The organism is Micromonospora sp. NBRC 101691 (genome assembly GCF_030269285.1).
Classification (GTDB): domain Bacteria; phylum Actinomycetota; class Actinomycetes; order Mycobacteriales; family Micromonosporaceae; genus Micromonospora; species Micromonospora echinospora.
The window spans coordinates 400364-512949 of the sequence record NZ_BSTB01000002.1 but is presented as its reverse complement, the minus strand read 5'-3'; the positions used below and the strand labels follow the sequence as shown (position 1 = coordinate 512949).

Here is a 112586-nt window from a genome sequence, read left to right as displayed (position 1 = left end):
CGGGTGGGTGAGAGCCGGTTCGGTCTCCCCACCCCGAGCCGGTTCGGTCTCCCCACCCCGAGCCGACTCGTTTCCCCACCCGGACCACCGGGCAGGAGGTTGTCATGTCGGCACACCGTGGTCTCCGCCTGGACGACACCCTCCCCCTCGCGTTCGAGGGGTACGCCTGGCTGCCGAACCGGTGGCGACGGGCCCGCGCGGACGCCGTACCGATGCGGTTGCTCGGCCGGCCGGCGGTGGCGCTGCGCGGACCGGAGGCGGCCCGGTTCTTCTACGACGAGCGGCACGTCCGGCGGCACGGCGCGCTGCCCGAGCCGATCCGCAGCACCCTCTTCGGCCACGGGGCGGTGCACACGCTCGACGGGACGGCGCACCGGGTCCGCAAGGCCATGTTCCTGGCGCTGCTTACCGGCGGCGGCGTCGACGACCTGGTGACCCGGGCTGCGGCGGCCTGGGACGAGGCGGTGCCCGACTGGGCCGACCGCTCCCCCGTGGTGCTCTTCGACGAGACCGCGCGGGTGCTCACCCGGGCGGTCTGCGACTGGACCGGGGTGCCGGTCGCGCCGGCCGAGGTGCCCGCGCTGGCCGGGGACCTGGTCGCGCTGGTGGACGGCTTCGGCACCGCCGGGCCACGGCACTGGCGGGCGCGGCGGGCCCGGGCCCGGCGCGAGGCGTGGCTGGCCGACCTGGTCGACCGGGTACGCCGGGACGACCCGGCGGTGCCGGCCGGCTCGGCCGTGGCGGCGGTGGCCCGGCACCGGGACGCCGACGGCACCGAACTGGACCCACGCACGGCCGCCGTGGAGCTGCTCAACATCATTCGCCCGACGGTGGCGGTGAGCTGGTTCGTCGCGTTCGCCGCGCACGCGCTGCACCGGTGGCCCGGGCACCGCGACCGGCTGCGCGCCGACGACCCGGCGTTCACCGAGGCGTTCGCCCACGAGGTGCGCCGGTTCTACCCGTTCGCCCCGTTCGTCGGCGGACGGGCGGTACGGGACCTGGCGTGGGGCGGGGAGCACGTCCCGGCCGGGGCGATGGTGCTGCTGGACATCTACGGCCAACACCACGACGCCCGGTTCTGGCCTGATCCGTACCGGTTCACCCCGGAGCGTTTCCTCAACCGGGAGATCGACCCGTACGAGCTGCTGCCGCAGGGCGGCGGCGATCCGGCGGCGGGCCACCGCTGTCCGGGCGAGGCGATCACGGTCGCCCTGTTGCGGGCGCTCGCGGTGAAGCTGGCCCACCTCGACCACACCGTGCCCGACCAGGACCTGACCATCCCGCTGCGCCGGATCCCGACCCGGCCCCGCAGCGGCCTCCTCGTCGAGGTGCGCCGCCCCACCGGGTGAGGTGGTAGCAGGGGACCCCGGTTACCGCTTTCTGCCGAGCAGGGGTCCCCTGCAGGCAACCCAGCCTGCGTCAGCCCAGCCTGCAGTCGACCCCGCCGGCCGGCACGCCGAGCAGGTCGGCCAGCCGGGCGGCGTCCCGCTGGGCCTGGTCGCCACAACAGTTGTTCATCAGCACGTGCAGCTCGTCGGCCTGCCCGGCCAACTCGGTCAGCAGTTCCGCCCAGCGGGCGAGTTCGTCCTCGGCGTACGCGTAGCGGAACCGTTCCTGCTTGTCGCCGCTCTCCCACGCGGTGCTGTGCCCGTGGAACCGCACCATCGCCAATCCGGCGGTGACGGTCAGGATGGGCGGCACCGACGAGGCGAACCCCTGGGGCATGTCGACGCAGACGTAGGTGAGGTCGTGGTCGCGGAGCAGGGCGAGGGTGTCCAGCACCGTCGGCTCGGCGAACCAGGAGTGGTGGCGCAACTCGACGGCGACCCGGTGGGGACGGCACCGACCGGCGAGTTCGACGATCCGCCGTTTCGCCGCCCCGCCGTGCGCGAACCACGGCGGGAACTGCAACAGCACCGCGCCCAGCCGGTCGGTCCCGGCGAGCGGGGCCAACGCGGCGTGGAACCGCCCCCACAGTTCGTCGTACGCCTCGTCGGACAGGTCACGGCGCTGGACCCGGCGGCGCGTACCGGCCGGACGCAGGTCCCGGGGCAGCACGGAAACCGGTGTCGGGTGCCCGGTGAACAGGCTGAACGCCTTGACGTCGAAGGTGAACCCGTCCGGGGTGGCCGCCGCCCAGCCCTCGGCGGTCTCCGGCGTGGGCACCGCGTAGTAGGAGGTGTCCACCTCGACCAGACCGAACTGCCCGGCGTAGTGGCCGAGCCGGGCCGCGGGGGTCCGGGCCGTACGGGGGTACCAGCCGGAGCGCAGCAGCATCTGGTCGGCCCAGGACGACGTACCCACCCTGATCACACCCATGTGACCAGTTGACCCCCGGTGTCCGGATCCGGCAACCGGAGGCGGTTCGACCTGGAGGCGCGTGCCGGTGAAGTGTCGGGGGTGGTCCGTACCGTGCGTCCTGATCGGACGACGTGAAAGGACACCACACGTGACCGTTACCGACCTCCCGACGACCGGGGAGCGCGCCGACCTGCTCCAGTCGCTGGCCCTGCACCGCGGTTTCCTCCGGCACACGGTGCAGGGGCTCACCGACGAGCAGGCCGCCCGGCGTACCACGGTCAGCGAGCTGTGCCTCGGCGGCCTGATCAAGCACGTCACCGGGGTCGAGGAGCGGTGGCTGCGCTTCGTGGTCGAGGGGCCCGCCGCCATGCACGCCGACCCGGACTCCTGGACGGACCAGTTCCGCATGTCCGACGGCGAGACGCTGACCGGTCTCCTCGACCGGTATGCCGACGTGGCACAGCGTACCGACGAGCTGGTGGTCACGCTCGACCTCGACGTGACCCGTCCGCTGCCGTCGGCCCCCTGGTTTCCTCCGGGTGCCCGCTGGTCGGCGCGTCGGGTGCTGCTGCACGTCATCGCCGAGACGGCCCAGCACGCCGGGCACGCCGACATCATCCGGGAGGCGCTCGACGGACAACGGACCATGGGCTGACCGGACGCCCCACCGTCCCCGGGCACCGGGCCCGGGGGCGGGACGAGACGCGGGTCAGGCGCGGGGCGGGCCCTGGTAGTTCGGCGCGACGTAGACGGGCAGGCGCTCACCGCCAGCGCGGGCGTAGCGACGGGTGTACGTGACGTGGCCGCCGACCCGCGACGGCGGAGGCCCTTCCGCGGCGTCGCCGTTCCGCTCCGTCGGGAGCGGAACAGTGAAGCTGAGCGGGAGCGACCGCAGGGCGGCGGAAGCCCGCGCGGGCGTCACCTCGTGACGTTCGTTGTGCCAGGGACCACCGAGGAAGAGCACCTTCATGCGTTCATGTTCTCCTGTCGCTGACTGTGACACCTCATCCATCGGTCTGTCGACGGGTACCGTCCCGGTTGGACCTTGAGGTGTCGATCCGTCCGTTCTGCCGGTGACCCGAGGGATGATCCCGGACTGGTCCCGGGGACCGGCAGGGTGGTCCTCCGGTCGGTCATCCCGGTGGGCCCGGCGCGCCCGTGTGACGTCCGAGCATGCCTCGGCGCTGATGGACACGAGATGAGCTCACATCACCAGCACCGGATCGACCGGGAAACCGTCGAGCGCCTGCTCGACGGGGTCGCCGCCGTCGAGCGCCGGCAGGTCCCCGACGACCTCGTCCGGCTGCTCGACGCGGCCCGCGCCGCCCCACGGTCCGAGGAACTGCGCGGCGAGCACCTGGCGGTCCAGGCGTTCCACGCCGCGCGGTCGGCACCGGCCCGACGACCGTCGCGTCGTCCGGTCCGCCGGGGCGCCCTGGCCCGACTGCTGCCGGCGAAGACCATCGCCGCACTGGCCGTGGCCGCGACCGGCGGCATGGCCCTCGCCACGGTGCAGGGGGCGGTGCCCAATCCGCTGCGTCCGGAGCCACCGGCGACGACCACACCGGTGGACGGGCCGTCCGGCGGCGTCCCGGAGCGGGTTCGGACGGCGCCCACCCACGGTCCGCCCACCCACGGGCCGCCCGGCGGTGGGCCACGGTCACCGGAGCTGGTTCCGGCGTGCCGGTCCTGGCGGGACGCGCGCGCCGTCGACCCGGACCGGGCGCTGCGGGACCCGGCCTTCGCCTCGCTGCTCCGGGCAGCCGGCGGACGGGACAGGGTCGACGCGTGGTGCGACACGGTACTGGGCGGCGGGCGGACGCCGGGGCCCTCGACCGGCGCTCCGGGCGACGCCCCGACCACCGGTCCCGGTGGTCCTCCGCCCGCGCCGCCGACCGGACGGCCGGCGGTCCCGTCGGTGCACCCGGCGAGGCCGACCGGCCCGCCGACGGTGCCGACCCCACCGGTGGACGACGTCCCGGGCCGGCCCGGCCCCACCGACGGCCCGTCGGAGCCCGTCGTCGGCCTGCCCGAGCCGGGCGACGGTCCACCCGAACCGGGAATCAGCCTGCCCGAACCGGACGACGGCCTGCCCGAACCGGGAATCAGCCTGCCCGAGCCGGGTGACGGCCCACCCGGGACCGGGGTCGGCCTGCCGGAGCCCACCGGGCCGGGCCGGGACGCCGCTGGCCGGTGACGGGTCCGGTAGGGGCTGTTAACGTGCGCGGTTGACCCGAAGGCCGGGGTGTCCACGGAAGGAACCTGTCGATGACTCTGCGGCGTGGATCGGCGGCGATGGTCCTCCGACTGCTGGTCGTCCTCAGCGTGCTGGCCGGGATCGTGCTCACCGCCGCCGGCCCGGCCACGGTGACCGGGCTGCTGCCGTACTTCACCATCCAGAGCAACATCGCGGTCGGACTGCTCGCCGGGTACGCCGTCGTGCGGGCCCGGCAGGGGCGGCCCGACCCGCCGTCGGCCCTCCGGGGCGCGGTCACCCTCTACATCACCATCACCGGGGTGGTCTACCACCTGGTGCTGGCCAACCCGGCAAGTCCGTTCGCGATGGCGCAGCCGGACCGTTCCCTGGCCGACGCGGTCGGCAACCAGTTCCTGCACACCGTGGTTCCGCTGCTCGCGGTGGCCGACTGGGCGCTGCTGGACCGCCGGGGTCGGCTGCGCCCCCGGTACGCGGTCTGGTGGCTCGCCTTTCCGCTGGCCTACCTGGCGTTCGCCCTGGCCAGAGGGGAGCTGGTGGGCTCCTACCCGTACCCGTTCGTGGACGCCGGTCAGCTCGGCTACGCCGGGGTGACGGTGAGCGCGGTGGGCTTCGCGATGGCGTTCTGGCTGCTCGGCCTGCTCTTCGTCGGGGTGGACCGGCTCCTTGCCCGTCTCGCGCGGCCAGCGGCGTCGGCCGTCCCGGCGCCACGGCCGGCGCCAGCGGCCCCGACCGGCACGGCGGGAGCGGCCGGAAGAACGGGAACAGGCGGAAGGACGGGAACACCCGGTAGCTGAGCGATCAGCGCAGGGGACGCCGGCGGTTCCGCCCCGCCGCCCGGTCCCGCCCGTACGCGTCGGCGTGTCCCCAGCGACCCGGGATGTCGAAAAGCGCGACCTGCCCGAGCCCCTCGGGCAGCACCGGATCCACCAGGAGGTTGCCGCCGCACGGGGCCAGCCCGAGCATGGTGCTCAGCAGCATCAGCAGGGCTCCCGCCGACCACGACTGGGGGGAGCCGCCGGCCGGCAGGGGCACGGGGTAACGGGTCATCTGCCGGTCGTACCCGGCGATCAGCTCGGGGAGCCGGCCGGCGAAGTGCCCCGACATGTCGAGGACGCCCCGGGCGACCCGGGCCGCCTCGCGGTGGAAGCCGTAGCGGCGCAGACCCGCCACGGCGAACGCGGTGTCGAACGGCCAGACCGCGCCGAGGTGGGACCCGACCGGGTTGTAGCGCCGTTGCCCGGAGCCCAGGGTACGGACACCCCAGCCGCTGAAGAGTTCCGGGCCGAGCAGGTGCCCGGCCGCCTCGCCCGCCCGACCGGCATCGACGATGCCGCTCCAGAGCAGGTGTCCCAGGTTGGAGGCGACCGCGTCGACCGGTTCCCCGTCCGGGCCGAGGGCGAGGGCGTACGCCCCACGATGTGGCATCCAGAAGTCCCGGTCGAACCGTTGCCGCAGCTGCGCCGCCTCGCGTTCGAGCCGGTCGGCGTGGTCCGGGTCGTCCCAGAAGTCCCGGGCCAACCGGGCGCCCCGCAGCTTCGCGTCGTAGGCGTACCCCTGGAGTTCGCAGGTGGCCCGGGGGAAGCCGGGTTCCCGGCCGTCCCGGCCCACGATCGCGTCGTCGGAATCCTTCCAGCACTGGTTGACCGAGCCGTAGGAGACGTTTCGGCGCTGGTAGCGGACGTAGCCGTCGCCGAGCGAGTCGCCGTACTCGTCGATCCAGTCGAGCGCCGCCCGGGCGGGGTGCCGCAGCTCGCGCACCAGGTCGGCGTCGCCGGACCAGCGCTCGTACTCGTCGAGGAGGATCACGAACAGCAGGGTGGTGTCGGCCGCGCCGTAGTACACCAGGGTCGGGTCCTCACCGAAGGCGCCGCGCTCGCCGTACCGGAACTCGGCAAGGATCTTGCCCGGTTCCTCCTCGTGCTGGTCGTCGAGCCGGCTGCCCTGGTAGAAGGCCAGGATGCGCAGCACGGCCGGGGCGAACTCGGGCACGTACGGCAGGGTCTGGAGTGCGGTGACCAGGGCGTCCCGGCCGTACAGGCTCATCGACCAGGGCATCCCCGCCACGGGCAGATGCTCGGGGAACGCCAGCGGGGTGTAGCGCAGTCCGGCCAGGTCGAGCAGGCTGCGCCGGTAGGCCGTGTCCAGCGGACCGCTCTCGGCGACCAACTCGGGCGCCCGGTCCAGGAAGGCACGCAGGTCCACCCGCATGTCCTCACGGACGTGCCGACGGTGCGCCTCCAGGTCGGTACGCAGGTCGCGGCCGACCCCGGTGCTCAGGAGCATGTCCACGTGCAGGTCGGTGGCCCATGCCCCGTGCGGCTCCACCTCGATCCGGAAGGTCATCCCGGTCTCGTCGATCTCGGCTGGGCGGGTGGTGGTCACGATGGTCTCCCGGGCGAAGCGCTGCCGCTCGTAGCGCAGGCGCAGTTCCCCGTGCTCGGGCCGGGCGGTGATCCGGATCGGCCGCCGCTTCGGCGCGGTGATCTCGGCGGTGTCGGCGAAGTCCGTCCCGATCTCCAGCCGGACGACGAAGGTGGCCGGGTCGGCGGAGTGGTTCAACACGGTGATCCGCTCGTTGAAGCTGTCGTCGATCGACCGGTGCCGCAGCACCGAGACATCCGCGTCGACATAGTGACTGGCGGCGCCGGGCACGAGGAGGAACCGGGTCTCGAAGTGCGTCATGTCGTCGCGGGACAGCGCGTTGAACCGCGCGCCGTCGATGGTGAGCACCCATCGGGCCAGGAACCGGGTGTCGAAGGAGAAGAGACCCGTCGGGGTGCGCGGGTCGCACTCCATGTCTCCCTCGGTGTCGCTGACCGCGAAGGAGTTGCCGGCCATGACGTGGACACGTTCCTCCCTCATCACCGGCCCTCCGTTCGGGCGACGTCCCGGGGGTGCCGGGCACCGGGCTGACCGGGGAAGATTCGGCGCAGCACCATCAGCAACGGCAGTCGTCCCCGGGCCCGCACGTCGTTGCGCAGTAACGCGCCGACGATGTTGGCGCGGCCGGAGACTATCTGGTCGAAGACCTGCCGGTCGGCCCGTACCACCAGCTCCGCCTCCTCTGCCGAGCGGGTGACCCGGACGGTCTGCTTCTCGACGGTCAGGTACCAGTGGTCGGTCCAACCGCTCTCGCCGACGTCCAGGCGCACCGTCCCGGCCGTCGTCTCCGGCAGGTCGGTGTGCCGGCCGGAGACCCGGTGCGCCAGGTTCTCCGTCGCCGGCCCGGTCGTCTCGCCGGCCTTCCGCCACGCCTCCATGCCCGCACGGTCGCATCCGCGCAGGTGACAAGGCGTCACCCGGGGCGGGTGAGATCCCGGCCCAGCCGGGTAGACGGGGCCGGCGGGGCGGCTCGCCCGGACGGCGCGGCGTCGGGCCGACGGTCGGACGGGTGCCGGCCTCCGGGCCGGCTCCGCCGCGCGGCGGAGGAGACCGCACGGATCACGACGAAGGGCGACGACGATGCGCGCGCTGCGACTGTTGGCATGGAAGAGCGAGCCGGAACTCGTCGAGGTGGACGAACCGACCCCCGGGCCGGGGCAGGTGGTGGTCAGGGTCGGGGCGGCCGGCGCCTGCCACTCGGACCTGCACCTGATGCACGACTTCGAGGCGGGGGCGGTGCCGTGGAACCCGCCGTTCACCCTCGGGCACGAGAACGCGGGATGGGTGCACGCCCTCGGTTCCGGTGTCACCGGGCTGGAGGTGGGGCAGCCGGTGGCCGTCTACGGCCCGTGGGGCTGCGGCACCTGCGCGCGCTGCCAGTTGGGTATCGACACGTACTGCGAGAACCCGGCCGGCGCGCCGGTGCCCGGCGGGGGTGGCGGCCTGGGGCTGGACGGGGGCATGGCCGAGTACCTGCTCGTGCCGGCCGCCCGGCACGTCGTCCCGCTGCCCGAGGGGCTGGACCCGGTGCAGGCCGCGCCGCTGACGGACGCCGGTCTCACCCCGTACCACGCGGTCCGCCGGTCCTGGGGCAAGCTGCCGCCCGGCAGCACGGCCCTGGTGATCGGGGTGGGTGGTCTCGGCCACGTGGGGGTGCAGATCCTCAAGGCCACCACGGCGGCACGGGTGATCGCGGTGGACACCAAGGACGAGGCGCTCGCCCTGGCCCGTGAGTGCGGGGCCGACCTGGCCCTGCGCTCGGGCGAGCAGGCGGTGGCCGAGATCCGCGCGGCCACGCCCGGCGGCCGGGGAGCGGACGTGGTGCTCGACTTCGTCGGCGTCGACGCGACCCTCCGGACGGGCGCGGCCAGCGCCCGTACCGTCGGTGACCTGACCATCGTCGGCATCGGCGGCGGCACCCTGCCGGTGTCCTACTTCTCGGTGCCGTACGAGGTGAGCATCCAGACCACCTACTGGGGCAGCCGACCGGAGCTGGTCGAGGTGCTCGACCTCGGCGCCCGGGGGCTGGTCCGACCGAAGACCACCACGTTCGGGCTGGACGAGGCGGTCGACGTCTACCGCCGGCTCCAGGCGGGCGAGGTGGCGGGACGGGCGGTGATCGTGCCCTGAGCGCGGGCCCTAGGGTGGGCCGGTGGTCGCCGCGCTGGAGCTGTATCTCGACACCGACGCCACCCGACGGATCCGGGTGCTCTGGGAGGCGTTGGAGGCCGAGGGGGTGCAGAGCCTCCGGTACCTGCTCGACCAACGCCACCGCCCGCACGTGTCGCTGGCGGTGGCACCCCGACTGGACCCGGAGCAGGTCGCCGGGGCACTCGCCGGGCTGACGGTGGCCGCGCCGCTGCGGTTGTCGTTCCAGCACGCCGGGCAGTTCGTCGGGCGGGTGCTCTGGCTCGGCCCGACGCCGACACCGGAACTGCTCGCCCACCACGCCGAGGTGCACGCCCGGCTCACCCGGGCCGGCGTCGGTCTATCCGAGCACTACCAGCCGGGACGCTGGGTGCCGCACTGCACGCTCTCCATGCGGGTGCCCAACGCGCTGATGGCCGCCGCCGTCCGCCGTTGCCTGGAGGTGCTACCGATCGACGCCCAGGTGGTCGGCGCGGCGGTCACCGACCACGCCCGGGGCATCGCCCACCGGCTGCCCTGACCGTCGTGGCGGCACCGGGAAGCCAGCCGGCGGACCGGGTGTCCACCCCGGCGGGACGCACGCCCCGGCGGGACGCACGCCCCGGCGGGCCGGTCCACGGCGGGCTCACCGCCAGCCGTACTCCGCCCGCAACACCTCGGCGACCCGGTCGAACCGGGCCCGGTCCAGCACCGCGCCCTCCCGCCGGATGCCGTCCTCCCGCATCGTGAGCACCCGGTCGAGCCGGACCCAGCTCGGCCGGTTGTCCCGGTCCCACGCACCCGGGCCGAGAGGGAACCAGTGTCGCTGGCCGTCGCGGTCGCCCTGGCTGGAGAGCATGAGTCCGAAGAGGGTCCGGCTCTCCCGACCGACCACCAGCACCGGCCGGTCCTTGCCCTGGCGGGGGTCGTCCTCGTACGCCACCCAGGTCCAGACGATCTCACCCGGGTCGGCCTGGCCGTCGAGTTCGGGCGCGTAGACGAGCTGGCGGCGACGGAGGGCCGTCGCCTGACGCCTGCGGGCCACCTGGGCGGGGACGTGCGCCGGGGAGCCGGCACCGCCGCCCCGGACGACCCGACCGACCCGTGCCGCCACATCTCTGAACAGTCCCGCCACGGCCGGAAGCCTAGCCGCCGGTGGCCAGCCCCGCCCGCCGGCGACCACCGCGCGGCCGGGAGCGTCCGGGCCGGTCTCAGGGGGTCACCAGGTAGTTCCAGGAACTCGGGCCGGGCGGCGTGGGGATCAGGGCGGGGCCGGCACCGTCCCGCGACTCGGCGATCACCCGCATCTCCACCTCGTGCCGGCTGGGGGCGGCCCCGGGCAGCCGGAGCAGGACGTTCGAGCGGACCCGGTCCTCTCCCTGGTTCCAGCGCAGGGTGTTCGAGGGCAGGTGGCAGACGGTGATCGTGACGCCGATCCGCGCGGCGAAGCGGGTCAGCCCGGACCGCCAGGACTTCCCGCCCGCTCCTGCGGAGTCCGCGACGATCAGCAGGTGGTCGGCCTGCTGGCTGGACTCCGCCCACCAGCCGCAGACGGTGGCCAGCGCCACCGCCCAGGTGTCCCGGTCGACGGGCTGGTCGGTCCAGTCGCCCTCGTCGGCGGCCGGGCCCGCGTCCCCCGCCCCGGTAGCGGTGGCCACCGTTCCGGCCCCGCCGGCCGTCCCGGTCTGTGTCCGACGGCGCAGGCTGAGCACGATCACCGGTTGTCCGGCGAGCATGCACCGTTGCACGTGTTCGTTGACCCGGTGGAACTGCGCGTCCCGGTCGAGTCGCTGGCCGGCGAGCAGCGGACGGGAACTGGTCGACAGCCGGAACCCGGCCTCCCGCAGCAGCCGGCTGACCGACCAGGCCGAGACCCGGTGCCCCAGGCCGGCCAGTTCCTCGGCGAGCCGCCGGGTGGAGCGGGTGGTCCACTGGAGCACCGGGCCCGGCTGGTGGCGGGGTTCCATCAGCCCGAGCAGGTCGGTCATCAGCCCGGGATCGGTCTCGGTGAGCCGCTTGCGGCCACCGCCCGGACGCCGTACGCGTGGGGGGCGGGCTCCCGGCGACTCGAGTTCCTCGATCCCCTTCGAGACGGTGCTCGGATGCACCCCGGCGGCGAGCGCGATCCGGCTGATCCCGCCCCGCCCGAGCGACCGGGCCCGAGCGGCCAGCACCAACCGGCGCTGCCGCTCGTCGAGATGCGGTTCGAGCATTCGGAACTCTTCGGCAAAACCCTTTACGCCATCCCCGTTGATCCCCATGACTTGACGAGTATACGCATCTGAAACCGCCTGACGAGATCGCTTGTGGTGAATTTCTACACAGAAACCCGCCCATTCTCACCGACGCGCGCGCACATCGACGCACAACCGGACCCCATCGACGGGCCTCAACATCAACCACAGTGGACGAATCGCGCCGGCAACGCTGGCCCACCAGCCCCACCAGGCAAGAAGGCGCACTCACCCAGCCCGCCGCCCACCTGCGGGCCAGCCGGAACCCGACCGGACCCACCACCCGCAGCAGCCTCCCGCCACGTAGTTATTTCCTCGCAAAGCGTCACTCCGGACCCACGAGCCGCGCGTCTCGAAACGCGCTACCTGCTGTTGCGGTGAGCCCGGGTCAGCATGTGGAATCAAAGTTGACGGCGCGAGGAAATAGGTATTTGCCGGCCACGGGAAAGTCGTGCTACCTCATTGGATCTGCGCGGCGCGAACTCGGGGGAACACAAGAGCCGGTTGGAGGCGTCAGTGTTGTTCGACCACGACAGACCGGACTGGCCGCTGCTGGGCGCCCAGTCCGGGATCTGGTACGCCGAGTCGCTGGACTCCACCGGGGCGTCCTGGAGCATCACCGACCGGGTCGACATCCACGGTCCGGTGGACGCCGCCGTCATGACCGCCGCCCACCACCGGGTCGAACGCGACTGCGAGGCGCTGCGCCTCCGGTTCGCGGTCACCGCCGCCGGGCCGGTGCAGTACGTCGACCCGGACGCCTCCTCGCCACTGCACCTGGTCGACGTGAGCACGGAGGCCGACCCGGAGGCGGCGGCGGACGCCTGGATGACCTCCGACATGGCCGCCCCGGTCGACCGCCTCGGCACCGGGCTCTGCACCACCGCGCTGATCCGGCTGGCACCGGAGCACTTCGTGCTCTACCGCCGGGTGCACCACCTGATGGTGGACGGCTGGAGTATCGCCCAACTGCACCGGCGGACCGCGGCGACGTACACCGCCCTGGCCGCCGGCGAGGAACCGCCGGCACCGCCCCCGCCGCTGCGGATCCTCGGCGACGGCGAGGCCGCGTACCTCGCCTCGAACCGGTTGGAACGGGACCGGCGGCACTGGCTGGAGCGGCTCGCGGACCGGCCGGAACCGACCCGGCTCGCCGGACGGCACGACCGGCGCGGCGGAACGGTGATCCGCCGTCGGGCCCACCTCGGCGTCGCCCTGACCGAGCGGATGCGGGCCGCCGCCGAGCGGCTCGGGGTCGGCTGGTCGGAGTTCGCCGTCGGGGTCGCGGCGGCCTACGTCGGGCGGATGTCCGGCAGCGCCGACGTCCTGCTCGGGCTCCCGGTCACCGGCCGGATGAGCCGCGCGGAGCGCGACGTGACCGGCATGACCACGAACGCGATGCCGCTGCGGATCCGGATGCCGGCCGGCACCAGCCTGGCCGACCTCCTCGCCGGCGTGGGCGCGGAACTGCGGGCCGGCCTGCTGCACAGCCGCTACCCCGCCGCGATGCTCGGCCGCGACCTGGGCCGGACCGGGCAGGGCCGTCCGTTCTGGGGCGCGGTGGTCAACGTCATGGGCTCGACCGCCCCGCTGGCCTTCGCCGGCCACCCGGCCACGGTGCGCACCCTCTCGCTGCCGGACGTCGACGACGTCTCCCTCGTCTTCTTCCAACTGCCCGACGGGGACACCGAACTGCTCCTCGACGCCGACTCCGTCGCCCACCCGCCCGCCGCGCTCGACGCGCACCTGCGGCGGTTCCTCCTCTTCTTGGACGCGGCGACGTCGGCGGAGCCCGGCACCGCCGTGGACGACCTGCCCCTGGTCGACGCCGAGGAACGGGAGCGCCTCCTCGGCTGGGGCCGGGGCCCGACCCGGGACATCCCGCCGGTCGGCGTGCACCAGCTCGTCGAGCAGTGGGCGGAGCGGACCCCGGACGCGCCCGCCCTGGACGACGACGGCGTTCCGGTGAGCTTCGGTGAGCTGGACCGGCGGGCCAACCGGCTGGCCCGGCACCTGGTCGACCGGGGCGTCGGTCCGGGCCAGGTGGTGGCGTTCGCGCTGCCCCGGTCCGCCACGCTGGTCACCGCCGCGCTGGCGGTGCTGAAGTCCGGAGCGGCCTTCCTCTCCCTCGACCCCGCCTACCCGATCGCCCGGTTGTCGTTCATGGTCGCCGACGCGGAGCCGAGCCTGCTCCTGCTCTCCGGCGGGACCGCGGCGCTCGGCGACCACCTGCCGGTGCCGCGGCTGCTCCTCGACGACCCGGAGCTGACCGGGCGACTGGCCACCCTCGACCCCCGTTCCCTGTCCGACCGGGAGCGGACCCTGCCGACCTCACCCTGGCAGCCGGCGTACCTGATCTACACCTCCGGCTCGACCGGCACGCCGAAGGGCGTGGTGGTGCGCCACCGGGGCGTGGTCAACCTGACCGCGGCGATGGTGGACCGGCTCGGTTCCGGGCCGGGCACCCGGACCCTCCAGTTCGCCTCCGCCAGCTTCGACGCCTTCGTCGGCGAGATGACGCAGTCGGTGCTGAACGGCGGCACCCTCGTCCTCGCCCCGGCCGACCGGTTGACGCCCGGTCCGGAACTGGTCCGGCTGATCCGGGAACGCGGCGTCAACGACCTCGTCCTCGCCCCGTCCGTGCTCGACGTGCTCTCCCCGCAGGACCTCCCCCCGGACACCACCGTGTCGATCGTCGGGGAGGCGTCCGCGCCGACGGTGGTCGAACGGTTCGCGCCGGTCTGCCGGCTGATCAACGGGTACGGGCCGACCGAGGCGACCATCTCGACCGCGATGAGCGGTCGACTCACCCCGGAGCGGGCCGCCGCCCCGCCGATCGGCACCCCGCTGCGCAACGTCCGGGTCTACCTGCTCGACGCGCGACGGCGGCTGGTGCCCACCGGGACGGTCGGCGAACTGCACATCGGCGGCGCCGGGGTGTCGCTGGGTTACCGGGGCAACCGGGCGCTCACCGAGGAACGCTTCCTGCCGGACCCGTTCGCCGGGGACGACGGCGAGGCGCGGATGTACCGCAGCGGCGACCTGGCCCGGTGGACCGCCGACGGCGAATTGGTCTTCGTCGGGCGTGACGACGACCAGGTGAAGATCCGTGGCTTCCGGATCGAGCTGGGTGAGGTCGAGGCCGCGCTGGTCCGGCAGCCCGGGGTGGTCCGGGCCGCAGCCACGGTCCGCGACGACGGCACCGGCGGCCGGCACCTCGTCGGGTACGTGGTGCCGGCCCCGGGAAGCACGGTCGAGGCGGCCCGGATCCGGGCCGGGCTGGCCGAGGCGCTCCCCGCGCACCTGGTGCCCGGGATCGTCGTGCCGGTCGAGGACCTGCCCCGCAACGCCAGCGGCAAGCTCGACCGGGCCGCCCTGCCCGACCCGTACGCCGCGACGCCCGAGAGGCCGGGCGCGACCGGTGGCGGGACGGCCGGCCGGACCGACGCGGAGGAGGTGCTGGCCGCGCTCTTCGCCGAGTTGCTGGGCGTGCCGGCGGTCGGCGCCGACGAGAACTTCTTCGACCTCGGTGGACACTCGCTCTCCGCCACCCGTCTGCTGGGCCGGGCCCGGTCCCTGCTCGACGTCCGCCTGTCGGTGCGGGACCTGTTCCGGCACCCGACCGTCTCCGCGCTGGCCGCGAGGATCGGTCCCCCGTCGGTGGCCGCCTCCGGTCCGGCCGTCGCCGTGCCGCTGCGGCGCACCGGCAGCCGGCCGCCGCTGTTCTGCCTGCCGCTGCCCGACGGCCGGAGCTGGCCCTGGCTGCGCCTGGTCGCCCACCTGCCCGCCGAGATCCCCGGGTACGGGCTCCAGGGCGGCGTCACCGGGTCGACCGGCTTCGAGGATCTGGTCGACGCGTACGTGGCCCGGATCCGCGAGGTCCGGCCCGAGGGTCCGTACCACCTGCTCGGCTACGGGACCGGCGGTTACCTGGCGTACCAGGTGGCGGTGGCGTTGCAGGCGGCCGGCGCCCGGGTCGGGCTGCTGGCCCTGCTGGAGAGCTACCCGCCGGACGAGACGCATCCCGCGCCGCCGCCGACCGACCGGGAGGCGCTGCTCGGCGTCCTCGACCTGTACGGCGTGCCCCGACCCGGGTCGGTCGACGCCGCCACCGTGGCCGGTCTGCTGCGCGAACGGGGTGGCGGGCTGACCGGCGTCGACGAGCCGACCGTACGCGACCAGGCCGACGCCCTCGCCCGGCTCGGCCACCTGGCGCACGAGTTCACGCCCGGCCGGTTCGTCGGGGATCCACTGGTCCTCGCCACCCGCGCGGACGCATCGGGGCATCCGCCGGTCGGGCCGGACTGGGGCAAGTACGTGACGGGTCGGGTCCGCGAGCACCGGCTCGACGTCGACGGCCACGATCCGCTGGCCCCCGGGGCGGTGACCGCCCTCGCCGCCGCGCTCGTCGCGGCCCTGGACACCGGCGACGACGCGACCGGACCGGCGGGCGTCGGGTCGGCGGCACCACCCGACACCGTGGCCACCGAGCGACCGCAGGAGGAGACGGGTACCCGTGAAACCCACCGATGAGGCCACCGCGCGCGCCACCCGGGCCGACGTCCGCAGCGCCGCCCGGCATCTGCGCACCGAGGTCGACGGCCGGTCCTTCGCGTCGAAGCTGGCGCTCTGGGCCCTGCTGACCGTTGCCGGCGGGGTGCTGGCGACCCGCCCCGAGACCGTCCTGCGGGTGCTGGGCGTGGTGGTGCTGGGCTGCATGTTCGCCCACGCCGCCGAGTTGCAGCACCAGACGCTGCACGGGCTGGGGTTCCGCAACGCGCGGACGAACCGGTTGGTCGGCGTCCTGCTGGGGCTGCCGATGCTGATCTCGTTCTCCGCGTACCGGGCGACCCACCTGCGGCACCACCGCGACCTGGGCACCCCGGACAACCGGGAGTTCTTCGACTACGGCGACCAGTACGGCACCGACCGACCCCGGTCCCGGGTGCGCACCGCCTGGGCCTGGACGGTGCGCTTCACCATGCTGCACCACTACGCGATGTTCCTGGTCGACGCCGGGCGCGCGCTGCGCGGCGCGGACCATCCCGGGGAGACGGCCACCGTCTCCCGTCGGATCCGGGCCGAGCACCGGGTCATCCTCGGCGCGCTGGTCGCCGCGACCCTCGGCTCGGTGCTGCTCGGCCAGGCCCTCGTGGTGTGGTGCTGGCTGGCCCCGCTGCTGCTGGTCGCCGGGCCGGTGCACGCGCTGGTCGAGCTGCCGGAACACTTCCGCTGCGCCACGCTGGACCGCGACCCGTTCGCCAACACCCGCACGATCCGGTCGAACCGGCTGATGACGTGGTTCACCAACGGCAACAACTTCCACGTCGAGCACCACCTGATGCCGAACCTGCCGATCGAACGCCTGCCCGAGCTGCACCAGCAGGTGCGGCACCAGCTGCACCACTTCCACCCCGGATACGTGGACTTCTTCCGGACGTTGGTGCGCCGGTGAGCGCCCCGTCGATCACCGGGGTCACGTTCCGGCTCGCCGAGTCGGCGGCGGACCGGGCGGCGGTGCTGCGGCTGCGGGACGCGGTCTACGTCCAGGACCAGGGACGACTGCACGACGCCGCCGACACCGAGGAGACCTTCGACCGCTTCGACCCGTACGCCCACTACATCCTCGCGCTCGACAACGGGGAGCCGGTCGGCACGGTCAAGGTCATCCCCGACCAGGCCGCCGGGCTGCCCTGCGAGGACGTGGTCGACCTGACCGCGCTGCGGCCGGGCAACCGGCTGGTCGAGTTCGGACACCTGATGACCCTGCCGGCGATCCGTAGCCGGTCGGTCGGGCTGGCGTTGATGCGCGAGGCGCTGGTGCACAGCGTCCGGCGCTTCGGCGCGACCCACATCGTCGGGGACTTCTTCGTCGACGAGAACTCCGGCCAGCTGCGGGACTTCTACCTGGAGATCGGCTTCGTGGCGCTCGGGGAGCCGTACCTCGACGAACGGTTCGCCGGTGGGCCGCTGAGCCTGGTGGCCTACCTGGACGTGCCGGACGCGGTGGCCCGGTCCCGCACGCCGGAAGGGCGGCGCAGTCGCCTGTTGCAGTTCTTCTTCGCCGACTACCACGCGTACGCCAGTGCCCGGTGACCACGGATTGTCCGGTGACCACGGGCGGGAGGAGACGAGGGTGCGAACACGTCGTCAGGAGCTGGCCGAGGCGAAGGCGGCCCACAACCATCCGACCTACTCGACGATGTCCTTCGTCATGGGCTGCGGCGTGCAGGGTCCCGGCTCGGGCGCACACGTGACCGACGGCGACGGCCGGGACCTGCTGGCCCTCTTCGACCAGTACGGCAACCAGTCGTTCGGGTACTCGCACGAGCGGATCCTGGCCGCCGTCGCCGAACAGTTGGCGTCCGGCCGGCTGAACAGCACGAAGATCCTCTTCGAGGAGGAGCAGATCCGGCTGACCGCCCGGCTGGCCGAGCTGACCGGCGGCCGGCTCCCGTACGCCTACCTGGCCAACGGGGGCGGGGAGAGCATCGACAACGCGTTGAAGCTGGCCCGTGCCGCCACCGGCCGGAGTACGTTCGTCAGCGCCCTCGACTGCTTCCACGGCAAGACCTTCGCCGCGCTGAGCGCCGCCAACCGACCGGAGCACGCCGCCCTGTACCGCCCGTTCCTGGAGCGGTTCCGGCAGGTGCCCTTCGACGACCTGGCCGCCGTCGACCGGGCGGTGGACGACGACACCGCGGCGGTGCTGCTGGAGCCGGTGCAGGCCGAGGGGGGCGTCATCGTCCCCGACCCGGACTACCTGGCCGGGGTGCGCCGGATCTGCACCGAGCGGGGCGCGCTGCTGATCCTGGACGAGATGCAGACCGCCTTCGGCCGCTGCGGTCCCTTCTTCGCCTTCGACCGGTTCGGCGTCACGCCCGACCTGGTCTGCGTGGGCAAGGCGTTCGGCGGCGGGGTGGTGCCGCTGTCGGCGGTGCTCGGCACCGAGGCGGTGTGGAGCAGCCTACGGGCGCTGCCGTCCACCTTCGGGTCCAGCCTGGGCGGCAACCCGCTCTGCTGCCGGGTGGGGCTGGCCGCCATCGAGATCGCCACCGAGGAGTCGTTCGGCCGGACGGTGGCCGCCCACGCGGAGACGCTCGGCGACCGGCTGCCCGCCCTGGTGGCCCGCTTTCCCCGGCTGCTCGCCGCGCACCGGGGCATCGGCATGATGCACGGTCTGGAATTCCACGACGAGATGCTCGGCGGGATGGTGCTGGCCCGGCTGCTCCGGCACGGCGTGACCTCGACGTACTCGCTCTACCACAGCCGGGTGCTGCGGGTGCAGCCGCCGATGGTCATCACGCCGGCCGACCTGGCGTACGGGCTGGACGTGCTGGAACGGGTGCTGGCCGAGGTGGACGCCCGGCAGGACGACCCGGCCGGGCGGCCGGCGGTGCCCTGCTCGCCCGTGGTCCGGACGGCGGTGCTGCCGGTGCCCCGCGCGGAACTGCGCGAGCTGCTGCACCGGCGGCCCCGCCTGCTGGACCCGTTCGCGCTCGACCCGTCCGGGGCGGCCGACGACGGGCTGGAGCCGGAGTTCGGCGGGACGCTCGGACACGACCGGGTGGTCTGGGCCGACCGGGTCACCCGCACGCCGGACGGGGTGAGCGCCTCGGCCGTCCCGGACTGGCTCTGGCGACGGCTGGAGCGCACCGTCCGGGTCATGGCGGTCGACGGCGACGACCGCCGCAGCGCGGTGGAGGTGCACGTCGACTGGGACACCGGGTCCGGGCCGTACGAACCGCTGCTGGCCGGGCAGCTCGGGCCGTTCGTCAGCGACCGGCTCGACGCCCTGCTCGCCCGACTGGCCGACGAGATGGCAAGGACGTGACCACGAACCTGGCAGAACTCACCACCCGGTACCGCGACCGGCGCACCGCGCGGATCGTGGAGATCGACGCCGCCGGGCAGCGGCGGGAGGTGACCCACGCCGAGCTGGCCGAGGCGGTCGACGAGCGGGCCGACCGGCTGCGCGCCGCCGGTGTCGGCCCCGGCGACGTGGTCGGCATCCGGGCCGGCAACAGCATCGACTGGGTGGTGTGGGACCTGGCGGTGCTGGCGCGCGGGGCGGTGCTCCAGGCGTTCGGGGACGAGACCACGGTCGACGCCGGGTTCGCCGACCGGCACGGGCTGGCCCTGCTGGTCGACGGCGACCGGGCGTACCCGACCGGCCGTCGGCCGCACCCGGTCGGCGAGATCCCGCCGGACCTGCACAGCCTGGTCTACTCCTCGGGCACCTCCGGCACGCTGAAGGGGTTGCGGATCAGCCGGGCCGGCACCGAGTACGTGATCAACCGGTTCGTCGACGCCTTCGGGATCACCGCCGCCGACCGGCACCTGATCTTCCTGCCGCTGGCCAACTACCAGCAGCGGCTCTCCGTCTACTGCTGCCTGTGGGTGGGGGCCGACCTGGTGCTCGCCCCGTACCAGCGGGTCTTCGCGGCGATCCGGCAGGAGCGGCCGACCTTCGTCATCGCCCCACCGGTCTTCTACGACGCGGCCCGGCAACTGCACGCGCGGGGCGCGGCCGGCACGCCGCTGCCCGAGTTCCTGGGCGGCCGGATGCGCTTCATGATCACCGGCATGGCCCCGATCTCCCGGGCCACCCTGGACGCGTTCTGGGCCGGCGGGGTCCCGCTGCTGGAGGCGTACGGGATGACCGAGAGCGGCATGATCGCCTGGAACACCGCCGACGCGCACCGGGTCGGCACGGTCGGCCGCCTCATCGACCCGGACGCGGTGGAGTTCCGGCCCGACGGTGAGCTGCTGATCCGGCGACCGGCCCCGCTGAGCCTCGGCTACTTCGACGTGCCGGCGGACGTGGCCGGGGAGACCTTCCGTCCGGACGGCACGATCGTCACCGGCGACTACGGCCGGTTGGACGCCGACGGCTTCCTCACCCTGGCCGGCCGGAAGAAGGACGTGATCACCCTCGGCAACGGCCGGAAGGTGCACCCGGCCGAGATCGAGGCCCACTTCACCGGCGTGCCCGGGGTGGCCGACCTGATCGTGGTGCCGACCCGCTCGCACCGGCTCGGCGCGATCGTCACCCCGACCGCCGACACCCCCGAGCAGCGGAGGGCCGTGCGGGACGGCGTCGAACGGGTCAACGCCGGTCTGGCGAGCCACGAACGCCTCACCGCCGTGGTGTTCAGCGCCACGCCGCTGCGCGGCGACCCCCGGTTCCTGACCGCCAACCTCAAGCTCAGCCGCACCGCGGCGGCGGACTGGTTCGCCGACCACGTCGGGGCCGACGACCCGGCTGCGGGTCCCGGCGCCGCCGGCCCGGCCCGCGTCGCGGTCGACGCGCCCGCCCAGGCGGGCTCGGCATGATCGTCGACGGGCACGTGGTGCTGGCGAGCGACCGGGTCATCCCCCGCGAGTACCTGGAGGAGCAGGCCGCGAACGTCCACCACCGGCTGGCCGCGCACGGCCAGGACGTCGACCGGGCGGCGATCACCGAACGGCTGCTGGCCATCCACTCCGACCACGACGGTGACCGCCTGGTCGCCGAGCTGGACGCCGCCGGGGTGGCCGGGGCATTCCTGGTGGCCGCCGACTTCTCCCACGTCTCGCCCCGGGCCACCCCGCCGGACGAGTTGGCCCGCCTGCACGACCGGGTCTGCCGCCGCCACCCGGGCCGGTTCCGGGTGTTCTGGGGCGTGGACCCGCGCGCCGGGGCGGGCGGGCCGGAGGAGTTCGAGCGGACGGTGACCGAGTACGGCTTCGCCGGGCTGAAGCTCTACCCGCCGGCCGGCTACTCCCCCAGCGACCGGCGGCTCTACCCGTACTACGAGATCTGCGCGGCGCGCGGGCTGCCGGTGCTGACCCACACCGGGCCGGGCTGGGCGCCGCTGGACTTCACCTACGGTCCGCCGCTGCTGGTCGACCAGGCGGCCCGGGACTTCCCGGCGGTGAACTTCGTCCTCGGCCACGGCGGGGTGACCCACGTGGAGGAGGCCTCGTACCTGTGCGCCCACCGCCCCAACGTCCACCTGGACGTCAGTCAGTTCCCGTCGATGCTCGCCGCGGACGGCTGGGTGGCGCACCTGAACCGACTGTTCCGCAGCGGCATCAACCACAAGATCGTGTTCGGCACCTGCTGGCCGTCGTACCGGATGTCGACCACCCTGCCGGCGGTGCTCGCCGCCTTCACCAAGGACGGCGTCTTCGCCGGCGTCCGTCCCTCCCACCAAAGAATGATCATGGGAGAGACCATCCTTCGCCTGGCCGGCGACCCGGTCGCCGCCACCACCCCGGGAGGCCACCAGTGAGCGTCGACGTCGCCGCGTTGCAGAAGGAAGCCATCGAGTGGGTCCGGGAGTGGAACGAGGACGACCTCCCGGTCGACCTGGACGCCGACACCCCCCTGCTGGCGAAGGGCCTGCTCGACTCGATGGGCATGGTCGCCTTCGTGTCCTTCCTGGAGGAGCGGTTCGACCTCCGGTTCGACTTCACCAGCTTCGTGCCGGGACCGAACGCGTCGATCCGCACCCTGCTCGACCACTGCCTCGGACGATGATCCACGACGGCCACTGCCACGTCGCCTCCACCGACTTCATCCCCCGGGCCTTCCTCACCGACGTCGCGGCGGGGATGCACCGGGGGCTGAGCGCGGTCACCACCGCACCGCCGCTCTCCACCCTGGTCGAGGGGTACGTGGCCCAGCACCAGGACCACCACGCCGACCGGCTGGTGGCCGAGATGGACGCCGCGGGGGTGGCCACGGCGGTGCTGCTCGTCCCCGACTTCGGGCTGGTGATGCCGACCCCGCTGTCCCTGGCGGAGATGGCCCGCCGGCACCACGGGATCCGGACCCGGCACCCCGGCCGGTTCCGGGTCTACCTCGGCGCGGACCCGCGCCGGGGCGAGGCGGGGGCGCGGGAGTTCGCCGACCTGGTGGACCGGTACGGCTTCGAGGGGATGAAGCTCTACCCGCCCTGCGGCTACTCGCCGTCGGACCGGGCGCTCTACCCGTACTACGAGGAGTGCCGGGCCCGGTCGATGCCGGTCTTCGTGCACACCGGCCCGACCGGGCGCAGCCTGAGCTTCGGCCCGGCCCACCCGCTCCTGGTCGACCAGGCGGCCCGGGACTTCCCGGACCTGGTGTTCGTGCTCGGCCACGGCGGGGTCAGCCACGTCGACGTCACCTCGTACCTGGCCCTGCACCGGCGCAACGTCTACCTCGACACCGGGGGTTTCGCCGGCTCGCCCGGCACCGGCTGGCCGCAGCGGTTGAACCAGCTGTTCCGGCTCGGCGTCAACCACAAGATCATTTTTGGTACGGACTGGCCGTTGAACCAGCTCACCGGCGGACTGCCCCGGCTGCTCGCCGAGGTGTGCGACGGGTCCGAGGTCTTCGCCGGGGTGTCCCGGGGCGACCGGGAGCTGCTACTCGGCGGCAACCTGCTGCGGGTGCTCGCGTCGGCCGCCCGGCCGGCGCGGGCCGGGGCGGGACCGTGACCGGCCCGGCCGTCCCGCGCGGGCGGATGGCGGCCGGGCCGGTCCCGGTCAGCGTGCTCCGGTCAGGACCCGACCGCCCCGGCGAGCTGTCCCCGGACGATCCCGTCGAGGAACCGGTCGAGGAACTCCTCCAGGTGGTCGAAGGAGTCGGCGCAGAAGAGCACGGGCTGGTAGTCCTCCACCCGGTACCGCTGCGCGCCCATCGTCGCCGCGTCCAGCGGCCGGATCTCCGCCGCCGTCCGGAACTGGTCCAGCTCACCGATCGAGGAGAGCAGGCTCGCCCCGCAGGCACGCACCTCGCCGTCCTCGCGGACCAGCCCGTACTCGAGGGTGAACCAGAAGACCCGGGAGAGCACGGAGAGCGCCTCGTGGCTCTCCAGCCGCCGGGCGGCCTCCCCCACCCGCCGGTAGATCGCCGCGAGCCGGTCGTTGGCGAGCGCGCTGCCGTGCCCGACCACCTCGTGGATCATGTCCGGCTCCGGGGAGAACCGGGGCATCGAGCAGTGCCGGATGTACTGGGTCGCCTGGAACAGCCCGTCGGCGAGCGAGCCGTAGAAGTCGCGCATCTCGACGATGCCCGCGGCCGGCCGGAACCGGAACCCGGTCAGCTCGGTCAGGCGTGCCGAGGCCGCCCCGAGCTGCGGCAGCCGGTCGGTGGGCAGGTCGAGTCGGCGCACCCCGTCGAGGAACTCCCGGCAGGCGTACCGCTGGTGTCGCTCCCGCAGCTCGGGACCGACGATCCGCCACAGCTCGTGCTCCTCGTCGGTGTACTCCACGTCGGCGACCGGGCCGCCGGGCACGTGGTCCAGGGCGGCCTTCGCGATCCGCGCGCGGTGCCGCTGGTAACCCGCGTCGTCCCGGCCCGGGTGTCCGTCGGCGAACACCACCGAGACCCTGCCGTTCTCGGTACGGATCACCGGCGAGTACAACGTCGCTTCCTTGAACATCGTCGCTTCCTCCCCCACGCCCGGCGGACGCGCGTCGAGGGACCGACACGGTTCCACACGCACCCGGCCGGTCCCGCGTTGCCATCGGATCGGGCGGCGGCATTTCCGCACCAGCCCGGAACGACCTCGTCCGCACAATTCACGGGTGGTCACATGAGCCGAGCCTAACCCACAAATCCATATTTTCGAGCGCCAGGAAATAAGTGATGGAAAACGCTCCGGAATGAGCTGGGAGCCGGCGGCGTGCGACGCGCGCTGCCCAATTACGGCACCACCGCCACGGCCATTCCACGTCTCGATCGGAGGGACCCGTGCTGACCCGTACCCCCCTGTTCACCGCCGGCGGCGCGGACTTCGACCCGGCCGATCCCCACCTGTTCACCACCGACCGGCCCCACCAGGCCTGGCGACAGGCCCGGAGCCGGCACCCCGTCGCCTGGCAGGAGTCGGCCGACGGCGGCTTCTGGTCGGTCACCGGCCACCGGCCGGGCAGCGAACTGCTCCGGCGGCCCGCCGAGTTCACCTCGACCCTCGGCATGCGCCTGGGCAGCAGTCCGCAGGCCGTCCGCGCCGCCGCCGGCCGGATGCTCGTGGTCGCCGACGGTCCCGCGCACCGTCGCCTGCGGACCGCCCACTCGGCCTGGTTCACGCCCCGGGCGCTGGCCGGGCTCCGCACCGAACTGCTCCGCCGGCTCGACGCGCGGCTGGCCGAACTGCTCGACCGGGGCACCCCGTTCGACGTGGTCGGCGAACTCACCGCGCCGCTGCCCGCGTGGGCGCTGCTCGGCATGATGGGCGTCCCGGCCGCCGACTGGGACCACCTGGTCGGGCTGACCCTGCGGGCCTTCGACGACGACGAACGCGGCCCGGAGGCGGCGGCGGCCCGGACCGAGGCGCACACCGAGGTCTTCCTGTACTTCGCCGACCTGCTCGACCGACGCCGGGCCGAGCCGGGCGACGACATGGTGAGCGCGCTGGCGCAGGCGGTGGTGGACGGCCAGCCGCTGACCGACGAGGAGATCGTCCTCAACTGTGACGGGCTGATGAACGGAGGGCTGGAGACGACGCCGCACGCCGCCTCCGGCGCGATGCTCGCCTTCGCCCGGCACCCGGAGGTCTGGCGGCGGCTGCGGCAGGACCCGGAGCTGACCGACCGGGCGGTGGAGGAGATCCTCCGCTACACGTCACCGCCCATGCACGCGATGCGGACCGCCACCGTCGACGCCACCCTGGGCGACGCCTCGATCCGGGCCGGGGACCGGGTGGTGGTGTGGTTCCCGTCCTGCAACGCCGACGACACCGTCTTCACCGATCCGGAGCGGTTCCTCGTCGACCGGTGGCCCAACCCCCACCTCGGGTTCGGCGGCGGGCCGCACTACTGCATCGGCGCGGCCCTCGCCCGGCTGGAGCTGCGTTGCCTGCTGGAGACCCTGGCCCGGCAAGTCGAGGCGTTCGAGGTCGCCGGTGCGGCGGTCCGTCAGGCGTCGAACTTCCTCAACGGACTGCGCCGCCTGGACCTGGCGCTCACCCCGACGACGACGACGCTCACCGAGGCTCGTCGGCGCTCCGGGACGCCTCGATGACGTGCATCCCGGGTGGACCGGCCACCGTCCGCCCGAACGCCCAGCCCGCCCGCTCCAGCAGTTCGCGGTACTGCCCGAGGGTCCGTTCCCGGGCCCCCGGGTACAGCACCATCATCACCACGTCCGACCAGGCCTGGGTCGCCGCCAGCGGCCCCGAGGAGGGCAGCAGGTCCTCGAAGATCCGCAGTCGCGCGCCCGGGGACGCGCCCCGGGCGAGGGCGCCGAGGATGCCGACCACCGCGTCGTCGTCCCAGTCGTGCAGCACCCGGGAGAGCAGGTACACGTCGCCGGCCGGCACCGGCGTGAAGAGGTCGTGCGGCCGGACGTCGGCCCGGTCGGCCAGCCCGCGTTCCCGGAACCGGTCCACCGCCCGGGGCAGCACCTGCGGCTGGTCCAGCAGGATCCCCTTCAGGCCGGGCGCGGCGTCGAGCACCGCCGCCAGCAGCACCCCGCTGCCGCCGCCGACGTCCACCACCGTGCCGCCGTCGGGCCAGTCCAGCAGCGGCACGCAGGGCAGCGAGAGCAGCCGTGCCTGTTCCGCCATCGCCTGGCTGAACACCGCCTGCTGGTCGGGACGGTCCGCCAGGTACTCCCAGAACCCGGTGCCCAACGCGCCGGGGACGGCGGGACGGCCGGTGCGGATCGTGTCGACCAGCCGGTGCGCCACGTCGGAGACGCCGAGCGTGGCGAAGGTGGCCCAGACGGACATCGGATGGTCCCGGCGGAGCAGCTCGCCCCGGTCGGTGAGCCACACCCGGTCCGTCTCGCGGTGGTGCGTCACGATCTCGTACCCGTCGAGCAGGCGCAGCACGCGGCGCAACGCGTCCGGGTCGGCGGTCACCTCGGCCGCGAGCTCGGACACCGGTCGGGGCCCGTCCGCGAGCCGGTCCGGAATCTCCAGCCTGGCCACCGCGCAGATCGCGTGGAAAACCAGTCCGGACTGATAGACGTGGAACAGCTCAGCGATTTCCGCGATCGGCTCCCGGAACACCAGAAATCAACCTCCCCGCGTTCGGACAACGAAGGAAATCTAGCAAGGTTTGTCAATGCATACACCACCCGGACGAACACGTTCGACGCGTCTTCTGGCAGCAGTCCGGACAGGACACGAGAAACCCGGAGAAACGCCGGTGACACCTCCGACGTCCCCCTACGACCGGTCGACCCGTGAAAGGATGCCGACGATGACGTCCCCTGCCCCCACGGTGGGCGGCGTGCTCCCGGAAGCCGCCGCGCCGGCCGTGAGCACCCGGCTGCCACTCTCCTTCGCGCAGGAGCAGTTGTGGTTGGTGGACCAGCTCAGCCCCGGCGAGTCCACGTACCACAGCCCCCTCGTCTACCGCCTGCGCGGGACGCTGGACGTCACCGCGCTCCGGACCGCGCTGACCCACCTGGTGACCCGGCACGACGCGCTGCGGGCCACGTTCGGCACCGAGGACGGCACGCCGTACCAGGAGATCGCCCCGCCCGCCCCGGTCCGGCTCGACGTACGCCCGCTGCCCGGCGACACCCCGGACGACCGGGAGGCCGCCCTGCACCAGGCGCTCCGGGCGGAGGTCACCACCCCGTTCGACCTGCGGGTCGGCCCGCTGTACCGCTTCCGGCTGCTGCGGCTCGCCGACGACGACCACGTGCTCCTGCTGCTCCTGCACCACATCGTCACCGACGGCTGGTCGGCCGGGGTGCTCCGGCGGGACCTGGCCGACGGGTACGCTGCCGCGGTCGCCGGTCACGCCCCGCGACTGCCCCCGCCCGGCCGCACGTACGCCGCGCACGTGCTGGCCCAGCGCGCCCGACTGACCCCGGAGACGCTGGAGTCCGGACTGCGGCACTGGGAGCGGGCGCTGCGCGACGTGCCACCGGTGGAGCTGCCCACCGACCGGCCCCGGACGGCCGCCTCCGGACGGCCCGGCGCGGCGGTCGTCCGCTCCCTGCCCGACGCGCTGCGTGACCGGGTGGCGGCGTTCTGCCGCGACCGTCAGGTGTCCCCGTTCATGCTGCTGACCGCCGCCCTCGGGGCGGTGCTCGCCACCGAGGCCGGCCAGGAGGACCTGCCGCTCGGCGTGCCGCTGCTGGGCCGGTCCGAGACGGAGTTGGAGGAGGTCGTCGGGCTCTTCGTCAACATGGTGGTGCTCCGCCTCGACCTCTCCGGCGACCCCACCTTCGACGAACTGGTGGACCGGGTCGCCGAGGCGAGCCTCGGTCTGTACGACCACGACGAGGTGCCCTTCTCCGCGGTGGTCGAACGGGTCCGCCCGGTCCGCGCCGAGGGTCGCAACCCGCTGTTCCAGGTCTGCGTGCAGCTGCTCGGTGCCGACACCACCGGGGCCGGGCTGTCCCTGCCGGGCCTCGCCGTCGACCTGGTCCCGCCCCCGTCGGAGCGGTCCCCGTTCGACCTCTCCGTCGACTTCGCGGTCACGCCCGACCGCGTCGACGTCCACCTCACCTACGCGACCGACCTGTTCGACCGGTGGCGGATCGAGGCGCTGCTCGACCACCTCACCACCCTGCTGACGGCCGGATGCGCCGACCCGACCCGTCCGCTGTCGCGTCTCGCGCTGCTCTCCGACCGGGAGCGGGCCGCGCTGCTCGAACTCGGCGACGGCGGACCGGCCCGGACCGACGAACGCCCGCTGGACGCCCGGATCGCGGCGGTCGCCGCCGCGCGCCCCGACTCGGTGGCGGCGGTCTGCCGGGGACGGGAGCTGACCTACGGCGAGCTGCTCCGCCGGGCGGACACGTTGGCCCACCGGCTGGTCCGGCACGGCGCTCCGGAACGGGTGGTCGCCGTCGTCGCCGACCGGGACCTCGACCTGGTCGTGGCCGTGCTCGGGGTGCTGCGGGCCGGAGCCGCGGTGACCATCCTCGACCCGACGCATCCGCCCCGTCGGCTGGCCCGCCTGGTCGACGCGGTCGACCCGCCGGTGGTGCTGACCCGGTCCACCCTGGTCGACCGGCTGCCGCCGCTGCCGGGCCGACACGTGCTGGCGTGGGACGCTCCGGCGGCCGAGCCCGCGCCGGGGCCGCTGCCGGCCCACACCGCCGCGACCCTGGCCGCCGTGGTGACCACGTCCGGGTCGACCGGTCGACCCAAGCCGGTGGCGCTCGACCACGCCGGACTGACCAGTTTCGTCGACCGCAACCGCCGGGTGCTCGACCTCGGTCCGGCCGACCGGATGCTCCAGTTCTGCTCGCTCACCTTCGACCTGGCTCTCGGCGAGGTGCTCACCGCGCTCACGGCCGGGGCCACGCTGGTGCTCGTCTCCCCCGAGGAGGGGTCCGCGCCGGACGAGGTGGCGGCGCTGATGCGGACGCAGCGCGTCACCTACCTCGGGCTGACCCCGACCATGCTCGGCAGCCTCGACCCGACCGGTCATCCCGACCTCCGGGTCGTGCTGAGCGCCGGCGAGGTGCTGACCACGGACCTGGTCGACGCCTGGCACGCGCCGGGCCGCCGCGTGGTCAACCTGTACGGCCCGACCGAGGTCTCGGTGGCCTGCACCGACCACGAGTGCCCACCCGGCCGGGGGCACTGCCCGCCGCCGATCGGCCGCCCCCACCCGGGGCGGTGGCTGTACGTGGTGGACCGGTACGGACGGCTCGCGCCCCGGGGCGCCCCCGGTGAGCTGCTCGTCGGGGGTGTCGGGGTGGCCCGGGGCTACCTCGGCCAGCCCGCGCTGACCGCCGAACGCTTCGTCCCCGACCCGTTCCGGCCGGGGGGCCGGGTCTACCGCAGCGGCGACCTGGTGCGCTGGAACAGCACGGGCGAACTCGAGTTCCTCGGCCGCCTCGACGACCAGGTCAAGCTGCGCGGGTTGCGGATCGAGCCCGGCGAGATCGAGTCGGCGCTGCTGACCCACCCGCGCGTACGCCGGGCGGCGGTGGTGGTCCGCCCCGACCCGCGCGGGGAGCCCCGCCTGGTCGGGTACGTCAGCGCGGACGGGCCGCCGCCGACCCCGGCGGAACTCCGCGCCCACCTCGACGCGCTGCTCCCCGCGTACCTGGTGCCGGGCGCATGGTGCGTGCTCGACGAGTTCCCGCTGACCAGCTCGCAGAAGATCGACCGGGCCGCCCTGCCGGCCCCGGAGCCGGCCGCCGGACGGGACGAGGCGGTTCCCCCGGCCACCCCGACCGAGGCCGCCCTGGTGACGATCTTCGGGGAGGTGCTCGGTGTGCCGGAGGTCGGCGCGGACGCCAACCTCTTCGCGCTGGGCGGCAGCTCGTTGCAGGGCATGCGGGTGATCAGCCGGATCAACCGCGCCTTCGGGGTGCGGCTGAACCTGCGCCTGCTCTACGGCACCGCCACGGTCCGCGACCTCGCCGCCCGGATCGACACGGGGCGGGGGGCGGACCGATGACCGACGACGGGGCCGTGCTGACCATCCGCGCCACCGGACGCCGGCCGGCGCTGTGCTGCGTACCGGCCATCTCCGGATCCCCCTACCCGTACCTGCCGCTGGCCGCCCTGCTCGACGCCGACCAGCCCGTCCTCGCCCTGGAGGCGCCCGGCTTCGAGGACGACCGTCCGCCGGCCGGCTCGCTGCCCGACCTCACGGCCGGCTACCGGGACACGTTGCGCCGGGTCCGGCCCGACCGGGCGTACGCCCTGCTCGGGTGGTCGATGGGGGGTGCGGTCGCGTACCACCTGGCCCAGCGGCTGCGCGCCGACGGTCTCGACGTGCCGGCGCTGGTCCTCGTCGACAGCATCGTGCCGACCCTGATGCGGCATCCCGAGGGGTCGGCGCGGACGACGAGGTTCGTGGTGGACCTGCTCGCCACCTCGGGCCAGCCGGTCGAGCCGGCCCGGGTGGTGCTCGACGGGCTGCCCGCCGGGAGCACGCCGGAGACGGCGTTCACCGCCCTGGTCCGGGCCGGTGTCCTTCCGGAGGACCTCGACCACTCCTTCCTGCTGCACCGGTACGCGTTGTTCGACGCCCACCTCACGGCGTTGAGCCACTACCGGCCCACCGGCGGGTACGACGGGCCGGTCACCGTGGTCCGCGCCGCCGAGTCCCCCGCCGAACTGATGCGCTGGGACGGCCTGGCCGCCGACGTGACGGAACTCGTCGTCCCCGGCGACCACTACTCGATCTGGCGGGGCGAGGGGCTGGTCGCGCTCGGCCGGGCCCTGCGCCGCTGCCTTCCCGGCACCGACACCGACGACCACGGGCGCCCGTACGCCCAGAAAGGAACGGCCGACGAATGGCCTCCGCCACCTGGCGGCGCGTGACCGTACTGCTGGCTCTCGCCCTGTCCGCCTTCACCTTCAACACCACCGAGAACCTGCCGATCGGCCTGCTCCCGCTGATCTCCGAGGACCTGGACGTCACGTTCTCCTCGGTCGGCTACCTCGTCACCGGCTACGGCCTGACGGTGGCCGTCGTCTCGCTGCCGCTCGCCCAGGTGACCCGGGACCTGCCCCGCCGGTGGGTGCTCACCGGCGTGCTGGCGGTGCTCGTGGTGTCCACCCTGGTCTCGATCGTCGCGGCCAGCTACTGGGTACTGCTGACCGCCCGGATCGCGACCGCCGTCGCCCAGGCCCTCTTCTGGGCGGTGATGGCGCCCGTCGCGGTGGGGCTCTTCGCACCCGAGGTACGCGGACGGGTGATCGCGGTGATGTCGGTCGGGGGCTCGCTGGCCACCGTGCTCGGCGTGCCCGCCGGCACCTGGATCGGGCAGCAGGGCGGCTGGCGGGCACCGTTCCTGGTGCTGACCGCGCTGTCCCTCGCCGCGCTGGTGCTGATCGCGGTGCTGTTGCCGACCAGCCGTCCGCAGGACAGCCACGGCGCGTACGGCTCCGCCCCGCACACCGGCCGGTTCGTGGTCACGCTGCTGGCCACCGCGGTCTCGGTGACCGGCATGTTCGCCGGGTTCACCTACGTCGTCCGGCTGCTCACCGACGTCACCGGATTCACCGACGAGACGGTGAGCGTACTGCTCTTCGTCTTCGGGCTCGCCGGCATCGCCGGGGTGAGCGGGGTCGGCCAGATCCTCGACCGGTTCCCCAACGGCGCGCTGGTGCTGACCATCGGACTCCAGGCGGTCGCCCTGCTCGGCCTCTGGTTGTTCGCCACCGAGAAGGTCGTGGTGGTCGCCATGCTCGCCCTGCTCGGCGCGTCGGCGGCACCGGTGTTCATGGCCACCCAGGCCCGGATCCTGGTGGTCGCCCCGGGGCGGACCGAGATCGGCTTCGCGGCCAACTCGGCGGCGTTCAACGTGGGCATCGCGGTCGGTGCGGCGGTCGGCGGACTGGTGCTGGCACCGTTGGGCGCGCGCGGCGTGTTCGGCATCGGCGCGCTGGTCACCGTCGCGGCACTGGCGGTCGTCCTGGGCGAGTCGCTGCTGGCCGGTCGCCCGGAGGCGGCCCCGCCCGCTCCGAAGGCCGCCCCGGAACGGGCCGAGAGGGCCTCCTGACCCGGCGTCGGGGAGTCGAAGGCAACCCGGCTGATCGTCCGGGCGCGGTCCGCGCCCGGACGATCAGCCGTCACTGCCGGCGGGACGGAAGCGCGCGACGTAGCGTTTCTGCCAGAACGTCTCCACCGCGCGGCGGTGGTATTGCCGCCGGACGAACGCCACCGCCTCGGCCGGTGGCACCCCGTCGATGACCGCCAGGCAGGCCAGGGCGGTGCCGGTGCGGCCCCGGCCGCCGCCGCAGGCCACCTCCACCCGCCCGGTCGCCGCCCGCTCCCACGCCTCGCGCAGCAGTGGTCCGACGGCGGCCCGGTCCCGGGGCAGCCGGAAGTCGGGCCAGGGCAGCCACCGGCTCTCCCAGTCCACCGGGGGTGGCGGCGCGCCGAGCAGGTAGACGCCGAAGGTCGGGGCGGGACCGGGCGGCGGTCCGGCCCGCAGCCCACGCCCACGGACCAGCCGGCCCGAGGGCAACCGCACCACTCCCGGCGCGGTCGGTTCCCACATCGCGTCCATCCGGTGATGGTAGGCCGTGGGCACCGTCGGGACGGACCCGTGGCGGAGCAGCGGTGACCGGAGGTCTAGTAGTAGCCCTTCTCCCCGTCGAGCAGTTCGCGGATGGTGTCCAGGTGCCCGGCGTGTCGGGCGGTCTCCTCGACCATGTGGATCAGCATCCAGCGCAGACTCGCGCCGGCGGACCGGTAGTCCGGGTGCCGGCCCACCTCGTCCAGGGGGTGGGCGGCGACGATCTCGTTCGAGACGGCGCACTGCTGGTCGTACTCGGCCAGCAGCCGGGCCAGGGGGACGCCCTCGACCCGCATGTCGGCGTCCTCTTCCTCGATCTGCGGTCCGGCGGGTCGGCCGAGGAAGAGCACCTCGAACCAGGTGTTCTCGACCCAGCGCAGGTGGGAGACGATCCCCGCCACCGTCATCAGCGGCGAGGTGGGCAGCACGGCCCGATGGGCGTCGTCGTCGGTGAGTCCCTCGCACTTGTAGTGCACGATCGCGCGTTGCAGGTCGAGCCAGCCGACGAGTTGGGTGCGCTCGTCGGCCACGAACGGGGGGCGGGTGCGGGAAGGCGGCATGGCCGGAGGCTATCCGGCGGCCGGTCGGTCCGGCACGGCCTTTTCCGGGACCGCTCGCCGGACACGCCGACCGTCCGGCGTGGACGGACATCCGACGGGCACCTGGTCTGCTACGGTTCCGCCTGCCGACAAACGATCTCGAACGGCTTCCTCGGAGGGCTCCGACATGAACGTCGCCCTGTGGGCCATCGCCGGTCTGCTCGCCGCCGTGTTCCTGGTGATCGGCGGCATCAAGCTGACCCGCCCCAAGGAGAAGCTCCTCGCCAACGGCATGGAGGCCCTGGAGCCGTTGCCGCCCGGCCTGATCAGGTTCATCGGCGCGGCCGAGGTGCTCGCCGCCTTCGGGTTGATCCTCCCCGGCCTGCTCGACATCGCCCCGGTGCTCGTGCCGTTGGCCGCCGTCGGGCTGCTCGTCATCATGGTCGGCGCGGTCGTCACGCACGCCCTGCGCCGGGAGGTCGGCCCGGTCCTGCGGAACCTCGTGCTGGTCGCCCTGCTCGTGCTGGTGGTCTGGGGCCGCTTCGGGCCGTACGCCTTCTGACCGACCGGGCTGACCGCGGTCGCGCTGATCGCCAGCGCGGGCACCGACGGCACCACGGGCCGCGACGGCGTCAGCCCAGGCCCATCGCCCGGACGTGCCGTTCCGCCCGGCCGGGTTCGCCGGCCGGCTCCGGGCCGAGCCGGTAGACGCCGTCCGCCCGGGAGAGGATCCGCAGGTCGACCAGGTACCGGCGGATCGTCACATGGTCCACCTCTCCCTCGTCGCACCAGGCGCGGAGCCGCTCGTTGACGGCCACTTCGGGGTAGTCGACGCCGGGCGTGAAGGACCGTTCGGCGACGTGGCGCAACAGGTCCCGGCGTCGGCCCTGCTGCGCCGGAAGGCTGACCAGCCGGCCGCCGCGCAGGAACGGCCGGAACCCGACCTCGCCACCGTCGCCGTCGCCGGCAGGCGACGTGGCACGCGCCAGTTCCCGCAGCCGGTCGTAGTCCACCCGGAGGACGTCGCCCTCCGCGACCACGAGTTCCTGCTCGCGCAGCCGGCGCAGCGCCACCAGCGCCGCCTTCGGGCCGAGGCCGGAGGCCGTCACGGCGGCATCGGGCGTCGCCGCCCCGAGCGCGACCGCGCCGAGCACCCGCAGCCGATCCGGCTCCGCCACCAACCGCACCACCGTCTCAGGAGTCACGTTCCCTTTCTCCCCGTTCCACGCTCGTCCCTCAACAGGTTTTCCGTCGCCGGCCCCCGTCCCGCCGACCTCCTCGCCGACAGCGACGGGGCGCCTCACTGAGAGCCCACTGCCGGCTCAACCACTGACACGTACCGTGACCCGGCGGGACGGCGGGGACTCCGGTACCGTCCGGCTGTGCTCTTCCACATCGCCGAGGCGGCGGACTGGCAGCGGGCCCGCGAGGCCGGGGACTACCGGGTGTCCACCCGGGGCCGCACCCTCGCCGACGAGGGCTTCATCCACGCCTCGCGGCGCGACCAGGTCCTCGGCGTCGCCGAGGCCTTCTACGCCGACGCCGGTCCGCTCCTGCTGCTGCACATCGACCCGGCCCGGCTGACCGCCCCGGTCCGCGACGACGAGGTCGCGCCGGGGGTGGTGTTCCCGCACGTCTACGGTCCGCTCAACCTCGACGCCGTCGTCGCCGTGACGCCGCTGCCCCGGGCCGACGACGGGACGTTCCTCCTTCCCGACGAGCTGCGGGACGGGCCGGACGCTTGACCGGTCGTGGCAGCGTGGCTGTCGCACCGGGCCGCCCTCGCGGATCCCCCACCGGCTGCAACGGACGAGGAGGACGTCATGTCCGTGTCGCCGCAGAAACCCCGGTCGACGCTGGTCGCGGTCGACGGCGGCATGCTCGTGGCCACCCTGCTCACCCTCGCCGGGTACCTGCTGCCCTGGTTCCGCAAGGGCGACGGCTACGCCTGGTCCTTCTCCGGCTGGGCGTACGCGTCGCTCAGCGACGGCGGTGGCTGGACGCTGCTGACCTTCGGATGGCTGCTGCTCGCGGGCGGGGCGGCCCTGCTGGCCCGGGGCAGCACGGCAGCGGCGATGACCGGGGTGGTCGCCGCCGTGGGCACCCTGGTCACCAGCCTCGCGGTGGTGGCGGCCAGCTTCGCCGTCGTCGGCGAGCAGAATGCGCTGAACCCGATGGCGCAGCTGCCCTTCGGCGTCGGCCTGCCCATCCTGGCCGCCGGGCTGGGGCTGCTGCTGGCCACCTCGTGCCGGGCGATCGTCCGGGGTGAGACGCATGGCCGGGGCGGCCCGGACGGACCGCCGACGTCGGTGTCGTAGATCTGTCACGAACGGTTGGCCGGGTCGGGGAGACGGTTCGGGTAGACACCCTCTCCCGAAAGGAAACGGCCATGAATCGCAGGATCCGTCCGCTGGCCGCGGTGACCGGTCTGACCGCCCTCCTCGCCGCCGGGTCGGCGGCACCGGGCAGCGCCCAGGCAGCATCGGGCGCGACGCCCGGGTCGGCGGCGCACGGTTGCGCCCCGCTGCGGCCCGAGTCCGACTTCTACGCCGCCGGCCGGGTGGCCACCGTGCTGCTGACCGTGCCGGAGAACCCGACCTGCACCACCATCAGCGTCTCGCACGTCGTGGACGTGGCCGCGCCGTCGGACCGCTGCCAGGACTTCCTCGTCATCTTCTACCCCACCGACGGCAGCGAGCCGATCGCCACCGAGCCGGTCACGGCCTGTTCCCACGGCCCGCGTTCCCGCCCGGTGGTCCTCGCCACCGACGTGCCGGACGGCGCACCGTACCGGGTGCTGTACGAGATCGACTACCTGGGCCAGGACGTCCGGTTCACCGTCCGGCACTGACGGCGGCCCGGACCAGCGCCGGCAGCCGGCCCGTCACCACCGGGTCCGGTCCGGGGGGTGGCGGGCCGGTCCCGGTCGGCGCGCCGCCAGCGGCGACGTCCGAGCGGGACCGGCCCCGGGCTCAGCCGACCCGACGGGCCGCGCGGTGCAGGAGCAGGGCGGCCAGCAGGCCGCCGACCAGGACGGCAACCGCGCCGACGGTCTGACCGACGACCACGGCCGAGGAGAACGCCTCGGCGACCGCCTGACGTTCGGGTTCGCTCCGGGCAGCGGCCAGGGCGGCGGGGAACGACGCGGCGCCCGCCAGGGCGACCGGCAGCGCCGCCGTGAACCGGGTGTTCATCACCGCGCCGAGCACGGCCACGCCGAGGCTCGTGCCGACCTCCGTCATGGTGCCGTCCACACCGGCCCCCGAACCGGCCCGGTCGACGGGGATCGCGCTCATCACCGCCTCCACGATGGCCGGGTTGGCCACGGCACAGCCGGCGCCCATCAGCACCAGACCGCCGAGCAGCACACCGTAGCCGTCGGTCGGGGCGTACGCGGCGACCACGAGCCCGGCGGCGAGCGACGTCATGCCGGCGGCGATGGCCGCCGGGATGCCGAGCGCCCGGATCAGGCGGGCGGTGACACCGACCAGGTTGAGCAGGACCACGGTCGACGCGAACGGCACCATCCGCAGCCCCGCCTCCCAGGCGGAGTGCCCCCGGACGAACTGCAACTGCTGGGCCAGCAGGAACAGGGCGCCCGCGCTGCCGAAGGTGATCAGGACGACGCCGGCCACCGCGCCGACGAACCGCCGGTCCCGGAACAGGTCCATGTCGAGCATGGGGTGCGGGGTACGCCGTTCCCAGCCGACGAAGAGACCGACCAGCGCCACGCCGGCCAGGGCCGCGCCGAGCACCGACGGAGCGACCCAGCCGTCCTCGGGACCACGGATGACCGCGTAGACCAGCGCGGTCAGCCCGGCGGTGGAGAGCACCGCCCCGACCAGGTCGAGGCGTCCGCCGGTGGCCCCACGCGACTCGGGGACCAGCAGCGCGACGGCGGCCACGCAGAGCAGCACGATCGGCACGTTCAGCAGGAAGATCGCCGGCCAGGCGAAGTGCGCGAGGACGAGTCCGCCCACCGGTGGACCGGCGGCGAACCCGAGCGCGCTCACCGCCGCCCAGATGCCGATCGCGCGGGGCCGCTCCTCGGCGTCGAAGACCTGCATGGCGACCGCCAGGGTGCCGGTCACCAGGAGCGCGCCACCGACGCCGAGGGCCGCCCGGGCGGCGATCAACTGCCCGCTGGACTGCGCGGCCGCGGCGGCGAGCGAGGCGAGCCCGAACAGGACGAGCCCGGCCAGCAGCATCCGCCGCCGGCCGTAGCGGTCGACCACGCTGCCGGCGGTGAGCAGCAGGCCGGACTGCACCAGGGCGTACGCGTTGATCACCCACTGGATGTCGGCGGTGCTGGCGTTCAGGTCCCGGGTGAGCGCCGGCACCGCCACGGTGAGCACGGTGTTGTCGAGCACCACGACCAGTTGGGCGAGGCTGAGCACGGCGAGGATGAGCCAGCGGGTCGGCAGCCGGCTGGCGACGGTGTCGTCGCGGGTCGCGGGGCCGGCCGTGGTGGGCGCGGCGGTCACCGGGCACCGTCCGCCGGCGGGGCGGAGTGGACGGCTGGGGTCACCGGGCGGTCCAGTAGGCGAGCGAGGAGACCTGGTGCTTGCCGGCGCCGAGGCCACGCCGGAGGTGCCGGGCGATGCTCCGGTTGCTGCCCGCCTCGCAGGCGACCCAGTAGTACGCCCCGTCGGTGTCCGGCGGGATCGCCGCGCACACCGTGTCGACCAGGTACTGGCCGCCGTCCTGGCGGGGCACCCACATCACCTTGTGGTGTCCCCGGGCCCGCGGGGTCAACGCCTGCTCGTCGTCGTGGGCGTACTCCAGCCAGACCGTGGCGGGCACGTCCTCGGCGTGGTCGAGCAGGCTGTTGACCGCCGGCAGGGAGGCGGCGTCGCCGACCAGGTAGAGGTGGCGCGGGGCGGGGTCGTCGGGCAGGGTGAACCCGGTGCCCTGGACGGTGGCGTCGATGGTGTCGCCGGGGCGGGCGCTGGTGGCCCACCGGGCGGCGACGCCGTCGTGCAGGGCGAACTCCAGGTGGAACCGCCCGGTGGCCGGGTCCGGATCGACCAGGGTGTACGCGCGCTGGTGCGCCTTGCCGGCGTTGTCGAACCACAGGCGCACCCACATCGTCGGGTGCACGCCGCAGGCTTCCAGCAGGCCGCCACCGTCCACCAGCAGGCGTTGGTAGTGGGCGTTCACCGACTCGGACTCGAGCACGGTCAGCCGGAAGTCCCTGCCTCCCATGGCCTTGAGCACCAGGGCTTCCCAGTTCCGTTTCACGCGGTCCTCCCGTACAGTCCTGCCCAGTTAGGCAAGGCTAACCTAAACGATCGGTTCTGGGGAGAGGTGTCGTTTCGCGCACCGGACGACCCGCAAGAGCATGAGATGAGGCACGTGATGTACGAGGAGACGATCCCCGGCTTCGGCACCCTGTCGCTGACACCGGTGGACCCCGCGGTCCACGCCGGACTGTTGCACGGCTGGGTCACCCAGCCCCGGGCAGTGTACTGGGGTATGGGCTCCTACACACCGGACGACGTCCGCGAGATCTACGAGTTCATCGACGGGCTGACCACCCACCACGCCTACCTGATCCGGCTGGACGACGTGCCGGTGGGCCTCTTCCAGACCTACGAGCCGGCGGCCGACCCGGTCGGCGAGCGGTACGAGGTGCGCCCCGGCGACATCGGCATGCACCTGCTGCTGGCCCCACCCACGGGCACCGGGCGCGGCCTGACCACGGCGGTCGGGCCGGCGCTGGCCCGGTTCCTGTTCCGCGACCCGGCGCACCACCGCATCGTGGTGGAGCCCGACGTGCGCAACGAGTTGGCGCTGCGCCGGCTGGAGCGGGAGGGCTTCACCTTCGACGACGAGATCGACATGCCCGACAAGCGGGCCCAGCTGGCCTTCCTCACCCGCACCCGGTTCGAGGCGGACCACCCGCAGCCGGTGGCCCGGTAGCCGACGATCCGACCCGTCACCCCGGCATGCCGCAACCCGGGCCGCCCCGACCGCCGGTCACCCCGAGATGCCGCATGTCGTGAGCGGGCCGGGCCGGGGCGGGCGGGCGGGGCGGGGCGGTCGGGGGCGGCCGGAGGCGGTCAGGAGGCGGCGGAGTGGGCGTGCCGGGCGGCGCGTTCGGCCAGCCACAGCCAGCGGCGCTGCACGTCCCCGGCCGTGGCCGTGACCATGGCCAGGGCGTCCGACCGGACGGCGTCGAGCGCGTCCGCCGTCGCGGCCGGGTCGTCCAGCACGGCCGCGCCGTCGGCGAACGCCTGCGCCTCGGCCGGGCCGCCGAACCGGGGCGCGACGTCGTCGCGCCAGAAGTCGGCCCAGGCCAGCTCCGGGTTCCAGGTGAACCGGGCGTACGCCAGGTAGCTGACCTCGTTCGTCGGGTGGTACGCGGACGGCTCGGCGAAGATGGTCAGCCCGCGCAGTCCGGCCGCACCGGAGCGGCTGGCCATGTCGGCGTACATCTCCGGCACCCAGGAGTGCCGCTGCCGGTTCCACTGTGAGCCGGCGTGGGTGCGCAGCACGTTTGTGGTGTGCGGGAGCCGCCCGACGTGGTCGGCGGTGAGCCGGTCCCGGTTGTCGTACCAGAAGCCCCGGTTCACGCAGTACTGGTACGCCACGTCGTCGGGCAGGTCGGCGAGGGGCTTCTGCGCGTCCAGGTCGAAGATGTTGTCCCAGTAGACCTCGACCAGGTGCCGCAGCGGCACCCCGGCCGGGCCGGGCCGGCGGGCCGTGTCCAGCAGGGTCGGGTACACCGACCGCATCGCCTCGTACGACCACGAGGTGCGTTCCCCGCCGGTGCGGGCGGCGCACCGGGCGCAGGCGCAGCTGCCGTAGTCGCCGGTCTCGAAGTTGATCCCGCCGACCGGCAGGGTGTCCAGCAGCCAGTCGACGGCGTCCCGGTGCCAGGCCAGGTTGTCCGGCTGGGACGGGCAGGCGGCCATCATGTACTCGCTGGCCGGGAAGTGCAGGTCGCCGAACTCGTCGATGTCGAAGCCGACCTTCTTCGGCAGTTCGGCGGCGAGGTCGGGGCGCTGACGCAGCCAGGTGGCCAGGTTGTAGCGGTGCCGGCCGTCGAAGTAGATGCCGCCGTAGGCGTTGATCCCGATGCCGGCGACGATCCGCACGCCGCGCTCGTTGGCGTACTCGCACAGGTCGCGGGCCGCCTCGACGCCGCCGTGGGCGTCGCGCAGCAGCCCGTACACGACGATGCCGCCGATCCGCTCCCGGCTGCAGAAGTCGACCAGCCGCCGGTAGTCCGCGCCGAACGCCTCGGCCGACTTGGCGTACGGGTTGAGCGCGCCGATCTCCTGCTGGCCGAGCTGGCGCAGGTCCCAGTTGGTGGAGTGGTCCCAGGTCCACAGGGTGCGCAGCGGCAGGCCGGGCGACCCGGTCCGCACGCCCACCGGCACGCCGGCCGGGGTGGCGGAGTCGGCCAGTTCGCGGGCGGCGTACACCAGCCCGGCGAAGGGGTCGCCGCTGACCCGGATCTCCCCGTCCTCGGGCACCTCGATCCGGTAGCCGCCCTCGGGCAGGGCCGGGTCGGCGGTGAACCGGACCGGCACCCCCTCGGACGCCCGGCCGAGGGCCTCCTCCACCAGCCGGGCGGCGTACGGCGCGCGCTCCGCGCCGTGCACCCGGACCCCGGCGATCCGGCGGTACTGCGACATCATGACCTCCCGAGGGACTGCGGGGTGGCGGCGAGGTACTCGACCACCTCGATGGCCGTCCAGACCCCGTGCTGCCAGTACGGATCGTGTGCACAGCGGGCCCGTGCCGCGTCGGCGTCGGCGGCCCGCAGAACGAGGACGGAGGCGGCCAGGTCGGCCCGCGCCCCGGCGACCAGCGCGGTGCCGTCGGCCAGCAGGGACGCCACGTGGGCGAGGTGGGCGGCGCGGTACGGCTCCCGCCGGGTGGCGGCGTCGGCGGCGAAGGTCGCGGTGACCAGGTAGGTGGGCTCGAACCTCACGTGCCACCGCCGATCGCCTCGCCGAGGCGCTGCATGGCCACCCGGTAGACGGTCTGCGGCCGGCCCGCGCCGGTGCTGACGTGCAGCCCGACCTCCTCGGCGTAGCCCGCCGCCCGCAGCGCCTTGAGCAGCCGGCGCGCGGAGCGGGCCTCCACCCCGTACGCGTCGGCCAGCCCGCGCGCGGTCACCTGGTTCGGGTCCATCTGGTGCAGCGCCTCCAGCAGCCGACGGGTGGAGAGCGGCCCGAGCCGGAGCTGCTCGGAGACCCGCAGGACCCCGGGCGCGGTCTCCCGGAGCCGCTGCTTGACCGGGCTCTCCCGGCTGGAGTAGATCTCCCCGTCCGGGAAGACCACGTGGGTGTCGCCGCTGCCCCGGCCGAGCGCGAGGGCCTTGCGGGCGTTGTCCTCGGCAGCGGCGATGGTGGTGCCGGCCCCGAAGCCGACGGTGTGCTCGACGTCGACGCCGCGCAGGGTGAGCAGGGAGGCGTGCCCGGCCCGGTACCGGGCGATGGCGCTCTCCACGGTGCCCCGGGTGGTGGTGATGAGCATCGTCCGGTCGTCGATCGTGCCCAGCCGGCCGCGCATCCGCTCGGCGTGCTCCAGCAGGGCCTCGCGCAGCCGCAGCCGGGCCCGTTCCGCCTGGTACTGGTCGCCCTGGCGGCCGGCCGGCTCGGCCAGCTCGATCATCATCACCGCGATCTGGGTGCCCCGGGACTGGCGTACCTCGGCGGCGAGCCAGGCCCGGCGCAGCGCGTCCCGCACCGAGGCGCGGGTGTGCTCGACGCGCCAGACCGGCACCCCGGCGTCCCGCAGGTCCCGGTGCACCGCCCCGAGGCAGGTCAGGCAGGCCTCGACCGCTCCCGACTCGTACCGCTCCCGGTGGTACGCGGTGATCTCGTCGAGGCCGGAGAAGAGTAGGCCGGAGGAGTCGGCGATGGGCAGGATCTCGGTCGGCGGGACCTGCTCGATGTCGTGGTAGGTCTCCCGGACGACATCGGCCTCGATGGTGTCCACACTCACCCTCGGCAGCCGCCCGCCGTTGGCAAGCAGCATCCGCGACAGCGTCCGGTAGAGGTCGATGCCGGCGTGCGGCACGAAGTCGATCTCGGCGCGCAGCCCGCCGGTCGCCGCGGCGAACGCGTACGGGATGCGCCCGGTGAAGAGCATCACCTGGCACAGCTCGTCGAGTTCCCGGGCCAGCTCGGGAGCCTGTTCCGGCCGGGTGTAGGCGCGGACGGTGAGGTCGGCGGAACGCTGTTCGCCCTCGGCGACCTCCTGTACGAGCCGGATCGAGTCCTCCGGACCGATGATGCCGATCATCGTGTTGCCTCCACGTCGTCGCCGCCCTCGGGTGGGGTGCTCAGCCGCTGTGGACGGTGCCGACGACACCGTCGCTGGCCGGCGACGCCAGCAGCACCAGTGCCGACGCCACGTCCTCCGGGCGACCCAGCGCGGCCTCGATCGCCGCGACCCGGCCCCCGTCGGTGCCGTTGGCCCGCGCCTCGTCCAGCGACCGCCGCATCAGCGGCGTGTCGATGTCGCCGGGGCAGAGCGTGTGCACGCGGATCCCCTGTGGACGCAACTGCCGGTCGAGGGTGAGCGCCAGCCCGTGCAACCCTCCCTTACTCGCGCCGTAGGGTACCGAGCCCGAGCCGGTGAGCACGCCGGCCTTCGATCCGACCAGCACCAGCACGCCGCTGCCGGGGGTGAGGTGCCGGGTGGCGTGCCGGGCGACCAGGAACGGCCCGGTCAGATTGACCGCGATCACCCGCGCCCACAGCTCGACCGGGACGTCCCGCACGTCGAGGCCCTGGCCGCGCATCACCCCGGCCACGTGCAGCACCGCGTCGATGCCGCCCAGTTCGCCGGCCACGTCGTCGAGGGCGGTGGCGACCTCGTCCTCGACGGTCACGTCGACCCGGCGGGCACAGGCGGTCGCCCCGGCGGAGCGGGCGTCGTCGGCGGCGGCGGTCGCGCCGTCGCCGTCGGCGTCCAGGACGGCGACCGCCGCGCCCGCGGCGACGGCGGCCCGTACGGTCGCCAGGCCGATGCCGGAGGCCCCGCCGACCACCACCACCCGCCGGCCGGCCAGCAGACCGGCCGACGGGGTGGGGCTGGCCGACGAACCCGGACCGGCCGACGGGGTGTGGTCGGCCGACGGGTCCGGACCGGCCGAGGGGGTGGGGCTGGTCATCGACCGACCGTCCGCCGCACCGCGGCCACCACGTCGGCGGCCTCGGGAACCACGGCCTGCTGGAGGGTGGGCGCGGCCGGCATCGGCAGGTCGGGCAGGCCGACCCGGGCCACCGGGGCGCGCAGGTCGGCGAAGCACTCCGCCGCCGCGCGGGCGGCGATCTCCGCGCCGAACCCGCCGGTCAGGTTCGCCTCGTGGGCCACCACCAGCCGGCCGGTGCGGGCCACCGAGGCGGCCACGGTGTCGAAGTCCAGCGGGTTGAGCCAGCGCAGGTCGATCACCTCGGCCTCGATGCCCTCCTCGGCGAGGGTGCCGGCCGCCGCCACCGAGGCGGAGACCATCCGGGACCAGGTGACCACCGTGACGTCGCCGCCGGGGCGGACCACCCGGGCCCCGCCGACCGGCTCGACCGGGGCGTCGGTGCGCACCGGCCCGCGCGTCGGGTAGAGCATCCGGGCCTCGGCGACCACCACCGGGTCGTCGCTGACCACGGCCGTGCGCAGCATCTGGTACGCGTCGTCCGGCGTGGCCGGCAACGCGATCCGCAGCCCGGGGGTGTGCGCGAAGTACGCCTCCGGGGAGTGCGAGTGCTGGGCGCAGGCGCCCGGCGAGTAGCCCTGCTGCATCCTGATCACCAGCGGGGCCTTCCAGCGGCCGTTGCTGGCGTACCGGATGGTGGAGATCTGGTTGACGAACTGGTCCATCGCCACGAACGAGAAGTCCGCGTACATGATCTCGGCGATCGGCCGCAGGCCGGTCATCGCCGCCCCCAGCGCCATGCCGAGGAACCCGGTCTCGGAGATCGGGGTATCGAAGATCCGCGCGGAGCCGAACCGCTTGTGCAGCCCCTTGGTCGCGCCGAACGGCCCGCCGGGGAGGGCGACGTCCTCGCCGAAGTAGACGGTGTCCTCCCGGCTGTCCAGCGCCCAGGTGAGCGCGGCGTTGACGGCCTGGATGTAGCGCAGGGACTCAGACATGGACGTGCTCCTTGACGGTCGCCGGGTCCGGGAACGGCACGGCGCGGGCGGCGGTGACGGCGGCCTCGACCTCGGCGGCCACCTCGGCGTCGATGACGTCGAGCCGGGCGGTCAGGTCGGCGTCGGCGGCCTGCCGGATCCGGGCGAGGGGCTCGCGTTCCCGGGCGGCGGCGATCTCGCCGGCCGGCCGGTAGTGCTGCACGTCGCCGCTGTAGTGGCCGACCAGCCGCTCGGTCATCGCCTCCACGATGGACGGCCCGCCGCCCTCGCGGGCCCGGGTGACCGCCTCGGTCACCGCCTCGGCGACGGCGTCGCAGTCGTTGCCGTCGACCACCCGGCCGGGCACGCCGTAGGCGGGGGCCCGGTCGGCGAGCTGCCTGATCCGCACCATGTCCTCGATCCGGGACATCTCGGAGTAGACGTTGTTCTCGACGACCAGCACCAACGGCAGGTCGAGCACGGCGGCGAGGTTGATCGCCTCGTGCACGTTGCCCTGGTTCATCGCGCCGTCGCCGATGCTGACCACGGAGACCGCGCCGCTGCCGGTGCGCTGCGCGGTCAGCGCCGCCCCGGCGGCGACCGGCACACCGGCGCCCACGATGGAGTTCTCGCCGATGAACCAGCGCCCCGGATCGGTCAGGTACGGCGAGGCGGCCCGGCCGCCGCACAGCGCGGAGTCACGTCCCATCATCTCGGCGAAGAGCCCGACCAGGTCCACGCCCCGGGCGATGGCCCAACCGTGTCCCCGGTACGTCGCGGTCACGTGGTCGCCGTCGCGCAGCGCGCGGGCGGCACCGACCGGGATCGCCTCCTGCCCGTTGCACAGGTGGATCGAACCCGGGACCTCACCGGCGTCCTTGAGGGCGGCCAGCCGCTCCTCGAACCGGCGGATCCGGGCCATCAGCCGATAGTCGTCCGGCAGACCCATCACACCCCCAGTGGTAGTTAGAGCCTTATTCCGGCTCGTTCGCATCGGAGCCTAGACCAGCGGCGTAAGGCTATGGAAGAGTGCAAGAGCAAGTTTCTGGCCGTTATTGGTCTCTAATTTGGGGGCAGGTATGGAGATCACCGCCGTCGAGTCGGTGGTGCGGGGCGACGCGCACTTCGTCCAGGTGCGGACGTCGGACGGTCTGGTCGGCGTGGGCCAGTCCGCCTGCTGGGGCTACCCCACCGCCGTGCACGCCGTGGTGGAGGCGTTCCGGCCGCACCTGCTCGGCGCGGACCCGAACCGGATCGAGCACCACTGGCACCACCTCTACCGGATGGGGCCCTTCCGGGGCTCGGTGCTCACCGCCGCCGTCTCGGCCGTGGACATCGCCCTGTGGGACCTGCTCGGCAAGCGGCTCGGCGTGCCGGTGTGGCAGTTGCTGGGCGGCCGGGTGCGCGACCGGATCCGGCTGCACCTGCTGCTGCCCGGCACCGGGGCGGAGGCGCTGGCCGCGCAGGCGGCGGCGGCCGTGGCCGACGGCTTCACCGCGGTCAAGTTCGACCCGCTCCCCGCCGACTACGGCGACCTGTCGCTGCACCGGCTGGTCACCGCCACCGAGGCCACCACCGCGGCGGTCCGGGAGACCGTCGGCCCCGACGTGGACCTGCTCGTCGAGCTGCACCGCAAGCTCACCCCGTTGCAGGCGGAGGCCGTGGTGCCGGCGCTGGCCCGGCATCTTCCGCTGCTGGTCGAGGACCCGGTGCAGATCGACAGCATCAGCAGCCAGGCCGCCGTGGCCCGGCGGGCGCTCGGGGTGCCGATGGCCAACGGGGAACGGCTGCACACCATCTGGGAATTCAAGGAGCTGCTCGCCCAGGGTGGCGCCCAGTACGTCCGCCCCGACCTGGGGCTGGCCGGCGGGATCAGCCACGCCCGCAAGATCGCCGCGTTGGCCGAGGCGTACCACGCCGCCGTGGTCAGCCACAACTGCCTCGGCCCGCTGCTGACCATGGCCTCGGTCCACCTGGACGCGGCCATCCCGAACTTCGTGACACAGGAGTACTCCCCCCTCGACGACCAGCTCGCCGACGGCCCGGCCCGGGCGTGTGTCCGCCGGCAGGGCGGTTGGCTGCCGGTGCCCGAGGAGCCGGGGCTCGGCGTCACCCTGGACCTGACCGACGACACCCCGCTGGACCTCACCGGCCGGCCGCTGACCCGCATCCCGCTGCGCGCCGACGGTTCCGTCGCGTACGCGGTCTGACCGCCGGAACGCGTTCCCGGACGACAGCGACGTGGCCCGGCGGCAGATCCCGCCGGGCCACGTCGTCGCGCAGGTCAGTCCGCCGGGGGCCGGCCGGCGTGGTGGAAGACCGGGTACGCCCAGAGCGGCTCGCCGTCGGCGTCGGCGATCTCGGCGAACAGGTGCGCCAACGACTCCGTCCACCGTCGCTGCACCGCCGACGCCCCGGTGACCCGGTCCGCGTGCCGGAACCCGTACCGGGTGCGCAGCACGCAGATCAGGAGCAGGCCGTGCCGGTGGATGTGGTAGTCGTAGATCCCCGCGGCGTCGAGCAGCGCCGACATCTCCGGCCAGATCTCGGCGTGCCGCCGCTCGTACTCGGCCTCCGCGCCGGGCCGCAGCCGGTACAGGTGGCACACCTGCGCCCCCGGCCCGGCGTCGGCCGGGCCGGGGGTGACCGCAGCCGGGTCCGGGGTGGCCCCGACCGGGCTCACTTGCCCGAGCCGGCCAGCGCGCCGGAGACCAGTTGCCGCTGGAACACCAGGTAGATGATGAGCACCGGCAGCAGCGCGACGATCAGGCCCGCGCTGACCAGCGGTACGGAGACGTCGTACTGCCCGCTGAGCAGGGACACCCCGACCATCAGGGTCTTGCTGTCCGAGCCACCCATGATCACCAGGGGCAGCAGCAGGTCGTTCCACATCCAGACGAAGTTGAAGATGGCCAGCGCCGCGAGCGCCGGGGTGGCGATCGGGGTGAGCAGTCGGAACAGGACGGTGAAGTGCCCGGCCCCGTCCACCCGGGCCGCCTCGATCAGCTCGTCCGGGATCTGCTGGAAGTAGCCGGCGAGCTGGTACGTGCCCAGCGGCAGCCCGAAGGCGGCGTAGGCCAGAATCAGCCCCTGATACTCGCCGGACATGCCCAGGTCCAGCACGGTCTGGTAGAGCGGGTAGATGATCGCCTGGCTGGGGATGGTCAGCGAGACGATGATCAGCAGGAACACCAGCTTCTTGCCCCGGAACCGCAGCTTGGTCACCACGTACGCGACCAGCAGCGCGGCCAGCACCGACAGCACCAGCCCGCCCACCGTGGTGACGATCGAGTTCAGCAGCAGCCGGGGCATGTCCATCCGGCGGAACGCCTCGAGGTAGTTCTCCAGGGTGATCCCGCTGGTCGGCAGCCCGAGCGGGTCGCGGGCGAAGCCGGTCTGCGTCTTCAGGGAACTGATCACGGTGAACAGCAGCGGGTAGATTGCCGCGACCGCGACGACCACCAGCGCGAAGGTCAACAGGTAACGCCCGATCCGGGCGGCGTGCGTGTTCATCGCGGCTTGCGGGTCCCCTCTTTGAACATGTGCCGCACGCTGAACACGGACAGCAGGGCGACGAAGACGAAGAGCGCGATGCCGATGGCCGAGCCGTAGCCCCGGTCGAGGAACTGGAAGGTGGTCAGGAAGACCAGGTACTCCGGCATCATGGTGGCGTCACCGGGGCCGCCCTGGGTCAACGCGTAGATCAGCGGGAACAGCCAGATCAGCACGCCGGACGCGCAGAGCACGCTCCAGTAGGCCACCGTCGGACGCAGCATCGGCACCACCACCGAGAACAGCCGCCGCCAGAAGCCGGCCCCGTCGAGGTAGGCGGCCTCCAGCACCTCGTCGGGGATGGTGGAGAGCCCGGCCAGGTAGGTCATCACGCCCAGACCGAAGAAGCTCCACAGCGCCACCGCGACGAGCGAGAAGATCGCGCTCCACCGGCCGTTGAGCCACTCGATGGCCAACGGGTCCAGGCCGACCGCGCGCAGCAGCGCGTTGATCGGCCCGTCCGGGGCGAGGATCTGCCGGAACATGATGCCGACCACGATCGGCGCGATGGTGTACGGGACGAAGTAGACGGCCCGGAAGAACTTCCAGCCCGGCGCACGCTGGTGGATGAAGACCGCCAGGACCAGCGGGATCACCACCCAGAACGGCAGGGTGGCGACCACCAGCAGGGCGTTGCGGAAGCTGGTGAGCACCATCGGGTCGTCGAGCATCCGGGTGTAGTTGTCCGCCCCGGCGAACGACCCGCCGTCGAACCCGCTGGACGACTCGAAACTGGTGATCACCCCCCGGACCAGGGGCACCAGCTTGAACGTGACCACGAGGGCCAGGGCGGGCAGCACCAGGGCGGCCCCGAGCCACCACTCCCGGGCCCGGCCCGACCCGCGTGGCGCGGGGGTGGGCCGGGCGGGTTCGTCGGCGCCCGCCGACTTCGCGACCGGCACGGTCGAAACGGTCATCAGGTTCCTTCCCCGGGACTCACCGGTCGCAGGCGGCACGCCGGCCGCCTGCGACCGGTACGGTCACTTGCCCTGCTTCTTCGTGGGACTGCGCTCCAGCGCCTGCTGCATCTGCTCGGCCCACTTGTCGACGGTGAGCTGGCCCAGGGTCACCTGCTGCCAGCCCCGGGCGAGGGCGTCCGCCTCCGGACCGGAGAGCATCACGCCGGCGTGCAGGGTCGGCTCGGCCACCAGCTCCTGGATCTTGCGGAACGCCGGGGACGAGGGCAGCAGCGCCGGGTCGACGTTCTTGTTCAGCGGCTGGCCCTTGGCGTGCTTCACCCACAGCTCGCCGTTCTCCTTGCCGGCCAGCCAGGTGATGAACTCCAGGCCGGCGTCCTTCTTCTCGCTCCACTTGGTGACGCCGTAGACGGCGCCCTCGATGCCGGAGAACTTCTGCGCCAGCGGGGCGTCCGGGTTGATCGTCGGCCAGCGGGTGACGCCCAGCTTGTCGTCACCGAGGGCCTTGCCGAAGGCGTCCCAGTTGACCGCGTCCGAGATGATCGTGCCGGCGAAGGCGGCGTCCCCGCGCTGGAAGATGTCCGCGCCGTCGGGCAGCATCGTGATCGACGGGGCGTTCTTGTTGGTCCAGCCCTTGGTGGTGATCTCGGCCAGCTTCTCCAGGACGGACACCAGCTTCGGGTCCGTCCAGGACAGCGTGCCGGCCAGCAGGCCCCGGATGTCCTCCTCGGACAGGTAGTTCCGGGCGATCTCCGGGAAGTCCCAGTAGGCGGGGAAGGTGCCGGAGAGGCCGAGCGCCAGGCAGGTCTTGCCCGACTTCGTCACCGCGTCGCAGGCCGCCCCGAAGTCGGCCCAGGTGACCGGGGGCTTCTCCGGGTCGAGCCCGGCCGCGCGCAGGACGTCCTTGTTGTAGTAGAGGACGTTGCCCTGGTACGAGAAGGGCACGCCGTAACACGGCTTGGCGGTGTCGAAGCCCTCGCACGCGCCGCTGTAGGTGACCAGGTCCTTGTTGATCTCGGCGGCCTTGTCGCCGAGCGGCACGTACGCGCCGCGCCGGTCGAACAGTTCCAGCCCGGCGTTGTTCGCCATCACGTCCGGCCCGGACTGCGAGGTGATGTACGGGCCCTGCACCTCGGGGTACTTGTCGAACGGAACGGACTGCATCTCCAACTTGATGTCCGGGTGGGCGGCCTCGAAGCTGGTCTTGACCTGCTGCCAGTACTCGGTGCCGCCCGGCTCCCAGGTCAGCACCTTGAGGGTGACCGGGCCGTCGGAGGCGTCGTCACCGCCGCCGCAGCCGGTCAGCAGCGCGGCGACCGCCGTGCCGGCGGCGACGACGCCGGCCAATCTACGTCGAAACATCGGCAGAAGCTCCTGTCACGTGAGGGGGCTCGGGGGGATCCGGCGGACCGCGCCACCGGCGGTGGCGCTGTCGACCACGGCCTCGGCGACCCGGACGACGTGCAACCCGTCGGCGAGCGGGACCACCGCCGCCGGTTCGGTGCCGTCGACCTGGCCGAGGAAGTGCCGCAACTCGGCGGCGAGCGCGCCGCCGCCGTCGGCCGGAGAGAGGAGCCAGTCGGGCGCCTCGGTCGGCTCGCCCTGGACGAGCAGCGTGGGGTGGCCGAGGTCGACGTGCGCGACCCCGTCGGTGCCGTACACCTCGACCAGGTCCGAGGTGTGGTTGGTGGCGTGCTCGGGGAGCAGGTAGCTGTTGCGGATCGACGACACGACGTCGTTGGCGTGCCGAAGCTCCGCCCACACCAGGACCGGGCTGGCCGGTCCGGGTCGGGTTCGGGTCACCGCGCGGACCTCGACCACCGGCGCTCCGGCGTACCAGAGCGCCAGGTCGATGTCGTGTACGGCGGTGAGCAGCGCGGGGTGTTCGCGCGGGAAGAGGCGGCTCAGTGTCCGGGGTCGGTCCCGGCGGGACGACACGGCGAGCACGTCGCCGAGCCGGCCGGCGCGGACCGCCTCGTACAGGGCCCGGTGCGGGGCGCTGTGCCGCAGGATGTGGCCGGGCTGGCAGAGCACGCCGGTCCGCTCGGCGACGGCCACGATCGCGGCGGCGTCGTCGACCGACGCGGCCAGCGGCTTCTCCACCAGCACGGGCACCCCGGCGTCGAGCAGGTCGACCGCCACCGCCCGGTGCGCCGGGCCGGGCACACAGACCGAGGCCGCGTCGGGGCGACCGGTGGCGAGCAGGTCGGCGACCGAGGGGTGGGCGTGCGGTACGTCGAACTCTGCGGCCACCCGGGCGCGGGTCGTGGCGTCCGGCTCGACCAGCGCGGTCACCGGCACGCCGAGCGACCGGTACGCGGCCAGGTGCCGGACGCCGAACGCCCCGGCCCCGACCACCGCCACCGCGCGGGTCATGCCCGGACCGCCTCGACGGACCGGCCGTCGTCGGCCGCGCTGCGCTGGTCGGCCCGCCCGGTGTTCCCGGAGCCGGCGGCGGTCGCGTCCCCGGCGGCCAGCCGACCGTCGAGGACGGCCCGGGTGAGTCGCTCCAGGGCGGTCACGCCCGCCGTGAGGCAGCGCTCGTCCACGTCGAAGCTGCCGGAGTGCAGCGGCGCGCCGCCGCGCTCGCCGGTCACCCCGAGCTTGACGTAGAGGCTGGGGCCGAGCGCGCCGAGCAGGGCGAAGTCGTCGGTGGTCAGCGGCGGCTCGGCCAGGTCGGCCACCTCGACGGAGCCGGGCAGCTCGGCGTGCGCGAGCCGCACCAGCGACCCGGCGTTGCGGACCGGGGGCATCTCGTTGGCCCAGGTGAACCGCAGGCCCAGGTCGAGCGCGGCGGCCTGCTGCCGGGCGATCCGCTCGATGACCTCCTTGAGCCGCTCGCGGATGGCCTCGTCGTGGGTGCGCAGCGTGCCGGTGGCCTCCGCGTGGGCCGCGACCTGGCTCTGGCTCGCGCCACCGGAGATCGTGCCGATGTTGAAGGCGACCAGTTCGTGCGGGTTGCGGGACCGGGCCACCCCGGCGTGCAGCAGGTTCACCATGCCGCTCAGCCCGAGGATGGCGTCCCGGCCGAGAGCGGGAGTGGCGGCGTGCGCGGCCCGACCGAGCACCTCGATCCGGAAGGCGTCCTTGGCGGCCATCGCCGTCTCCCGGTCGACGCCGACCGTGCCCACCGGCAGGTCGGGCCAGCAGTGCAGGCCGAGGACGGCGTCGTAGCGCCGCCCGCGCAGGGCCTCGTCGGCGAGCGCCGCGGCGGCCCCGGACGCCTCGCCGAACGGGATCTCCTCGGCGGGCTGGAAGAGCAGGGTGACCGACCCCCGGGCGGGCGGCTCGGCGGCGAGCCGGGCCGCGACACCGTAGACGACGGTCATGTGGACGTCGTGTCCGCAGGCGTGGCAGACCCCGGGATTGGTGGAGGCGTAGTCGGCCTCCTTGGCGTCCTGAACGGGATAGGCGTCCATATCGGCCCGAAGCAGCACCGAGGGTCCGGGGGCACGCCCGTCGATCTCGACCAGCAGGCCGGTGCCGGCAATTCCGGTCCGGACCCGGCCGATGGGAGCCAACCGCTCGGCCAGGGCAGCCGCCGTACGGTGCTCCGTGAACCGCAGCTCGGGGTGCTGGTGGAGCTGCCGGCGCAGCCGTACCAGATCGTCAACGTCCTCGTGCACCTGCACCACGCGGCTCCACTCCTCGCCTGCGGCCGATAATCCGGACCTAATTGAGACAAGAACTTAAGCGAGCGGTCCTCCCACGTCAATGGCCTGGTCGGAGTGGGTTAGGGTCCCGCCATGGAACGCGCCGACGCACACCTGCACCTGTTCGCCGCCGGGTATCCGGGCCGCTACGGACGGTCCCCGGCCGGGGGTGACGAGCTGGTCGTCTACGAGTCGCTGCGCCGGACGCACGGCATCGACCGGGCACTCGTCGTCGGATACGAGGGGTCGCCGGAGTTCGCCGGCAACAACGACCACCTGGCCGCCCTCGCCGCCGACCACGACTGGATCGCCCCGGTCGCGTACGTCCCGCCCACCGGACCGGCGGACGGCCTGGACCGCTGGTGGTCGGCGGGTTTCGTCGGGATCTCGGCCTACCTGGCCGACGCGGACGCCGCCCGGACCTTCGCCGGCTGGCTCGGCGACGCCGCCGCCGACCTGAACCGGGCGGGTGCGATGCTCAGCCTCAACGCGACCCCGGCCGCCACCGTCCACCTCGGCCCGGCGCTGGCGCGGCTCACGGAGTGCACCGTGCTGGTCAGCCACCTCGGCCTGCCCGGCCCGCACCCGGCCCCGCCCGGCCGGGACGCCGCCGCCTCGGTGCTCGCGCCGCTGCTCGGACTGGCCGACCTACCGCACGTCGGGGTCAAGGTCTCCGGGCTGTACGCGGTCAGCGAACCGGCGCACGCCTGGCCGCACGACAGCGCCCGCCCCTTCGTCGAGGTGCTGCTCGACGCGTTCGGGCCGTCCCGCCTCTACTGGGGTTCGGACTTCTCCCCCAGCCTCGACCACGTCTCCTTCACCCAGACCCTGCACCCGGTCGGCCTGGACGCCCTCTCCCCCACCGAGGCAGCCGACGTGTACGGCGGCAACCTCCGCCGCGCGCTACGCCGGCGGGCACGCCCGGCGACCGCCGCCTGACGGAGCACCGGGCACGTACCGCACGCGACCGGACGACGCTCCGCAATTTCGATCTTCCCCTATCCCCTGGTCGACTGGTTGACTGGTCGGGCCACTCACGTCAGCCGAGCCACGGGGAGCCCTGACCCATGCCCGAACCGCACCCCTCCCGGCGCACCCGGCGCATCGCGTCCTCGGCGCTCGTCGGCGTCGTAGCCGGTGTCGTGCTGACGACCGTCCCGCCCGCCGCCGCCGGTCCAGCCCAGCCGGTCGAGGCGACCAGGGCCGGAGGCACCACCGGGACGGTCACCACCCGCCCCGTCGTCACCCCGCCCAGCGAGCCGACCACCATCGGCGTTCCGGCCGAGTTCAGCGTCACCAAGGGGGACGGCAGCACCCCGAACGCGTACGTCTACCAGTTCAACGCCGGACCGCCGGTGCAGGTGCCGGCCGACGCCGACGGCGCGGCCACCATCTCCGTCAAGCCGACCTGGTACACCAACACGCTCACCGTCCACGGCCTGTTCACGGGTGGCCCCGCCGGGGAGAGCGCCACCATCACGTTCAACTCCGGCCCGGCCCCCGTCGCCCCCGACGCCGACCTCACCGGCGACGGGGTCGCCGACCTGCTCACGGTCGGCGGCACCCACACCCTGCCGGCCGGGCTCTGGCTCGCCACCGGGGACACCGCGACCGGCATCGACCCGGTCAGCACCAACATCGGCTTCCGGGGACACGGCGTCGACGACCACGACCCCGCCGACTTCACCGGGAGTCAGATCGTCACGGGACGGTTCTTCGGCGGGTCCGTCCAGGACGTCCTCGTCTACCATCCGACCGGCACCCGGGCCGGGAACGCGACCATCCTGCGCGGCACCGGCGACGGGTCACCGCTGCACCCTCAACTCAGCGGCAACCAGCAGCCCATCATCTCGGCCCAGTTGGTGGACGAGCACGGCAACTCGCCCCTCCAGCTCGCCAACGCCGGGGACAGCCGCCGACTCGGCAACGACATCCCCGACCTGATCGGGATCAGCGGCGACGCGACCAACGGACACCACCTCACCTACTACCCGAACTTCTTCACGCCCGGCGGCTACTTCCTTCCCACCCGGACCACCGCGCTGACGCCGACCGGCGGCACCGACTGGGACAACTGGACCATCGCCACCACCCAACTCGGCGGCGGCACCGCGATGTTCCTGTGGAACCGCACCACCGGCGCGCTCCACCTGTGGACGGACCTGACCTTCAGCCAGGACACCGGTCAGCTCACCTACACCGCGTACCACCTGGCCACGAACTGGAACACCAACGCCGCCCTCGACCTGCACGCCGCCGACATCGACGGCGACGGCACGCCCGACCTCTGGACGGTCGGCGACGCCGCCTCGGTCACCCCGTGGCTGGTGTCGAACCTGACCGCCGCCGGAACCGGCACGGTCACCGCGCAACCCGCCCGGACCCTGATCACTCCCGGCCAGAACTAACGCACCCTTGAACGGGCAGTCCCGACGGCGGCAGGTCGAGGAACTGGGTCTCCGAGCTTCGTGGCTGCCTGAGGTGTGATCGGCTCGGCGTGTCGTACGTCTGAGCTGACACAACTGCGTGCGGTGACGGATGTCCGCCCGCTCCGGGGTCGGGGCCGGGCCGGGGCCGGGGTCGGGGTCGGGGCCGGTCAGAGGACGCCGGTGAGCCGGCCCCGCCAACCGGCGAGCACGGCCCCCGGATCGGTGTCGAGGGTCTTCTCCAGCAGGGTGGCGTAGACGTCCCGGAAGTCGGTGGTGAACTTCAGGTCGCCGTCGTCGAGGTCGGTGAGGCTGGGCGGTTCGCCGTACAGGCCACCGCGCACGCCGTTTCCGAGCAGCAGCACGTTCGAGGCGGTGCCGTGGTCGGTGCCGTCCGAGGCGTTCGCCCGCACCCGGCGGCCGAACTCCGAGTAGACCGCCACCACCACCTTCCGGCCCGCCTCGGTCCGCGCCATCCGGTCGACGAAGCCGGCGACCGCGCGGTCCACCTGCCCGAGCAGGATCTCCTGCAACTGCTTCTCGTCGGCGTGGGTGTCGAAGCCACCCAACGAGACCGAGAAGGCCCGGGTGGCGACCTCCGCCTCGACGCACTGGGCGACCAGGTCCAACTGAGCGTCGAGCGGGGTGCGCGCGCCGCCGGTCGCGGTGGCCGGGGCCGCCTCGCCCTCCGGCGCCGGCTCGTCGGCATCTCCGGCGTCGCGTACCTCGCGGATCATGTGGTCGACGCTGCGCAGGTCGGCGAAGCACGCCGCCGCGCGGGCGCGGGCCGGGGTGTCGTCCGGCGAGCCGGCGGCGAACGCGGCCATCGTCGACTCCGGCAGCCCCCGGCCCGCCTTCCGCTCGGTCACCGGCACCGCCGCGCCCGCGCTCCGTTCCCCGGCCAGCAGCGGCGGCAGCACCGGCTCGAAGGAGACCGCCAGCCGGGGGTCGCCCCCGGCCCGGTCGAGCCACCGGCCGAGCCAGCCGGTGGTGCCGGGCCGCTCCGGGTCGGCGGTCTGCCAGATGTCCATCGAGCGGAAGTGACTGCGGTCCGGCTTCGGGTAGCCGACTCCCCGGACCACCGCCAGCCGCCCCTCGCCGTGCAGCCGGTGCAGGCCCTCCAGCGCCGGGTTGAGCCCCACCTCGTCGTCCAGCCGTCGCACCTCCTCCGCCGCGTACGCCAACTCCGGGCGGGCGTCCCGATAGGCCGGGTCGGCGTACGGGACGACGGTGTTCAGGCCGTCGTTGCCGCCGTACAGGGTGACCAGCACCAGCGTGCGGGCCTGCGGGTCGCGGTCGCCCGAGGTGGCGAACAGGTCGTCCAGGCGGTACGCGGTGGCCCCGGCGGCCAGGGCGGACGCGCCGACCACCCCACCGGCCACCAGGAACCGCCGTCGGGTCACGGTGTCCACGGTGCTCCTCCCTTCCCCGTCAGCAGACCACGTACTCGGGGCTGACCAGACCGGCGGCGATCAGCTTGCGGGGCTGGTCGGCCAGCGGGGTCAGCGCGGCCCGGGTGCGGGCGCTCCACCGGTCGACCACCAGCAGCCGGGCCAGCGCGTCGACCCGCCCGTCGGGCGGCGCGGCCGACAGTCGGGCCAGCACCGCCGGGGCCGCCGAGCCGGCCAGCGTGTCGGCGGTGCGGAGCCGGGCCTGGAGCGAGGAGGTGGTCAGCCAGGCGACGCCGGCCGGCCAGCCGCCCACGCTCGGTGGCCGCAGCGGCACCTGGTCCAGCGCGGTCAGGCCGGCGAGCAACCGCCGCCGCTCCGGCTCGGGCCGGGACGACGGCCGGACGCCGAGCTGACGCAGCGCGCCGACCAGCCACTCGACCGGCTGCTTGACCAGGTTGCCCCGGGTCTGCGCGAAGGCCGACGCGGTGAGGATCCGGCGCAGCGTGGCGACCGTCTCCGGACCGGCGAGGTCGGCCGGCGGTGGCACGTCCGGGCCGGCGAAGCGGAACCAGAGTCGGGCGGCCACGAACCGCGCGGTCTCCGGCCGGTCGGCCAGCAGTTTCGCGTACGAGCCGGCGTCGAAGGCGGCCCGCTGGCCGAGGATGGTCTTCGGGCCACGGTCGTGCCGGCGGGCCTCGAACCGGGCCGTGCCGGTGCGGCGGTCCACCACCCAGCCGGTCAGCGCCCGCGCTCCCTCCTTCACGTCCGCCTCGGTGTAGCCGCCGCCGTGGCCGAGGGTGAACAGCTCCATCAGCTCGCGGGCGAGGTTCTCGTTCGGGGCCTTCCGGGTGTTGCGCTGGCCGTCCAGCCAGAGGATCAGCGCCGGATCCCGGACCATCGCGTCCACCAGCGGCGGCAGCGGCCCCCGCCCGTGCCGGCGCAGCGTCTCCAACTGGCGGAGCATCAGCGGGGCGGACCGGACCTTCTGGACACTGGTCGCCCAGTGACCGTGCCAGAAGAAGATCAGCTTCTCGCCGAGCTGGTCGTCGGTGGCGACCATCCGGTCCAGCCACCACTCGGTCAACCGGAGCACCTGCGCCCGGCGTTCCTGGTTGGCCTGCTGACGCTGCTCACGGTCGGCCTCCCGGGGGAGCCGCGCGACCGGATCCGGCCCGAGGTCCGGCCGGGGGGACGCCGTCGCAGGGACGGTGAACAGCCGGTCGAGCGTGGCCGCCACACCGACCCGTTCCGCCCGGTCCACCTCGTCGGCGGTCGGCCCGAACGTGGCCCGGCGCAGGAGGTGGGCGACCGCTTCCCGCTCAGTCATTCGATCGACGATAGCCGAGACGTGTTCGGAACCGGTACGAACCCGGTACGGCCGCCGTATGGCAGGGGACCGGGCTGTCGTCTACACCCCGGGGGAGCTTCGGACCACTTCCCAACCCGTTCGACGGACTCTCACCCGATGCTTCCCCGCCGACACGGTGTGTCTTCACTCCGTACAATCGACAACCGGATAGGCGCTGGCTGTCGGAGGATGACAGATGCCGGGTCACAGGACCGGTTGGTTGTGGGTGGGACGAGGTGTCGCGGGCCTGGCTGTGTCGGGTCTGGTCGTCCACCTCTGGTCGGTCGGGTTGGACCGGGCAGACAAGCTCGGAAGTGCCGTCGGAGGCGTGCTCGCCGCGGTGGCGCTCCTCGCGCCCCACCTGCTGCCCGCCTTCCCACGGACGTCGGTCGAGGCCACTCCCCCGGCGGCCGAGGACCGCGGTCCGGGGTCGCCAGTGGCGGTGGACCTGCGCGGCAGCCAAGGCGTACAGGTCAACACGGGCGGCACCAACAGACAGCACAACACCTTCGGATCCCGGTGAACGGTAGGCCCGACGGCGAGTCCGCCGACAGACGACCCGAGACGTCACCGTCCGGGGTGAGCCTGCCGGGGGCCCGGGGGGCCCAGATCAACTTCAACAGCGGGAATGCCCAGACCAACATCTACGTCTCTCCGATGTCCTGGGTGCTGATGGCGCTGGCCTTGGCCCTGGCCCTCAGTGCCGTTGTCGGGCTCTTCGTCGTACTGACGCCGGACGACACGGGAAGGACGGCCACGCCGTCCCCGTCCGTGACGAGCACCCCTGCGACGAAGCCATCGATCGCCTCGGCCGGGGCCCGTTCGCCGGGTCAGTGGGCGAAGGACGTGGACGCGACCTGCGCCCGGATGAGCGACAAGCTGGCCGGTCATGTCAGGGCGATGGCGGCCATCGACACGGACAAGGTAGAGAGCAACGACCCGGCGGAAATCGGCAAGCTGGCCGAGACGCTGAAACGGTACCACGACGACTATGCCGATCTCGCCGCACGCCTGCGGGAGATCCCGCCACCGTCCTACTCGGCCGAAGAGGCACGGAAGTGGCTGGAGCTCTTCGACGTACGCGGTAGGGGACTGTACAACGCGAGCCAGAAGGTCGATTCCTCGTCGGCTTTCGACCGCCTGCAGGCCAGCTACGAGACGGCACGTTACAGCGGGCGTTCCGACGAGATCCTCAGCCGGGCCCAGCAGTTGGGCATCTCCTCCTGCCCCTAGCCCCGGCGGCCGCCGCCCCGGCCGAGCACCCCGAGGCTCACCCCGGCGGCAGGTACGCGACCGCCTGGATCTCGATGAGCAGGTGCGGGTGGGGCAACTGGTGCACCGCCACGGTGGTCCGGGTCGGCCCGGTCTCGTCGAAGTACTCGGCGTAGACCGCGTTGTAGCCACCGAAGTCGTTCATGTTGGTCAGGTACGTGGTGACCTGCACCAGGTCCGCCAGGTCCGCGCCCCGGTCACGCAGGATGTCCCGCAGGTTCCCGATCACCGCCCGGGTCTGCGCGGCGATGTCGAGGCTGGTGGTGCCCATCTCGTCCACCGTCGCGCCGACGATGGTGTTGTCCGGGCGGCGGCTGCTCGTACCGGAGACGAAGAGGAAGTCGCCGGCGACCTTGACGTGCGGGAACCGGCCCCGGGGGGTGGCCTTGCCGGGCACCACCCGGGCCTGCGGGGCCGGACGGCCCGTGGCGGCGCTCATGCCACGGCCCGCAGCGAGGCGGTGCCGAGCTGCTCGACCACGGCCCGGACGTGCGCCCCGGCGCGCAGCGGCACGGCGGCGGTGGCCGCCCCGGCGAGCAGGACCCAGCTCTCCGGCAGGTCGACGTCGTGCCCGGCGGTGAGCCGGACGGCCTCGTCGACGGCCCGCCGGGGGTCACCGAGGATGGCGGCGGTCGAGCCGACCTGGGCCACCCGGCCGTCGATCTCCAGCAGGACCCCGAGGTTCGCCACCTCCGGCGTGACCGGCTGCCAGGCCCCGACGACGAAGCCGGCGGCGCTGGTGTTGTCGGCGACCACCTCGGGCAGGGTGAACCGGAAGTCGACGTACCGGGAGTCGATCACCTCGACGGCCGGCGCGACGGCGGTGGCCCGTCCCCGCTCGACCAGGAAGGCGACCTCCGGTTCGACCTTCGGGTGGATGTGCGTGCCGAGGTCGACCGCGCCGCCGTCGGGGATCCGCATCGTGTCGGTGAGCCGTCCCCAGATGACGTCGGTGACGCCCATCTGGAGCATCTTCGCCCGGCTGGTCAGGCCGAGCTTGAGCCCGACCAGCCGTTCGCCCCGGTCGAGCCGGCGGCGGACCAGGTCGGCCTGGACGGCGTAGGCGTCGGCGACGTCCGGGCCGAGGGTGTCGCCGAACTGCGGGACGGCCTGGGCGGACCGTTGGGCCTCGTCCAGGACGGCGGCCGGGGTCGGGTGGTTCACTGCTCTGCTCCTTGTCGCATCGGTCCGGCCAGGTCCAGCGCCACGTCGACGATCATGTCCTCCTGGCCGCCGACCATCCGGCGTCGGCCGAGTTCGACCAGGATGGAGCGGACGTCCACGCCGTAGCGCTCGGACGCGCGCTCGGCGTGCCGCAGGAAGCTGGAGTAGACGCCCGCGTAGCCGAGGGAGAGGGTCTCCCGGTCGACCTGCACGGGCCGGTCCTGAAGGGGACGGACGACGTCGTCGGCGGCGTCCATCAGGGCGAAGGTGTCGCAGCCGTGCACCCAGCCGTGCAGGTCGGCGACGGCGGCGAAGACCTCCAGCGGGGTGTTGCCGGCCCCGGCGCCCATGCCGGCCAGCGACGCGTCCACCCGGACGGTGCGTCCGCGCGGGGCGTCCGGACCCACCGGGGCGTCCCCGGTGATCCGGCCGTGTTCGACCGCGACGACGCTGTTGGCGACGCCGAGCGCGAGGTTGTGGTGGGCGTGGATGCCGATCTGGGTCTCCGGGGCCAGCACCTGCCGGTACGCGTCGACCCGCTCGGCGACGTCGGACATGAGCAGCCGGCCGCCGGAGTCGGTGACGTAGACGCAGTGCGCGCCGTAGGACTCCATCAGCCGGGCCTGGCCGGCGAGCGTCGCAGGGTCGGCCATGTGCGACATCATCAGGAAGCCCGAGACGTCCATGTCGTGCTCGCGGGCCCAGGAGATGTGCTGCGCGGCGATGTCCGCCTCGGTGCAGTGGGTGGCGATCCGGACGCTTGTCACCCCGAGGGAGCGGGCGGCCCGCAGGTCGGCGATGGTGCCGATGCCGGGCAGCAGCAGGGTGGTCAGCCGGGCGGTGGTGAGCACCTCCGCGGCGGCGGCGATCCACTCGGCGTCGGTCGCGGCCCCGTGGCCGTAGGTGACGCTGGAGCCGGCCAGGCCGTCGCCGTGGGCGACCTCGACGGCGGCCACCCCGGCGGCGTCGAGCGCGGCGGCGATGGTGCGGACCTGGTCGACGGTGTACCGGTGGGCGACGGCGTGCATGCCGTCGCGCAGCGTCACGTCCTGGAGGTAGAGGTCGGTCATCGCGCTCCCCTTCCGTCGCCGCCCGCACCGGCCGGGAGCCGGGCGGCGAGGCGCTCGCCGGTCCGCAGGGCGGCAGAGGTCATGATGTCCAGGTTCCCGGCGTACGCGGGCAGGTAGTGCCCGGCTCCGGAGACCTCCAGGTAGACCGAGACCTGCCACCCGCTCAGGTGCCGGCCCAGCGCGGGAACGTACGTGTCGACCCGGTCGAACTGCACGTCCTGCTTGAGCCGGTAGCCGGGCACGTACCCCTGCACGGTGCCGACCATCGCGTCGACCGAGGCGGCCACGGCGTCCCGGTCGAGATCCGGATCGGGGCAGAGGCAGTAGACGGTGTCCCGCATCAGCAGCGGCGGTTCGGCCGGGTTGAGCACGATGATCGCCTTGCCCCGGGCCGCTCCGCCGACCACCTCGATGGCGCGGGCGGTGGTCTCGGTGAACTCGTCGATGTTGGCCCGGGTGCCCGGTCCGGCCGAGCGGGACGCGATCGAGGCGACGATCTCGCCGTACGCCACCGGGGTGACCCGGCCGACGGCGGCGACGATCGGCACGGTGGCCTGCCCGCCGCAGGTCACCATGTTGACGTTGCGCTCGCCGAGGTGCTCGTCGAGGTTGACCGGCGGCACCACGTACGGGCCGATCGCCGCCGGGGTCAGGTCCACCACGGTCCGGCCGTGGGCGCGCAGCACCGCGTCGTTGCGGGCGTGCGCGCCGGCCGAGGTGGCGTCGAAGACCAGCCCGACGTCGGCGAACTCGGGCATCGCCACCAGCCCGTCCACCCCGTCGGCGGTGGTCGCCACGCCGAGCCGGCGGGCCCGGGCGAGCCCGTCGGAGGCCGGGTCGATGCCGACCATCGCCACCATCCGCAGCGACTCCGACAGCCGCATCACCTTGATCATCAGGTCGGTGCCGATGTTGCCGGAACCGACCACCGCCACCCCGACGCTCATGCCGTGTCCCCCTTCGTGAAACAGGCCCGGACGCTGCCGAGGCCGGAGATCCGGGCCTCGTATCCGGCACCCGGGGTGACCGGCACCATCGGGCCGAGCGCCCCGGAGAGCACCACGTCCCCGGCGCGCAGCGGGTCACCGGCGCGGGCCATGGTGGCGGCCAGCCAGCCCAGCGCGTGCAGCGGGTTGCCCAGGCAGGCCGCGCCCGCGCCGACCGACACCGGCTCCCCCGCGTGCTCCAGCACCATGCCGCACAGCCGCAGGTCGAGGCCGTCGAGGCGGCGCGGCACGGTGCCGAGGACGAACAGTCCGCTGGAGGCGTTGTCGGCGACGGTGTCCACGATGGAGATGTCCCAGCCGGCGATCCGCGAGTCGACCACCTCGATGGCCGGCAGCACGTGGTCCACGGCCCGGATCAGGTCCACGGTGGTGACCCGCTCGTCGACCAGGTCGTCGGCGAGGACGAAGGCGACCTCCGCCTCCACCCGGGGTTGCAGCAGCCCGTCGAGCGGGATCTCCGCCCCGTCGGGCACCGCCATCGCGTCGGTGAGCAGCCCGAAGTCGGGCTGGTGCACGCCGAGGGCGTCCTGCACCGCTGGCGAGGTCAGGCCGATCTTCACGCCGACCCGGCGTTGCCCGGCGGCCAGCCAGGCGTCCACCTGCTCCCGCTGCACCGCGTACGCGGCGTCGACGTCCCCCTCGGGCAGCAGCCGGCCGCGCAGCGGTGGGCAGGGCCGGCCGGTGCGGCGGGCCTCGGTCAGGTCCTGGGCCGCGGCCCGGTGTGCGTCGCTCATGTCAAATCCACGCAGACGTTCGTCAGTTCGGAGTAGAAGTCCAGCGAGTGCACGCCGCCCTCGCGGCCCACGCCGGAGGCGCGCATCCCGCCGAACGGTGTGCGCAGGTCCCGCAGGAACCAGGTGTTGACCCAGACGATCCCGGCGTCCAGGGCCGCCCCGGCCCGGTGGGCGCGGCCCACGTCCCGGGTCCAGACCGTCGCCGCCAGGCCGTACGGGGTGCCGTTGGCCAGGGCGAACGCCTCCTGCTCGTCGTCGAACGGGGCCACGTGCACCACCGGCCCGAACACCTCCTCCTGGTTGGTGCGGGCGTCCGGGCCGAGCCCGGTCAGCACGGTCGGCTGCACGTACGCGCCCCCGTCGCGGGCGTCGCCGAAGGTCGGCGCACCGCCTCCGGTGAGCACCTCGGCGCCCTCGGCGCGGGCCAGGTCGTAGCAGCCGAGCACCTTGTCCCGGTGGGTGTGCGAGATCAGCGGCATGGTCGCCGTCTCCGGGTCGGTCGGCCAGCCGTACGCCAGCGCGCCGGCCCGCTCCGCCAGCCGCGCGGTGAACTCCTCGAAGACCGGCCGCTGCACGTAGATGCGTTCGGTGCAGAGGCACACCTGACCACCGTTGGTGAAGCTCGACCGCACCGAGCCGGCCACCGCCGCGTCCAGGTCGGCGTCGGCGAAGACCAGGCCGGCGTTCTTGCCGCCGAGTTCGAAGGAGACCGCCTTCACCCCGTCGGCGGCGGCCCGCATGATGGCGCTGCCGGTCGCCGACTCGCCGGTGAAGGTGATCGCGTCCACCCCGGGGTGGCGGGTCAGGTGCTCCCCGGCCGAGCCCGGCCCGAAGCCGTGCACCAGGTTGAACACGCCGTCGGGCACGCCGGCCGCCGCCATCACCTCGGCGAGCAGGGTCGCCGAGGCGGGGGTCTCCTCGCTGGGCTTGACCACCACGGCGTTGCCGCAGGCCAGCGCGGGGGCGACCTTCCAGGTGAGCAGCAGCAGCGGCAGGTTCCACGGCACGATCACCGCGACCACGCCGACCGGCTTACGCAGCGCGTAGTTCAGGGCCCGGCCCCCGGTCGGGGTGACCGTGGTGAACGACTCGGTGGGGGCGGTCGCCACCACGTCGGCGAACGCCCGGAAGTTCGCCGCGCCGCGGGCCACGTCCAGGGTGCGGGCCTGGGCGAGCGACTTGCCGGTGTCGGCCACCTCGGCGGTGACCAGGTCGTCGAAGCGGCGTTCCAGTTCGTCGGCGATCCGGCGCAGCACCTCGGCCCGTTCCCGTTCCCCGGTCCGGCCCCACGGCCCGCGCAGCGCGGCCCGCGCGGCGCTCACCGCGTCGTCCACCGTGCCCTCGTCCGCCTCCACCACCTCGAAGATCGGTTCGCCGGTCACCGGGCTGCGCCGGGTGAACGTCCGTCCGCCGTCGACGAACCCGCCGCCGACGAAGTTGCGCAGCCGCACCGGCCCGTCCGGGGCGCGGCCCCCGGTCAGCCGGGGATCCCACACCGTCATGGCGTCCTCCCCTCAGTCGTCGCTGTTCGCCGGGTCGGCGACCAGGGCCACCACGGCGGCGTCCACCCCGTCCTGGCCGGTCAGCGCCGCCGCCGCCTCGTCGGTGGCGACGAGCACGGTGGTGCCGACCCCCACGTTCAGCGGGTCGACGGCGACCAGGTCGGGCTGGGCGGCGTCGTGGGATCTCGGCCGGACCAGGACCAGCCGGCGGCCCTGCAACGGGGACACGATCCGGTCGGCCCACACCTTGGCCACGACCTCACCGAGCAGCATCGGGAGTCCCTGCGCGCAGTTCGGCCATGACCTCGCGGATCCGGGCCGACTCCGGGTTCTCCAGCAGGGCCGCGGTGGTCGGGTGCGGCTTCGGGTAGACCTGGGAGCTGCGCAGGTCGCCGTGCTGGCGGATGGCCGCCTCCCCGGCGGCGACGGCCTGCCGTACGGCGGCCAGGGTGCCCTGCACGGCGACGGCGAGGAAGCCGCTGGTGACCCGCTCCACCGCGACGCAGCGCACGTCGGCGGTCTTGATCATGGCTTCGATCCCGGCGGAGAGGGCCACCACGCCCCGGGTCTCGACGATTCCGATCGCGATGTCGGACGACATGTCTGGTTCTCCTCCGGTCAGTTGCCGACGAGTTGGGGGTCGACGGCCAGCGCGCTGACCGCGTCGCAGGGGCTGGCGAAGACGATCGACCGCACCGAGCGGCTCTTGGCGCGGGCGGTCCGCTCGCCGATGTCCACCGCCTCCTCGACGGTGGCGAGGTCACCGCGGAGCGCCACGGCGACGATCCCGCCGCCGAGGCGGACCACCTTGGTCACCTCCACCTCGGTGGCCTTCACCATCGCGTCGACGGCGTCGAAGATCGGGGTGAATCCTTCGGCCTCGACGAAGCCGGCGGCCATGTTGCGCATGGTTGCTCCTCACAGGGGTTTCAGGGCAGGTTCCAGGACAGGACGGCGCCGCCGGTGCCCCAGATCGGTCCGTAGGAGTGCAGGTGGGCGGGGCCGTCGGTGGCACCGGCCCCGGCGGCGAAGGCCAGCGCCCGGAACTGGCTGTCGGCCTGGGCCTGGCGGGCGAAGTCCTCGCGTACCGCGAGCGCCCCGTCGGCGTTGCCGGCGACGAGCAGGTCGAGGACGCGGGTGTTCCACTGGTCGTGCCGGGCGTCGGAGATCCGGTCCCGGTCCGGTTCGATCCACTGCTGGATCAGCCCGGACGAGAGCCCGCTGACCACCACCACCGCCGCCCGCAGTCCGGCCTCCCGGGCCGCCGCCGCGCCGGCCCGGCCCACGTCGGCGAGGGTCTGCGCGTCGGCGTACAGGTTGCAGGAGACCTGGGCCCAGCGCAGCCGGTGGTCCGGGTCGAGCAGGTTCGAGGTGACGATGGTGCCGGCGTCGATGGGGAAGCCGTCGTAGCGGGTCTGCCGGGCCTGCATGCCGTCGGCGGCGACCCGGCCCGCCCAGCGCTGGGTGAACGGCACGTCGAAGTTCAGGTCGTAGCGGAGCAGGCCGTAGTCGTAGGCGTACCAGTTCTCGTCGACGTGTTCGCCGCGCGGGTTCGGGTCGCACTGGAACTGGTGGCCGAGCACGGTGAACCACTGGGTGGAGAGCAGCAGCACCACGTCCGGGTCGAGCCGGCGCAGCCGCTCCCCGACGTCGCGGGTCGCGGCGGCCAGCGCCGCCCAGCTCGGCGCGGGTTCCTTCGCCAGCAGGTGGGGCATGCCGGGCAGCAGCGCCCCGGCGACGACTCCGGTCCGGTCAGCCACGGTGGCTCCTCTCCGGCTGCCACTCCACGACCGCGTTCCCGGTGCCGATGATGGTGCCGTAGCCGAGCACGTCCCCCGGCACGGCCGGCCAGCCCATGGCGGAGAGCAGCCAGGTCAGGCTGCCGGCCTTGGTCTCCGACGCGGTCGCCTCGATGTGTTCGCCGATCAGGCCGCGCAGCGGGGCGGTCGGGCCGCGCCGGATGGCCTCCAGCAGTTTCATGTCCCACCGGTACTGGTGGTTGTTGTACGGGTGCTCCCGTTCCATGTCCTCCGGCAGCTCCGGCTCCTCGTGCCAGTGCAGGTGGGACAGGGAGTTGGAGGCGAGCAGCACGGCCCGGCGGCCGGTGGCCTCGACGGCCCGCCGAGTCGCCTCGCCCAGCACCTCCATCTCCTCCAGTGAGGCGTCGGAGTAGAAGTACGGGTTGTTGTTCGCCGACAGCGACACCACCGGGATGTCCCACGCCGGGTTGACCAGGTGCAGCGCGCCGATGGTGGCGTAGTCGACCCGCACCCGGGGGTCCCGCATCGCCCGGGTGACCAGGCCGAGACCGCTCGCCTCCTCGACGATCGCCTCGCCGAGTTCCACGTCGGTGCGGAAGTCGTAGTGGTAGCGGAACAGGTGCGGGAAGATCGGCTCGACCGACACGCCGCGCGGGTTCGGCGCGCAGTTCACGTGGTGCCCGACCATGGTGATCCAGTGCGGCGCGTGCACGATCAGCACGTCCGGGCGGTGCACCTCGCGGATGCGCTGCCGCAGCCGCTCGTACGCCCAGCGCAGCACCTCCCAGCCGCCGGTGGAGCGCGGCTCGTTCTGCGGCGGGTTCTCCGCGTAGATCAGGTGCGGCGGGTGCGGGCTCAGGCAGCCGGCGACGATGCCCGGCCCGGAGTTGCCGGCCGGCGCGGGAGGTGGTCCGCCGACCGGGGCCGGCTGCCCGGCCGACCGGCCGGTGGGGACCACCGGCACCCGGAAGACCCTGCTCATTCCTGCTCCTCCCGTTCGGTCAACACGCGCACCCAGGAGCGCTCGCCGACCTCGCAGCCGAGGATGCGCAGCCCCGCGTCGTCCACGGCGACCTGGTCGTCGGCGAGTGCCGGGTCGTGCCGGATCCAGGCCCGCAGCGGCGCCGGGTGGACGCCGTGCACCTCCACGAGGGTGTCCTCGGCGAGCCCGGCTCCGGGCGCGACGTAGGCCAGGCGACGGCTGCCCCGGCGGCCGGTGTACGGCGGCCGGGCGCTGGACACGGTGCGCAGCCAGCACCGTTCGGCGCGGAGCCGGAGGCGCGCCTCGACCGTGGCGGCGACGTCGACGCCGCCCGACGGTTCCAGCACCACGCCGTAGCGCCGGTACGCCTGCGCGCCGGTCAGGTACTCCTGGGCCACGTCGTCGGCGACGTCGGCGGGCAGCCGGTCGAGCGGGTCGCCCCAGCCACCGCCCCCGGCGGACTCCATCACCAGCACGTCGCCGGAGCGCATCGGATGGCCGGCGACCTTGCCCGGGGTGGCGAAGTCGACCCGGGCGCCGTCGGCCCGGCGGACGTGGGTGACGGTGGGCGCGCCGGGGCCGCCGTGGCGCAGCCCGTACGGCGGCACGGTGGTCCGGTCGGTCTGCACCGAGTACGTCCCGCCGCTGGCCAGCAGCCGGGTGGCCCGAAGGGTGCCGAGGCCGCCCCGGCGCTCCCCGTCGCCGCAGGAGGCCGGACGCAGTTCGCACGCCTCGACCAGGATCGGGATCTCCGCCTCCAGCCGTTCGACGGACTGGATGGTGGAGATGTCGCCCAGGTCGACGGGGTTCATCGCGCTGGGCCCGTCGGCCTCGGCGAACCCGCCGTTGCCGCCGGCCGGGTAGTCGTAGTAGAGGTACGGCCGGCCGGTGTGCTCGTCCACCCCGCCGATCAGGTTCTGGAAGGTGGTGCCGAACTGGTCGGCGGCGACCAGGTCCGGCGCGACCTGGCTGAGCGCCGCCATCACCGAGGAGATGACCCGCTTGCGGACCTCGCTGTGCGCGTTGGCCGGGGCGGGGTACTCGACGTGCACGACGGTGCCCGGCTCGGTGTGCACCCGCAGGGGGCGGAACGCGCCGTGGTTGACCAGGCCGCCCGGGTCGAGGGCGGATTTCACCGCGATGAACACCCCGGCGACGGTCATCGCCCGGGACGAGTTGACCACCGCCGCCACCTGCGTCGACGAGCCCCGGAAGTCGGCCTCGATCTCGTCGCCCCGGACGGTCAGCGCGCAGCGCACCAGCGCGGCGTCGTACCGGCCGTCGGTGTAGAGGTCGAGGTAGTCCTCGTAGTGGTAGGTGCCGTCGGGCAGGTCGCGGATCATGTCGCGCAGCCGCTGCTCGGTGCGGTCCATGTTCGCCGCGACGCACTCCAGCAGCAGGTCGACGCCGTACCGGTCGACCATCGCGCGCAGCCGGCGTTCGGCGGTGCGGCAGGCGGCGATGCTGGACTCCAGGTCGCCCCGGCGCTCCTCGGCCATCCGCACGTTGGCGAAGACGATGTCGAAGGCGGCCCGGTTGGGGCGGCCCTGCTCGATGAGGCGGATCGGCGGGATGCGCAGGCCCTCCTGGAGGATCTCGGTGGCCTGACCGGAGACGCTGCCCGGGGTCATGCCGCCGATGTCCGCCCAGTGCATCCGCACGCAGGGGAAGAGGAACAGTTGGTCGTCGACGAAGACCGGGCTGATCAGGGTCACGTCGTTGAGGTGGCTGCCGCCCCGGTACGGGTCGTTGACGATGTAGAGGTCGCCGGGGCGCATCTCGGCGGCGAAGTCGGCGAAGATCTCGGCCACCGAGGCGGGCATGGCGATGACGTGGCCGGGCATGTCCCGCCCCTGGGCGACCATCTGGCCCTGCGGGTCGAACAGGGCGCAGGAGAAGTCCTGCGCGTCGGCGATCACCGGCGAGTGGGCGGTGCGGAAGATCGTCTGACGCATCTCCCGGACGATCGAGATCAGACCCTCGGTGACGATCTCGAGTTCGATCGGGTTCACGGTCATGCTGACCTCACTGACTGTCGGTGGGGAAGGGCCCCTCCGGCGGGGCAGGTGGACCACCATATGGTCCTAGAGTTATATTGTGAAACCTAGCAACCGCGAAGATGGGAAGCAAGATGTCGTACGCGACCGAACCGACGGCCGCCGTCGCCGAACCGGCCGCCCGGGAGTCCGGCACGCAGGCGCTGGACCGCGCGCTCGCCGTGCTGCTGGCCTTCCGGGGTGACGTGGTCGAGCGCAAGGTGAGCGACGTCAGCCGCGAACTCGGGCTGCACAAGTCGACGGCCAGCCGGCTGTTCCGCGCCCTGGCCGACGCGGGGTTCCTGCAACGCAACGAGGAGACCGGCGCCTACCGGCTCGGCGTCACCGTCTTCGAGCTGGGCGCGCGCTACCTCGGCGGGATCGACCTGCACGCACTGGCCCGGCCGCTGGTGCACGAGCTGGCCGAGCGGGAGGGCGAGAGCGTCAACCTGGCCGTCCGGGAGGGGCTCGACGCCATCTCCCTCTACATCGCCCAGGGCACCCGCAACGTGCAGCTGGTCTCCCGGCTCGGGCGACGCATCCCGCTCTGGGTCAGCGCCGCCGGCAAGGCGCTGCTGGTCGACCACGACGACGACGCGCTGCGCCGGATGCTGTCGGATGCCCCGCTGACCGCGCTGACCCCCAACACCATCACCTCCCGGGACGCGTTCCTCACGCACATGGCCGGGGTCCGCGAACGCGGCTGGGCGCTCAACGACGAGGAGAGCGAACTCGGCCTGCGGGTGGTGGCCGCCCCCGTCCGGGACCGGTTCGGCGCGGTGACCGCCGCGATCAGCGTCTCCGGTCCGATCTTCCGGCTGGACCGGAACCGGGTCGAGGAACTGGCCGCGGCAGCCCGGCGCACCGCCGACGAGCTGTCCCGCCAGCTCGGCCACGGCTTCGGCGCGGTCTGGGGCGACTGACCCCCCGCGCCGCCGGACCAGCGGCGACCCTGCCCGGCCGGGCGTCGGCCCGCCCCGGCCCACCACCGGGCCGACGACAGCCGACGACACCGCCCGCGCCCCCTCGCGGTCGGCGACCGCCTCGACCGGCGTGGTCCCCCGGTGGCGGGTCAGAACCGGTCCTGGACGACGTCGGGGGTCACGCGCACGTGCAGCAGCACCGGGCCGGTCAGCGGCAGCGCGGCGTCGAGCGCCGCCTCCGCCCCGGCGGTGCCGGTGACGGTGTACGCGGTGAGCCCCAGCGCGCGGGCCACCGCGGCCAGGTCCCGGTCCGGGAAACGGGCCGGGGCCGGGTCCACCCCACGTGGCCGCAGCTTGCGCACCTCCGCGCCGTACGCGGCGTCGTCGAGGACCACGAGCAGCACGGCCGCCCCGGTCCGGGCGAGCGTGTCCAGCTCCCCCAGCCCGGTGAGCAGGCTGCCGTCGCCCTCGAACGCCACCACCGGCCGGTCCGGGCGGCCCACCGCCGCGCCGACGGCGAACGGCAGGCCGACCCCGATGCTGCCGAACTCCCACGGCGCGACCAGGGACCGGTCGGTCGCGGCCGAGTCCAGCAGCAGGTTCGGCCAGCCGCCGAAGTGCCCCACCCCGACCACCGTGGTCCGCTCCACCGGCAGCCGGCCGGCGCAGACCCGGACGAACTCCCGGGGGTCGATCCGGTCCGGCGTGCAGCGCATCTCCATACCGGCGAAGGGGTCGGCGGCGGCGATTGTGGCGGCCAGTTCCGCCGTACGCCAGTCCGGACGTGGTAGCAGGGGTCCCCTGTTACCGCTTTCTGACGAGCAGGGGACCCCTGCTACCACCTGCGGCGCCAGCAGCGCGGTGACCGCGCGGGCCGTCGCGTCGGCGTCGCCGAGCACCACGTCGTCGACCGGCCAGCCGGCACCGGGAGCGGCCGGATCAGTGTCGACCGCGACCACGGTGGCCGCGCCGGCCAGAGCACCGTGGTCGGCGGTCCACCGGTTCCAGCCCGCGCCGAAGGTGACCACCAGGTCCGCCTCGGCGAACACCCGCCGGGTGAGCGGGCGGGCCAGCCCGCCGGCCACCCCGAGGTGGTACGGGTGCCCGGCGAAGAGCCCGGCCGCCATCAGCGTGGTGGCCAGCAGCGCGCCACTGTGGTCGGCCAGTTCCCGGATCGCCGGGGCGGCCGACTCGGCGCCCCGCCCGGCGATCAGCACCGGACGACGGGCCGCCCGCAGCCGGTCGGCGAGCGCGGCGACCGCCTCCGGGTGCGGGGCGGGCGGCTGCGCGGGACGCGGCGGCACGTACGGCACGCACGGTGACGCACCGGGTGGCACCGGCTCGTCCTGGAGGTCCATCGGCACGTCCAGCACCACCGGACCGGGCAGTTCCCGGGCGAGCCGGAAGGCCCGCGCCAGGTCCCGCACGGCCGTGGCGGGCGTCGCCACCGGCACGAAGCTGCCCGCCGTGGCCAGCGCGAACGGCTGCTGGTCGAAGTGCTGCACGTGCCCCGGGTCGGCCGGCGGGGTGTCCCCGGCGACCAGCACCAGCGGGGTGCGGGCCGCCCGGGCGATGGTCAGCGCCGCACCGGCCACCGCCAGCCCCGGCCCCTGGGTCACCGTGGCCACCGCGCACCGGCCGGTCACCCTGGCGTACCCGTCGGCCATCATCACCGCGGCGTTCTCGTTGCGGGCCGCCACGAACCGCACACCGTGCCGTTGGATCAGGTCGGTGACCAGGAACATGTTGGCGTCGCCGAGCAGCCCGAAGACGGTGTCCACGCCGTGCGCCACGATCGCGTCGGCGAGTGCCTGGTAGACCCTCACCGCGCGCCGCCCCCGATCCGGTAGTCGCCGGCGCCGCGCAACGCGACGCCCAGCCCGGCCAGGTACGAGTCGGTGGCGACCGCGTCGAAGCGGGGCCCGGCCAGCCGGGCGGTCCGCTTGGTCATCGACCGGGCCACCGGGGACGTGGCGAGCAGCCGTTCGACCAGCCGCTCCCCCGCCGCCGCCAGCCCGTCCGGCGGGACGCAGGCGGTGACCAGGTCGTGCCGGAGCAGCTCGGCCGGCTCGATCCGTTCCTCCAGCAGCAGCCACCGCTTGGCCCGGTCCGCCCCGACCAGGTCGGCGAGGATCGCCATGCCGCTCCAGGTCAGCGGGATGCCGAAGGTCACCTCGGGGAAGGTGAGGTGACAGGTGTCGCTGGCCACCCGCAGGTCGGCGGCGAGCCCGAGGACGGCGCCCGAGCCGATGGCCGGGCCGTTGAACAGCGTCACCGTGGTCTGGTCCAGCCGGTACCAGCGTTCCACCAGCTCGGCGGTACGCCGCTGCACGGCGGTGGTGGCCGCCGCGTCCAGGGTGGCCAGTTCCCGCAGGTCGGTGCCGGCGCAGAAGGCGGTGCCCGCGCCGGTCAGCACGACCACGTCGGTCTCGTCGTCCCGGCCGAGCTCGTGCAGCACGTCCTCGAACCGGGCGAGCATGGCCAGGTCGAAGCTGTTGCGTCGGTGCGGCCGGTGCAGCGTCACCCGGGCCACCCGGCCGGCGCGGTCCAGGCGTACGGATTCGTCTGTGGTCACGGGGTCTCCGAGGTCAACAGGGCGCGGTCGACGAGGGCCGCCGCGTGGCCGACGTAGGACAGGGGATCCAGCAGGGTGGCCACATCGGTGCCGGCCAGCGCGGCGGTGACCTGCGGGTCGGCCCGGAGCACCTCGGCGAACGGGCGGTCCTGGTCGATGCTGTCCCGGACGATCCGCATCACCAGGTGGTGGGCCTGCTCCCGGCCGAGCGGGCCGGCCAGGCGCAGCATGACCGCCTCGGAGAGCACCAACCCGCCGGTGACGTCGAGGTTGGCCCGCATCCGCTCCGGCGACACCCGCAGGTCGCCGAAGACCTCGACGAGACGTTCCAGCGCGCCGCCGATGAGGATGAACGACTCGGGCAGCAGCTTCCACAGCGTCATGCCGACGCCCATGTCCCGGTCGTCCTGCGCGACCATCGCCTGCATCGCCAGCGGGACCTGGGCGCGCAGCGTGCTCGCCGCGGCGACGACCGCCTCGCAGCGGATCGGGTTGCGCTTGTGCGGCATGGTGCTGCTGCCGACCTGGCTGGCCCGCTGCGGCTCGTGCGCCTCGCCGATCTCGGTGCGGCCCAGGAAGTAGACCTCCCGGGCGAGCTTCTCCGCGCTGGCGGCGACCAGGCCGAGCACCATCAGGCACTCGGCGAACCGGTCCGGGGTGGCGTGCCAGGGGGTGTCGGCCACCCCGAGGTCGAGTTCGGCGGCGACCGCCCGTTCCAGGGCGAACGCCTGCGGGCCGTACCCGGCCATGGTGCCGGCCGCCCCGCCCATGCTGGTCACCAGCAGCCGCCGCCGCAGCTCGGTGAGCCGCTCCCGGTGCCGCTGGAGTTCGCTCTGCCACACCGCGCACCGCAGCCCGAACGTGGTGGGCAGGGCCTGCTGGCCGTGGGTCCGCGCCGGCATGGGCGTCTCGCGGTGCCGCAGCGCCAGCTTGCGCAGGATCCGGACCAGCTCGTCGACCTGTCGCTGGACGACGTCCAGGCCGGCCCGGCAGCGCAGCACGAACCCGGTGTCCATCACGTCCTGGGTGGTCGCGCCGAGGTGCACGTACCGGCCGGCGTCGCCGGGGCAGGCGGCGGTGAGCGCGCGGACCAGCGGCACCAGCGGGTGCACGGTGTCCACCGCGTCGCCGGCCAGCGCGTCGGCGTCCAGCCGGTCCAGCCGGGCGGCGGCGGTGATCTGCTCGGCGGCGGCGTGCGGGACGACACCAAGCGACGCCTGGGCGCGGGCGAGCGCCGCCTCCACGTCCAGCCAGGACTGCATGAGCTGCCGGTCGTTGAAGACCGAACGCATCTCCGCGTTGCCGAAGAAGCTGGTGACGGTCAGCGAGTCGAGAAAACAGGAACCGAGCTGCATCAGCGTTCCCCCGTCCCCGGGTCGCGCAGCAGCGGTGCGGCGGCCCGGCGGTCGACCTTGCCGGAGGGCAGCATCGGCAGTTCGGGGACCACGCGTACCAGCGTCGGCACCTTGTGCCGGGCCAGTCGCCGGGCCGCGGCGGCGAGCAGCCGTTCGGGGTCGACGACCGCCCCGGCGGCCGGTACGACCAGCGCGCCGACCTCCTCGCCCCAGCGCGCCGACGGCACCCCGAGCACGCACACCTGCCCGACGCCGGGTGAGTCGAGCAGGGCCGCCTCGACCTCGGCCGGGCTGATGTTCTCCCCGCCCCGGATGATCAGCTCCTTGGCCCGGCCGGTCAGGGTGAGGACCCGGTCCGCGTCGAGGGTGCCCAGGTCACCGGTGCGCAGCCAGCCGTCGCCGGTGAGCGCCGCCCGGGTGGCCGCCGGGTCGTCGAGGTAGCCGGCGGTCACCGACTCGCCGCGTACCAGCAGCTCACCGGGCTCGCCGACGGGCACGGTGCGGGTCGTCCCCGGGGTGACCACGACGGCGTCCAGGCCGGGCACGATCCGGCCAACGGTGGTGCCGGGCAGGCCGCAGTCGCCGTCGCCCGGGTCGACGCTGATGGTCGGGCCGGCCTCGGTCTGCCCGTACACCACGGCCACCCGGTGCAGCCCGAGCACCCGGGCGGTCCGCTCGACCAGCGGCGGCGGGCAGTGCGCGCCACCGAGGAAGCCGACCCGCAGCGACGACAGGTCCCACCGGTCCGGTTCCCGGAGCACCTGCTCGACCAGCATGCCGGCCATGGTCGGTACGGCCTGGAGCACGGTGCACCGGTAGCGGACGATGCCGTCGAGCACCGCCTCGGTGCGGAACCGCCGCCCGGAGACCCAGAGGGCACCGGTGACCAGGGCGAGGATCGCGCCGCTGCTCAGCCCGGCGGCGTGCGCCAGCGGCAGCGGCGAGGCGATCCGGTCGGTGTCGCGCAGGCCGGCCGCCTCGGCGGTCCAGCCGGCGTTGGCGACCAGGTTGCGGGCGCTCAACGGCACCATCTTCGCCGGTCCGGTGGTGCCGGAGGTGAACTGGATGTTCAGCACCGCGTCGGGGTCGCCGGCCGGGGCCGGGACCGGGTCGTCCCAGCCGGGCAGCGCGGCCATCGCGGTCGGGCCGAGGTCGGCGGCGAGCCGGTGACAGGCGGTCGGCCGGGCGTCGGCGGGCAGCGCCGCGACGGCCCGCGCGGCGGTGGCCGGGCCGTCCCGGTCGCGCAGCCGCTCCGCCACGAAGAGCAGCCGGGGCCGGCTGCGGGCCAGCGCCCCGGTCAGCTCCGCCTCGGCGAGTCCGGGGTGCAGGGTGACCAGGGCGGCGCCCCGCCACGCGGCGGCGGCCAACAGCACCAGCCAGGCCAGGCCGTTCTCCGCCCACACCGCGACCCGGTCGCCCCGGCCGACGCCGTGCGCGGCCAGTACCGCCGCCGCCCGTCCGGCGAGCCCGGCGAACTCGCCGGTGGTCACCGGGGCGGGCAGCTCGACCGGGGCGTAGAGCGGACGGTCCGGTTCCCGGGCGGCCCGGTGCAGCAGCAGGGCGTCGAGGGCAGGTGGGTTCACCGGGTCACTCCCTGGTCAGCAGCAGGTTCCCGTGGTCGTCGGCGGTGGCGGTCCAGCCCGCGCCGACCACGGTGGTGCTGCCGTTCTCCCGGACCACCGCCGGGCCGGGGACCGCGTGCCCGGGGGCCAGGTCGCCCCGCCGCCAGACGGTCGCGTCGGTCCAGCCGCCCGGACCGTAGAGCCGGGTCCGACCGGGTTCCGGCCGGTCCGCCACCGGCGGCGCGAACCGCACCTCGGGCCGGGGGCCGAACGCGGTGAGCCGGCAGTTGACGATCTCCGCCGGCTGGCCGTCGCGGACGTAGGCGTACCGCTCGGCGTACGCGGTGTGGAACGCCTCGGTCAGCTCGGCCGCCGTCGCCGGCAGCCCGTCCAGCGGTACGGCCAGGTCGAAGCTCTGCCCCCGGAACCGCATGCCGACCGACAGGCCGAAGGTGACCTGCTCCGCCTCGACGCCGTCCTCGGCCTTGAGCTGGGCGCGGGCGGTGTCCTGCAACTCGGCGACCACGGCCCGGACGGTGCCCAGCCCGGCCTCGTCGGCCGGCACCAGCACGGTACGGACGTAGTCGTGGCGGGCCTGCGCGGTGACGAAGCCCAGCGCGGAGAAGTTCCCCGGCACCGGCGGAACCAGCACCTGCCGGATGCCCAGTTCGTCGGCGAGGACGGTGGCGTGCATCGGACCGGCCCCGCCGAACGGCATCAGCACGAAGTCCCGGGGGTCGTGTCCCCGGGCCACCGAGATCTCCTTGATCGCGCTGGTCATCTTGACCGTGGCGAGCAGCAGGATCCCGTACGCCAGCTCCAGGTCGTCCAGGCCGACCTCGCCGGCGAGGCGGTGCATGGCCGTACGGGCGGCGTCGACGTCCAGCCGCACCTCGCCGCCGAGGCTCTCCTCCGGGTCGAGGTGACCGACGAGCAGATGCGCGTCGGTCGTGGTCGGCTCGGTGCCGCCCCGGCCGTAGCAGGCCGGGCCCGGGGTGGACCCGGCGCTGCGCGGTCCGACCCGCAGCTCACCGCCCCGGTCCCGCCAGGCGATCGACCCGCCGCCCGCCCCGATGGTGTTGATCTCGACCTGGAAGGTGCGGTTCGGGTGACCGGCGATGGTGCCGTCGTTGGTCATCAACGGCACACCGTTCTTGATCAGGCAGACGTCGGTGCTGGTGCCGCCGATGTCGCAGGTGATCACGTTGGAGTAGCCGGCCCGACCGGCGACGTGCACGCTGGCCGCCACGCCGCCGGCCGGACCGGAGAGCGCCAGGTTGATCGGCACCCGGCTGGCCTCGTCGGTGGAGACCACGCCGCCGCTGCTGGTCATGATGGAGAGCGGGTGGGCGTACCCGCCGTCGGCGAGCGCCGCGCCGAGACCGTTCAGGTAGTCGGCGACGGTGCCCCGGACGCTGGCGTTGAGCACGGTGGTGGCGAAGCGCTGGTACTCCCCCGGCTCGGGCACCACGTCGGAGGAGATGGTGCAGACCAGGCCGGGGTGGCGCTCGGCGATCCGCCGGGCCACCGCCCGCTCGTGCGCCGGGTTGCGGTACGCGTGCAGCAGGCATACCGCCACCGCGCGCGGTCCCGCCCCGGCCACCCGCTCCAGCACGGCGTCGAGGTCGTCGTCGTGCAGCGGCTGCACCACCGTGCCGTCCGCCCCGACCCGCTCCCGCAGCACGTGCCGCAGCCGGCGCGGGGAGAGCGGAGGCCGGCCGGCCTCCTTGACGCTGTAGAGCTGGGGCCGGTGCCCGAGCCCCATCTCCAGCACGTCCCGGAAGCCCTCCGTGGTGACCACGCTGACCGGTTCGCCGGAGCCCTCCAGCAGGGCGTTGGTGACCCGGGTGGTGCCGTGGACGAACCGGTCCACGGCGTCGAGCCGTACCCCGAGCTTGGCCAGCCCCTCGAAGATCGCGGCGGCCGGATCGGCCGGCGTGGAGAGGGCCTTGGCCTCGGCGAGCCGGGCGGTCGCCGGCTCGTACACGATGACGTCGGTGAAGGTGCCGCCGATGTCGACGCCGATGCAGAGCATGAGCGTGCCTTTCGCGAGATGCGGGAGGGGGTCAGAAGGTCACGCCGTAGCGGCGCAGGGTGCTCCGCGTGACGACCCGCAGGATCCAGTCGAAGAGATAACCCAGCACGCCGAGGGCGATGATGCCGACGAAGACCCACTCGGTCTTGGCGTAGTTGCGGGCGGTCCAGATGAGCGACCCGAGGCCGCTCTCCGCGGCGACGATCTCGGCGGAGACGATGGTGAGGAACGAGTTGCCCATCGCCAGCCGGGCACCGGTCACCACGTACGGCACGGTCGAGGGCAGCACCACCGAGACCAGCGTCCGGGTGGGGCTCGCGCCGAGCGCGCGGGCGGCGCGCAGCCGCAGCTCGTCGACGCCGAGCACGCCGGCCAGGGTGTTGAGCGCGACCAGGAAGACGGTGGTGTAGAAGATCAGCGCGACCTTGGACGCCTCGCCGGGGCCGAGCCAGATGATGGCCAGGGTGACGAAGGCGATCGGTGGCACGAAGCGGAAGAACTGGATGTACGGGTCGAGCATCAGCCGCAGCCACGGGATGCAGCCCATGAGCAGCCCGACCGGTACCCCGACCACCACACCGAGCGCCCAGCCGGTGAGGATCCGGGTGGCCGAGGCGCTGATCGACGTCCAGAGCGTGCCGTCGGCGATCAGGTCGAGCGCGCCCTGCCAGGTGAGCATCGGCGAGGGCAGGAAGAACGCGGTGTAGTTGCGGCTGATCAGGTCCCAGATCGCGACGCCGAGCAGCACGGAGAGCACGGAGAGCCCGATCCGGGTCAGCTTCGGCCGGTTGGCCCGCAGCCGCTTCTCGCGGCGCGGGTCGGGCCGGGTCTGCGGCGGTACGGTCCGCACGTCGGCGGTCATCGCGCGCCCCCCGGTTCCCGTCCGTCGTGGCCGTCGTCGAGTCCCTGGGCGCGCAGGGTGCGGGCGACCTCCTCGCCGATGTCGGCGCGCAGGTCACGGAAGAGCGCGGCGCTGGCCGGGTCGGTCAGGTCACGGGGCCGGGGCAGGTCGCACGGGTAGACGTTCTTGATCCGGGCGGCCGGGCCGGCGGTCATGGTGACGATCCGGTCGCCGAGCAGGATCGCCTCGCCGATGTCGTGGGTGACGAAGACGATGGTCGCGCCGGTCTCCCGCCAGATCCGGTCCAGTTCGACCTGCATGACCAGCCGGGTCTGCGCGTCCAGCGCGCCGAACGGCTCGTCCATCAGCACCACCGACGGGTCGTTGGCGAGCACCCGGGCGAGTTGCGCCCGCTGGCGCATGCCGCCGGAGAGCTGCTCGGGGAACCGGTCGGCGGCCTGGCTGAGACCGACCATCGCCAGGTACCGGTCGACGGTGGCGTCCCGCCGGGCCGGCGGCACCCCGCGCATCCGGGGGCCGAAGGCCACGTTCTGCCGGACGGTGAGCCAGGGGAAGAGCGCCTCGGCGCTCTGGAAGACCACGCCCCGGGAGACGTCCGGGCCGGTGACCCGGGTGCCGGCGCAGGTGACCTCGCCGCCGGCCGGGGTGACGAACCCGGCGACCGCGTTGAGCAGCGTGGACTTGCCGCAGCCGCTCGGCCCGAGCAGGCAGACGAACTCCCCGGCGGCGATGTCGAGCGAGGCGCCCCGCACGGCGGTGAAGCTGCCGAACCGGATGTCCACGTCCCGGATCGACACCGGTGTCCCCGCCGCCCGGCCGGTGTCCGGCACCGGCCGGGTCGGGGCCTCCGGACGGGTCACCCCGTTGGCCCTCACGCCACGCCCCTGACCATGACGGCCGCCGGGTCGGCCGGCTTGTCGACGATTCCGCTGTCCGCCTGGAACTTCGCGATCTCGCCGTACCGCTTCAGGTCGTCGTCGGTGAAGTCGCGGACCTGACACTGCACGCCTTCGAGCAGCGTGCGGGCCTCGGCGGCCGGGATCTTGATGGCCTTCTCGGTGACCGTGCCGGCCTTCTCCGGGCTGGCGGTGAGCTGCTCGCAGGCGGTGGCGATGGTGTCGACGACCTTCTTGGCGGCGTCCTTGTTCGCGTCGTACCAGGCCCCGTCGACGCCGATCACCAGGTTGTAGACGTAGCCGATGTCGCCGCTGTTGAGCAGGACCTTGCCGCCGTTGGCCACACCCCGCGACGGCCACGGCTCCCACATGATGTAGCCGTCGATGTCGCCGCGTTGCAGCAGCGCGGGCATCTCCGCCGGGGACGCCTTGACGAACTCGACGGCGTCCTTGCTGATGCCCTTCGCGTCGAGCACCTTGTTCGTGGCGTACTCGTTCACCGTGCCGGGCACGACGCCGTACTTCTTGATGCCGGTCACGTCGGAGATCCCGGAGCGGGCGACGAGCTTGATGAAGCTGGGCGACTGGGAGAAGACCGCGAGACCCCGGATGTCACCCCGGGTGGCCCGGTTGAGCAGGCTCGACTCGGTGCTGGCGGTCAGCTGACCCTGCTTGGCCAGGATCGCGTCCAGCCCACCGGTGCCCTCCTGGTACTGCTTCACCGTCACGTCGAGGTCGGTGCCGTCGAAGAGGTTCTCCTGGTCGGCGAGGTAGATCGGCGAGTACGCCGGGTCGACGCCGACGCCGAAGGTGATCGGACCGGTCGCGGCGGGCGCGTTACCGCCCCCGTCCCCGTCTCCGTCGGATTGGGCGTTCTCCGCGCACGCCGCGAGGGTGGCGGTCAGCAGCAGGGCGGCGACCGCGGCCCGCGCGCTTCGCATCTTCATGGTCACCCCAGTCTGTTCGGCTCATATTCTGGTTCTAGTTGCTTAATATGGGACGCTACTGCGGCCCAGCTCACAGCGTCAAGGGGCGGCAGCCAGACAGCCTCACCAGAAGTCCGAACGGACAGTGACGAACCAGCCGCCAAGCCCGGCCGACTCCGCCGCCCCGAAAGCCGAATCAACCCCTCGAACCACCTGCGCGAACGCACCACCACAGCGAGTGAGCAACGCGACCGCAAATGTGACAGGACTCTCGCGTTATCACTCAACGTATAACGTCATAGCCTTCATCAAGATCAACTTGCCGGAACCGTGACCTGCGGGCGGGAGGTTTCGGGGTCGCAGGGCCCACATGGCCGCTACACCCGCCGCCGACCCGCCCGCCCCCGTTACGCCAACGGCCGCCGGGGCAACCGGGCCGGCCGGTGTCACCGGGCCGGACCGCCGATCCGGGCCCGTCGTTGCGGAAGCGGGCGGCACCGGGCCGGACCGTGGCGCAAGACCGGGTCACCGGGGCTGACATCCCAGGGCCGGGGTCATCGGCGCGTGGTCCTTTAGAGCTGCCCCGCTGGTGCTACCGGCGGCGGGGCGCAGCCACCACCGGATGGCGGCCGGCCCGGACAGGAACGAGCCGGACCAGGACGAGGGCCGGACCACAACGAGGGCCGGACCAGGACGAGGGCCGGACCAGGACGAGGGCCGGACCAGGACGAGCCGGACGGGCGAGAACGCGGAGCAGGCGGTCCCACGTTCTGACGCCGGCCCTCCGTCCAGTCAGGTTGGGGGCCGGAGCATCCGCCCCGTCTGTGCGGGCAGCTCGACAGCGTCGGCGGAGACACCACTCGGCCGCCGTGGGCCACCGGTCGTCGGCCGCCTGCCGACAGACGGCGGGCAACGGGCGGCGGGGACCACCGGCCAACGGGGGACGGCACCCCGGCCCGCCGAGCGCAGACCGGGGCAGCGGACGGCCCACCGGTCCACGGGCGGCGTGTTCCCGCGGGACCGGCTCGGTTCAGTCCGCGCCGATCACCAGGACGCTGGCGTCCTCGTCGTCGAGGGCCGCGACGAGCTGTTCCAGCGTTGCCGGACCCTCGTGGTCGAGGATCAGGACCGGACGCAGGTCGTCACCGCAGGGCTCGCCCTCCGGGCTCAGCGCGGCCCGGTGGCCGGGGCCCGGCAGCAGCCCCGCCTGGTCGGCCAGGGCCGCCGGGTCGATCCGGATCTCCCGGCGCAGCACGACGACCCGGCCGTCCGGGAGTTCCTCCAGCCCCAGGCCCGCGACGGTCCGACGGAACTCCTCGTCGCGGTGCCGTACCGCATCGGTGACGCGCCCAGGGAAGGTCAGCAGCCGAACCACGAGCCGGTCGTCGGTGACCTCGACCCGGGCCCACAGGTCCATGGGGAGCAGGTAGAACACACCCTCCTCGCCCTCGTGACCGTAGTTGAACAGGGCGCAGGCGAGCTGTTCGTCGGCGCCGCCCCGGGTGTCGACGCCCAACACGATGTTCACCTCGTCCGACTCGGACAGGGGCACGGCGGTGACCCACATCCGCACCGAGTCGTCACCGAAGTGGGGCAGCGAGGGGCTCATGCGGTTGATCACACCACAGACCTCCGACAGCGAGCTGACCGGCCGCCGACGTGACCGGTGGTCCCAGTCGCCGGGTGGGTCGACACCCCGCCGGGGCTGACCCGCCGAGGATCGGCTAGGAACATCGCATGCCCCGCTACCTGCTCTTTCCCGGTCGGCACCACCTGCTGACCCGGTTCCAGGCCGACTACCTCCGTCGACTCGCGACCGGCGACGACCCCGCCCCGGCCGACGGTGGCGGGACCACCGTGGTCTGGGCGGTCACCTCGGCCAACCACGAGAACACCCGACGCAACCCGGTCCCCTACCACCGGCGCGAGGCGGCGATCGAGCGGTTCAGCGTGCTCACCGGGCTCCGGTCGGTGGTGGTGCCGGTCTTCGACACCGCCGAGACCGACCGGTTCGCCGAGGTCACGCTGAAGAACGTGGCGGCGGCCACCGGGCGGAAGCTGACCCCGGCCGACACGGTGGTCGCCTGCTCGACCCCGGAGGTCGCCGCGATGTACGAGCGGCTCGGCTTCACCATCGCCGGAGTGGAGGCCGAGGTCGAGCCGCCCCCGGCCCGACCGTGGGACGTGCTGCTGCGGCTGGCCGCCGGGGACCCCACCTGGCGGGACCTGGCCCATCCCGCGACCGTCGACGTGTACCGCCGCTACCGGCTGGACGACCTGGTGCGGGCGGTGGTCAACGACCCGGTGGTCGGCGACGAGGGCGGCCTCACCGCCACCCGGGACTACCGGACGTACGCCGAGGCGTTCGCCGACGCCGCGCAGCGCAAGTGGTCGGCGGTCCGGGAGCACGTCCGACCGGGGCGGATCGTCGACGTCGGCTGCGGCGCGGGAGCGGTGCTGGAACTGGCCGACCGGGAGCCGGCGTTGCGGGAGAGCGACCTGATCGGCGTCGAGGTGGCCCGGCACCTGTTCGAGGAGTGCGTGCACAAGAAGGCGCAGGGCTTCTTCACCAACCCGAACGTCTTCTTCTACCGGCGCAACGTGCTCGGCGGGGCGGTGTTCGCGCCGCGCTCGGTGGACACCACGTTGACCTTCGCGCTGACCCACGAGATCTGGTCGTACGGTGACCGGATGGCGTCGCTGCGCCGGTTCGTGCAGGCCATCTACGACCACACGGTGCCCGGCGGCGTGTGGATCAACAGCGACGTGTGCGGTCCGGACGGCCGGGACCGGACGGTGCGGTTGCGCCTGTCCACCGGGGACGGCGCGAACCCGGCACGGCCCCGGACGGACCTGGCGTCCCTGCCGCCCGAAGAGGTGGCCGCGTACGTCGGTGGACTGTCGACCCGGGCCCGGCTGGACCAGTTCGCCGTCGACTACCCGTTCCCGTTCACCTACCGTCCCGCGCCCGAGCCGTCCGGGGCGGTCGTCGAGATGACGCTCGGCGACGCGATGGACTTCCTCACCCGCAAGGACTACACCGACAACTGGCTGTCGGAGACCCGGGAGCAGTTCTGCGGCTTGGAGTACGCCGACTGGAAGGCGCTCCTCGCCGACGTCGGCTTCGAGGTCGACCCGGCGAGCGGCACGACCCGCAACGACTGGATCGTCAGCAACCGGCTCGCCCCGGTCGCCGGGCTGTCCACCCCGGACGGCCGAGCGCTGGACTGGCCGGTCACCCACGTCTTCCTGGTCGCCCGCCGCCCGGTCAACACCTGACGGGTGGTAGCAGGGGCCCCCTGTTACCGCTTTTTGTCGTGCAGGGGTCCCCTGCTACCACCCCACCCCACCCCACCCCACCCCCGCCTCGCCTCGGGCGGCCTCCTCGCCGTACGGGGCGATGAACACCTTGTCGGTCTCGCCGTCGCCCTGCGCCCGCAACGCGCGGGTCACCTCGTCCACGCCGTAGAACGCCGGTCGCAACCGGTCCAGCCCGAGGGTCGGCAGCAGCCCCACCGCGCGGTGGTGGGTGTACGGGTTGATCACCGCGCCGACGATGGTCAGTTCCCGGGCGAAGATCTCGTTCGGGCGGATCCGTGCCTCGTCCTGCGGTCGGGCGACCCCGAAGACCAGGATGCGCCCGCCCCGGCTCGCCATCTCCAGCGCCGATTCGAGGATCCGGGCCGAGCCGACCGCGTCGACCACGTACGGGAAGCCGAGGCCGCCGGTGTGGGCGCGGGCCGCCTCGGCGCTGCCCGGCCCGCCCGGGTCGAGGGCCGCGTCGGCGCCCATCCGCAGCGCCAGGTCCCGCCGGTCCGCGCGGGGGTCCAGCACCACGATCGGGGCGAGTCCGCGCGACCGGGCCAGCGCCACCATCATCGCCCCGGCCGGACCGGCCCCGTAGATCAGCACGGGCAGCCCGGAGCGGGGGTCGAGCTGGTCCATGCCGTGCACGCAGCACGCCAGCGGCTCGGTGAGCGCCCCGATCCACGGTGGTGTCCCCGGTGGCAGCCGGTACGCGATCCGGGCGGGCAGCACCATCCGCCCGGTCATACCGCCGTCGAGGCGCACCCCGTAGCCCCGTTTGGTGTCGCAGAGGTGCTCCTGGCCGAGGCGGCAGTAGACGCAGGTGGTGCAGTAGTCGTGCGGCTCGACGGTGACCAGGTCACCGGCGGTGAGCCGGTCGACGCCCGGCCCGACCTCCGTGACCCGGCCGCAGACCTCGTGGCCGAGCACCACCGGGTACGCCGCCGGAAAGCTGCCGCCGACGATGTGGCTGTCGGTGCCGCAGACCCCGACGGCCAGCGGGGCGACGGCCACCTCCCCCGGCCCGGGAGGACGGGTCGCCACCCGCTCGGCGCGGACGTCCCCGGGGCCGTGGCACCGTACGGCGAGGACGGTGTCAGTAGGCGGCACGGAGCAGCTCCTTGAGTCGTCGGATGTGCGCCCGTGCCGCCTCGCCGGCGGCGTCCGGGTCACCGGAGCCGAGCGCCTCGAAGATGGCCTGGTGTTCGGCGACGGCCTGGACCATGCCGCCGGTGAGGCTGGTCGACCGCATCGCGATCATGACCCGCCCCTGGACGCCGTCGAGCATCCGGATCAGCACCGGGCTCTGCGCGGCCTGCCGGATCTCCCGGTGGAACGCGGCGTCGAGTTCGATGTGCCGGGCGAAGTCACCGGCCTCGGCGACCTCCCGGTGCTCGGTGAGCAGGGCGAGCAGGCGACGGCGCAGCGCCGGGGTGTAGCGTTCGGCGGCCAGCCGGGCCACCGCCCACTCCAGCGCCTCGCGGGCCTCGTAGAGGCTGACCAGTTCCTCGCCCTCGATCCGGGCGACGACCGCGCCCCGGTTCATCTCCTCCCGGGCCAGGTCGTCCTGGACCAGCCGGATCACCGCGTCCCGGACCGGGCTTCGGCTGACCCGGAACTCCTCGGCCAGGGCGGGGACGCTGAGCCGGGCCCCGGGGCGCAGCTCCCCGGAGATGATCCGGTCCCGCAGGGTGCGGTAGATCAGCTCACCGACCCGCTCACCGGTCTGGAGGTCGGCGTCCGGCGGGAGCACCGGCAGCGTCAGGGCGGACGCGTCTGACGGGACTTGTGGCGTCACTGGTGACCTCACTGGTGTGGCTGGGGCCCGTCGGGCACCGCGGCGAGGAAGGCGGCGGCGAACCGCCGGTAGTTCGCGGCGACCGTCGCCACCGCCCGGGGCCGGGCCAGGTCCCCGGCGAGCAGCCCGCGCAGTGCGTCCCACCAGATGCTACGTCCGATAGCGAAGCCGGTGAATCCAGCGCCGGCCGCGTCGGTCAGCCACCCCTCCACCTCCGGCGCGGGGGCGTTCGCGCCGAGCAGGATGCACTCACCGCCGGTCTCGGCGGCGATCCGGGCGGCGGTGCGGTAGTGCTCCGGCGCGGCGAGGTGCTCCAGTTTCCAGACGTCCACCGGCATGTCGTCGAGGATCTCGGTCATCGCCCGGTGCACCAGAGCGGGCCGCAGTTCCCGGTCGAACCGTCCGCTGTCGCCGCCGACCGCGTCGAGCTGGGCGGGGGTGGGCGGGACGAGCAGCTCGAACAGGAACCGGCCACCGGCGTCGCGGGCGGCGGCGGCGACCTCGGCCAGGCGTTCCCGCTGCACCCGGTTGCCGTCGGCGTCCCCCTCCACGTTGTAACGGACCAGCACCTTCGGCAGGTCGGGGCGGTGGTGGTCCAGGTAGGACTTCAGGTCGGCCGGTTCGGTCTCGTAGATCTCGCAGCCGCCCCGCTCCACCGGCATGCTGACGGTCACCCCGTGCGCGCGGGCCCGCTCGGGCACCCCCGCGCCGAGGGTGTCGTCGACGAGGATGCCGGCGTGGGCGGCGAGGCGCGGCTCGTCGGCCAGCGCGGCGAACAGCCCCTCGGCCACCATGTGCTTGCCGTCGCAGATGGCCGCGCGCTGGGCGGGTGTGGCGGTGCCGGTGTGGCCGTAGAGCGCCTTGGTGAGCCAGGGCCGCTGGTCCACGGCGAGGATGAGCAGGTGCCGCTGGTTCATCGGGCGTCCTCCGAGACGATGCAGGGCTTCAGGTAGTCACCGGCGACGAAGCGGGCGAACGCGTCGGGCAGGTCGGCGAGGGCCAGCGGGACGGTCAGCCGGTCCCGCAGGGCCGCGCCGGAGTCCCGCAGCAGGTCCCAGTTCGCCTCGACCTCGCTGGTGGGGAAGTAGAACGAGCGGATGGTGTAGCAGTCGGTACGCCGCCAGCGGGGCGTCGCGGGCATGGCGTACGGCTGGTCGGACTCGCCGAGCACGACGACCGCGCCACCCGGGGCGACCACGCGCTGCGCGGTCTCCCGGGCCGCGGTGGCCCCGCTGACCTCGACGACCAGGTCGTACTGGTTCTCGGTGTCGAGGTCCTCGGCGGCCCGCGCGCCGAGCGCGACGGCGGTGGCCGACCGGCCCGCGTGCGGGTCGGCGACGTCGACCGCGCCGACGCCGAACGCGCCGGCCACCGAGATCACCCCGAGCCCCAGCGGGCCGGCGCCGACCACCAGCGCCCGGTCCACCCCGTCGGGCTGGACGCGCTGCCACAGCCGCAGCGCGTGCGCGGCGGTGCCGACCGTGTCCAGACCCAGCACCGCCGTGGTCAGCGGCACGTCGTCGGGGACCGGCAGCAGGCACCGGGCGGGTACGTCGACGTGCTCGGCGAACCCGCCGTCGCGCTGCCAGCCGATCAGTTGGGTCAACCGCAGGCACTGGTTGGTGCGCCCGGCCGCGCAGCGTCGGCAGGTGCCGCAGAAGACCGGGATGTAGACGATGGCGCGGGTGCCGGCCGGCACATCGACCCCGGCGCCGGTCTCGACGACGGTGCCGCCGATCTCGTGGCCGGGCACCACCGGCGAGCCGGAGCGCAGCAGCCGCTTGTCCGAGCCGCACAGGGCGCAGACGTCGACACGCAGGCGTACCTCGCCGTCGGCGACCGGGCCGAGGGCGACCGTGTCGAAGTCGATCCGTCCGTCGCCCGGGAACCGGGCACGGACGCTGGTGGACGTCGTCACTTGACGGCACCTCCGGTGATTCCACGTACCAGCCACCGCTGCGCGAAGATCGTCAGCAGCAGGGCGGGCACTGAGATGAGCGTGCTGGCGGCCATCAACCCGCCGAAGTCGTTGGAGCCCTGTCCGATGAAGTTGAACGCGATGACGGTCAGTGGCAGGGTCCGGTCGTTCGCCAGGGCCAGCGCGAACAGGAAGTAGTTCCAGGAGAAGACGAAGCTGAGCGTCAGCGCGACGGAGACGCCCGGCATGGCCAGTGGCAGGACGACGCTGCGGAACCGCTGCCAGGTGCTGGCCCCGTCGATGAGCGTGGACTCCTCGATGCTGATCGGGATGTCCTCGAAGAACGGGATCAGCAGCCAGATGCAGAGCGGCAGCGTGATGATCAGGTGCGCCACGATGAGCAGGGCGTAGTTGAGCCCGGTGTTCGACGGCGCGTCGATGCGGATGGAGAGGACGAACAGCGGTACGACGAACAGCACGCCGGGCGCCATCCGGGCGAGCAGGGTGACGAAGCCCAGCGTGTTGAGCTGCCGCCGGACCACCACGTACGCGGCGGGAGCGCCCAGCACCAGGCCGAGCAGCGTGGAGCCACCGGCGACGACGAGGCTGTTGACGATGTAGCGGCCGAACTCGAACCGCTCGAACAGGTTGGTGAAGTTCTCCAGCGTCAGCGGCGAGGTCACGTCGAAGAGGGAGCCGGTGATGTCGACGTTGCGCCGCAGGGACGACCAGAGCATGAACAGCACCGGACCGAAGAAGATCACGGCGAAGAGGGCGTACGCGGTGTATACGCCGACCAGCCGCTTACCCGTGTTCACTTCGCGGCCCTCCTTCGTACCAGGGTGAAGACACCGGCGATGAGCACGACCAACAGCAGCAGCGCGATCTGGAGGGTGGCGGCGTAGCTCGGCTCCTGGTCGACGAACGCCTCGTTGTAGCCGTACACGTTGAGGGTGTTCGTGGCGTCGACCGGACCGCCCTGGGTCATGATGTAGATGGTGTCGAAGAACCGGACGAGGTCGACGGTGCGCAGCAGCATCGCGACGATGAGCACCGGACGCAGCAGCGGCAGTCCGATGTTCCACGCGGTACGCCAGCCGCTGGCCCCGTCGATGGAGGCCGCCTCGAACGGTTCCTCGGGCAGCGACCGGATCCCGGCGGAGATGATCAGCGCCATGAACGGCGTCCACTGCCAGATGTCCACCAGGGCGATCGACCAGGGAGCGATCTCCGGGTCACCGAGCCAGACCACCGGGTCGATCCCGATCACGGCGAGCAGTTCGTTCGCCGCGCCCAGGCTCGGATCCATGATCAGCAGCCAGAGCAGGCCGACCGCCACCGACGCGGTGATCGCCGGGATGAGCATCATCCCCTGGAAGATCCGCCGGCCGGGGACGTCGAGGCTCATCACGTAGCCGAGCGCGAGTCCCAGCAGGGTCTCCACGAACAGGCAGACCACGAAGAGGAAGAGCGTGACCTTGAGCGAGTTGTAGAAGGCCGGGTCGGCGAACATCGCGGCGTAGTTGTCGAACCCGAGGAAGCCGGCGTTCGTGCCGTCGGACTGTCGGTCGGTCACCGACAGCCAGACCGTGTACCCGATCGGCAGCAGGACCAGCAGGGCGGTGACCACCGCCGCCGGCACCACGAAGGGCCAGATCCCCCGGGCCGTCGGGTGCACGGAGGCCCGCCTGCGGCGGCCCCCCGGCCCCCGCCCGGCCGGAGCGGGGCGGGGGACGGATGAGCGTGTCGTCATCGTGTCGGTGCTCATGGGATACCTACTGGGTGTTCTTCGCCAGCAGCGGGGTGAGGCCGGTCTGGATCTCCTTGGCCGCTTCCTCGGCGCTGGCCCGGCCGAGGATCACCTTGCCGACGGCGTCGCCGATGACCTTGCGCATCTCGGCGGCGGCGACGCCGACCGGGCCGACCTCGGTCTCACCGCCGGTCTGCGCCTTGGTCAGCGCGGCGTTCCACTGCTTGAGGGTCTCGGTGTTCAGGGTGGCGGTGTAGGCCGGGTCCTGGCTGACCGAGGTGCGCGGCGGGGCGATGCCCGCCTTGGTCAGCTCCAGCTGGGTCTCGGCGCTGGTGGCCCACTGGACGAACTTCCAGGCGGCGTCCTTGTTCTTCGAGAACGAGGAGATCGCCAGGCCCCAGGAGAGCACGGTGGTCTTCGACCCGGCGGAGCCGGCGGGGAAGTCGAGCACCCCGATGTTCTCGGCGACCTTGGAGGTCTTCGGGTCGACGATGCTGCTCAGCTCGTTGCTGGACTCCAGCTCCATGGCCGCGTCACCGGCGGCGAACAGGGCCGAGGACTGGGTGAAGGTGTTGTTGACCACGCCGGGCGGGCCGTACTCGCGGGCCAGGGTGGCGTAGCGGTCGATCGCGGCGACCGCCTTCGGGTCGTCGAAGTTCGGCGTCCCGTCGTCCTTGGTCCACTTCACGCCCTCGGAGTGCAGGAACGGGCCGAAGGTGAACGGCAGCGCCGCGGACTGTCCGCGCAGCGCGAGCGGAGTCACGTCGCCGCCGGACTTCTGCTTGATCTGCTCGGCGGCGATGGTCAGCTCGTCGAGCGTGGTCGGCGGCTTGACGCCGTACTGCTGGAACAGGTCGGTGCGGTAGTAGAGCACCACGCCCTCGACGTTGATCGGCGCGGCGATCATCTTGTCGTTCACGGTCATCCCGGCGCGGACCGCCTCCGGGAAGTCGTCGACCTTGTAGTCGGCAGCCCCGCCGGCCCGGTCGTCGAGCGGCTCGTAGTAGTTGGCCTTGGCGAACTGCGGGCCCTCCCGGGAGGGCAGCGTCATGAACACGTCCATCGACGAGCTGCGCGACTGGAGGTTGAGCTGCACCTTGTCCCGCATCTGCTGCTCGGCGAAGGTCTGCACCTTCACCGTCACGCCGGACTCCTGCTCGAACTCGTCGATCAACGGCTCGATGGCCCGCTGCCAGGGGTGGTTGGACATGATCAGGTTGATCTCGTTGGCGGAGCCGGCGGAATCCGAACCGCAGCCGGCGGTGAGCCCGCCGATCAGGGCCAGGGCGAGCGCCGTGCTCAGGTACCTGTGCCGCATGGTGTGCCTTTCCGATTCGAGGGATGTCACTCGGTGACGAGGGGGGCGAGCCATCGGTGGAAGTCGTCGAGTTCGGCCGGGTCGGTGGTGCGCCACTCCGGCGGTACGGGTCGGGTCCGGCCGGCGACGTCGGCCAGCGGCACCGGGTCGTACCGGGCCGCGTACGGGTCGGTGCCGGTGCGGTGCAGCCCGACCATCAGCCCGGTCGCCCGCTCGGCGAGCAGCCGCGCCGCGCACCGGCCGGCCTCCGCCGCCTCCCGGCGGTCCACCCCGCTGGCCAGGGCGGCGGCCGAGCGCTGCACCATGCCGAGGACCTCGCCCCGGGCGACCACCCCCAGTTCGGCGGTGACCAGCGCGGCCAGCCGGCGGGACACGCCGCCGGTCAGGATGCGGGTGTGGTTGACCGCGTCGAAGGGCTCGTCGGTCAGCTCGCGGGCGGCCCCCTCGCTGGTCACCACGAACGCCCGGCCGTGCCGGTCGAGGGTGTCGGAGACCCGGTGGAGGAACTCCGTGGAGTCGAACGGCACCTCGGGGAGGAGGACCAGGTGCGGCGCGTGCGCCGGGTCGTCCCGGTGCCGGGTCGCGGCGAGCGCCAGCCAGCCCACCGACCGGCCCAGGGTCTCCACGATCCGCACCGGCTCGATCGACCGCATGGCCGCGTGGTCCCGGGCCAGGTCCGGTACGACCGTGGCCAGGTACCGCGCGGCGGAGCCGAACCCCGGGCAGTGGTCGACGCCGACCAGGTCGTTGTCGACGGTCTTCGGGATGCCGACCGTGCACAACGGCGACCCGGCCCGCTCGGCCCGTTCGGTGAGCGCCCGCAGCAGCGCCATGGTGCCGTTGCCGCCGATCAGCGCGACCCCGTCGACGCGGTGTGCGGCGAGCGTGGCCACCGCCGCGTCGAGGTCGTCGTCGGTGACCGCCCGGCGGCCGGCGCCGAGCCAGGAGCCGCCCCGGCGGCTCCACTCGGGCGGCACGTCGGCGAGGGTGACCGGAGTGAACCGGCCGTCGACGAGTCCGTCCGGTCCACCACGCAGGGCGAGCACGTCGTGCCCCTGCGCGCCGTCGAGGAAACCGCGCAGGCTCGCGTTGACCACGCTGGTCGGGGCCCCGGTCTGGCCGATGAGCAGGCGCATGGCGGTCAGGCCCCCGCCGGGCGGGACGCGACGCTGAGGAAGGTCTGGAACGCCTCCAGCCCGGGTCGGCCGCCCTCGTAGCCGAGGCCGGAGTCGCCGAGCCCGCCGAACGGGATCCACGGGGTGTTCGGGGTGCCGGTGTTGACGCCGACGATGCCGGCGCGCAGCCGGGCCGCGACGGCGTGCGCCGCGTCCAGGTCGGTGCCGCAGACGTAGCCGGCGAGCCCGTACCCGGTGGCGTGGTGCAGCGCCAGCGCCGCGTCGAGGTCGTCGTAGACGTGCACCGGGGCGACCGGCCCGAAGATCTCGCTGGTCATGGCGAGGCTGTCCACGGGCGCGTCGAGCAGGACGGTCGGGGTGGCGTAGTGCCCGACGGCCGGGGTCGGGGCGTCCGGGGTGACCGCGCGGGCGCCCCTGCCGACGGCCTCGGCGACCAGTTCGGCCATCCGGGCCGGGTCGCCGGCCGGGGCGAGCGGCCCGAGGTCGGTGCCGGGGTCCCGGGGGTCGCCGACGGTCAGCGCGCGGGTGGCCGCGACGAACGCCTCGGTGAAGTCGGCGGCGACCTCCCGGGCCACCAGGATCTGGTTGGCGGCGATGCAGGACTGGCCGTTGTTGCGGTACTTCGCCACCACCAGGGTCGCCGCGGCGGCCTGCGGGACGGCGTCCGGCAGGACGACGAACGGCGCGCAGCCGCCCAGCTCCAGGACGGTCCGTAGGAACCGCGGCGCCGCCTGGGCGGCCACCAGCCGGCCGACCCGGGTCGACCCGGTGAACGAGACCGCCTGCACGGCCGGGTCGGACAGCCACGGGTCGACCACGTCGGCGGGGGTGCCGAGCACGGTGCCGAGCACCCCGACGGGCAGGTGCCGCTCGCAGACGGCGGCGAGCACCAGGGAGGAGACCGGGGTCAGCTCGGAGGGCTTGAACAGCACCGGGCAGCCGGCGGCGAGCGCCGGGGCGATCTTCCGGGCCGGGATGGAGACCGGGAAGTTCCACGGGGTGAGCACGGCGGCGACGCCGACCGGTCGGGCGGCGACCCGGTGCTCGTGCTGCGGCACCACGGTCAGCCGCTGCTCCTCCTGCCGCTCGACCAGGTCGGCCATGACCCGGAAGTAGGTGACGGTCAGCCCCAGCTCGGCGGTGGACTCGGCCAGCCGCTTGCCGGTCTCCCGGGTGATCAGCGCCGCCCACTCCGGTCGGGCGGCGAGCGCCTCGACGTCGTCGGCGATCGCCCGCAGGGTGGCGGCCCGCTGCGGCACCGGGGTCGCCGTCCAGGCCGGCAGCGCGGCGGTGGCGGCGGCGAGCGCGGCGGTGGCCTCGGCGGCACCACCGGTGACGACCTCGGTGAAGGCCACCCCGGTGGCCGGGTCGACCACCGGCAGCACCGGGCCGGACGCGCGGGACTCCGCCCCGACGCGCACCGCGCTCCGGGCCGCCAGTACCTCGTCGACGATGGAAAAGTCGGTCACAGCTGCTCCTCGTACGGGTCGAGCTGGTCCGGATCGAGGTCGATCCCGAGACCGGGGCGGTTCGGCACGACGACCGTGCCGTGGTCGGTCAGGAAGGCGTCGGCGGCCCGGCGCAGCGGGTTGGAGCGCACGTCCCACTCGACGAGGGACGTCGCCGGGCTGCTCGCGGCCACCTGCACGGTCGCGGCGGTCGCGATCGCGCCGTTGTAGAGGTGCGGGTTGACGGTCTTCCCCGCCGCCTCGGCGGCCCGCAGCACGGTCAGGTACTCGCTGATGCCGCCGACCTTGGTGAGGTCCGGTTGGAGGATCGCCACCCCGTCGCCGGCCAGGTACGGGGTGAAGGCCGCCGCGCCGTAGAGGTTCTCGCCGGTGGCCAGGGGCATACCGGTACGGGCGGCGAGTTCGTCCAGTTCCGCCGGACGGTCCCCGGCGAGGGGCTCCTCGACCCAGGCGACGCCGAGGTCGGCCAGGGCCGGGACCGTGTCCAGCGCCTCCGGCAACGTCCACGCCTGGTTGGCGTCGGCGAAGATCTGCGTGGCGTCGCCGAGGACCCGCCGGGCGGTGCGGACGTTGGCGAGGTCCCGGTCGCGGCCGAAGCCGACCTTGACCTTCACGGCGGTCAGGCCGAGCGCCGCGCAGTGCGCCGCGGTCTCCGCGACGCCCTCCGGGCCGAGGCTCGAACCGTAGACCGGCAGCTCGGCACGGGGGTGGTCGGTGAGCAGCGACGCCAGGCTCCGCCCGGCGTGCCGCGCGGCCAGGTCCCAGAGCGCGATGTCGACGGCGCTCACCGCCTGGTGGATCGGGCCGGGGGCACCCCACTGGCGGCCCAGCGGGCCGAGCTTCGCCATCAGCGCGCGGTGCGCCGCCTCGGGGCTGCCCGGCCGGGTGCCGACCAGCAGCGGCGCGACCCCCTCGTCGATCGTGGAGACCCGCTCCCGCCAGGCCCAGGACGGGTAGTTGGCCCAGCTCTCGCCCACGCCGACCGAGCCGTCGGCGAGGACCACCTCCACCAGGACCATCACCCGGTGGCTGAGCGGGGCGAAGGACATCGCGATCAGCTCGTCGGGGCGGGCGCGGAACACCCGGCAGCGCACCTCGGCGACGGGGGCGTCGGGCAGTCGCGGGGCCGCCCCGGCGGGGGCGACGGCCTCGACCGGGCGACCGTCGGCCGACTCGGTCACGTCCTCGACCGCCACCCGGTCCACGAGGTGGTGCAGATCTCGACTGGAGCCCATGAGTCCTCTCTCACACCTGTGAACAACTGCATGCAGTTCTAGCCGTCGTTCATCGAGCGGTCAAGAGCTGGAAACAAACCGGGTCACCACGATCAGGCAACGAAGGCGACCAGGTCGGACACCGCGCACCAGACCGGACAGCCGTCTCCGGCGGCGTGTCGGCACCGGGTTGATCGACTCCGGGTCGGCGAAACCGGCGTGACCCGGCCGCCCGTACGCCGCGACATCGCCGAACCGCGCGGCCAGCGGGCGCCGGGCCGCCCTCGACGGCAGCGGGGCCGCGTGGGCCGGGGTGGGTGAGGCGGCCGCCCCCCGACGGGCGGAGGAGCCGCGCGGGTCAGCGGCCGGGTGGTGGGTGGGTCAGGCGGGGACGACCCGGATGCCGTTGCGGCGCACCGCCCCGGCGACCGGCTCGGGCAGCGGCGCGTCGACGACCAGGGTGTCGATCCGGTCGAGCCCACAGACCTGCACCGGGGCGGCCGCGGTGAGCTTGCTGCCGTCCACCAGCAGGACGATCTCGTCGGCGATCTCCATCAGCGCGTGCTTCGCGCTGAGTTCGATCTCCGAGCGCACGTAGACCCCGCGCTCGTCGACCGCGCCGGCGCCGAGGAACAGCGTCCGGATCCGCAACCGCCGGGTCAGATCCCGGACACCGAAGCCGACCAGGGCCTGGTTGTCGTGCAGCAGTTCGCCGCCGATGCCGATCACCCGGGCCCGGGGCCGCGACAGCATGTGCCCGAGCACGGGCACCGAGTGGGTGACCACGCACCCGTCGAACTCCGCCGGCAGGGCGTGCGCGACCTCGGCGGCCGTGGTGCCGCTGTCGATGCCGATGGTGTCGCCGGGTCGCACCATCCGGGCGGCGGCGGCGCCGATGGCCTGCTTGGCCCGGGTGTGGGTCTGCGCCCGGGAGGCGAACCCGGGGCCGGCGACACCGCCCGGGGGCAGACTCACCCCACCGTGCACGAGCGTGACCTCGTTGGCCTCGGCGAGCTGGCGCAGGTCCCGGCGGACGGTCATCTGCGAGACGCCGAGCTGGGCGCTCAGTTCGGCCACGGAGAGGAAGCCCGCCCGGCGCAGCGCGGCCATGATCTGCGTACGACGCCGGGGGGCGCCCTCGTACCGAGCCGTCTCGACGCTCACGCCGGGCCTCCTGCCGATCGCCCCCACGGGTTCGTCGGAAGTTTAGAGCACCCCAGCATCTGTTCGTTAGTTACCAAGCGATGGTAGGTTCCCAACATCTTCTGGTAATCCTGGGGAGGATCCATGACCATGGCCAGCGTGTCGCCCACCGTGTTGGCGCGTCCCTCCGGCGGCTACGCCATGCTCGCCGTCGACCAGCGGGAGGCCCTGCGGGCGATGTTCGCCGCGACGCAGGACCAGCCGGTGACCGACGGGCAGCTCACCGACTTCAAGGTCGCGGCGGCCCGCGCGCTGAGCCCGTACGCCTCGGCGATCCTCGTCGACCGGCAGTTCGCCTGGGACGCCGTCCTCGCCGCGAACGCCGTCGACCCCGGGTGCGCCCTGATCGCCGCCGCCGACCGCTTCACCGGCAGCGCCACCGAGTTCGTCGCCGACGTCGCCATCGACGACGACGTCGACCCCGCCACCGTCCGCGCCCAGGGTGCCAGGGCGCTCAAGCTGCTCGTCCTCTGGCGGCCCGACGAGGACCCCGCCGGCCGGATCTCACTGGTGACCGACTTCGTCCGGCGCTGCCGCGACAACGGGCTGGTCAGCATCATCGAGCCGGTGTCCCGGGGCCCCCGCGACGGCGGCTCCTTCGACCACGACGCGGGCATCCTCGCCGCCGCCCGGGAACTCGGTTCGCTCGGCGCCGACCTCTACAAGGCCGAGGTCCCCACCGCCGGGAAGGGCACGGACGAGGAGATCCGCACCGGCTGCGCGACGCTGACCGAGGCGATCACCGGCCCCTGGGTGGTGCTCTCCTCCGGCGTACCCGCCGAGCGTTTCCCCGACGCGGTGCGCCTCGCCTGCGGGGCCGGCGCCTCGGGTTTCCTCGCCGGCCGGGCGATCTGGGCCTCCGTCGTCGGCAGCCCGACCATGGCCGACGACCTGCGGACCATCTCGGTGGACCGGTTGCGCCGCCTCTGCGACGTGGTCGACGACGCGGTGTCCCGCTGACCCGGTGACCGGCCTCGGCGCTGTCCTCGCGGTGACGGCCGTCGCCCTCGGGGCGGCCATGCAGCGCGCCACCGGGCTCGGCTTCGCCCTGGTCGCCGCGCCCTTCCTGGTCATCATCCTCGGCCCGTTCTCCGGCGTCGTGCTGGCGAACCTGCTCTCCGCCGTGATCAACGTCGCCGTCCTGTGCACCACCCTGCGCGGCCTGCGGGGCCGGCTGGCCGCCGAGATGATCGTCGGCGTCCTGGTCGCCGTCCCGCTGGGCGCGTGGGTGGTGACGGCGTTGCCCGGTCCGTTGCTGCTCATCGGCGTCGGCACGGTCACCGCGGCGTCCGTCGCCTGGGTCGCGCACGGCAACCCGGTGCCGATCCTGCGCCGACGGGGCGGGCCACTGCTGTCCGGCTTCACCTCCGGCTTCTTCAACACCACCGCCGGCACCGGCGGCCCACCCCTGGCCGTCTACGCGCTGAGCACCAACTGGGAACAGCGCAGCTTCGTCCCGACCGTGCAACTCGTCGGCCTGGTCACCAACGTGCTCTCGCTGGCCGCCAAGGGTCCGCCGCAGCTCTCCTGGCCACTGCTGCTGTCCTGCGTCGCGGCGATGGCCGCCGGCCTCGCCGCCGGTCAGGTCCTGTCCCGCTGGCTGCCCGAGGACCGGGCCCGGCGGTGGGTAGTCGCCCTGGCGCTGATCGGCAGCGTCGTCGCCGCCGGAAAGGGAGTGACCGCACTGTGGTAGTCGACACCGACGACGGCCGCCCCCCGGCCGGTGCACCCCGCCGCTGGCCCGGTCGGGTCTTCGACCGGGGCGTCGACCCCGACCCCCGGTTCAGCCTCGCCAACGAACGCACCTTCCTGGCCTGGATCCGCACCTCGCTGGCGCTCTTCGCCGCCGGTGTCGCCCTGGAGGCGCTGACCCTGCCCATCGCGCCCGGACTACGCCGGGCGGCGGCCGTCGTCCTGATCCTGCTCGGCGCCGCCGCCCCGGTCCAGGCGTTCCTCGGCTGGCTCCGCACCGAGGCGGCCCTGCGGCTCGGCCGCAGCCTGCCGCCGCCCGCGCTGGCGGTGCCGCTCGGGCTGGGCCTGGTCGTCGCGGGCGGGCTGATCCTGATCGGCCTCCTGGTGTGACCCACCCGGAACGCGGCACGCCACGGCAGCCCGCCCCGGGCGGAGGCGGCGACCTGGGCGGGAACCGCGACCCGGGCGGAGGCGGCGACCCGGGCCTCCAGCTCGAACGCACCATGCTCGCCTGGCGGCGTACCGCGGCGGCGTTCCTGGTGGCCGCCGCGGTCAGCGCGCGCCTGCTCGTACCGCTGCTCGGCGGTTGGGCCTATCCCGCCGTGCTGGTGCCGACGCTGGGCGCCCTCGCGGTCGGTGTCGCCGGACGCATGGTGCCGCTGCGGCACGACCCGGCGACCGCGAACCTGACGACGGTCCGACCCCGGCCCGGCTGGCTGGCCGCCGTCGCCGCCCTCACCTGCCTCCTCGGCCTGGCCGCCGCAGCCGCCACCCTGACGTCGTGACGTCACGCACCGCGTCGCGGTGACCGTTCGGGCGAACGTTGCGGTGGTGCAACTACGATCCGGGGATGGCTCGCGAGGACGACCTGGGAGACGAGCAACGGTTGCGCCGCATCGAGGCGGTAACCGATGCCACGCTCTCCCGCCTCGACGCCGCCGACCTCTTCGACGAACTGCTCGACCGCGTCCGCGACCTGCTTGAGGTCGACACCGCCGCGATCCTCCTGCTCGACGTACCTGCCCAGCAGCTCGTGGCCACCGCGGCCAGGGGCCTGGAGGAGGAGGTGCGGCAGGGCTTCCGCGTCTCCGTCGGCCGGGGGTTCGCCGGCCGGATCGCCCTCACCCGGCAACCGGTAGTGATCGAGGACGTCACCCCCGACCGGGTGGTCAACCCGGTGCTGCTGCACACCGGTGTCCGGTCCCTGCTCGGCGTGCCGATCACCAACCGGGACGAGCTGCTCGGCGTCCTGCACGTCGGCACTCTCACCCCGCACCGATTCGTCGCCGACGACATCCGCCTGCTGGAACTGGTCGCCGACCGGATCCGACTGGCTCTTCCCGCCCGGGCCAGCAGCCTGGAGCAGACCGCCGCGCTGGCGCTGCAACGGAGCCTGATCCCCACCGAGCTACCCAGGGTGCCGGGCCTCGAACTGGCCGGGCGGTACGTGCCGGGCCACGCCTCCGGCGTCGGCGGCGACTGGTACGACGTCTTCACCCTCCCCACCGGCTGGCTGGGCATGGTCGTGGGTGACGTGTCCGGCCACGGACTTCAGTCCGCGGTGGTGATGGGCCGGGTCCGCAGCGCCTTGCGGGCGTACGCCCTGGTCTGCGACGACCCGGCGGAGGCGCTGACCCTGCTGGACCGGAAGGTGGTCCACTTCGAGGCCGGCAACCTGACCACGGCGCTGTACGCGATGGTCTCCCCCGACGGCGCCACCCTGCACGTCTCGCTGGCCGGACACCCCCGCCCGGTCCTGGCCGTGCCGGGCCAGCCGAACGCCGTGCTCCCCGTGCACATCGATCCCCCGCTCGGCATCGGACGCCCGCAACCGCGCCGGCACACCACCACGCTCGACTTCACACCCGGCGCGGTCCTGGTCTCCTACACCGACGGGCTGGTCGAGCGGCGCGGCGAGCTGTACGACGCCGGGGTCGCCCGGCTGATGGCCGCCGTCCCGCTGGCTCCCGTCGAGACCGTGTGCGCGACCGTGATGGCGACCCTCGACGCCGAACACCCGGCCGACGACATCGCCCTGCTGGCCGTACGGAGACTGCCCGACCAGGTTCTGTCTTGCGGATCATGAGGGGCATCGCCCGGCCCCTACCTCCTACTGAGAGGCAGCTTTCGTGAAGGACACGCCGGTCACCCTCAGCCCATACGATCCGCAGTGGGCCATGCTGTTCGAGCAGGAGCGGGTCAGCCTCGAAGCCGCTCTGGCGCAATGGTTGGCCGGGCCAGTCGAGCACATCGGCTCCACATCGGTTCCCGGCCTGGCAGCAAAACCGATCATCGACATGATGGCACCGGTAGGAGGTCTCTCAGCGGCAGCAGCCGCCATCGAGGTCGTGACCGCTCTCGGCTACCGCAACGGCGTTCACCGCCCGAAGGAAGCGCACTACTTCTTCAAGCCCGAGACTGACAACTGGTGGGAGCGCACCTACCAGCTTCAGCTCACCGAGCCAGCCTCCCTGCTCTGGCGACGACGAATCGCCTTCCGCAACGCGCTCCGGTGCCGGGCGGACTATCGGTCCCGGTACGAGCAACTCAAGCGCGATCTCGCGCAAGCTCACGGCACCGATCTCACGGCCTACGCGCGTAACAAGGACGACTTCGTCAACGAGGTCCTCGGCGTGCGCGACAAGACGGAAGCTCCGCCCGTCGGCGCCGGCTGATCACGTTGACGGCATTGCCGCAGCCCGGCGCGGCCGGATGCAGGCTGCCGTCCTGTCTGGACAGCAAAAGGGCCGCCCGTCACCGACGCGCTGCGCCGTGGCGTCACACGGAAGGAGGGGCCGCCAGGGCCGGCGGCAGTTGTACGGCGATGTCCATGCCACCGGTTGGCCGGGCGGTACTGAAGATCTCTCCGTCGTGTGCGATGACGACCGCCCGGACGATGGACAGGCCGAGCCCGGCCCCGCGGTTGCCGTTGCCGGTGCCCCGGACGAACGGTTCGAACAGCCGTCGCTCCTCGTCCGGCGTGACCGGGGGGCCGGTGTTGACGACCCGCAGGAACGCGTGCCCTTTCGCGGTGCCGGAGGTCACCGTGACGTGTCCGCCGGCATGGTTGTAGCGCAGTGCGTTCTCCAGCAGGTTGCCGGCCATCCGTTCCAGTAGAACCGGCTCGCCGCTGGCCGGTGCCGGCTGCAGGTCGGCCTGCAGGGTGACGGCCCCGTTCGCCGCCCGGTCGGCGGCGTCGGCAACGGCCGCAGCGGCAACCGCGGCCAGGTCCACGGGCGTTCGGCGGGGCGGACCGGCCTGGCTGCGGGCCAGGACCAGGAGTCCGTCCAGAGTGCGCTGACTGGTTTCGACGGCGGTAGCGATGTCGCCGGCCATCGCGACGAGTTCGGCCCGGTCGGGTTCGCCGTCGAGGGTGACGTCGATGGCGGTGCGCATGGTGGTGAGCGGGGTGCGTAGTTCGTGCGCGGCATTGGCGACGAACAGGCGCTGGCTGTTGAGGACCCGGTCGCGTTCGGCGATGCCGTGCTGGATGCGGTCGAGCATGCTGTTGATGGTGGCGGCCAGCGTGGCGAGTTCGTCGGTGGGCTGGCGGACGGGTATCCGTTCGGAAAGGTTTTCTGCGGAGAGCTGGTTCGCGGTGCCGGAGATCGTGCGGATGGGGCGCAGTATTCGCCCGGCCACCAGCCAGCCGGTCAGCCCGGCCAGCGCGGTCACGACCAACAGCGCCGGTGCGGCCTGGGTCAGCAGCTTGGAAATCGCCTCGTCGATGTGTAGTCGCAGGCTGCGAAACAGCAGCAGGTAGGTCACCGCCGTGAGCAGCGACCCGGCGGCCAGTACCAGACCGGTGTACACCAGGGTGAGCTGACTGCGGGCGGTCAGTCGCCGGATCATGGGACGATCTGGTATCCGGCGCCGGTCACGGTTTCGATCAGTGGTGGATCGCCGAGCTTGCGGCGCAGGCTGCTGACGGTGATCCGCACGGCGTTGGTGAACGGGTCGGCGTGCTCGTCCCACACTTTGTCCAGCAGCGTCTCCGCGCTCACCACGGCGCCGTCGGCGGCGAGCAGCCGTTCCAGCACCCCGAACTCCTTCGGGGTCAACGACAGCAGCCGACCATCCCGTTCGGCGGTGCGCCGGGACGGATCGAGTTCGACGTCCCGCGCGCGCAGTACCGGAGGGCGGGCAGGGGTGCTGCGCCGGGCCAGCGCACGCACCCGGGCGACCAACTCGGAGAACGCGAACGGCTTACCCAGGTAGTCGTCGGCGCCCAGGGCCAGCCCGTCCACCCGGTCGGACACGGCACCGGACGCGGTGAGCATCAGCACGCGGGCGGTGCCGCGCTGCGCCAACAGCCGGCACACGGTGTCGCCGTGCACCACCGGAAGGTCCCGGTCCAGGACCACCACGTCGTACGGGATGATGTCGCATTTGTCCAGTGCCTGCTGACCGTCGTGCACCACGTCCACGGCGCAGCCGTGCTTGCGCAGCCCGGCCGCGATATAGGAGGCCAGCGGCTGTTCGTCCTCGACCAGCAGCACCCGCATCCGGCCAGTATCCCCAGCACCGCATATGGGTGACGTATGGGTCGGCGATCGGTTGCCGACAGTCGGTCGCCGATATACCTGCACCGGTCCGTTTGTCTATCGGAAAGGACCACGATCATGAATTCGGATTCGGTACGTGGTGTCGACCGGCGGCGGCTGGTCAGATGGGGCGGGCTGGCGGCCGCCAGCGTGGCGGCCGGCGTGCCGCTGCTCGGTGCCGAGCCCGGCCACGCTGCCCCGGCCCCGACCGGCTCCGACGCACTCCTCGCACCCGGGCCGTCCGGGCACCACCGGATCCCGCCGGATACCCGGCCCGGCGGTGCCTACGACCGGTACGTGGCGCAGCTGGCCGCCGAGGACAGGTTCTCCGGCGTGGTGCTGCTGTCGCACCGGGGCCGAACGGTGTTGTCGCGCAGCTACGGCATGGCCGACAAGGAGAAGGGGATTCGCAACCACGAGGGCGTCGCGGTCAACCTCGCCTCGGCGAGCCAGCCGTTCCTGGCGGTGGCCGTCCTGCAGTTGGCGCAGCAGGGCAAGGTGAGCCTGTCAGACAGGGTGGGCACCCACCTGACGGGCTTCGCCACGGAGATCGCCGAGCGGGTGACCATCCACCACCTGCTCACCGTCACGGCGGGGCTGGACGCCCCGATGCCGGACTGGCAGCGCGTCTTCAACAGCAGGGAGGAGGTGCACACGTACTACGAGCAGTGGACCCGGCAGGCGACGCTGGTGGTTCCCCCGGGTTCGGGCGACCAGGCCCACCTTGCCGGCGGCGGCGCCGGCCTGGCCATCGCGGCGCAGATCGTGGAGGCCGTGACCGGTACGACGTTCTGGGATTACGTGCACGAGCACGTCTTCGGCGGCTGCGGCATGAGCGGTTCGGCGTTCTACACCAGGCCGCAGTGGCTCACGGACGAGCACATCGCGCACTCGTACATGCGGCTGGCCGACGGCAGCCGGGTGGACGCCGTCCGCAACCTGGACAAGGGCAGTCCGAGCCCGCAGATGCCAGGCAGGAATCCGGGCCGCGCCTTCATCGGTCACGCCGCGGGCGACGGGTTCGCCACTGCGCCGGACCTGGTCCGGTTCGCGCACGCGCTGCGCGACGGCACGGTGTTGGAGCGGCCCTTCGTCGAACTGTTGACCGGGGCCAAGATCCCCGGTCACGAGCCCACGTCGTTCAAGGCGTACTCGGGTCCGCTCCGCCTCGTCGACGGACGCCAGTGGGTGTTCGGCCGCGGCGGGGCCAATGGCGGCAGCACCGCCAACTGGAACATCTACCCGGACACCGGTTGGGTCGGCGTCGTCCTCAGCAACTACGACGACGTGCCGATACAGGAGATCCTGCGGCGGGAGACGCAGGCCATCACCGGCCAGCCGGTCGACCCACCGGGCGGCGGCTGATACGTGGTCACGGCTGGCCGACACGAAACAAAGGGATCTCCTGACGTACTCGTGGGTGGGCTCACGCCCGGGCTGGTAGTGGTGGCCATGCTCCGTCGAGGCGGGGGATGGCCAGACCGATGAGGGCATTTGGCGGAGTGGTAGCCGTAGACCTGGCTGGACCAGCCGCCTGAAAAAGGGGCGGTCCGGGTGGATTTCGCGGTCGGGCGGAAGCGGAGGTGGAATGCTCCAGGGGTGGCACGGCTGGGTCGGCACGTTCACAGGCGTGGCACTCATCACGGTGGCCGTGCTGCCGTTGGCCGCGCTGACGGTGTGGGCTCTGGCACGTCGTCGGGGTGCGACCGGCACCACGGCGGCGTGGCAGATGTCGCTGGCCGAGGTCGGCATCGCCTACGGGACGGTGCCGTGGGTATGGATGATCATGATCCGCAAGACAGAACCTAGACGCAGTTGTTGCTGGTGCGCCGGACCGTGTACTCGGTGTCGTCGTGCGTGATGCCGGACGGCTGCCCGTCGAAATGGGCCTCGACCTTCTCCCAGCCCCGGCGCTGCTCGTAGTGCAGGTGCGGCGCACCGGAGTTGCCCGTGCTGCCCACCTTGCCGATCTGCTCGCCCTGCTCGACCCGCTGGCCGACCTCGACCAGGGGCGGTTCGAGCAGGTGGAGGTACTGCGTCTCCCACCGGCCGCCGTGGTCGATCTTCACCCAGTAGCCGCCGCCCCGACCGCGCGGCCCGTCCGGATCATCCGGGGTACGGCCGCCCAGCGACCCGTTGACGCCGGCCACGGTGACCGTGCCGCCGTAGGACGCGAGCACCGGTCTCCCCCACGCCTCCCCCTCGATGGGGAACAGGTCCACGTCGTAGTCGTCGTGTCCGGGGTAGGTGCCGAGCTGCCAGGTCTCGCCGCAGGCCACGGGAAGCTGGAACAGCGGTCGCGGCCCCGGCGGACGGAGGAACGGTACGACCACCACGGCGACCGCGACCAGGGCCGCGACCGCGCCGAGCGCCAGGACGGCGACGAGGAGGCGGCTACGGCGGGGGCGGTGGCTGCGCGGTCGGGGCGGTTGGCCGGTGGTCACCGTTCGAGGATGCCAGAAGACGGCAAGACACTCTCCACGGCGAAGGCGGGCGAGCCACCATTGCCGGACCGAAGTTATTCAACGATCCACACGATGGCGGAGTGGTTCGAGTAAACGAAAATGGCACCATCATCAATGGCCACCACCGCATCAACGAGCTTGTGCGCCGAGCCGACGATCCGAATAACAAGAGGATTACCAACAGCACCTGAGTGCGAGTCAAAACGCATCGAAGAGATTTAAGTGAGTTCTGGGACCTGCAATGGATGACAGTTACATCGGCGAGACGCCGATCAGGGCAAGCGACCCCGTGTTCAATGTTCGCCTAGCGAGCATCGAAGAGCTTGCGCGAATCAACGAAGAAACAAGCACCATCGGCTATCTGCCCGCTGGAGTTCCACCCAGTCCCTCTATCGTCAAATTGCTTCAGGGTCGACTGCGATTCTGTCCCCACTGATTGAAAATGGCAGACGGCAGGACGAGCCGACATCCTACAGGTGCCACGCGTTCTTCTTAAGCAGAGTTCACAACAGGGGACCCGTTTCGCTTCTTGATATTGGGCGAGAGAGTTTTGAGAGCCTGCGAATCGCCGATTCGGCCGAGCATCTAGATCGAGTGGTTCGGCTTTTGATCGACGGCTACGACCTCACCGCGCTCAATTGAAGGCGAAGCTGGCAGATCCGTCCTCAGGTGCTGGGTCGATAACTGGCAGCCGTAGACGTGACTCTTGCTCTGACTGGCTCTATGCCTTCAGCGTTACTTGTCCGCCTGCTGCCGCCAGGCCACGTTCTGCGGGGCCCGCCCCACGCCCTCGACAGTCAACTCCGACTGATCTCCGTACGGAGGTCAGTAGGCCATAGGCTGGTCGACCGCTCAGGCCAGAAGGGCGGCGCGCATCTCCGCACCCGGATTGAATCCGCCCACCACCCGGTTGCCGGCTGGGTCGAGGACGTCGACCGTGTTGTTCCGGCGCATCAACTCCCGGACCGGTGGCGGAAGCGGCGGCGGTTCGTCCATGGCCGCCCGGATGTCACGGGCAGCCATGATCAGCCGGTACGCCAGGGTGGCGGCCTCGGTGTCCACCCGGACCCGGTGGTACTCCCACCCGGCGATGGTCAGGTCGAGGATCTCGAACAGGTGGGACAGCAGCGGTTTCGGGTCGGTCGCCTGCACGTACCGGGACGCCCCGCCACCGACGACCGTGACTGCGGCGACCACCTGCACGTACGGATGGAAGCCGGAGGGCAGTTCGAAGAGGGACCACCGCAGCGCCGGAGCGGCCTCCCTCCACAACGGCCGGTAGTTCCGACGGTCCACGATCAGCCGGCGACCGGTGTGCCGGTGCAGTTCGTACGCCTGGGTGAGGAGGTCCGTGTGGGCGTCCTCGGCGAACTCGTGCAGGACCCGGGCCGCCACGACCAGCCCATCGTCACCGTCCAGCAGCCGGGTGACCGCGTCGACCTGCTCGGAGGGACGCATCTGCACCCGCGCGCCGAACCGGTGCCGGACCTCCTGGAGCAACGCCTCCTGCCGGCCCGGGTCGTGCTGGACCTGCTCCTTGCCCAACACCCGTTGGAGCCACCGCATGTCGCCTCGTCTCCGCAGCCGCCTCGGAAAGTGGCAATGCTAGCCGAGTTTCCCCGCGCGGCCGGTCATCCGCCGGCCCCCGGTCAGCCCCGCCGCGCCGACGGGCACACCCCACGGCAATGCCCAGGAGCGACGCGGACCCCATGGGGCGAACCGGTGCTGGTGTCACTGCTGCGGCCAGGAGTGGCACCCCGGTCTGCTGATCCACGACCTGCACGCTGCCCGGTCTAGCAGGGGTCAGCGGTCCACGCGGTAGCGCGCGAAGATCGTGCCCTTCGAGAACGTACGCTGGTCGAGCAGGGTCAGGTTACGGCGGACGCCAGCGGGAAGGGCCCGCGTGCCGCCACCGACGATCACCGGGCAGATGACCAGGCAGACCTCGTCGACCAGGCCCGCGCGGTGGGCCTGGGCGGCCAGGTTGGCACCGCCGATCGCCAGGTCCCGCGTGGCCGACTCCTTCAGCGCGCGGACCGCCTTCGGGTCGAAGGTGCGTTCGATGCGGGTACGGGCGCTGCGCGGCTCCTCCAGCGTGGACGAGTACACGATCTTGTCGGCGGAACGCCAGATCTCGCTGTAGTCGAGGATGTAGTCGGGGTGGTCGCCGGGCTGCTCGTGGGCGGTCTCCCAGTAGGACATCACGTCGTACAGCCGGCGACCGTACAGGTGGGTGCCGATGCCCCGGTCCAGGTCGTTCAGGAAGCGGTGCACCTCCTCGACCGGCTCACTCCAGCCGAACTTGCCGTTCTCGTCGTTCACGAACCCGTCGAGCGACACGATGTCGGTGGCGATCAGCTTGCCCATCTCTCCTCCTCCCATCCGGTTGCACCTTGCAACCGGTACCAGCCTAGGAGGACTGATTGTGAAACGCAATCAGATGGAGCGGTCCCTCGCTCCGGTCGGTGCTGTCAGTCGTCGATCGCTGGGTAGGCAGCGGTCCAGGCGCCGAGCCACATGGGCCGGGTCTGGTCGCGCGTGTGCTCGCCGCACCAAGAAGATGGCCGGCACGGGGTCGTTGCACCAGGCGGTGCCGTAGTAGCCGGGCCAACCGTCGCGGCCGACCTCCGGATCACCGTCGGATGCGAACCCGCTTCCCCGTATCCGGAGCCCACAAGGTGGTCCCCGAGCTTCGGGGCATCCCCTCGGGATCGTTCCTGCACAGTCGACCGCGTTGGTCGGCGTCTCGGCCGGCCGGAAGGCTGGCTGCTCGGCTCGGTATCGCTCAGGATGAGGTGCATGGATGAGATCGTCCGGCGGTATCTACAGGTGTTCGTGTCCGGCGACCTTGACGAACTGGCTGCCGTAGTGGCTGACGACGTGGTGATCCATGGCGCCGGGACGCAGGTCCAGGGCCGGCACCACGTCGAAGGGGCCGTGCGTCAGGTCGGCCTGACCTGTACGCACATGGAGGTACACGAGTTGTTCACCGCGGGTGACCGGGTCGTTGTCTACTTCACCCAGCATCTGCGACACGACGCGACCGGCCGCGACGTGACCATCTCGGGTCTCAAGATGTACCGATTGTCGGGCGGCCTAATCACCGAGTTCTGGGGAGAGACCGACCTGTACGGGCTGATGCGCCAGCTCGGCAGAGTGCCAGCCGACGTCACCTTATGAAGGGACGGGCGCGCCGTTGACCGGTCCGGCAGCGTACCGACTCGCCCGTGGTGTCCGCCGTGATCGTCATTAGGCTCGTGCCCAACCGACTCCGTCGCGCCGAGCAAGCGTCGCCGTTGTGGCGATCCTGATGTGCTCGCCCCGCCCGGCCGAGAACCCGATGGCGTCCCCGGCAAGTACAGGGCATCTGCTACCGCGGCTCCGGCCTTACCAGGGACCGTTACCGAACTGGCTTATGCAGGCTTCACCCAATGCCTGTTGCGCCTTCGCGATGGCGAGACCGGCCTCGGCCGCCGCGACGCTGCCTGCCGCCTGCTGCACGGCAGCCAGCAGCGCTTCAGCGGCAGCCCGGGGGGTCAGCGTTCGTGGACTTTGCAGCGGCGCCGCCGATCGCAGCATTGTCAGGCGGCGTGTTGGGCAGGTTCAGCAGATCGGCCTGCAGTAGCGCTGGACGATTCGTTCTGAATGCCTCGTGTTGCATCCCGGTGCCAGCCCTGCGCAGCCTGACCCACTATGGACGCATGCAGAAATTGTTCCTACTGCCCAGAGGAGAACCATGCGGATGAAAAGCTGGGCGGCGATGATCCTTGCCGCCGTCGTGGTCGGTTCGACGGTGCCTCCGGCGGGACCGGTGGGCGCTACGGGTCTTGGCTCATCGGCCCCGACACTCGGAACCAACGCGATCATCAGCCCCGACGATCGTTTCCAGGTGAGCCCGACCACCTCATTCCCCGCGAGCGCCACTGTCTTGTTGACCTTCACCGGCGGCCGGTGCACCGGCTTCATGATCAGCCCAGACACTCTCGCGACCGCCGCCCACTGCGTACATTCGGGTCCGGGCGGCAGTTGGCACACGAACGTGGTCGCCACTCCGGGTTTCGACGGCGTGACGGCTCCCTACGGCTCGTGCATGGCAAAGAGTTTGCACACCTCTAGCAGTTGGACCACCAACGACGCCCCGGAGAACGACTATGCGGCGGTGAAGCTCAACTGCCCACTTGGCAACGTGACCGGCTGGTACAAGCTCGACACGTTGCAACTCCCGGTCGGCGCCTGCACGATCAATCAGGCATATCCAGTGGACCGGCCCGGACAGTGGGCAAGCAAGGACTACATCCGTAACGCCACCGATCGCCTCCTCTACTACCAGCACGACTCCAACGGCGGACAGGCTGGCAGTCCCATCTTCGCCACCGACGAGCCGGACAGGTGTGGGACATACCCTAAACCGCGCGTTCCGCTGCCGCCCCGAACGGTGATGGGGATCTTCCGCGGATATGCCGGTAACAACCTCAACTACGGCGTCCGATTTACATACGACGTCATCAGCAGCATGCAGTACTGGAGCTCACTCCCGTAGCAAATCCAGGCACAGGAACGGCCGCCCACGAGCAATTCCCTGAGCGTCCCGTGCCGAGCACGAGTGGGCGCTCAGGGCCTGCTGTGGCCTCGGGATGGTCGTGCTGATGTGACCCGGCAGACTCCGCAGCGGTCGCGTCGGTCACCCTCGCCACCGTCCGCCGTCGAGGCGGCACGTTCTGGTCGAGCGACGAGGGCCGCCGGATCCTGGAGTCCGCCCGCGCCGACGCCGACCCGCTCTACGCCGCGTACGCCCTGGTGCTCGTCACCGGCCTCCGCAAGGGCGAGGCCCTCGACCTGACTGGACGGACGTCGACCTAGACGCCGCAGAGCTGACCATCGGTCGCCAACTGCAACGGTTACGCGGCCGACTCCTGCACCGCGACACCAAGACCCAGGCGTCCGACTCCACCCTCCCCCTGCCCGACGTCTGCCTTACTGCGCTCCGCCTGCGCCGGGCACAACGCGACGAGGCCCGGTCGGCGACCGGGAAGGCGTGGCAAGGCTCTGACCGAATGTTCGCCACCCGATACGGCACCCCGATCGAGCCATGCAACTTCCAGCGTTCCTGGCAGACCCGGTGCGACCGAGCCGGCGTACGGCCGATCACCGTCCACTACGCATGGCGCACCTGCGCCACGCTCCTCGCCGACCTGGACGTCCATCCCCGGGTCGCTATGCGGATCCTGCGGCACGCCCGGTTCTCCGTGACGATGGAGATCTACACCCAGGTCACGTACACGGCGACCCGGGACGCCCTGAAGCGCCTCGGCGATTCCCTCGACGGTTGACGTACCACTAACCGCGAGCCTGCGCCGCGCTCAGCGCTCGTCTGCCTTCACGGCCGGCAGGTCGAGATAGGCCAGCAGCCGCAGCGCCCCGGCCAGGTGTTGCAGGTCGTGCCAGAGCCACGGCCCGTCGCCCGCCGGACGGCGCAGCAACGCGCGCAGTTCCGCCACGTCGTCACTGCTCTGCCCGACGTCGATACCCGACGCCGGGTCCTCCCTCAACTCGAAGGCGGAGCGCAGGTCGACGTTCCAGTAGAGGTCCACGTCGAGCAACGACAGATCGATCTCCGCACCGAACCGCTCCTGCGCGGCGTCCAGCAACAGTGCGCACACCTGGCGAAGTTCCTCGACCCTGAGCGTCTCCGCCATGTGCACCGCATTCCCGGAGGTAGTGGCCGCCGTTGTTGTACTCCACTGCTGTACGGGTAGCAGAAAGGCCACCTCCCTCGATGGGAAGTGGCCTTTGACCTGCGTGGGCGATACTGGGATCGAACCAGTGACCTCTTCGGTGTGAACGAAGCGCTCTCCCGCTGAGCTAATCGCCCTCAGCGCGCATGACTGTACCTGATCGGGTCCGGACTCCGCGAATCCGGGGTCAGTTCGTCGCAAGGTAGTGCAACAGCCGGGCGACGACGTCGATGCCGAGGCCGACCTTGAGGGAGAGCCAGACGACCGCGCAGACGAAGAGCAGGCCGACCGTGCCGAGGGCCAGGCGCACCGGCCACGAGCGGCTGGTGACCCATCTGGTCCAGCGTTGCACGTGTCGGCGGGTGAACCCGAGCAGCCGCTTGGCCCAGTGGAACTCGACCGCCCAGATGCCGAGGCCGGCGATCACCAGCAGCCAGCCGGGGCCGGGCAGGGGAATGAGGACCGCGCCGATGGCGACCACCAGGGCCCCGGCCACGGCGATGAAGACCTTGAGTGCGATACGGCCGGTGGGGTTGGCCCGGACCAGCTCCAGCGTCGTCCGCAGCCGCCGCCAGCGGACCCGGCGTTCGGCGACCCGCACACCTCCCGTGCCGCCGGCACCGTGCCCGCGCAGCCCGTCACGGCCACGCCCCTCTTCCGGCACCCCGTACCCCCGTTTTCCGGTCTTCCCGGCCCCTCGACCCGGCAACCGACGCCCGGCCGCAGCCTCCACTGAGGAATGCTCCGCGACCATCTCACCCCCAGTGTCGCCCCGGCCCGTCACTCCTACCGACGACTGGACGTTACCGGAGTAAGTCGACGACTGAACCACCCGATGCCGGGCGGGACCAGTTTCTGGGCAGAACCGGATATCGTACATGAATTTTCACATTCTAGCGGCGTTTCCGAACCCCTTCCCACCACTGGGTGAAGTCAGCGTATGGCGGAGCGTAGCCATGAGGAGCGCCTGAGTATGGAAAAGCGGAACACGCGCGTTCCGCAGCGGTGCCGGGGGGAGAACGTCCATGAGTGTCATCCGACCGACGACCGTAGAGGTCGAGACGTCGCTAAGGCTCGTCGCACCTGACGCCACCGCCTTGCCGGTGCGCGCCAGTCTGCGCTACGACCCTGCTGACCCGTATGCGGTCCATGTCCTGTTCCATGCCGAATCCGCCGGCGGCGAGGCCGTGAGCTGGTCGTTCGCCCGCGAACTGCTGGTCACCGGGCTCGACGAACCGGCCGGCATCGGCGACGTCCGGGTGTGGCCCTGGGCCACCCCACGCGGCGACTTCGTCGCGCTGGCGCTGTCGTCACCCGACGGCAACGCCCTGTTCGAGGTACCACGCAGTGTGCTGGTGCGCTTCCTGCGCCGCACCTACGTCGTCGTCCCGCGCGGCCGGGAGGCCGAGCACCTGGACGTCGACACGGCGGTGAACCGGCTGCTCGCCGGTCGCTGACCCGCCACACCACGACGGGGCCGCGCGGATCTGCCGAGTCCGCGCGGCGCCGCCACCGAACCACCCGGGGTACGCCGCAGCGCCCCGACCAGGTGGTCAGCCGTGCGTCGTGAGGCCGCCGTCGACCGGGATGACCGCACCCGTCAGGTACGCCCCGGCGCGGGAGGCCAGGTAGATCGCGGTGCCGGCCATGTCCTCGGGCCGGCCGATGCGGCCCAGCGGGATCTGCTGCTCGATGCCGGCCCGGGTGGCCGGGTCGTCCAGGGCGAACGCCATCATTCTGCTCTCGAACGGGCCGGGCGCGATCGCGTTGACCGTGACGTGCTCCCCGGCCAGCTGGTGGGCGAGGGTGCGGGTCAGCATGTGCACGGCCGCCTTCGTGGCCGAGTACGCGTACACCTCCATCGTCGGCACCCGGATGCCGTCCACCGAGCCGATGTTGATCACCCGGGCCGGGTCGTCGGCGCCGGCCGCCGCGCGCAGCGCGGGCAGCAGCGCGGTGGTGAGGCGGAACACCGCCTTGACGTTGACCGCCCAGAGCTTGTCGAAGGCGCTCTCCGGGTACGCCTCCAGCGGCGCGCCCCAGGTGGCCCCGGCGTTGTTCACCAGCACGTCGAGCCGGGAGGTGTGTTCCCGCACGGCGGCGGCGAGGGCCTCCGCCCCGGCGTCGGCTCCCAGGTCGGCCGGGATCGCCACGCACCGGCCCTCGGCGGACAGTTCGGCGGCGACACGCCCGCACACCTCCGCCTTGCGGGACGAGATGATCACATCTGCTCCGGCCCGGACGAAGCCCCGGGCGATCATCAACCCGATGCCCCGGGAGCCTCCGGTGACCAGAACCGTCTTGCCGTCGACCGAGAACAGATCCGTCATGCCCATCCCATCGCGAGTCGGCGCGCCCGCGCCGACCCCGACCGGGCGCTACCGAGCGGTAGCCTAGCCGCCCCGACCCCTGCCGGAGGGGCGACGATCCCCTACGTCGCCACCGCCGACATGCGGAAGGCGACCTGGCGGGCTACCGTCGCTGGTGATGGTCTCTTCCGGTCAGCTCGCCCCGGCCACGGACGCCGCTCCCGCGCCGACCCCGACCGGGATCCAGACCCTCACCCTGGGTGATCTCGGTGCGGACCCGGCGTGGCGGCGACCGGTGCTGATCGGTTCGGACCACCTGGTTCTGGTCACCGGCGGCCACGGCACCCTCGAGGTCGACTTCCGCCCGTTCCCCTGCCGACCGGGCACCATGTTCCGGATCCGTCCCGGTCAGGCGATACGGCGCACCGACGCGCTGGACACGGTGATGGTGCGGTGGAGCCCGTACGCCCTGCACGGGCTGGACGTCGACCCGGACGCCGTACCGACCCACACGCAGCTCGTCGGCGAGGACGAGGAGGCGGTGATCAACGAGGTCAGCCAGCTCGTGGTGGACTGCCGGCGGCACCGGGGCGCGGCCGGCGAGAGCCTGCTGCGACACCAGCTCGCCGTCCTGCTGCTGCGCCTGACGCTGACCACCGTCCCGACCGGCGGGACCGAGCCGCGCACGTTCCGGCGGCTCTGCCGGGAGGTCGAGCACCACTACCGGTACACCCGCCGGGTCGAGGACTACGCCGACCGGCTGGGCTGCTCGGTGCGTACCCTCACCCGGGCCTGCCTGGCGATGACCGGCCGCAGCGCCAAGCAGGTCATCGACGAACGGGTGGCGTTGCAGGCCCGGCGGCTGCTCGCGGCGACCGACGAGCCGATCGCCCGGATCGGTCGGTACCTCGGTTTCCCCGAGCCGACGAACTTCGGACGCTTCTTCAGCCGGGAGGTCGG

Annotated in this window: 109 protein-coding genes, 1 tRNA gene and 1 pseudogene (2 of these 111 running past the window's edge); 43 read left to right on the top strand and 68 right to left on the bottom strand. The window is 73.0% G+C overall.

Annotation, left to right across the window (positions count from 1 at the left end):
* Together QSK20_RS06370 and QSK20_RS06365 are read left to right on the top strand one after the other, a co-directional pair.
* On the top strand, positions 1-11 hold the 3' portion of the coding sequence (locus QSK20_RS06370; RefSeq protein WP_285787602.1) for a hypothetical protein. Its footprint begins 370 nt before the window's first position; only the last 11 of its 381 coding nucleotides appear in the window; its start codon lies beyond the left edge, outside the window; the stop codon is at positions 9-11.
* A 93-nt stretch (positions 12-104) separates the two neighbouring features.
* Positions 105-1349 carry a cytochrome P450 gene (locus QSK20_RS06365; protein WP_285787601.1) on the top strand — a complete coding sequence of 415 codons (1245 nt, stop codon included), beginning with the start codon at positions 105-107 and terminating at the stop codon, positions 1347-1349.
* 70 nt (positions 1350-1419) lie between these two features.
* Here the strand turns inward: QSK20_RS06365 and QSK20_RS06360 are convergent, their stop codons facing one another.
* Positions 1420-2319, bottom strand: a complete 900-nt coding sequence (locus QSK20_RS06360; RefSeq protein ID WP_285787600.1) for a DUF72 domain-containing protein — start codon at positions 2317-2319, stop codon at positions 1420-1422.
* Between the two features lie 130 nt (positions 2320-2449).
* On the opposite strand from QSK20_RS06360, the gene QSK20_RS06355 reads away from it, so the two are divergent.
* Positions 2450-2956, top strand: a complete 507-nt coding sequence (locus QSK20_RS06355) for a DinB family protein (RefSeq protein ID WP_285787599.1) — start codon at positions 2450-2452, stop codon at positions 2954-2956.
* A gap of 54 nt (positions 2957-3010) precedes the next feature.
* On the opposite strand, the gene QSK20_RS06350 is transcribed toward QSK20_RS06355, so the two are convergent.
* Entirely contained in the window at positions 3011-3271 is a 261-nt protein-coding gene (locus QSK20_RS06350) for a hypothetical protein (RefSeq protein WP_285787598.1), read from the bottom strand.
* A 228-nt stretch (positions 3272-3499) separates the two neighbouring features.
* Between QSK20_RS06350 and QSK20_RS06345 the strand changes: the two genes are divergently transcribed.
* Positions 3500-4498 (top strand): hypothetical protein, encoded by a 999-nt coding sequence (locus QSK20_RS06345; RefSeq protein WP_285787597.1) that lies wholly within the window; start codon positions 3500-3502, stop codon positions 4496-4498.
* 71 nt (positions 4499-4569) lie between these two features.
* Entirely contained in the window at positions 4570-5313 is a 744-nt protein-coding gene (locus tag QSK20_RS06340) for a Pr6Pr family membrane protein (protein ID WP_285787596.1), read from the top strand.
* Between the two features lie 4 nt (positions 5314-5317).
* Here the strand turns inward: QSK20_RS06340 and QSK20_RS06335 are convergent, their stop codons facing one another.
* A complete protein-coding gene (locus QSK20_RS06335; RefSeq protein ID WP_285787595.1) occupies positions 5318-7381 on the bottom strand; it encodes an amylo-alpha-1,6-glucosidase in 2064 nt (687 codons plus the stop codon).
* On the bottom strand, positions 7381-7779 hold the full coding sequence (locus QSK20_RS06330; protein ID WP_285787594.1) for an SCP2 sterol-binding domain-containing protein: 399 nt from the start codon (positions 7777-7779) through the stop codon (positions 7381-7383). The genes QSK20_RS06335 and QSK20_RS06330 overlap by 1 nt, the downstream gene beginning before the upstream one ends.
* Before the next feature lie 202 nt (positions 7780-7981).
* Between QSK20_RS06330 and QSK20_RS06325 the strand changes: the two genes are divergently transcribed.
* Together QSK20_RS06325 and QSK20_RS06320 are read left to right on the top strand one after the other, a co-directional pair.
* On the top strand, positions 7982-9031 hold the full coding sequence (locus QSK20_RS06325; protein ID WP_285787593.1) for an NAD(P)-dependent alcohol dehydrogenase: 1050 nt from the start codon (positions 7982-7984) through the stop codon (positions 9029-9031).
* A gap of 22 nt (positions 9032-9053) precedes the next feature.
* Positions 9054-9569 (top strand): 2'-5' RNA ligase family protein, encoded by a 516-nt coding sequence (locus QSK20_RS06320; RefSeq protein WP_285787592.1) that lies wholly within the window; start codon positions 9054-9056, stop codon positions 9567-9569.
* Positions 9570-9674: 105 nt separating this feature from the next.
* Here the strand turns inward: QSK20_RS06320 and QSK20_RS06315 are convergent, their stop codons facing one another.
* Positions 9675-10163 carry a type II toxin-antitoxin system PemK/MazF family toxin gene (locus QSK20_RS06315; protein ID WP_285787591.1) on the bottom strand — a complete coding sequence of 163 codons (489 nt, stop codon included), beginning with the start codon at positions 10161-10163 and terminating at the stop codon, positions 9675-9677.
* Positions 10164-10239: 76 nt separating this feature from the next.
* Positions 10240-11241, bottom strand: coding sequence for an ISAzo13-like element transposase-related protein (locus tag QSK20_RS06310; RefSeq protein ID WP_285787590.1), 1002 nt, complete (start codon positions 11239-11241; stop codon positions 10240-10242).
* Between the two features lie 537 nt (positions 11242-11778).
* Between QSK20_RS06310 and QSK20_RS06305 the strand changes: the two genes are divergently transcribed.
* Genes QSK20_RS06305 through QSK20_RS06270 form a run of 8 tightly spaced genes read left to right on the top strand, consistent with a single transcriptional unit; the run spans position 11779 to position 22728 of the window.
* Entirely contained in the window at positions 11779-15795 is a 4017-nt protein-coding gene (locus QSK20_RS06305; protein WP_285787589.1) for a non-ribosomal peptide synthetase, read from the top strand.
* Entirely contained in the window at positions 15779-16717 is a 939-nt protein-coding gene (locus tag QSK20_RS06300) for a fatty acid desaturase family protein (RefSeq protein WP_285787588.1), read from the top strand. The genes QSK20_RS06305 and QSK20_RS06300 overlap by 17 nt, the downstream gene beginning before the upstream one ends.
* Positions 16714-17358 carry a GNAT family N-acetyltransferase gene (locus QSK20_RS06295; RefSeq protein ID WP_285787587.1) on the top strand — a complete coding sequence of 215 codons (645 nt, stop codon included), beginning with the start codon at positions 16714-16716 and terminating at the stop codon, positions 17356-17358. Before QSK20_RS06300 ends, QSK20_RS06295 begins: the two co-directional genes overlap by 4 nt.
* Positions 17359-17398: 40 nt before the next feature.
* Positions 17399-19096 carry an aspartate aminotransferase family protein gene (locus tag QSK20_RS06290; protein WP_285787586.1) on the top strand — a complete coding sequence of 566 codons (1698 nt, stop codon included), beginning with the start codon at positions 17399-17401 and terminating at the stop codon, positions 19094-19096.
* On the top strand, positions 19093-20598 hold the full coding sequence (locus QSK20_RS06285) for an AMP-binding protein (protein ID WP_285787585.1): 1506 nt from the start codon (positions 19093-19095) through the stop codon (positions 20596-20598). Before QSK20_RS06290 ends, QSK20_RS06285 begins: the two co-directional genes overlap by 4 nt.
* Positions 20595-21539, top strand: coding sequence for an amidohydrolase family protein (locus tag QSK20_RS06280; RefSeq protein ID WP_285787584.1), 945 nt, complete (start codon positions 20595-20597; stop codon positions 21537-21539). The genes QSK20_RS06285 and QSK20_RS06280 overlap by 4 nt, the downstream gene beginning before the upstream one ends.
* Positions 21536-21787 (top strand): acyl carrier protein, encoded by a 252-nt coding sequence (locus QSK20_RS06275; protein WP_285787583.1) that lies wholly within the window; start codon positions 21536-21538, stop codon positions 21785-21787. The genes QSK20_RS06280 and QSK20_RS06275 overlap by 4 nt, the downstream gene beginning before the upstream one ends.
* On the top strand, positions 21784-22728 hold the full coding sequence (locus QSK20_RS06270; protein WP_285787582.1) for an amidohydrolase family protein: 945 nt from the start codon (positions 21784-21786) through the stop codon (positions 22726-22728). The genes QSK20_RS06275 and QSK20_RS06270 overlap by 4 nt, the downstream gene beginning before the upstream one ends.
* A 62-nt stretch (positions 22729-22790) precedes the next feature.
* Here the strand turns inward: QSK20_RS06270 and QSK20_RS06265 are convergent, their stop codons facing one another.
* Positions 22791-23675 (bottom strand): phenylalanine 4-monooxygenase, encoded by an 885-nt coding sequence (locus QSK20_RS06265; RefSeq protein WP_285787581.1) that lies wholly within the window; start codon positions 23673-23675, stop codon positions 22791-22793.
* Between the two features lie 311 nt (positions 23676-23986).
* On the opposite strand from QSK20_RS06265, the gene QSK20_RS06260 reads away from it, so the two are divergent.
* Positions 23987-25258, top strand: a complete 1272-nt coding sequence (locus QSK20_RS06260) for a cytochrome P450 (protein WP_285787580.1) — start codon at positions 23987-23989, stop codon at positions 25256-25258.
* On the opposite strand, the gene QSK20_RS06255 is transcribed toward QSK20_RS06260, so the two are convergent.
* Positions 25221-26249, bottom strand: coding sequence for a methyltransferase (locus QSK20_RS06255; protein WP_285787579.1), 1029 nt, complete (start codon positions 26247-26249; stop codon positions 25221-25223). The genes QSK20_RS06260 and QSK20_RS06255 overlap by 38 nt on opposite strands.
* A gap of 193 nt (positions 26250-26442) precedes the next feature.
* On the opposite strand from QSK20_RS06255, the gene QSK20_RS06250 reads away from it, so the two are divergent.
* Genes QSK20_RS06250 through QSK20_RS06240 form a run of 3 tightly spaced genes read left to right on the top strand, consistent with a single transcriptional unit; the run spans position 26443 to position 31672 of the window.
* Positions 26443-29616, top strand: a complete 3174-nt coding sequence (locus tag QSK20_RS06250) for a non-ribosomal peptide synthetase (RefSeq protein ID WP_285787578.1) — start codon at positions 26443-26445, stop codon at positions 29614-29616.
* Entirely contained in the window at positions 29613-30488 is an 876-nt protein-coding gene (locus QSK20_RS06245; protein ID WP_285787577.1) for a thioesterase domain-containing protein, read from the top strand. Before QSK20_RS06250 ends, QSK20_RS06245 begins: the two co-directional genes overlap by 4 nt.
* Positions 30461-31672, top strand: a complete 1212-nt coding sequence (locus QSK20_RS06240; RefSeq protein WP_285787576.1) for an MFS transporter — start codon at positions 30461-30463, stop codon at positions 31670-31672. The genes QSK20_RS06245 and QSK20_RS06240 overlap by 28 nt, the downstream gene beginning before the upstream one ends.
* A gap of 63 nt (positions 31673-31735) precedes the next feature.
* Here the strand turns inward: QSK20_RS06240 and QSK20_RS06235 are convergent, their stop codons facing one another.
* Positions 31736-32182 carry a protein-tyrosine phosphatase family protein gene (locus tag QSK20_RS06235; RefSeq protein ID WP_285787575.1) on the bottom strand — a complete coding sequence of 149 codons (447 nt, stop codon included), beginning with the start codon at positions 32180-32182 and terminating at the stop codon, positions 31736-31738.
* 65 nt (positions 32183-32247) lie between these two features.
* Positions 32248-32751 carry a DinB family protein gene (locus QSK20_RS06230; RefSeq protein WP_285787574.1) on the bottom strand — a complete coding sequence of 168 codons (504 nt, stop codon included), beginning with the start codon at positions 32749-32751 and terminating at the stop codon, positions 32248-32250.
* 166 nt (positions 32752-32917) lie between these two features.
* Between QSK20_RS06230 and QSK20_RS06225 the strand changes: the two genes are divergently transcribed.
* On the top strand, positions 32918-33292 hold the full coding sequence (locus QSK20_RS06225) for a DoxX family protein (RefSeq protein ID WP_285787573.1): 375 nt from the start codon (positions 32918-32920) through the stop codon (positions 33290-33292).
* 70 nt (positions 33293-33362) lie between these two features.
* On the opposite strand, the gene QSK20_RS06220 is transcribed toward QSK20_RS06225, so the two are convergent.
* The gene (locus QSK20_RS06220) at positions 33363-33935 is read right to left on the bottom strand and encodes a DUF2087 domain-containing protein (protein WP_285787572.1); all 573 of its coding nucleotides are present in this window, start codon (positions 33933-33935) and stop codon (positions 33363-33365) included.
* Positions 33936-34112: 177 nt separating this feature from the next.
* Between QSK20_RS06220 and QSK20_RS06215 the strand changes: the two genes are divergently transcribed.
* The 3 genes from QSK20_RS06215 (at position 34113) to QSK20_RS06205 (ending at position 35581) form a co-directional block, all read left to right on the top strand.
* Positions 34113-34475 (top strand): DUF952 domain-containing protein, encoded by a 363-nt coding sequence (locus QSK20_RS06215; protein ID WP_285787571.1) that lies wholly within the window; start codon positions 34113-34115, stop codon positions 34473-34475.
* A 78-nt stretch (positions 34476-34553) separates the two neighbouring features.
* The gene (locus QSK20_RS06210) at positions 34554-35048 is read left to right on the top strand and encodes a hypothetical protein (RefSeq protein ID WP_285787570.1); all 495 of its coding nucleotides are present in this window, start codon (positions 34554-34556) and stop codon (positions 35046-35048) included.
* A gap of 71 nt (positions 35049-35119) precedes the next feature.
* Positions 35120-35581 (top strand): hypothetical protein, encoded by a 462-nt coding sequence (locus QSK20_RS06205; protein ID WP_285787569.1) that lies wholly within the window; start codon positions 35120-35122, stop codon positions 35579-35581.
* A gap of 121 nt (positions 35582-35702) precedes the next feature.
* On the opposite strand, the gene QSK20_RS06200 is transcribed toward QSK20_RS06205, so the two are convergent.
* Positions 35703-37214: an MFS transporter gene (locus QSK20_RS06200; protein WP_285787568.1), complete on the bottom strand. Its 1512-nt coding sequence runs from the start codon at positions 37212-37214 to the stop codon at positions 35703-35705.
* A gap of 40 nt (positions 37215-37254) precedes the next feature.
* On the bottom strand, positions 37255-37971 hold the full coding sequence (locus tag QSK20_RS06195; RefSeq protein ID WP_285787567.1) for a siderophore-interacting protein: 717 nt from the start codon (positions 37969-37971) through the stop codon (positions 37255-37257).
* 114 nt (positions 37972-38085) lie between these two features.
* Here QSK20_RS06195 and QSK20_RS06190 point away from each other — a divergent pair, with 114 nt between their 5' ends.
* Entirely contained in the window at positions 38086-38652 is a 567-nt protein-coding gene (locus QSK20_RS06190; RefSeq protein ID WP_285787680.1) for a GNAT family N-acetyltransferase, read from the top strand.
* A 140-nt stretch (positions 38653-38792) separates the two neighbouring features.
* On the opposite strand, the gene QSK20_RS06185 is transcribed toward QSK20_RS06190, so the two are convergent.
* From QSK20_RS06185 to QSK20_RS06160, 6 genes are read right to left on the bottom strand one after another with little or no spacing between them, the layout of a single operon-like run.
* Positions 38793-40373: a FliH/SctL family protein gene (locus tag QSK20_RS06185; RefSeq protein ID WP_285787566.1), complete on the bottom strand. Its 1581-nt coding sequence runs from the start codon at positions 40371-40373 to the stop codon at positions 38793-38795.
* On the bottom strand, positions 40373-40672 hold the full coding sequence (locus QSK20_RS06180; protein ID WP_285787565.1) for a YciI family protein: 300 nt from the start codon (positions 40670-40672) through the stop codon (positions 40373-40375). Before QSK20_RS06180 ends, QSK20_RS06185 begins: the two co-directional genes overlap by 1 nt.
* A complete protein-coding gene (locus tag QSK20_RS06175; protein ID WP_285787564.1) occupies positions 40669-41991 on the bottom strand; it encodes a helix-turn-helix domain-containing protein in 1323 nt (440 codons plus the stop codon). Before QSK20_RS06175 ends, QSK20_RS06180 begins: the two co-directional genes overlap by 4 nt.
* 40 nt (positions 41992-42031) lie before the next feature.
* Positions 42032-42865, bottom strand: a complete 834-nt coding sequence (locus QSK20_RS06170; RefSeq protein WP_285787563.1) for an SDR family NAD(P)-dependent oxidoreductase — start codon at positions 42863-42865, stop codon at positions 42032-42034.
* Positions 42862-43842, bottom strand: coding sequence for an alpha-ketoacid dehydrogenase subunit beta (locus tag QSK20_RS06165; RefSeq protein WP_285787562.1), 981 nt, complete (start codon positions 43840-43842; stop codon positions 42862-42864). Before QSK20_RS06165 ends, QSK20_RS06170 begins: the two co-directional genes overlap by 4 nt.
* Positions 43835-44770, bottom strand: a complete 936-nt coding sequence (locus QSK20_RS06160; protein ID WP_285787679.1) for a thiamine pyrophosphate-dependent dehydrogenase E1 component subunit alpha — start codon at positions 44768-44770, stop codon at positions 43835-43837. Before QSK20_RS06160 ends, QSK20_RS06165 begins: the two co-directional genes overlap by 8 nt.
* Before the next feature lie 130 nt (positions 44771-44900).
* Here QSK20_RS06160 and QSK20_RS06155 point away from each other — a divergent pair, with 130 nt between their 5' ends.
* A complete protein-coding gene (locus tag QSK20_RS06155) occupies positions 44901-46031 on the top strand; it encodes a mandelate racemase/muconate lactonizing enzyme family protein (protein ID WP_285787561.1) in 1131 nt (376 codons plus the stop codon).
* A 74-nt stretch (positions 46032-46105) separates the two neighbouring features.
* Here the strand turns inward: QSK20_RS06155 and QSK20_RS06150 are convergent, their stop codons facing one another.
* The 6 genes from QSK20_RS06150 to QSK20_RS06125 all read right to left on the bottom strand — a co-directional run bounded on the left by QSK20_RS06150 (position 46106) and on the right by QSK20_RS06125 (position 51925).
* A complete protein-coding gene (locus tag QSK20_RS06150) occupies positions 46106-46504 on the bottom strand; it encodes an L-rhamnose mutarotase (protein WP_285787560.1) in 399 nt (132 codons plus the stop codon).
* Entirely contained in the window at positions 46501-47334 is an 834-nt protein-coding gene (locus QSK20_RS06145; RefSeq protein ID WP_285787559.1) for a carbohydrate ABC transporter permease, read from the bottom strand. The genes QSK20_RS06150 and QSK20_RS06145 overlap by 4 nt, the downstream gene beginning before the upstream one ends.
* Positions 47331-48290 (bottom strand): carbohydrate ABC transporter permease, encoded by a 960-nt coding sequence (locus tag QSK20_RS06140; RefSeq protein WP_285787558.1) that lies wholly within the window; start codon positions 48288-48290, stop codon positions 47331-47333. Before QSK20_RS06140 ends, QSK20_RS06145 begins: the two co-directional genes overlap by 4 nt.
* A 63-nt stretch (positions 48291-48353) precedes the next feature.
* Positions 48354-49652 carry an ABC transporter substrate-binding protein gene (locus QSK20_RS06135; protein ID WP_285787557.1) on the bottom strand — a complete coding sequence of 433 codons (1299 nt, stop codon included), beginning with the start codon at positions 49650-49652 and terminating at the stop codon, positions 48354-48356.
* A gap of 15 nt (positions 49653-49667) precedes the next feature.
* Complete coding sequence (locus QSK20_RS06130; RefSeq protein ID WP_285787556.1) at positions 49668-50666, bottom strand: Gfo/Idh/MocA family protein; 999 nt, start codon at positions 50664-50666, stop codon at positions 49668-49670.
* Entirely contained in the window at positions 50663-51925 is a 1263-nt protein-coding gene (locus QSK20_RS06125; RefSeq protein ID WP_285787555.1) for a M20 metallopeptidase family protein, read from the bottom strand. The genes QSK20_RS06130 and QSK20_RS06125 overlap by 4 nt, the downstream gene beginning before the upstream one ends.
* 111 nt (positions 51926-52036) lie before the next feature.
* Here QSK20_RS06125 and QSK20_RS06120 point away from each other — a divergent pair, with 111 nt between their 5' ends.
* Positions 52037-52882, top strand: coding sequence for an amidohydrolase family protein (locus QSK20_RS06120; protein WP_285787554.1), 846 nt, complete (start codon positions 52037-52039; stop codon positions 52880-52882).
* 128 nt (positions 52883-53010) lie between these two features.
* Entirely contained in the window at positions 53011-54351 is a 1341-nt protein-coding gene (locus QSK20_RS06115) for a hypothetical protein (protein ID WP_285787553.1), read from the top strand.
* A 188-nt stretch (positions 54352-54539) separates the two neighbouring features.
* Here QSK20_RS06115 and QSK20_RS06110 read toward each other — a convergent pair whose 3' ends face one another.
* Positions 54540-55781 (bottom strand): DUF1501 domain-containing protein, encoded by a 1242-nt coding sequence (locus QSK20_RS06110; RefSeq protein WP_285787552.1) that lies wholly within the window; start codon positions 55779-55781, stop codon positions 54540-54542.
* 19 nt (positions 55782-55800) lie between these two features.
* On the bottom strand, positions 55801-57087 hold the full coding sequence (locus QSK20_RS06105) for a DUF1800 domain-containing protein (protein WP_285787551.1): 1287 nt from the start codon (positions 57085-57087) through the stop codon (positions 55801-55803).
* A 274-nt stretch (positions 57088-57361) separates the two neighbouring features.
* Here QSK20_RS06105 and QSK20_RS06100 point away from each other — a divergent pair, with 274 nt between their 5' ends.
* Together QSK20_RS06100 and QSK20_RS06095 are read left to right on the top strand one after the other, a co-directional pair.
* Positions 57362-57631: a hypothetical protein gene (locus tag QSK20_RS06100; protein ID WP_285787550.1), complete on the top strand. Its 270-nt coding sequence runs from the start codon at positions 57362-57364 to the stop codon at positions 57629-57631.
* Between the two features lie 56 nt (positions 57632-57687).
* The gene (locus QSK20_RS06095; protein ID WP_285787549.1) at positions 57688-58341 is read left to right on the top strand and encodes a hypothetical protein; all 654 of its coding nucleotides are present in this window, start codon (positions 57688-57690) and stop codon (positions 58339-58341) included.
* 37 nt (positions 58342-58378) lie between these two features.
* Here the strand turns inward: QSK20_RS06095 and QSK20_RS06090 are convergent, their stop codons facing one another.
* Genes QSK20_RS06090 through QSK20_RS06035 form a run of 12 tightly spaced genes read right to left on the bottom strand, consistent with a single transcriptional unit; the run spans position 58379 to position 68617 of the window.
* Positions 58379-58819, bottom strand: a complete 441-nt coding sequence (locus tag QSK20_RS06090) for a RidA family protein (RefSeq protein WP_285787548.1) — start codon at positions 58817-58819, stop codon at positions 58379-58381.
* Positions 58816-59544, bottom strand: coding sequence for a 2-keto-4-pentenoate hydratase (locus QSK20_RS06085; protein ID WP_285787547.1), 729 nt, complete (start codon positions 59542-59544; stop codon positions 58816-58818). The genes QSK20_RS06090 and QSK20_RS06085 overlap by 4 nt, the downstream gene beginning before the upstream one ends.
* Positions 59541-60614, bottom strand: a complete 1074-nt coding sequence (dmpG, locus tag QSK20_RS06080; RefSeq protein WP_285787546.1) for a 4-hydroxy-2-oxovalerate aldolase — start codon at positions 60612-60614, stop codon at positions 59541-59543. Before dmpG ends, QSK20_RS06085 begins: the two co-directional genes overlap by 4 nt.
* Positions 60611-61561: an acetaldehyde dehydrogenase (acetylating) gene (locus tag QSK20_RS06075; protein ID WP_285787545.1), complete on the bottom strand. Its 951-nt coding sequence runs from the start codon at positions 61559-61561 to the stop codon at positions 60611-60613. The genes dmpG and QSK20_RS06075 overlap by 4 nt, the downstream gene beginning before the upstream one ends.
* Positions 61558-62355 carry a 2-keto-4-pentenoate hydratase gene (locus tag QSK20_RS06070; protein WP_285787544.1) on the bottom strand — a complete coding sequence of 266 codons (798 nt, stop codon included), beginning with the start codon at positions 62353-62355 and terminating at the stop codon, positions 61558-61560. Before QSK20_RS06070 ends, QSK20_RS06075 begins: the two co-directional genes overlap by 4 nt.
* Positions 62352-63857, bottom strand: coding sequence for a 2-hydroxymuconic semialdehyde dehydrogenase (locus QSK20_RS06065; RefSeq protein ID WP_285787543.1), 1506 nt, complete (start codon positions 63855-63857; stop codon positions 62352-62354). Before QSK20_RS06065 ends, QSK20_RS06070 begins: the two co-directional genes overlap by 4 nt.
* A gap of 12 nt (positions 63858-63869) precedes the next feature.
* Positions 63870-64130 carry a EutN/CcmL family microcompartment protein gene (locus tag QSK20_RS06060; protein WP_285787542.1) on the bottom strand — a complete coding sequence of 87 codons (261 nt, stop codon included), beginning with the start codon at positions 64128-64130 and terminating at the stop codon, positions 63870-63872.
* The gene (locus tag QSK20_RS06055; RefSeq protein ID WP_285787541.1) at positions 64117-64458 is read right to left on the bottom strand and encodes a BMC domain-containing protein; all 342 of its coding nucleotides are present in this window, start codon (positions 64456-64458) and stop codon (positions 64117-64119) included. The genes QSK20_RS06060 and QSK20_RS06055 overlap by 14 nt, the downstream gene beginning before the upstream one ends.
* Before the next feature lie 17 nt (positions 64459-64475).
* On the bottom strand, positions 64476-64766 hold the full coding sequence (locus QSK20_RS06050; RefSeq protein ID WP_285787540.1) for a BMC domain-containing protein: 291 nt from the start codon (positions 64764-64766) through the stop codon (positions 64476-64478).
* A 20-nt stretch (positions 64767-64786) separates the two neighbouring features.
* Positions 64787-65617 (bottom strand): DODA-type extradiol aromatic ring-opening family dioxygenase, encoded by an 831-nt coding sequence (locus tag QSK20_RS06045; protein WP_285787539.1) that lies wholly within the window; start codon positions 65615-65617, stop codon positions 64787-64789.
* Entirely contained in the window at positions 65610-66599 is a 990-nt protein-coding gene (locus QSK20_RS06040; RefSeq protein WP_285787538.1) for a DODA-type extradiol aromatic ring-opening family dioxygenase, read from the bottom strand. Before QSK20_RS06040 ends, QSK20_RS06045 begins: the two co-directional genes overlap by 8 nt.
* A complete protein-coding gene (locus QSK20_RS06035) occupies positions 66596-68617 on the bottom strand; it encodes a hydantoinase B/oxoprolinase family protein (RefSeq protein ID WP_285787537.1) in 2022 nt (673 codons plus the stop codon). Before QSK20_RS06035 ends, QSK20_RS06040 begins: the two co-directional genes overlap by 4 nt.
* 101 nt (positions 68618-68718) lie before the next feature.
* Between QSK20_RS06035 and QSK20_RS06030 the strand changes: the two genes are divergently transcribed.
* Positions 68719-69558: an IclR family transcriptional regulator gene (locus tag QSK20_RS06030; RefSeq protein ID WP_285787536.1), complete on the top strand. Its 840-nt coding sequence runs from the start codon at positions 68719-68721 to the stop codon at positions 69556-69558.
* A 149-nt stretch (positions 69559-69707) separates the two neighbouring features.
* Here QSK20_RS06030 and QSK20_RS06025 read toward each other — a convergent pair whose 3' ends face one another.
* The 9 genes from QSK20_RS06025 to QSK20_RS05985 form a co-directional block, all read right to left on the bottom strand.
* Positions 69708-71384: a thiamine pyrophosphate-binding protein gene (locus QSK20_RS06025; protein WP_285787535.1), complete on the bottom strand. Its 1677-nt coding sequence runs from the start codon at positions 71382-71384 to the stop codon at positions 69708-69710.
* Positions 71381-72133 (bottom strand): enoyl-CoA hydratase/isomerase family protein, encoded by a 753-nt coding sequence (locus QSK20_RS06020; protein WP_285787534.1) that lies wholly within the window; start codon positions 72131-72133, stop codon positions 71381-71383. Before QSK20_RS06020 ends, QSK20_RS06025 begins: the two co-directional genes overlap by 4 nt.
* On the bottom strand, positions 72130-73488 hold the full coding sequence (purB, locus tag QSK20_RS06015) for an adenylosuccinate lyase (RefSeq protein ID WP_285787533.1): 1359 nt from the start codon (positions 73486-73488) through the stop codon (positions 72130-72132). Before purB ends, QSK20_RS06020 begins: the two co-directional genes overlap by 4 nt.
* Positions 73488-75071 (bottom strand): class I adenylate-forming enzyme family protein, encoded by a 1584-nt coding sequence (locus tag QSK20_RS06010; RefSeq protein ID WP_285787532.1) that lies wholly within the window; start codon positions 75069-75071, stop codon positions 73488-73490. The genes purB and QSK20_RS06010 overlap by 1 nt, the downstream gene beginning before the upstream one ends.
* A gap of 4 nt (positions 75072-75075) precedes the next feature.
* A complete protein-coding gene (locus QSK20_RS06005) occupies positions 75076-77085 on the bottom strand; it encodes a hydantoinase/oxoprolinase family protein (RefSeq protein ID WP_285787531.1) in 2010 nt (669 codons plus the stop codon).
* 31 nt (positions 77086-77116) lie between these two features.
* A complete protein-coding gene (locus QSK20_RS06000; RefSeq protein WP_285787530.1) occupies positions 77117-77947 on the bottom strand; it encodes an ABC transporter permease in 831 nt (276 codons plus the stop codon).
* Positions 77944-78822, bottom strand: coding sequence for an ABC transporter ATP-binding protein (locus tag QSK20_RS05995; RefSeq protein WP_285787529.1), 879 nt, complete (start codon positions 78820-78822; stop codon positions 77944-77946). The genes QSK20_RS06000 and QSK20_RS05995 overlap by 4 nt, the downstream gene beginning before the upstream one ends.
* Positions 78819-79790 (bottom strand): ABC transporter substrate-binding protein, encoded by a 972-nt coding sequence (locus QSK20_RS05990; RefSeq protein WP_285787528.1) that lies wholly within the window; start codon positions 79788-79790, stop codon positions 78819-78821. The genes QSK20_RS05995 and QSK20_RS05990 overlap by 4 nt, the downstream gene beginning before the upstream one ends.
* A gap of 1009 nt (positions 79791-80799) precedes the next feature.
* On the bottom strand, positions 80800-81390 hold the full coding sequence (locus QSK20_RS05985) for a hypothetical protein (RefSeq protein WP_285787527.1): 591 nt from the start codon (positions 81388-81390) through the stop codon (positions 80800-80802).
* Between the two features lie 116 nt (positions 81391-81506).
* Here QSK20_RS05985 and QSK20_RS05980 point away from each other — a divergent pair, with 116 nt between their 5' ends.
* Entirely contained in the window at positions 81507-83048 is a 1542-nt protein-coding gene (locus QSK20_RS05980; RefSeq protein WP_285787526.1) for a class I SAM-dependent methyltransferase, read from the top strand.
* A 54-nt stretch (positions 83049-83102) separates the two neighbouring features.
* Here QSK20_RS05980 and QSK20_RS05975 read toward each other — a convergent pair whose 3' ends face one another.
* The 11 genes from QSK20_RS05975 to QSK20_RS05925 all read right to left on the bottom strand — a co-directional run bounded on the left by QSK20_RS05975 (position 83103) and on the right by QSK20_RS05925 (position 94842).
* Positions 83103-84185, bottom strand: coding sequence for an alcohol dehydrogenase catalytic domain-containing protein (locus QSK20_RS05975; RefSeq protein ID WP_285787525.1), 1083 nt, complete (start codon positions 84183-84185; stop codon positions 83103-83105).
* Complete coding sequence (locus tag QSK20_RS05970; protein ID WP_285787524.1) at positions 84172-84873, bottom strand: GntR family transcriptional regulator; 702 nt, start codon at positions 84871-84873, stop codon at positions 84172-84174. Before QSK20_RS05970 ends, QSK20_RS05975 begins: the two co-directional genes overlap by 14 nt.
* Positions 84874-84881: 8 nt before the next feature.
* Complete coding sequence (locus QSK20_RS05965) at positions 84882-85790, bottom strand: 2-deoxy-5-keto-D-gluconate 6-phosphate aldolase domain-containing protein (protein WP_285787523.1); 909 nt, start codon at positions 85788-85790, stop codon at positions 84882-84884.
* Complete coding sequence (locus QSK20_RS05960; protein WP_285787522.1) at positions 85787-86791, bottom strand: alcohol dehydrogenase catalytic domain-containing protein; 1005 nt, start codon at positions 86789-86791, stop codon at positions 85787-85789. The genes QSK20_RS05965 and QSK20_RS05960 overlap by 4 nt, the downstream gene beginning before the upstream one ends.
* Positions 86788-87609, bottom strand: coding sequence for a carbohydrate ABC transporter permease (locus QSK20_RS05955; protein ID WP_285787521.1), 822 nt, complete (start codon positions 87607-87609; stop codon positions 86788-86790). The genes QSK20_RS05960 and QSK20_RS05955 overlap by 4 nt, the downstream gene beginning before the upstream one ends.
* Positions 87606-88469, bottom strand: coding sequence for a carbohydrate ABC transporter permease (locus QSK20_RS05950; protein ID WP_285787520.1), 864 nt, complete (start codon positions 88467-88469; stop codon positions 87606-87608). Before QSK20_RS05950 ends, QSK20_RS05955 begins: the two co-directional genes overlap by 4 nt.
* Before the next feature lie 97 nt (positions 88470-88566).
* The gene (locus QSK20_RS05945; protein ID WP_285787519.1) at positions 88567-89859 is read right to left on the bottom strand and encodes an ABC transporter substrate-binding protein; all 1293 of its coding nucleotides are present in this window, start codon (positions 89857-89859) and stop codon (positions 88567-88569) included.
* A 26-nt stretch (positions 89860-89885) separates the two neighbouring features.
* Entirely contained in the window at positions 89886-90995 is a 1110-nt protein-coding gene (locus tag QSK20_RS05940; protein WP_285787518.1) for a diphosphate--fructose-6-phosphate 1-phosphotransferase, read from the bottom strand.
* 5 nt (positions 90996-91000) lie between these two features.
* On the bottom strand, positions 91001-92464 hold the full coding sequence (locus QSK20_RS05935) for an aldehyde dehydrogenase family protein (protein WP_285787517.1): 1464 nt from the start codon (positions 92462-92464) through the stop codon (positions 91001-91003).
* On the bottom strand, positions 92461-93699 hold the full coding sequence (locus QSK20_RS05930; protein ID WP_285787516.1) for a mandelate racemase/muconate lactonizing enzyme family protein: 1239 nt from the start codon (positions 93697-93699) through the stop codon (positions 92461-92463). The genes QSK20_RS05935 and QSK20_RS05930 overlap by 4 nt, the downstream gene beginning before the upstream one ends.
* A gap of 360 nt (positions 93700-94059) precedes the next feature.
* Positions 94060-94842 carry a DeoR/GlpR family DNA-binding transcription regulator gene (locus tag QSK20_RS05925; RefSeq protein ID WP_285787515.1) on the bottom strand — a complete coding sequence of 261 codons (783 nt, stop codon included), beginning with the start codon at positions 94840-94842 and terminating at the stop codon, positions 94060-94062.
* Between the two features lie 123 nt (positions 94843-94965).
* Between QSK20_RS05925 and QSK20_RS05920 the strand changes: the two genes are divergently transcribed.
* The 6 genes from QSK20_RS05920 to QSK20_RS05895 all read left to right on the top strand — a co-directional run bounded on the left by QSK20_RS05920 (position 94966) and on the right by QSK20_RS05895 (position 99248).
* Entirely contained in the window at positions 94966-95841 is an 876-nt protein-coding gene (locus QSK20_RS05920; RefSeq protein ID WP_285787514.1) for a hypothetical protein, read from the top strand.
* A gap of 4 nt (positions 95842-95845) precedes the next feature.
* Positions 95846-96574 carry a sulfite exporter TauE/SafE family protein gene (locus QSK20_RS05915; RefSeq protein ID WP_285787513.1) on the top strand — a complete coding sequence of 243 codons (729 nt, stop codon included), beginning with the start codon at positions 95846-95848 and terminating at the stop codon, positions 96572-96574.
* Positions 96568-96963 (top strand): YidH family protein, encoded by a 396-nt coding sequence (locus tag QSK20_RS05910; RefSeq protein ID WP_285787512.1) that lies wholly within the window; start codon positions 96568-96570, stop codon positions 96961-96963. Before QSK20_RS05915 ends, QSK20_RS05910 begins: the two co-directional genes overlap by 7 nt.
* On the top strand, positions 96960-97358 hold the full coding sequence (locus QSK20_RS05905) for a DUF202 domain-containing protein (protein ID WP_285787511.1): 399 nt from the start codon (positions 96960-96962) through the stop codon (positions 97356-97358). Before QSK20_RS05910 ends, QSK20_RS05905 begins: the two co-directional genes overlap by 4 nt.
* A 65-nt stretch (positions 97359-97423) precedes the next feature.
* Complete coding sequence (locus tag QSK20_RS05900) at positions 97424-98659, top strand: PP2C family protein-serine/threonine phosphatase (RefSeq protein ID WP_285787510.1); 1236 nt, start codon at positions 97424-97426, stop codon at positions 98657-98659.
* A gap of 43 nt (positions 98660-98702) precedes the next feature.
* Positions 98703-99248: a GrpB family protein gene (locus tag QSK20_RS05895; RefSeq protein WP_285787509.1), complete on the top strand. Its 546-nt coding sequence runs from the start codon at positions 98703-98705 to the stop codon at positions 99246-99248.
* 103 nt (positions 99249-99351) lie between these two features.
* On the opposite strand, the gene QSK20_RS05890 is transcribed toward QSK20_RS05895, so the two are convergent.
* The gene (locus QSK20_RS05890) at positions 99352-100341 is read right to left on the bottom strand and encodes a sensor histidine kinase (protein WP_285787508.1); all 990 of its coding nucleotides are present in this window, start codon (positions 100339-100341) and stop codon (positions 99352-99354) included.
* A gap of 80 nt (positions 100342-100421) precedes the next feature.
* On the bottom strand, positions 100422-101078 hold the full coding sequence (locus tag QSK20_RS05885; protein WP_285787507.1) for a response regulator transcription factor: 657 nt from the start codon (positions 101076-101078) through the stop codon (positions 100422-100424).
* A gap of 117 nt (positions 101079-101195) precedes the next feature.
* Here QSK20_RS05885 and QSK20_RS05880 point away from each other — a divergent pair, with 117 nt between their 5' ends.
* The gene (locus tag QSK20_RS05880) at positions 101196-102482 is read left to right on the top strand and encodes a serine hydrolase domain-containing protein (protein WP_285787506.1); all 1287 of its coding nucleotides are present in this window, start codon (positions 101196-101198) and stop codon (positions 102480-102482) included.
* A 440-nt stretch (positions 102483-102922) separates the two neighbouring features.
* Here the strand turns inward: QSK20_RS05880 and QSK20_RS05875 are convergent, their stop codons facing one another.
* The 3 genes from QSK20_RS05875 to QSK20_RS05865 all read right to left on the bottom strand — a co-directional run bounded on the left by QSK20_RS05875 (position 102923) and on the right by QSK20_RS05865 (position 105949).
* Positions 102923-103561, bottom strand: coding sequence for a M23 family metallopeptidase (locus QSK20_RS05875; protein ID WP_285787505.1), 639 nt, complete (start codon positions 103559-103561; stop codon positions 102923-102925).
* 873 nt (positions 103562-104434) lie between these two features.
* The gene (locus QSK20_RS05870; RefSeq protein WP_285787504.1) at positions 104435-105148 is read right to left on the bottom strand and encodes a hypothetical protein; all 714 of its coding nucleotides are present in this window, start codon (positions 105146-105148) and stop codon (positions 104435-104437) included.
* 237 nt (positions 105149-105385) lie between these two features.
* Complete coding sequence (locus QSK20_RS05865; RefSeq protein ID WP_285787678.1) at positions 105386-105949, bottom strand: dihydrofolate reductase family protein; 564 nt, start codon at positions 105947-105949, stop codon at positions 105386-105388.
* Positions 105950-106381: 432 nt separating this feature from the next.
* Here QSK20_RS05865 and QSK20_RS05860 point away from each other — a divergent pair, with 432 nt between their 5' ends.
* The 3 genes and pseudogenes from QSK20_RS05860 to QSK20_RS05850 form a co-directional block, all read left to right on the top strand.
* Positions 106382-106762, top strand: a complete 381-nt coding sequence (locus tag QSK20_RS05860) for an ester cyclase (RefSeq protein WP_285787503.1) — start codon at positions 106382-106384, stop codon at positions 106760-106762.
* Between the two features lie 556 nt (positions 106763-107318).
* A complete protein-coding gene (locus tag QSK20_RS05855; RefSeq protein ID WP_285787502.1) occupies positions 107319-108122 on the top strand; it encodes a trypsin-like serine peptidase in 804 nt (267 codons plus the stop codon).
* 140 nt (positions 108123-108262) lie between these two features.
* Positions 108263-108912, top strand: a pseudogene (locus tag QSK20_RS05850) (site-specific integrase); the annotation flags it as partial.
* 30 nt (positions 108913-108942) lie between these two features.
* On the opposite strand, the gene QSK20_RS05845 reads toward QSK20_RS05850, so the two are convergent.
* From QSK20_RS05845 to QSK20_RS05835, 3 genes are all read right to left on the bottom strand, one after another.
* On the bottom strand, positions 108943-109242 hold the full coding sequence (locus QSK20_RS05845) for a hypothetical protein (protein ID WP_285787501.1): 300 nt from the start codon (positions 109240-109242) through the stop codon (positions 108943-108945).
* A gap of 140 nt (positions 109243-109382) precedes the next feature.
* Positions 109383-109454: transfer RNA gene (locus QSK20_RS05840), tRNA-Val, on the bottom strand.
* Positions 109455-109504: 50 nt separating this feature from the next.
* A complete protein-coding gene (locus QSK20_RS05835; protein ID WP_416900451.1) occupies positions 109505-110071 on the bottom strand; it encodes a TIGR02611 family protein in 567 nt (188 codons plus the stop codon).
* A 271-nt stretch (positions 110072-110342) separates the two neighbouring features.
* Here QSK20_RS05835 and QSK20_RS05830 point away from each other — a divergent pair, with 271 nt between their 5' ends.
* A complete protein-coding gene (locus QSK20_RS05830) occupies positions 110343-110774 on the top strand; it encodes an SsgA family sporulation/cell division regulator (protein WP_007457244.1) in 432 nt (143 codons plus the stop codon).
* Between the two features lie 96 nt (positions 110775-110870).
* Here QSK20_RS05830 and QSK20_RS05825 read toward each other — a convergent pair whose 3' ends face one another.
* A complete protein-coding gene (locus QSK20_RS05825; protein WP_285787500.1) occupies positions 110871-111647 on the bottom strand; it encodes a glucose 1-dehydrogenase in 777 nt (258 codons plus the stop codon).
* A gap of 157 nt (positions 111648-111804) precedes the next feature.
* On the opposite strand from QSK20_RS05825, the gene QSK20_RS05820 reads away from it, so the two are divergent.
* Positions 111805-112586 carry the 5' portion of a helix-turn-helix transcriptional regulator gene (locus tag QSK20_RS05820; RefSeq protein WP_285787499.1) on the top strand. It continues 97 nt past the right edge of the window, so only the first 782 of its 879 coding nucleotides appear in the window; it begins with the start codon at positions 111805-111807; its stop codon lies off the right edge, out of view.

Excerpts from the sequence above, each read along its gene's own strand:
- QSK20_RS06365 (WP_285787601.1), top strand. The coding sequence starts at position 105 with ATGTCGGCACACCGTGGTCTCCGCCTGGACGACACCCTCCCCCTCGCG.
- QSK20_RS06360 (WP_285787600.1), bottom strand. The coding sequence starts at position 2,319 with ATGGGTGTGATCAGGGTGGGTACGTCGTCCTGGGCCGACCAGATGCTG.
- QSK20_RS06350 (WP_285787598.1), bottom strand. The coding sequence starts at position 3,271 with ATGAAGGTGCTCTTCCTCGGTGGTCCCTGGCACAACGAACGTCACGAG.
- QSK20_RS06345 (WP_285787597.1), top strand. The coding sequence starts at position 3,500 with ATGAGCTCACATCACCAGCACCGGATCGACCGGGAAACCGTCGAGCGC.
- QSK20_RS06340 (WP_285787596.1), top strand. The coding sequence starts at position 4,570 with ATGACTCTGCGGCGTGGATCGGCGGCGATGGTCCTCCGACTGCTGGTC.
- QSK20_RS06335 (WP_285787595.1), bottom strand. The coding sequence starts at position 7,381 with ATGAGGGAGGAACGTGTCCACGTCATGGCCGGCAACTCCTTCGCGGTC.
- QSK20_RS06330 (WP_285787594.1), bottom strand. The coding sequence starts at position 7,779 with ATGGAGGCGTGGCGGAAGGCCGGCGAGACGACCGGGCCGGCGACGGAG.
- QSK20_RS06325 (WP_285787593.1), top strand. The coding sequence starts at position 7,982 with ATGCGCGCGCTGCGACTGTTGGCATGGAAGAGCGAGCCGGAACTCGTC.
- QSK20_RS06310 (WP_285787590.1), bottom strand. The coding sequence starts at position 11,241 with ATGCTCGAACCGCATCTCGACGAGCGGCAGCGCCGGTTGGTGCTGGCC.
- QSK20_RS06280 (WP_285787584.1), top strand. The coding sequence starts at position 20,595 with ATGATCGTCGACGGGCACGTGGTGCTGGCGAGCGACCGGGTCATCCCC.
- QSK20_RS06270 (WP_285787582.1), top strand. The coding sequence starts at position 21,784 with ATGATCCACGACGGCCACTGCCACGTCGCCTCCACCGACTTCATCCCC.
- QSK20_RS06265 (WP_285787581.1), bottom strand. The coding sequence starts at position 23,675 with ATGTTCAAGGAAGCGACGTTGTACTCGCCGGTGATCCGTACCGAGAAC.
- QSK20_RS06250 (WP_285787578.1), top strand. The coding sequence starts at position 26,443 with ATGACGTCCCCTGCCCCCACGGTGGGCGGCGTGCTCCCGGAAGCCGCC.
- QSK20_RS06245 (WP_285787577.1), top strand. The coding sequence starts at position 29,613 with ATGACCGACGACGGGGCCGTGCTGACCATCCGCGCCACCGGACGCCGG.
- QSK20_RS06240 (WP_285787576.1), top strand. The coding sequence starts at position 30,461 with ATGGCCTCCGCCACCTGGCGGCGCGTGACCGTACTGCTGGCTCTCGCC.
- QSK20_RS06235 (WP_285787575.1), bottom strand. The coding sequence starts at position 32,182 with ATGGACGCGATGTGGGAACCGACCGCGCCGGGAGTGGTGCGGTTGCCC.
- QSK20_RS06230 (WP_285787574.1), bottom strand. The coding sequence starts at position 32,751 with ATGCCGCCTTCCCGCACCCGCCCCCCGTTCGTGGCCGACGAGCGCACC.
- QSK20_RS06225 (WP_285787573.1), top strand. The coding sequence starts at position 32,918 with ATGAACGTCGCCCTGTGGGCCATCGCCGGTCTGCTCGCCGCCGTGTTC.
- QSK20_RS06210 (WP_285787570.1), top strand. The coding sequence starts at position 34,554 with ATGTCCGTGTCGCCGCAGAAACCCCGGTCGACGCTGGTCGCGGTCGAC.
- QSK20_RS06205 (WP_285787569.1), top strand. The coding sequence starts at position 35,120 with ATGAATCGCAGGATCCGTCCGCTGGCCGCGGTGACCGGTCTGACCGCC.
- QSK20_RS06185 (WP_285787566.1), bottom strand. The coding sequence starts at position 40,373 with ATGTCGCAGTACCGCCGGATCGCCGGGGTCCGGGTGCACGGCGCGGAG.
- QSK20_RS06175 (WP_285787564.1), bottom strand. The coding sequence starts at position 41,991 with ATGATCGGCATCATCGGTCCGGAGGACTCGATCCGGCTCGTACAGGAG.
- QSK20_RS06170 (WP_285787563.1), bottom strand. The coding sequence starts at position 42,865 with ATGACCAGCCCCACCCCCTCGGCCGGTCCGGACCCGTCGGCCGACCAC.
- QSK20_RS06165 (WP_285787562.1), bottom strand. The coding sequence starts at position 43,842 with ATGTCTGAGTCCCTGCGCTACATCCAGGCCGTCAACGCCGCGCTCACC.
- QSK20_RS06160 (WP_285787679.1), bottom strand. The coding sequence starts at position 44,770 with ATGGGTCTGCCGGACGACTATCGGCTGATGGCCCGGATCCGCCGGTTC.
- QSK20_RS06155 (WP_285787561.1), top strand. The coding sequence starts at position 44,901 with ATGGAGATCACCGCCGTCGAGTCGGTGGTGCGGGGCGACGCGCACTTC.
- QSK20_RS06145 (WP_285787559.1), bottom strand. The coding sequence starts at position 47,334 with ATGAACACGCACGCCGCCCGGATCGGGCGTTACCTGTTGACCTTCGCG.
- QSK20_RS06140 (WP_285787558.1), bottom strand. The coding sequence starts at position 48,290 with ATGACCGTTTCGACCGTGCCGGTCGCGAAGTCGGCGGGCGCCGACGAA.
- QSK20_RS06135 (WP_285787557.1), bottom strand. The coding sequence starts at position 49,652 with ATGTTTCGACGTAGATTGGCCGGCGTCGTCGCCGCCGGCACGGCGGTC.
- QSK20_RS06130 (WP_285787556.1), bottom strand. The coding sequence starts at position 50,666 with ATGACCCGCGCGGTGGCGGTGGTCGGGGCCGGGGCGTTCGGCGTCCGG.
- QSK20_RS06120 (WP_285787554.1), top strand. The coding sequence starts at position 52,037 with ATGGAACGCGCCGACGCACACCTGCACCTGTTCGCCGCCGGGTATCCG.
- QSK20_RS06115 (WP_285787553.1), top strand. The coding sequence starts at position 53,011 with ATGCCCGAACCGCACCCCTCCCGGCGCACCCGGCGCATCGCGTCCTCG.
- QSK20_RS06105 (WP_285787551.1), bottom strand. The coding sequence starts at position 57,087 with ATGACTGAGCGGGAAGCGGTCGCCCACCTCCTGCGCCGGGCCACGTTC.
- QSK20_RS06090 (WP_285787548.1), bottom strand. The coding sequence starts at position 58,819 with ATGAGCGCCGCCACGGGCCGTCCGGCCCCGCAGGCCCGGGTGGTGCCC.
- dmpG (WP_285787546.1), bottom strand. The coding sequence starts at position 60,614 with ATGACCGACCTCTACCTCCAGGACGTGACGCTGCGCGACGGCATGCAC.
- QSK20_RS06075 (WP_285787545.1), bottom strand. The coding sequence starts at position 61,561 with ATGAGCGTCGGGGTGGCGGTGGTCGGTTCCGGCAACATCGGCACCGAC.
- QSK20_RS06070 (WP_285787544.1), bottom strand. The coding sequence starts at position 62,355 with ATGAGCGACGCACACCGGGCCGCGGCCCAGGACCTGACCGAGGCCCGC.
- QSK20_RS06065 (WP_285787543.1), bottom strand. The coding sequence starts at position 63,857 with ATGACGGTGTGGGATCCCCGGCTGACCGGGGGCCGCGCCCCGGACGGG.
- QSK20_RS06060 (WP_285787542.1), bottom strand. The coding sequence starts at position 64,130 with ATGCTGCTCGGTGAGGTCGTGGCCAAGGTGTGGGCCGACCGGATCGTG.
- QSK20_RS06055 (WP_285787541.1), bottom strand. The coding sequence starts at position 64,458 with ATGTCGTCCGACATCGCGATCGGAATCGTCGAGACCCGGGGCGTGGTG.
- QSK20_RS06050 (WP_285787540.1), bottom strand. The coding sequence starts at position 64,766 with ATGCGCAACATGGCCGCCGGCTTCGTCGAGGCCGAAGGATTCACCCCG.
- QSK20_RS06040 (WP_285787538.1), bottom strand. The coding sequence starts at position 66,599 with ATGAGCAGGGTCTTCCGGGTGCCGGTGGTCCCCACCGGCCGGTCGGCC.
- QSK20_RS06035 (WP_285787537.1), bottom strand. The coding sequence starts at position 68,617 with ATGACCGTGAACCCGATCGAACTCGAGATCGTCACCGAGGGTCTGATC.
- QSK20_RS06030 (WP_285787536.1), top strand. The coding sequence starts at position 68,719 with ATGGGAAGCAAGATGTCGTACGCGACCGAACCGACGGCCGCCGTCGCC.
- purB (WP_285787533.1), bottom strand. The coding sequence starts at position 73,488 with ATGCAGCTCGGTTCCTGTTTTCTCGACTCGCTGACCGTCACCAGCTTC.
- QSK20_RS06005 (WP_285787531.1), bottom strand. The coding sequence starts at position 77,085 with ATGCTCTGCATCGGCGTCGACATCGGCGGCACCTTCACCGACGTCATC.
- QSK20_RS06000 (WP_285787530.1), bottom strand. The coding sequence starts at position 77,947 with ATGACCGCCGACGTGCGGACCGTACCGCCGCAGACCCGGCCCGACCCG.
- QSK20_RS05990 (WP_285787528.1), bottom strand. The coding sequence starts at position 79,790 with ATGAAGATGCGAAGCGCGCGGGCCGCGGTCGCCGCCCTGCTGCTGACC.
- QSK20_RS05980 (WP_285787526.1), top strand. The coding sequence starts at position 81,507 with ATGCCCCGCTACCTGCTCTTTCCCGGTCGGCACCACCTGCTGACCCGG.
- QSK20_RS05965 (WP_285787523.1), bottom strand. The coding sequence starts at position 85,790 with ATGAACCAGCGGCACCTGCTCATCCTCGCCGTGGACCAGCGGCCCTGG.
- QSK20_RS05945 (WP_285787519.1), bottom strand. The coding sequence starts at position 89,859 with ATGCGGCACAGGTACCTGAGCACGGCGCTCGCCCTGGCCCTGATCGGC.
- QSK20_RS05940 (WP_285787518.1), bottom strand. The coding sequence starts at position 90,995 with ATGCGCCTGCTCATCGGCCAGACCGGGGCCCCGACCAGCGTGGTCAAC.
- QSK20_RS05930 (WP_285787516.1), bottom strand. The coding sequence starts at position 93,699 with ATGGGCTCCAGTCGAGATCTGCACCACCTCGTGGACCGGGTGGCGGTC.
- QSK20_RS05920 (WP_285787514.1), top strand. The coding sequence starts at position 94,966 with ATGACCATGGCCAGCGTGTCGCCCACCGTGTTGGCGCGTCCCTCCGGC.
- QSK20_RS05900 (WP_285787510.1), top strand. The coding sequence starts at position 97,424 with ATGGCTCGCGAGGACGACCTGGGAGACGAGCAACGGTTGCGCCGCATC.
- QSK20_RS05885 (WP_285787507.1), bottom strand. The coding sequence starts at position 101,078 with ATGCGGGTGCTGCTGGTCGAGGACGAACAGCCGCTGGCCTCCTATATC.
- QSK20_RS05880 (WP_285787506.1), top strand. The coding sequence starts at position 101,196 with ATGAATTCGGATTCGGTACGTGGTGTCGACCGGCGGCGGCTGGTCAGA.
- QSK20_RS05870 (WP_285787504.1), bottom strand. The coding sequence starts at position 105,148 with ATGCGGTGGCTCCAACGGGTGTTGGGCAAGGAGCAGGTCCAGCACGAC.
- QSK20_RS05865 (WP_285787678.1), bottom strand. The coding sequence starts at position 105,949 with ATGGGCAAGCTGATCGCCACCGACATCGTGTCGCTCGACGGGTTCGTG.
- QSK20_RS05860 (WP_285787503.1), top strand. The coding sequence starts at position 106,382 with ATGGATGAGATCGTCCGGCGGTATCTACAGGTGTTCGTGTCCGGCGAC.
- QSK20_RS05855 (WP_285787502.1), top strand. The coding sequence starts at position 107,319 with ATGCGGATGAAAAGCTGGGCGGCGATGATCCTTGCCGCCGTCGTGGTC.
- QSK20_RS05835 (WP_416900451.1), bottom strand. The coding sequence starts at position 110,071 with ATGGTCGCGGAGCATTCCTCAGTGGAGGCTGCGGCCGGGCGTCGGTTG.
- QSK20_RS05830 (WP_007457244.1), top strand. The coding sequence starts at position 110,343 with ATGAGTGTCATCCGACCGACGACCGTAGAGGTCGAGACGTCGCTAAGG.
- QSK20_RS05825 (WP_285787500.1), bottom strand. The coding sequence starts at position 111,647 with ATGACGGATCTGTTCTCGGTCGACGGCAAGACGGTTCTGGTCACCGGA.